This window comes from Acrocarpospora catenulata, from assembly GCF_018476525.1.
Classification (GTDB): domain Bacteria; phylum Actinomycetota; class Actinomycetes; order Streptosporangiales; family Streptosporangiaceae; genus Acrocarpospora; species Acrocarpospora catenulata.
The window spans coordinates 57,672-165,530 of sequence record NZ_JAHCST010000018.1 but is presented as its reverse complement, the minus strand read 5'-3'; the positions used below and the strand labels follow the sequence as shown (position 1 = coordinate 165,530).

Sequence of the window (107,859 nt, the reverse complement as noted above, 5' to 3'; positions counted from 1 at the left end):
CTGGGCGGGTGGGTGGGGCATCACCGCGATTGGGCGGGTGGGCTACTACCGCCAGCATCAGAGGAGTCCCCGACGGTCGCGAAACCAGGCTCCATTACCAAGTCCACTCGCAAAGGCAGCCTGTTTCATCCTTGCGAGATAAATTGCTCACGCTCGAAAGCAAAGAGGTTGCGTCCCCTTTATTTCGGGATTTTTCGTTGGGGGGTTCTGATCGCGAATGTTGCAATGGTTTATCTGTGCAGGGGTGTCTTGGAGGCCGGTTCGGGGTGGTCGAAGTTGCGGCTGGCGGTGAAGGGGCGATGATTTGGTTATGGCGTTGTCGACGGGGTTTACGAAGTTGTTTGGGGTGCGGTGGCCGATCGTGCTGGCGCCGATGGGTGGGTCGGCTGGTGGGGCGCTGGCGGCGGCTGTCTCTCGTGGGGGCGGGCTCGGGATGGTGGGGGCTGGGAACGGGGATCGGGAGTGGCTGGATCGGGAGCTTCCGATCGTTGCTTCTGGCACCGAACCGTGGGGGGTCGGGTTTCTGACCTGGGCGGCCGATGCCGGTGCGGTGGAGTATGCGCTGGAATACGGGCCCAAGGCGGTCATGTTGTCTTTCGGCGATCCCAGCCCGTTCGTGGAACCCATCCGTCGGGCGGGGGCGGTTCTGATCATTCAGGTCACTGATCTGGAGGAGGCCCGGCAGGCGGTGGACCTGGGCGCCGATGTGATCGTGGCGCAGGGCACCGAAGCCGGTGGCCATGGAGCTCGACATGGGCGGTCCACGTTGCCGTTCGTGCCCGTGGTGGTGGATCTCGTGGGGCCGGTGCCGGTGCTGGCGGCCGGTGGGATCGCCGATGGTCGCGGGGTGGCCGCGGTTTTGGCCTTGGGGGCTGCCGGAGCCCTGATCGGCACCCGCTTCCAGGCCACCACCGAGGCTCTGGTCGACCCCGCGACCACCAAGGCGATCCTCGAAGGACGGGGGCAGGACACCGAGCGCAGCAGCGTACTGGACATCGCCCGTGGCTCCCGTTGGCCGTCGAAGTACACCGCCCGGACCCTCGGCCACCCCTACCTCGACCGCTGGCACGGCCGCGAGGCCGAACTCGCCGCCGACCCCCAGGCCAAACAGGACTACCAGGACGATGTGGCGCAAGGCACCATCCCCGCGCGACCGATCTGGGCCGGGGAGGCCGTCGACCTCATCACCGACCTCCCCTCCGCAGCCGACCTGGTCACCACCTTGGCCACCCAGGCCGAGAACGCCCTGGCCAACGCCGGAAGGCGGTGACCGAAGCCCGCCATACCGGGCCCGTTCGTTGAACCCATCCGTCGGGCGGGGGCGGTTCTGATCATTCAGGTCACTGACCTGGAGGAGGCCCGGCAGGCGGTAGACCTGGGCGATCGTGGCGCAGGGCACCGAAGCCGGTGGCCATGGAGCTCGACATGGGCGGTCCACGTTGCCGTTCGTGCCCGTGGTGGTGGATCTCGTGCAGCCGGTGCCGGTGCTACCGCTCACCCCGTGAGCCCCGGGGGCGACGTCGCCAAGCCGAGAATCATCACACTGCTCGCCCCAGGGGGCCAGTTCAGGTGGGTAGCGGGCGGTCGCTGACGACGTGCTTCATGACGAGGGTGGAGTTCAGCCGCTGTACGCCGGGCAACGCGGACAGCACATCGTCCTCCAGTTCCTGGTAGGCGGTCAGGTCAGCGGTGAGGATGCGCAGCAGGTAGTCGGGGTCGCCGAACAAGCGCTGGGCCTGTACCACCTCCGGCACTCTGGCCACCGCGGCCTCGAAGCCGAGCAGGGTGTCGCGGTCTTCCTGGCGCATGGTGACGAAGACCAGTGCCTGGAAGGTCAGGCCGAGTGCCGCCGGATCCACGATCGCCCGGTACCCGCGAATCGCTCCCCGGCGTTCCAGTTCCCGCAGCCGCCGATGGCACGGGGAGACGCTCAAGCCGACCCGTGCGGCGAGTTCGGTGATGGTCAGCCGGCCGTCCTGCTGAAGCTCGGCAAGAATCTTCCGGTCAATCGCGTCCACGTGGAAGATCCTTCCACGACACGGTGCCATCGAGGTGAAAGTTGAAAGCACTTTCGAGCCGATTGACCGTACTCTCCCCCGTATCGACCGCCGCCCCAGGGGGACTTCCATGGCTGCAAGTTCCGTGCTCGCCTTCTGGGTGGTCGCGCTTCTGCTCATCGCCGTCCCCGGCGCGGACTGGGCCTTCACCATCAGCGCGGGGCTACGCGGCCGCTCGGTCTACCCCGCCGTCACCGGCCTGGTCACCGGCTACGCCGCGATCACTCTGATCGTCGCCGGCGGCGTCGGCGCCCTGGTCGCCGGATCCCCCGCCCTGCTGACCGGTCTCACCCTCCTCGGCGGCCTCTACCTGATCTGGCACGGCGCCACCACCTTCGCCCGCCCCACAACACCCGCCACCCCACGCACCGACCCCACCCCTGGCCCTGGCAGCGCCCCCGGCAGTGACCCCGCCCCTGACCCCGGCGCCGGATGGCGCACCTTCTGGCGTGGCGTCGGCGTCAGCGGCCTCAACCCCAAAGGCCTGCTCATCTTCCTGGCCCTGCTCCCGCAATTCACCGACCCGCGCGCCGCCTGGCCGATCGCGGCCCAGATCAGCGTCCTCGGCCTGGCCTTCATGGCCACCATCGCCCTGTTCTACCTGTGTCTGGGCCTCATCACCCGAACCCTCCTGTACACCCGCCCCACCGCCGCACACCTGACCGGCCGCCTGTCCGGCGCGGCAATGGCCGGGATCGGCGCCTGGCTGCTCATCGACCACCTGCTGAAAAGCGGGTCCTGGTAACGGTCTCCGGGCGTGGCGGGCCGCTACCAGGATCTGGTGTCTGACGGGCATCAGCCGCCGCAGGACTCGAAGGTGAGCGAGTCGGGCAGGACCGTGTAGGCATCCCTGGTCGTGATCTTCTTCGTGGTGGTGTCGATCTGCAGGACACGTACCTGTGTCGGTGCGTTGCCCTCCTTGTGATGGTCGTGGATGGTTATCTGGGCCGGGCCTGTCCAGGCGATCGTGTGGAGGCTTTCAAGCGGGACCGGTAGGCGCGTCGTGATTCGGCCGGAGGTGAGGTCGTAGACGACGACATCCGTCCCTTCGCCTTGATGGCCGGACGTCACCGCCGCTGTGGTGGTGCCGTCTGCGGCCAGTGCGTAGGGTGCCAGGGCAACGCCCTCCCCCGAGGGCTTACGGTGCAGCAACTCTCCTGGCGGTCCGAAGACGTACAGATCGGCTATGCGGAAATCATCGCCCTCGCGGTAGGCCAGGAGCTCGCCGGCGTCGCCGCTGAAACCGTAGAACTCCACGTCCCAGGGTGCGGTCCAGAGCAGGACGCCGGTCGTGGTGTCGTACACCCGGGTGGGTTCTTTCCGCTCCTCGTAGTAGATGACGCCCAGGCGTGTGCCGTCCTGCGACAGCATCAACTTCACGTCGTCCATCCCGAAACCCCTGGGCAGGACGTCGGCGGCCATGGCATGGACCTGTCCGCCGACCTCCCGGACGACCAGCCTGTTGTCGGACTTCCTGAAGTACGCGACGTGCCGGCCGTCCCCGCTGACCTCGATGGGCGCCTGGGCCTGCTTCAGCTGCTTGCCTTCGGCATTCAGCGGTTCGACCCAAGCGTCCGCCAACTCCTGTATTTCACCCCCGTGCGTGGCGAGCCGCCAGTTCCCACATGCGCTGGGCGGCCACTCGTCCGGATCCGAGCATCCTCGTACCGAGACGTATCTGATGGTGTCTTCGTGTCGCACTCCGGCTGTGTGGGTGTGCGTGTCGGCGACTCCTCCGCAAGCCGCGACTGTCAGGACAGCGAGTACGACAGCCATGGGTCTAGGTCTCATCGGACCTCCCGGGTCATCGGGTCCCCCGTTGGACTCCACCCGGTTAGAGCGCCGATCGCCTGGATTTGTTGTTGGTCGCGATTGCCGGGTTGTTGGGTTATTCGGGGCGGGTTACCTGGATGGGGAAGATGGTGGAGATTGTGGCTGAGGGGACTGTGGTGAGGGTTGTTTTGCCGGTGATTTTGATTTGGTAGGTGCCGGGCGGGGTTTGGGGTGGGACCGTCAGGGTGAGGGTGGATTGGGCGCCTGCCTGGACGGTGGCCGGGGTGATGGTGGCGGGGATGCCCTGGGTGGTCGGGGTCAGGGTGAGTTCCTGGACTGAGCCGTTCAGGGCGGTGGTGGTGATCTGGGCGGTTACCGTGCCACCGGCGGGGACCGTTGGGTTCTTGAAGACGACCTCGATCGTGTAGGTGGGCTTGGGAACCTCCCTGATGGCGAGAGAGTGCCGGAAGGCGGCCGAAACCTGGGTGACCGAGGTCAGGTTGGGGATCTGGGTGAAGACGAGGCTGTCGCCGGTGGGGCCGGTGCCGAGTTGGCCGTAGTCGTTGCTGCCGGAGGACCAGGCGGTGCCGTCGGTCATGGCGACCAGGGAGTGGGCGCCGCCGGCGGAGACGGCGGTCACCGTGGCGGGCAGGGTGGTGACCTTCGTGGGGCGGAGGCGGTGCTCGGTGGTGCCCAGGCCTAGTTGGCCGGCGCTGTTGTCGCCCCAGGCCATGAGCCTGCCGTCCACGCGAATGCCGAGGCTGAACCGGCTTCCTGCGGCGATGTCGGTGTATTCGGAGGTCAGGACGTTGACCGGCAGCGGACGGGTGTACTGGGTACCGTCACCCACCTGACCGTCCCAGCCGTACCCCCAGCCCCACACCGAGCCGTCGGTACGAAGGGCAAGGGCATGACGACCTCCGGCAGAGATCTTGGCGATGCCGTTGAGGGTCGGCAGCACCGTCGGCACCACCTGGTCGTCGTAGCTGCCGATACCGAGCTGGCCGAGGCTGTTCTCCCCCCAGGCCAGGGCCGAGCCGTCACCGCGCAGGGCCAGCGCGTAGTCCAGGCCGGCCGTGATCTGGGTGACGCCGGACAGGATGGTCGACCGAACCGGGCTCAGTCTGCGCACGGTGGTCCCGTCACCCACCTGGCCGCGGAAGTTGTTGCCCCAGCCCCAGACCTGCCCGTTCGACGCCAGCGCCAGGGTGAAGTCCGACCCCGCGGCGACATCGACCACACCGATCAGCCCGGGAACCTTGACGGGAGCCGGGTGCGATGTGGTGGTCCCGTCCCCCAGCTGCCCCACGTGGTTGCCACCCCACGTCCAGACGGTGCCCTGGGCGCCGATCGCGACATTGTGGCCGTCCCCGGCGGCCACTTTCGTGAAGCCGTACCCCGCCGCCAGCACCGCGACCGGAACGGGCGACGACGTCTGACTCCCGTCACCGAGTTGGCCGACGCCGTTGTCACCCCAGGCGGCGGCGTGCGTCCATTCGGCCGCCGCCTGCGCGCCGCCGGCCGGTAAGACGACGGCGGTCGCTATCAACATGCCGGAGACCACCCGGGCGATCCAGGTCTGACGTACTGAAGAATGCATTTCTCATCACGATCCTTGCGAGCGTTTTTCGACAAACGCGTGCAGCATCGTGGGCAGCACTAGCGGGCCACTTGCAGAACGCCACAGTGGTCAGAGTGGTCCTGCCGATTTATCGGCAACAGGAAATTGAAGCCCCAAAATGGCCGGCGGAGCCAACCCCGACGCCCGCAGCAGCATCGGAGCGGCTCCGCCGTAGTCCGAGTCCCCCCACCAGGGGGTCCGCTTTCGGAAGGGCCGCGCGACGCGTCCTCTTCGCCGCGCGGCCCTCCCCTGCGTTCCCCATCAGCAGGTAATCCCTTTACTCACCCCAAGAGGCGTTCCCTATAAAGAATGATGCCTGGCCCCCCGTAAGGGCCGTGTAAACCCGATCTGCGACCTAGGTCGTACCCGCGAATCCGCCCTGAGACGGACCGGAAACCCATGGCCAGGTACGTATCGTGGGTGCATGCTCGCCCGACTCCGTGTCTGGCGACGGCGGCACCCCGCGCTGGTGGACGTGCTCACCGTCGCGCCGCTGGTGCTGTTCTGCCTGGTGGCAACCCCGGAGTACCTGAGCGTGCCGCCGATCGCGGCCAGCTACCACCCGGGCGAGCTGACGGCGTTCGTGCTGTCGGCGGCGCTGCTGCTCCCGCTGATATGGCGCAGGCGCTACCCCATCCAGGTGTTCGCGGTGATCGCGGCGCTCTGCTTCGCCCAGTGGCTGGCCTCATTGCAACCGCTCCCGGCGAGCATGTCGGTCCTGGTCGCCATGTACGGCGTGGCCGCCCGCAAGAACCTGGCCTGGGCGATCGCGGCGGCGCTGGTCGCCGAGTTCGGCACGTTCCTGGCGTTGTGGGCCTGGGACGACTTCACTCTGGAGATCTTCGCCAACGCCTCGGCCTTCGTGATCGCCGTCTGGCTGGCCGGAATCTACGCCAACATGCGCCGCAGGTACATCGAGGGTCTGGAGGACCGCGCCGAGCGGGCAGAACGGGAACGCGACCAGCAGGCGCTGATCGCCACCGCCGCCGAACGCGCCAGGATCGCCCGGGAACTGCACGACGTGGTGGCGCACAACGTGAGCGTGATCGTCGTCCAGGCGGACGGCGCCGGCTACGCCATCGACCGGGATCCCGAGCAGGCGCGCCAGGCCGTACACGCCATCTCGGCGACCGGACGGCGGGCGCTCAGCGAGATGCGGCGCCTGGTGGGGGTGTTGCGGGAGGATGGCCCGGGAGCGGAGGACTACCAGCCGCAGCCGGGGCTGGGACAACTGGCGGAGCTGGTCCGGCAGGTGCGGGAGTCCGGCCTGCCGGTGCGGCTCAGTGCGGACGAGGACCTGGCGGGCCTCCCCCAGGGCGAGCAACTGGTGATCTACCGCATCGTCCAGGAAGCGCTCACCAACACCCTCAAACACGGCGGCCCCGGCGTCCAGGCCGACGTGCGGGTGGAGTCAGGAGATCGGGAGATCACGGTCACCGTCCTGGACGACGGCCGGGGCGCGGCGGCCCCGGCGGGCGAGGGCGGCCACGGACTGATCGGTATGCGGGAAAGGGTCACCATGTACGGCGGAACAGTGCACGCCTCGCCCCGGCTGGGCGGCGGCTTCCAGGTCGTCGCCCGGATCCCGGCGGGGCGGTGAGCGCGGTGCTCCGGGTGATGCTCGTCGACGACCAGGAACTGGTCAGGGCCGGTTTCCGCATGGTGCTGGGCGCCCAGCCGGACATCGAGGTGGTGGCCGAGGCGGGAGACGGCGCCGCCGCCGTGGCGGCGGCGCGCGGCACCGAGGTGGACGTGGTGCTGATGGACGTGCGCATGCCCCGGATGGACGGCGTGGAGGCCACCCGCCTGATCCGCGCCGAACCGAACGCCCCACGCGTGATCATCCTCACCACCTTCGACCTGGACGAGTACGCCTTCGCCGCGATCCGCGCGGGTGCCTCCGGCTTCCTGCTCAAGGACGTCCCCCCGGCCGACCTGCTCAACGCGATCCGTTCGGTGCACGAGGGGGACGCGGTGGTGGCCCCGAGCACCACCCGCCGCCTGCTCGACCTGGTCGCCGCCTACCTCCCTGCGGGCGGGCGGACCGGCCGCGACCCGGACGTGCTGACCGCCCGGGAGCGCGAGGTGCTCATCCACGTGGCGCGCGGCCTGTCCAACAGCGAGATCGCCGCCTGCCTGCACCTGGCCGAGGCCACGGTGAAGACCCATCTCGGCCGCATCCTCGCCAAGCTCGACCTGCGCGACCGCGCCCAGGCCGTCGTCTACGCGTACGAGAGCGGCCTGATCACCCATCGGCCAAAAGTCTGACCGCCGGCTACCCCAGGAGTAGCACCTCGACCCCGGCCACCCCCCCGCGAGGGGCATCCGAAGTCGGTACCGAGGACCGAGGGAACGTGGATGCCCGCCCCCTAGCGTTACTGGCATGACGATTCTCACCGAAGTCCAGCACGCCGTCGTGGCCACGGGACTCACCAAGGTGTACGGCCAGGGCGACGCGGCGGTGCACGCGTTGCGCGGCATCGACGTGGGCTTCGCCACCGGCGCCTTCACCGCGATCATGGGCCCTTCCGGCAGCGGGAAGTCGACCCTGATGCACTGCCTGGCCGGTCTTGACTCGGTCACCGGGGGCACCGTCACCATCGGGAACACGGAGATCACCGGGCTCTCCGACAAGCAGCTCACGCTGCTCCGCCGGGACCGTATCGGCTTCGTCTTCCAGGCGTTCAACCTGCTGCCCACGCTCACCGCCGAGCAGAACATCCGCCTCCCGCTGGACATCGCGGGCCGCCAGGCCGACCAGGTGCTGCTGGACCGGGTGATCGAGACGCTCGGGCTGGGGGACAGGCTGGGCCACCGGCCGAGCCAGCTCTCCGGCGGCCAGCAGCAGCGGGTGGCGGTGGCCCGGGCGCTGATCAGCAAGCCGCAGGTGATCTTCGCGGACGAGCCGACCGGGAACCTGGACTCGCGCAGCGGCGCCGAGGTGCTCTCCTTCCTGCGCCGCTCGGTCCGGGAGCTGGGCCAGACCATCGTGATGGTCACCCACGACCCGGGCGCCGCCTCCTACGCCGACCGGGTGATCTTCCTCAGGGACGGCCTGCTGGTCACCGAGGTGACCTCCCCCACGCCGCAGACCGTGCTCGACACGCTGCTGAAGCTGGAGGCCTGAGCCGTGCTCCGGACCACCCTCGCGGGGCTGCTGGCCCACAAGCTCCGCCTGCTGCTCACCTCCCTGGCGATCACGCTGGGGGTCGGGTTCATCGGCGGGACCTTCGTGCTGACCGACACCATCGAGGTCGGCTTCCAGCAGAAGTTCACCGCCGACGCGGAGAAAGTGGACGTCGCCGTCCGGTCGAAGGAGGACGACGAGATCCCGGCCGAGCTACTGGCCAAGATCCGCGCAGTGCCCGGTGTGACCGACGCGCAGGGCCTGCTCGGCGGCCCGGCACCGCTACTCGGCAGGAACGGCAAGGCCGTCGGCAACGTGCCGACCACGGGCATCTCCATCGCCACCGGCACGCTGGCCCGCACCACCGTCACCAGCGGGGTCGGCCCGACCAGGCCCACCGATGCCATCCTGGACGAGAACACCGCCAAGACCCGGCAGTTCGCCATCGGCGACACCATCACCGTGCTCGACCCGGAGGGCGGGAAGCACGACTTCACCCTGGTCGGCCTCTTCGACGTGGGGGTGGACCAGTGGCTCGCCTACACCGGCGCGGTCGGCTTCACCGCCGAGACCGCCCAGCGTATGACCGCCGCCAAAGGCTATCGGGAGATCAACATCGCGGGCCCGAACCCCGAGTCCCTGCGGGACGCGGTGGCCGCCCTCACCGGCCCCGGCTACCGGGTCCAGACCGGCACCGAACTCGCCGACGAGCTGGCCAGGGCCTCCAATATCGAGGCCGGTTACTTCAGGCTCTTCCTGCTGATCTTCGGTCTGATCGCGATGTTCGTGGCGGCTCTGGTGATCTACAACACGTTCAACATCCTGGTCGCCCAGCGCACCCGCGAGATGGCGCTGCTGCGCTGCATCGGCGCCACCCGGACCCAGGTCTTCGGCTCGATCGTGATCGAGTCGGTGGTGGTCGCGGTGCTCTCCTCGGCGCTCGGCCTGGTGGTGGGCCTCGGCCTGGGGGCGGGCGCGCTGGCCGTGCTCGGGCAGCTCGGCGCACCCATGCCGACCGACGCGCCGATCTCCCTCAAACCGCTGACCATCGTGGTGTCCCTGCTGGTCGGCATGGTCGTCACGGTCGGCGCGGCCCTGTTCCCGGCCCGTGCCGCCACCCGGGTGCCCCCGGTGGCGGCCCTGCGCTCCCAGCTGGAGGAGCCCACCTTCCGGGCCGGTCTGGTACGGATGATCTTCGCGGGCCTCTTCCTGCTCGCCGGGGCGGCCGTCACCGCCATCGGGGTGACGATGGAGAACGGCGACACGGCACTGGTGGCCGTGGTGGCCGGCGGCGCGGTCACCTTCCTCGGCGTGCTGGTCGTCAGCCCGGTGCTGATGCGCCCGCTGGCGGCGGTCGCAGGCTGGCTGCCGCGCCGGCTCTTCGGGGTGCCCGGCAGGCTCGCGGTGGACAATTCCCAGCGGAACCCCAAGCGGGCGGCCACCACCACCGTGGCGCTGACCATCGGCGTCACCCTGATGACGCTCATCTCGGTGGTCACCTCGACCACCCGGGAGAGCGTGCAGGCCCAGCTGGACAAGCAGTTCCCGGTGGACTTCATAGTCACCGACCAGCGCGGTCCCGAGGGTAGCGGCCTGCCGTCCGCGCTGGCCGCCGCGCTGCGCCAGTCGCCCGAGCTGGGCACGGTGATCGAGACCCAGCTGACCACCGCCAAGCTGAACGGGCAGGAGCGGGTGGTCATGAACCTCCCGTCCGGCCCCGAGACCCGTCCTACCGTCACGGAAGGATCGTTCGACGCGCTGACCCCCGGCACCATCGCCGTGGGGAAGCAACTGGCCAGTGCCAAGAAGCTGAAACTCGGTGACACGGTCCCGCTCGCCACCACCGAGGCGGGCACGGTGAACGTCAGGCTCACAGCTCTCTTCGACGAGGAGGACGTGGACCAGGCCCAGGCCATCCTGCCGGAGGCCGACTTCAAGCGGTACTTCGGCAGCCCCGGCGCCGCCGCCGTCTACGTCAGCGCCAAGCACGGGGTCGCCACCGACGTGGCGCGGCGGGCCGTGGAGGCGGTGGCGCTGCCGTACCCGACGGCGCAGGTGGCGAGCGCGGCCGAGATCCGGGGCGAGTTCGACGAGGCGCTGGACATGGTGTTGATGATCTTCGGTGGGCTGCTCGGCCTGGCCGTGCTCATCTCCATCCTGGGCATCGCCAACACGCTCTCCCTGTCGGTGCACGAGCGCACCCACGAGTCGGCGCTGGTCCGCGCGCTCGGGCTGACCCGGGGGCAGCTGCGCGGCATGCTCTCCCTGGAGGCGCTGGTGCTCGGGCTGATCGGGGCGCTGATCGGGGTGGTGCTGGGCACCGTGTTCGGCTGGGCGGCCATGAAGAGCATGCCCATCGAGACCACCTTCACGGTCCCAGCCGGGCAGATCCTGCTGCTGATCGCCCTGTCCGGCCTGGCCGGGGTGCTGGCGGCCACGCTGCCCGCCCGCCGCGCGGCCCGGGCCTCCATCGTGGACGCGCTGGCGGCGGCCTAACCGGGCGTGCGGCCCGGCCACTCCGCCGCGACGAGTTCGGGGCCGAGCAGGGGGCGGACGGCGACCTCGCCGGTGATCCGGTCGATGACGATGCAGCCGCCCCCGACGGTCCCGGGCAGCACGCTCGGGTCCGCGGGCTCCTCGTCCCTGGCCCAGGCCACGTACCCGCCCTCGAAGGCGTGCACGGCCACCTCCACCGAACGGTCCCGGCCGCCGTTGAAGTACTCCTCGGCCAGCACCCGCGCGCAGTCGGCGTTCAAATCCGCTGTCCCGCCCGGTCGATGATGACGCAGAAGACCCCGGTCACGTTCTCGTACGGCGGCTCCACCGCCATGTGGCCGCGCTGGGCGTCGATCCAGAGCACCTCGCCCCGGGAGTTGACGGCGTTCCAGGCGTGGCTGCCGCCGTTCGGCCAGCGGGTGATCAGCATCGCCGAGGCCCCGTGCCCGCCGCCGGCCAGCCGCTGGGCGACCGGCACGTACGCCCGGCGGCCCTGCCCCAGGTACTCGAACCGGTGCCCCAGCCACTGCTCGGCCCTGGCCACCCCGCCGGACTCGCCGGTCAGCATTGGTTTGCCCACCCGGTCGTACTCTGGCTGCCGGGGCGCGGCCACGGCCGGTTCCCCGTGCCAGGTGGAGAGCACGGCCAGCGCGCAGTCCACGGCGTTGGTGGACCGGAACGGGTCCTCGGTCGGGCCCTCGGCGTTGACCAGCCGGATCCAGGTGCCGCGCGGGTCGGGGAACCGCCCCACCGCCGCCTGGAGCAGATCCTGCTGCGTCCGCGGGTCCGGCATCGCCAGCCCGCCGGCCACCCCGTACGGCCGGGCCTCGTCCAGCCGGGGCGGGCGGCAGCCGCGGTCGAACCAGTCGCCGTCCGGGTCGGGGCGGCGTGGCCGGGGCAGGTGCTCGGCCAGGCTCGGGGCGGGCGTCTCGGCGGCCTGCTCGTAGTCCCGCCAGCGGCGCCCGTCCCCCGCGACCACGGGGTTGTAGACACCGGACGGCAGCCGCCATCGGGCCTGCCGATCGGCCATTCCCCTGAACACCCGGCACCCTCCCCCCTCGAATTGACGATGGTAGAGGCCACCCCTGCCGGGAACGGCGGCTTTCCGGAATCCCGCCGGTCAGATGTCGGTCAGGTCGTTTCCATGTGCCCGGCTGTGCCTGACTCGGCTCAGGTGGCCTCCATCAGGACGCTCGGGTAACCGGTCGCCCCGTCCGGGGCCGGTGGCGCGCCCCTGTTGGTCTGGGTCTGGCCGGTGGCGTCGGTGGCGCGGCAGCGGATGGTGTGCAGGCCGGGCGTGAAGTCCCAGTCGATCGCCCACTGCCGCCAGGTGTCCGGGCCGGGCACCTCGGCGAGCCTGGCCACCCGCCATTCGCTCTCGTCCACCTTGACCTCGACCTTCTCGATGCCCCTGTGCTGCGCCCAGGCCACCCCGGCGATGGTGTTGGTGCCCGCCTTGACCTTGTTCCTGGGCAGGTCGATCCGGGACTGGGTCTTGATCGGGCCCCTGGGCGCCCAGCCGCGGGGCGTCCAGTACGCCTCGTCGCGGTCGAACCGGGTCACCTTGATGTCGACGACCCATTTGGTGGCCGAGACGTACCCGTACAGGCCGGGCACCACCTGGCGGACCGGGAAGCCGTGGGAGACGGGGAGGACCTCGCCGTTCATGGCGAAGGCGAACATCGCGTTCCGGCCGTCCATCACCACGTCCACGGGGGTGCCGCAGGTCCAGCCGTCGTCGGAGGTGCTGAGCAGCATGTCGGCGTCGGCCTGGAGGCCGGCCTCGCGGAGCACGTCGGCCATGGCGACGCCGAGCCAGCGGGCGTTGCCCACATAGGGGCCGTTGACGTCGTTGGAGACGCAGGTGAGGGTGACGTCGGCCTCCATCAGCGGGCGGCGGATGAGCTGGTCGAAGGTGAGCTCGATCGGGCGGTCGACCATGCCGTGGATGCGCAACGTCCAGGTCTTGGGGTCCACGGAGGGGACCACCAGGGCGGTGTCCACGCGGTAGAAGTCGTGGTTGGGCGTGGTGAACGGGGACAGGTTCGGGATCTTGAAGTCCACGCCGGGAGGCAGCTCCGGCAGCGGGGTGGCCGCCGTGGGCAGCGCCTTGGCGACCTCCGTCCGCGCGCCTGAGACGTCGTTCCGCCCGGCCAGCCACCCTCCGGCCAGCCCGGAAGCGCCCGCCACCCCTGCTCCGACCGCGACCCCGGTCAGCAGCTTCCGCCGGTTGAACGAGTGCAGATCGGCACCGGCCCGCATGACCGGCGGCCGCTCGGCCTCATCCTCCGCCTCACTCTCGGCCTCTCCAGCGGCCTCTGTGGTGACCTCTCTGGCGGCCTCCGCGCGCTCAGACTCCGCCCACGGCGGCGGCTCGATCCGGGCGAACAGCCAGGACAGGACCATCGCGCCCGCGGCCGCCCCGAGCAGCGGCGGCAGAATCCCGAACGGCCCGGAGTCCTCCCCCGACAGCACGGCCACCATGCCGACCGCGCCGAACAGGAACAGACCGGTCACCCCGAACCCCACCCGGCGGCGGGCGAGCACGCCCAGCCCGGCGGCGATCAGCACGATGACCACGAGGATGCCGCCGAGCAGCACGTTCTTGTCGTTCTCGCCGAAGGCCCGGATCGCCCATTCCTTCAACCAGAGCGGGGAGAGATCGACGGCCGCGTTGCCGACCGCGATGACCGGCGAGACGCCGTTGAACAACCCGGCGACCAGCTGCGAGACCCCGAGCGCGACCGCGCCGGAGATCACCCCGATCAGGGCAGCCGCCCACCGGGGCGGCGCAGTGCGTGGTTCCACACCCCGAACGGTACGCCCCGGCGGCGACAGAAGATCTTACGACCGGGTTACGACAACGGCCCCACCATCTCGACGATCACCGGGATCATCGCCCGGAACGAAATCCCCCGGTGGCTGATCGCGTCCTTCTCCGCCGCGGGCATCTCCCCGCTGGTACGGCTCTCGCCGTCCGGCACGAAGATCGGGTCGTACCCGAACCCGTTGGTCCCCCGGGGCTCCCGGATGATCCGCCCGGGCATCACCCCGTCCACCGTGCGCCCCTCGCCGGTGGGCAACGCCAGCGCCGCCGTACAGGTGAAATGGGCCTGGCGGCGGTCGTCGGGCACGTCGGACAGCTGGGCGAGCAGCAGCCGCAGGTTGGCCTCGTCGTCGCCGTGCCCCCCTGACCAGCGGGCCGAGAAGATCCCCGGCATGCCGTTCAGCGCGTCCACACAGAGCCCCGAGTCGTCGGCGATGGCGGGCAGGCCGCTCTCCTTGGCCACCGTGTGCGCCTTGAGCAGCGCGTTCTCCGCGAAGGTGAGCCCGGTCTCCGCGACCTCGCCGATCTCGGGGAAGGCCTCCAGACCGACCAGGTCGATCGGCACCCCGGCCTCGGCGAGGATGCGGCGGAACTCTACGATCTTCCCGGGATTCCGGGTGGCCAGCACCAGACGTGTCATCATCTTCCTCCAGCGCCCCATCATGGGGGCGTCGCCGGGTCAGGCCAAAGCGATTTTCTGCAGCTCGGTGAGCTCCGCGCAGCCGGTGGCGGCCAGGTCGAGCAGCTCGTCCAGCACGTCCCGGTCGAACGGCGTGCCCTCGGCGGTGCCCTGCACCTCCACGAATGCGCCCTTGCCGGTCATCACCACGTTCATGTCGGTCTCCGCCTTCACGTCCTCGACGTAGCAGAGATCCAGCAGCGCGGTGGTGCCGACGATGCCCACCGACACCGCGGCCACCGAGTCGACCAGCGGGTCACCCGGGCACATGCGCCGCTTCCGCATCCAGGCCACCGCGTCGGCCAGCGCCACGTACGCCCCGGTGATCGCGGCCGTCCGGGTGCCCCCGTCGGCCTGGAGCACGTCGCAGTCGAGGATGATCGAGTTCTCGCCGAGCGCCTTGTAGTCCACGCAGGCCCGCAGCGAGCGCCCGATCAGCCGGGAGATCTCGTGGGTCCGCCCGCCGATCTTGCCGCGGACCGACTCCCGGTCCCCCCGGGTGTTGGTGGCCCGCGGCAACATCGCGTACTCCGCCGTCACCCAGCCGAGGCCGCTGCCCTTGCGCCAGCGCGGCACTCCGCTCTCCACGGTGGCGGCGCAGAGCACCTTGGTGCCGCCGAACTCGACGAGGACCGAACCCTCGGCGTGGGCGAGCCAGTTGCGGGTGATCGTGACGGGGCGGAGCTGGTCCGGCGCACGTCCATCAGAGCGAGCCATGAGCCTCACCCTAGGTCATACACCGCACCACTCCTGGCCAACTCGATCCCCCCGGCGAACCCCCCGCCCCCCGCCTCGGCCAGCACCCGGTCGTGGTCGAACCAGGGCACCAGGTGGGTGAGCACCAGCTGTCCCACCCCCGCCTTGGCCGCGTGCTCGGCCGCCTGCCGGCCGCTCAGGTGCAGGTCGACGGGGAGGTTGGGCAGGTCGACGAAGGACGCCTCGCAGAGCAGCAGGTCGGCCTCCTTCGCCAGTCTGACCAGTTCCGGGGACTCCCCCGTGTCCCCGGAGTAGACCACCGACCGGCCGCCGTGCGAGACCCGGAACCCGTACGTTTCAACGGGATGGTTCACCCGGGCGGTGGTCACCTCGAAGGGGCCGATCTCCCAGCGGCCCGGGGCGAGCGGGATGAAGTCGAAGGAGTTCTCCATGACGGGTTCCTCCGGCATGCCGTACGCGGCGTTGAGGCGGCGGGCGGCGCCGTCGGGGGCGTAGACGGGCACCTTCGGGAACGGGCCCTCCATGGAGTAGGTGCGCACCACGTGGTACGGGCAGAGGTCGAGGCAGTGGTCGGCGTGCAGGTGGGACAGGCCGATCGCGTCCACGTCGTAGAGCCCGATGTGCCGCTGGAGCGGGCCGAGCGCGCCACTGCCGAAGTCCAGCAGCAGCCGGAACCCCTCGGCCTCCAGCAGGTAGCAGGAGGACGGGCTGTCCGGTCCGGGAAAACTCCCGGAACATCCGACGATCGTTAATCTCACAACGCCCTCCCATTTCCAGATATGTCGCCAACTGCAGCTATTTCAACTGCCTGGATTTCCGGTCCCAGAAACCTGCGCCCCAGTAGGGCGAACAGCTCCGGATCCCCGGTCGACCGGAAGCGGTGCTGTGCGGGCACCAGCGTCGGACCGCTGAGGCCCCGGTCGTGCAGCACCCGGTAGACGTCCTTGGCGGTCTCCTCCGCGCTCGACACCAGGGTCACCCCGTCGCCCGCCACGTACGAGATCGCCCCGGTCAGCAGCGGATAGTGGGTGCAGCCCAGGATGAGCGTGTCGCACCCCTCGTCCAGGATCGGCGCGAGGTACTCCCGCACCACCTCGATCAACGCCTCGCTGTCGGTCTCGCCCCGTTCCACGAACTCCACCAGCCGGGGCGCCGCCACCCCCACCAGCCGCACGTCCGGCGCCGCCGTGAACGCGTCCTGGTAGGCCATCGACTCGATGGTGGCCCGCGTCCCGATCACCCCCACCCGCCCGTTCCTGGTGGCCCGCACCGCCCGCCTGGTGGCCGGTTGGATCACCTCCACCACGGGCACCGGGTACCGCTCCCTGGCATCCCTGAGCATCGCCGCGCTGGCACTGTTACAGGCGATGACCAGCATTTTCACGCCGTCGGCCACCAGGTGGTCCATGACCTCAAGCGCGTACGCCCGGACTTCGGCGATCTTTTTCGGGCCGTACGGCTGGCGCGCGCTGTCCGCCACGTACAAGATCGATTCATGGGGCAACTGGTCGATGATCGCCCGGGCGACGGTAAGCCCGCCCACACCACTATCAAAAATCCCAATACTCGCGTCCAACATGCTTCCCAAGGTTAAAGGACCCTCCGCAACCACTCTCGGTAAGAATCCGCAGAACAACGAATTCCCAGCTGCCCCGGATTACGGCCCCGGCGAAGGCGGGGTCCGGCTCAGTCCTCGTCGCCGCTGATCATCGTGCTGGCCAGCACCCCCGGAACGGAGGCCAGCTGTGCGGCCAGCGCACCGGAGTCGCCCCGCCCGAGCACACCGATGGCCACCTGCACGGTCCGCCCGTCCACCGCTTCCCTGGGACCGAGTGTGATCTCCTCGCGGTCGTCCCGGGTGACCTGGAGCGGGTGCCGGCGGCTGACCGTGGCCGGTTCGGGCGAGATGGTCAGCGTGCTCAGATCGATAATGGAAAACCCCGCCTCGGTGCACCTGTTGACCAGCTCCCGCAACGTCCCATGGCCTTCGCTGTAGGTGATCCGGAAGTGGTGCGTACGGCCACTCAACCCAGGCAGCCGACGGGAAAGCGGCCGGATGAGATACGCCACCGCGAAGTAGGCCACCGTCGTCAACACCGCCAGCAGCGGCAGCCCCGCCGCCGAGGCCGCCCCCACCGCGGCGGTCATCCAGATGGTGGCGGCACTCGTCAGTCCCTTGACCGACCCCCGCTGCACGAAGATGACCCCGGCACCGATGAAACCCAACCCCGACACGATCTGCGCGGCCACCCGGGACGGATCCAGCACCACCCGCCCGGGCTCAAGCACATCGGCGAACCCGTACATGCTCACGAACGTGAACAGCGCCGCCCCGATCCCCACCACGGTGTAGGTCCGCAACCCCGCCGCCTGCTGCCGGATCTCCCGCTCCAGCCCGATCGCCGCCGACAACACGAACGCGACCCCGAACCGCGCAAGCTGCGTCCCCCACTGCCCGGACAGCTCCCCAACCTGCACGTACGCCCACACCATCGCGCCCCCAGCACCCCATCACGCTTCCGGTACCCAGGCGGCCACCCTCGGTAACAAGCCCCGCGCCGTGGTCAGGCTCGGCCGACGCGGGCCAGTTGGCGGGACTGGGCCACTAACGCGCCGGTGGAGTCGTGGACCTCGACGTCCTCGTCGAACCAGTCGTCGGAGATGAGACGGCCGGCGGCGGTGACGGTGAGCCAGCCGGGAGCCGGGAGGGCGCGCAGGTGCCAGGTGAGTTCGACCGTGGGCGCCCAGCCGCGCAGGCCGGCGGAGAAGGTGACGGGCGGGAGGGCGTCCACGGCCAGGGCGAGGACGTAGGGGTCGGGGTCCTGGGGTTCGGCCAGGCGGAAGTAGGCGCGGGATTCGGGGCGGCGGGTGGGGGTGCCGGTCGCCCAGCCGATGGTGGGCGGGTCGAAGCGGAGGTCGGTCTGGAGGCCGAGGGTGATGCCGGAGCCGGGTTTGGGGTCGGGGAGTTTGACGCAGTCGTCGAGTGGGGGCAGCGAGGTGGCTGGCGACTCGCGATAGTGGGGGACCGCGTCCGGGTCGAGGGTGGCGGTGGTGATCAGGGTTTCCAGGTAGGGAACGTCCTGGGAGATGAGGGTGGCCCGGGTGACGGTGGCGGTGCGGCCGGATTTGACGGTCTGCAGCCGGACCTGGCCGGGGCCAGGGCGGGCGCTGCGCAGGAACTGGACGCTGGTGGAGACCGGATGCTCGTGGGGTGAGGCGTCGACGACGGCACGCAGGACCACGGCCATGAGGTAGCCGCCGTTGAGCGGGCCGCCGATCGAGTAACCGTCGTCCAGGCAGACGTCGTAGGTGTTCTCGTCCACCCGGACAGCCCGGGTCGCCTCGTCGAACTTGGTCACGCCCAACCCCCCCCAGAAACCGAATGATGTTCTGTCGGGCTACTTTAGCCTGCCGTACCCTATGCGGCTTCTTGACCCGCCCATTAGCCCCCTGACCAGCGGAAACTGGGCACATCCCAGGGCGGGGGGATGATCTATGGTGATGGGGGCCCGGCAGCTTGTCGGACAGTGTGTCTGGGATTCACGGGGTGTCTGGGTGGGCCATGTCGTGGACGTGCGCCTGCTCAAGGACGGCAGAAACTGGCTGGACCGCAGGCTCGACCGGGACGGCACGCCCGGACTGATCGTGTCCCGTCGGCGCGCCCCGTTCCTGCTCGGCCTGCACCGGGACGCCAACGGCCGGCTCACCGGCGCCTTCCAGCACTTCACCAGACTCCTGTACGCGCACAGCCGCGTGGTCCCCTGGGACCTGATCGAATCCAGCGACACCGGCGAGATCCACCTCAAGGCAACGGCCGAGGAGCTCAGCCGCGAGTAGGCATCAAGCGCTTTGCAAGCGAATCGCAGGAACTGTGGCATATTTTCAAACTCGCCGAGATTACGCCCATTTTGTGAGTGAGAAGATGCCTGCCGAGAACCCCCCGGGCTTCCCGTTCCCCGCGAACCAGGATCCGGATCGGACCGTCTCCTACCGGAATCCCAACCCGTACGCCCAGCAGCCCAACACCCAGCCCGAGGGCGACCCGACCCGCATGGCGTACCCGGGCCCCGGCGGGCAGGATGACCACGCCACCCGGGTCCAGTACCCGGGCCAGGCGGCTCCCGGCCAGTACGCCGACCAGACCCGCGTCGAGTTCCCGGCAGCCGACCAGTACCAGCAGCAGTACGGCCAGCAGGGGTACCAGCAGGGCTACCAGCAGCCGTACCAGCAGCCCTACGCCCAGCAGCAGGCGTACCCGCAGCAGAACTGGCAGCAGCCGGAGGAGCTCGGCTACGGCCTGCCCCCGGTGGTCCACGCCCCCGAGCCCAAGCGCGGCCCAGGAAAGGGCTGGATCATCGCCATCATCGCCGCGCTGATCGCCGGTGTGGTGGGCGGCGGCGGCATCTGGGCGTTCTCCGCGTTGAGCGGCGGCGGCACCCAGCCGCACGAGGTCCTCCCGGCCGGGGCGTACGCGTACGTCCGGTTCGACATGGACCCGGCCGCCAACCAGAAGCTGGCCCTGTTCCAGATCGCCCGCAAGTTCGGCGCCACCAAGGACATGTTCTCCGGCGAGGACCCGCGCCAGGCGCTCTTCCAGGTACTCCAGGAGAGCACCCCCACCATGGCCAAGCTCGACTACGCCAAGGACGTGGAGCCGTGGCTCGGCAGCCGGGCGGGCGTCGCCGTCTACCCGGGCAGCACGGAGGGTGAGGCGTACGCCGTCGCCCTGGCCGTACAGGTGACCGACGAGGCGGGGGCTCGCGCGTTCATCGACAAGACCAGCGGCGAGGAGCGCGCCAAGACCGGCATCGCCTTCCGCGACGGGTACGCGATCATCGCGGAGAACCAGCAGCAGGCCGACAAGTTCGCCAAGGGCACCACACTGGCCCAGAACGGCGAGTTCGCCGGTGACCTGGAGGCGCTGGGCGAGCCCGGCGTGCTCTCCTTCTGGGCCGACGCGGCGGAGGTGCTCAAGGCCTCCGGCGCCGCCTCGCTGGACCCGGGACTGTCCGACCAGATCAAGAACGGCCGGTTCGCCGCCGCGCTCCGCTTCGACGGCGACTACGCCGAGCTGGCCGGCCTGGTGCGCGGCGTGGACACCAAGGTCACCGGCGACCTGGAGCCGGTCCGCATCGGCGAGCTGCCGGACAGCACCGTCGGCGCGTTCGCGGTCTCCGGTATCGGCGAGCTGCTGAGCAAGCAGTGGAACGAGATCCTCAAGGCGTCCGGCTCGGCCGGCGGCCAGGGCGTCAACATGGAGCAGTTCGTCGCCCAGGCGCAGCAGCAGTTCGGCCTGACCCTGCCGGACGACCTGGCCACCGTGCTCGGCAAGAGCGTCACCGTGGCGGTGGACGAGCAGGGCCTGGAGGGCGACCTGCCCAACGTCGGCACCGTACTGTCCACCGACCCGGCCAAGGCCCAGGAGGTGCTGGCCAAGATCGAGCAGGCCTTCGCCAACAGTGGCACCCCGGTGCAGCTGACCAAGAAGCCGGGCGACGGCAAGCTGGTGGTGGCCACCACCGAGGAGTACGCGGCCAAGCTGGCCGGCGACGGCGCCCTCAAGGACAGCGAGACCTTCCAGCAGGCCATCCCCAACGCCGACTCCGCCACCTTCGCCCTGTACGTGAATCTGGACAAGATCGAGAAGCTCTACCTCAGCTCGCTCCAGGGCGAGGAGCGCAAGAACCTCGAGGTGCTCCGGGCGGTCGGCCTCAGCGGCCAGTACTCCGGCGCCGAGGCCAGCTTCACCCTCCGGGTGCTGTTCAACTAGACCATCCTCCAACGCCAGGCCGAAGCTCCCACCCACCGCACGGCCTGGCACCATAAAAGAGACGCCCGCCTCCACTCTCAGGGGAGGCGGGCGTCTCGCCGTTCAGGTAGGGGACGTTTAGGCCCAGAGTTGGCCTTCCAGGCGGTCCTCCGCCTCGTCCAGGGTGCCCTCGTAGGCGCCGGTGGACAGGTACTTCCAGCCGCCGTCGGCGACCACGAACACGATGTCGGCCCGCTCCCCCGCCCGTACGGCCTTGCGCGCCATGCCCAGCGCCGCGTGCAGCGCGCACCCGGTGGAGATGCCGGCGAAGATGCCCTCGGTGCCCAGCAGCTCCCGGGTCCTGGCCAGGGCGTCGGCCGAGGAGACGGAGAACCGGGTGGTGAGCACGTCCGGGTCGTACAGCTCGGGGATGAAGCCCTCGTCCACGTTGCGCAGCCCGTACACCAACTCGCCGTAGCGGGGCTCGGCGGCCACGATCTGCACGCCGGGGACCCGCTCGCGCAGGAAGCGGCCGACGCCCATCAGGGTGCCGGTGGTGCCGAGCCCGGCCACGAAGTGGGTGACCGTGGGCAGGTCCGCCAGGATCTCCGGGCCGGTGGACTCGTAGTGGGAACGCCAGTTGGCGGGGTTGCCGTACTGGTAGAGCATCACCCAGTCGGGATGCTCGGCGGCCAGGCCCTTGGCGACCCGGACCGCCTCGTTGGAGCCGCCCGCCGCGGGGGAGGAGATGATCTCCGCCCCCCACATGCGGAGCAACTGCCGCCGCTCCTCGGAGGTGTTCTCCGGCATCACGCAGATCAGCCGGTACCCCTTCAACCGGGCCGACATGGCCAGCGAGATGCCGGTGTTGCCGGAGGTCGGCTCCAGGATCGTGCAGCCGGGGGTGAGCAAGCCGTCCTTCTCCGCCTGCTCGATCATCCACAGCGCCGGGCGGTCCTTGATCGAACCGGTCGGGTTGCGGTCCTCCAGCTTGGCCCAGATCCGCACGTCCGCCGACGGCGAGAGCCGGGGCAACCCGACCAGCGGCGTGCGGCCGACCGAGTCGATCAGCGATTCGAAGCGCATGGAGACCTCAGCCGCCGGCTACGGCGGGCAGCACGGTGACCGTGTCACCGTCGGCGACCGGGGTGCCGAGCCCGCCGAGGAAACGGACATCCTCGTCGTTGAGGTAGACGTTGACGAAGCGGCGCAGCTTGCCCGCGTCGATGAGGCGCTCCCGCAGGCCCGGGTGCCGGGCTTCCAGGTCGCCGATCAGCTCCTCCAGCGTGGCGCCGGAGGCGTCGACGGCCTTGGCGCCGTCGGTGTAGGTGCGCAGGATGGTGGGAATGCGGACCTCGATGGCCATCTCGGTCAATCTCCTTGGTCGATCGTCGTATTCAGGAACACAGGGAAACGGGCGGTGGATTCCTTGTGCTAGCGACAGTCGTAGAGGACGACCGAGCGGGAATGCGCGAAGAGGTACTTCTGCACAGCCGAGACCATGACCCCAGTTTAGCCTTCCACGTCCAGGATCTTCACTTCCTCCTCCTCGACCACCCCGTCCACGATGCGGAACGAGCGGAACTGGTCGAGTTCGGTGGAGTAGAGCACGTAGTGCGCGTAGGGCTCGGAGGCGTAACTGATGTCGGTACGCGACGGGTACGCCTCGGTGGCCGTGTGCGAGTGGTAGATGACCACCGGCTCCTCGTCCCGGTCGTCCATCTCCCGCCAGACCCTGAACTGCTCCATCGAGTCGAACCGGTAGAAGGTGGGGGAACGTTCGGCGTTCTCCATGCGGATGTACCGCTCGGGCACGCCGTCGCGCCCGGCGATCACGCCACACGCCTCGTCCGGGTGGTCCTCCCGGGCGTGGGCCACGATCAGATCGACCAGTTCCCGTGAGATCGTCAGCATGCCCGAAAGCTACCAAAGTGCCCGGACGAGGGTGTCCTGGAGGTAGGTCAACCAGTCATAGGTGACGAACGCGGGGTAGCGCGGGTCCTCCTCCGACATGGCCGCGATCTCCTCGTGCACCTCCTCGGTGACCTCCAGCCGCACCCCGAGCATCAGCCGCACGTCGTTGAGCGCGCGCAGCCACGCCTGGGCCTGCTCGGGGGTGAGGTCCACCCGGCCGCCGGTCGCGGTGTCCAGCAGGGTCACCGCGTCGGCGCGCTTGCCGTCGCGCAGACTCGCCTCGGTGTAGCGGCGGAACTCCCCGGCGTCCTTGTCGTCCTCGTACGCCGACGGGAAGAGCCGGGCCAGCACGGGATCGGCGGGGACCGGCGGGGTGGCCACGCCGATGCCCAGCGCGCGCTCCAGCGGGTCGTCGCCGGTGGTGCCGGGCTCGACCAGGCCGAGCACCAGCCCGACCAGGGACCGGAGCACGCTGGCCTCGGCCTCGTCCAGTTTGATCGCCACGCCGGTCTTGGTGGCCCGGAAACCGGTGCTCATCAGGAGTCCCGCTGCACGGTCGCCCACAGCCCGTACGAATGGAGGATCTGCACGTCCCGTTCCATCTCCTCGCGGGTGCCGCTGGACACCACGGCCTTGCCCTTGTAGTGCACGTCGAGCATGAGCTTCTCCGCCTTCTCGCGCGGGAAGCCGAAAACGCTCTGGAAGACGTACGTCACGTAGGACATGAGGTTGACCGGGTCATTCCAGACGATGGTCAGCCATGGCAGATCGGGCCGCACGTCGATTGCCGGACGCTCGACCTCCATTGGAGCGGTGCTACCCACATCCCCATCCTGCCCTAACCCGGTCGTACTCTCGACTCGTGGAGATGACCATGGGCACGGCATTGCTCACCGACAAATATGAGCTGACCATGCTCGAAGCCGCGCTGGCCAGCGGGGCCGCCCACCGGCGTGCGGTTTTCGAGGTGTTCGCCCGGCGGCTGCCGAAAGGGCGGCGGTACGGGGTGGTGGCGGGCACCGGCCGGGTCCTTGACATGCTGGAGAACTTCCGTTTTGGCCCCGATGAGCTGGGCTTTCTCCGGAACGTGGTCGACCGGCCCACCTATGACTTCCTCGCGAAATTCCGCTTTTCTGGCGATATATACGGCTATCGGGAAGGTGAGAGTTACTTCCCCGGCTCGCCGATCCTCGTCGTGGAGGGCACCTTCGCCGAGGCCGTGCTGCTGGAGACGGTGGTCCTTTCCATCCTCAACCACGACTGCGCGATCGCCTCGGCCGCCGCCCGGATGGTCCAGGCCGCCGGGGACCGGCCGATCATCGAGATGGGCTCCCGGCGTACCCACGAGCAGGCCGCCGTGGCCGCCGCCCGGGCCGCCTACCTGTGCGGGTTCGGCTCCACCTCCAACCTGATGGCCGGCCTCCGCTACCGCGTGCCCATCGCCGGAACCAGCGCCCACGCCTTCACCCTGCTGCACGACTCGGAGGCGGCGGCCTTCCGCGCCCAGCTCACCGCCCTCGGCCCCGGCACCACCCTGCTCGTCGACACCTACGACGTCCCGGAGGCCGTCCGCCTGGCCGTGGACCTGGCCGGCCCCGAACTCGGCGCCGTCCGCATCGACTCGGGCGACCTGGCCGTGGCCGCCGTCGAGGTACGGCGCCTGCTGGACGAACTCGGCGCCACCGCCACCCGCATCGTGGTCACCGGCGACCTCGACGAGTACGCCATCGCCGCCCTGGCCGCCGCCCCCGTCGACGGCTACGGCGTGGGCACCGCCCTGGTCACCGGCTCCGGCGCCCCCACCGCCAACCTCGTCTACAAGCTCGTCGCCCGCGAGGACGCCACCGGTGCCCTGGCCCCCGTCGCCAAGAGATCCGTCGGCAAACCCAGCCGCGGCGGCCGCAAGTGGGCCTACCGCGCCCTCGACGACACCACCGCCGACGCCGAGATCATCGCCCTGGCCCCCGACGAGACCGCCGGCCGCCCCCTCCTCGCCCAACTCGTCCGCGACGGCGAGATCATCGGCCGCGAACCGCTGGACACCGCCCGCGCCCGCGTCCACGCCACCCGCACCGAATTACCGGCAAACGCCCACAGCCTCTCGCCTGGCGATCCCGCGATCCCTACTATCTTCAAGTGATCGTGGGAAGCGGCGCATGAGGACGACGCCGCTTCCCACGGTCTGTGTCATGGCCGCGCCTCCGGCACGGCGGGCTTGGCCATAAGCTTTTTGTCATGGCTACGGCACTTGTCATCGTGGATGTGCAGAACGACTTCTGCGAAGGCGGGAGTCTGCCGGTCGCGGGTGGGACCGAGGTGGCGGCGGCCATCAGCGCGCATGTCAGGGAGCAGGGTTACGACCATGTCGTGGCGACCCGGGATTACCACGCCGACCCGGGGGCGCACTTCGCGGCGGAGCCCGACTACGTCAACAGCTGGCCCGCGCACTGCGTCATCGGCACCCCGGGCGCCGACTTCCACCCCGCCTTCGACACCGCGAAGGTGGAGGAAATCTTCAGCAAGGGCGCCCACGCCGCCGCCTACAGCGGTTTCGAAGGGCACGCCCCCGACGGCACCGACCTGGCCACCTGGCTCCGCACCCGTGAGGTCACCCACCTCGACGTGGTCGGCATCGCCACCGACCACTGCGTCCGCGCCACCGCCCTGGACGCCCTCCGCGAGGGCTTCCAGGTCCAGGTCCTCCTCGACCTCACCGCCGGGGTGTCCCCCGACACCACCTCCGTCGCCCTCACCCAGCTCGCCGAGTCAGGCGCCCTGCTCACCGGCGAGCCCGTGCTGGGCGGCTAGCGGGGCTACGGCCGCCCCACGCTGATGTAGGTGAAGCCGAGCGCCCGCATCGCCCCCGGGTTCAGCAGATTCCTGCCGTCGAAGAGCAACGGCCGCCGCATCATCGAGACCGCCCGCGCCCAGTCGACCTCCTTGAGCTGCGGCCACTCGGTGACCACGATCGCCGCGTCCGCGCCCTCGACCGCCAGCTCCGGGCTCACGTGCTGCAGGGTGGACCTCCACGGTTCCACCTCGGCCGGGCGGGCCATCGGGTCCCAGCAGTGCACCTCGGCGCCCTCCGCCAGCAACCGGGACGCCAGCACCGTGCTCGGCGCCTCCCGCATGTCGTCGGTTCCCGGCTTGAACGTCAGGCCGAGCAACGCCACCCGCATCCCGGTCAGCGTGCCCAGTTCGTCCTTGAGTCTCTGGATCGCCCGGCGCTTCTGCAGGTTGTTGACCTCGATCACCGCCGACAGCAGCTGCAGGTGGTAGCCGGTGTTGCTGGCCAGCTGCCGCAGCGCCTCGGAGTCCTTGGGGAAGCACGAGCCGCCCCAGCCGATGCCGGGGCGCAGGAAATGGTGGCCGAGACGGTGGTCCAGACCCACGGCGCGGGCGACGTGCTCGACATCGGCGCCGGTTTTCTCGCACAGCGTGGCGATCTCGTTGATGAAGCTGATTTTCGTGGCCAGCAGGGCGTTGGAGGCGAGTTTCACCATCTCGGCGGAGCGCACGTCCATCACCACGACCGGCCCGTCCACCCCCTGGTGCAGGTCGGAGATCAGGCGGGCGGTGGCCTCCTCCGAGGCGCCGATGACGATCCGGTCCGGGTGCAGGAAGTCCCGCACCGCGGTGCCCTCGGCGGTGAACTCGGGATTGGAGGCGTATCCGACGTGCCCGAGGCCGGCCCCGTCGAGCGTGGCGCGCACGCGGGAACCGGTGCCCACCGGCACCGTGGACTTCATCACCACGGCCTTCAGATGCGAGGCGCCCTCCAGCGACCTCACCACCGACCAGACCCGGGACAGATCGGCGTCGCCGGAGGCCGACGGCGGCGTGTCCACGCACACGTAGACGACCTCGGCGCCGTCGAGCGCCTCCTGGGCATCGAGGGTGAAGGACAGTCGCTCCTTGTTCTGGGCGACCATGTCCCCCAGCCCCGGCTCATAGATCGGTATCTCGCCGGATCGAAGAAGCTCGACCTTCTCCGGGTTGATGTCCCGGACCACCACCCGATGACCGAGATCAGCGAGACAGGCACCGGTCACCAGACCTATGTATCCAGCGCCGAAAACAGCAACCTTACGGACCGGAGCGCCACCCATGGTCATCCATTCTCATACGGCCGAATCCCAGGTCGAGCCGCCGCCAAGGATTTGGTGCCGAGTCTGCGGAAGGAGGCTCCACCTTAACGTGCACAACGGCGCATTCGGCTATTTGCGCTGGGTGGCCCACTTTCTGATCATGGCGATGCGCTCCCGGATCTCGTCGGCGGAGGCCTGGGCGATGGCGGGACCGCCGCAGGAACGGCGGAGTTCGGCGTGGATGACGCCGTGCGGTTGGCCGGTGCGGTGGTTCCAGGCCCCGACGAGGCCGTTGAGTTCGCGGCGGAGCTCGTGGAGGAGTTCGTGGGGGGCTAGCTGGGGTTCCTTGTCGGGTTTGGGCTGGCGGCGTTTGGCCGCCTGCTGGTCGGCCTGGCGCTTGCGGAGGAGGGCGGAGACCTGGTCGGGTTCGAGCAGGCCAGGGAGGCCGAGGAAGTCCTCCTCCTCGGCGGAGCCGGTCGCGGCGGCGGTGCCGAACTCGCCGCCGTCGTAGAGGACGCGGTCGAAGGTGGCGGAGGCTTCCAGGGTCTGGAAGGGAAGTTCCTCACCGAGGGCGTCGGCCGTCTTCTGTTCCCGTTGGGCCTCTTCCAGCAGCGCGTCGTCGAGGCCGTCCTCGTCGCGTTTGCGGTTGAGGACGTGGTCGCGTTCGGCCTCCATCTCGGCGGCGAAGTTGAGGAGCAGCGGAACCGAGGGGAGGAAGACCGACGCGGTTTCGCCGCGTTTGCGCATACGGACGAAGCGGCCGATGGCCTGGGCGAAGAAGAGCGGCGTGGAGATGCTGGTGGCGTAGATGCCCACGGCCAGGCGGGGGATGTCGACGCCTTCGGAGACCATGCGGACGGCGACCAGCCAGCGCTGGGTGGAGGCGCCGAACTCCTTGATCTTCTTGGACGCGCCGGGGTCGTCGGAGAGCACGACGGTGGCGGACTCACCGGTGACCGCGCGGAGGTGTTTGGCGTAGGCCCGGGCGGCCTCGTGGTCGGTGGCGATGATCAGGCCACCGGCGTCGGGCATGCCCCGGCGGACCTCGGTCAGGCGGCGGTCGGCCGCCGCGATGACCTGGCGGATCCAGTCACCCTTGGGGTCGAGGGCGGCGCGCAGCGCCTGGGCGAGCTGGTCCTTGGTGAGCGGGGTGCCGAGGGTGGCGGTGATCTCGTCGCCCGCGCGGGTGCGCCACTTCATCTCGCCCGAGTAGGCCAGGAAGATGACCGGGCGGACCACGCCGTCGGCCAGGGCGGGCCCGTACCCGTAGGAGTAGTCGGAGACGCTGCGCAGGGCGCCCTCGGCGTCCTCGGTGTAGGCGACGAAGGGGATGGGGTTGTCGTCGGAGCGGAAAGGGGTGCCGGTCAGCTGGAGGCGGCGGGTGGCCGGCTCGAAGGCCTCGCTCACGCCGTCGCCCCAGGACTTGGCATCCCCCGCGTGGTGGATCTCGTCGAAGATGACTAACGTGCGGCGGGCTTCCGTCCTGGCCCGGTGCAGCGCGGGGTGCATGGCCACCTGCGCGTACGTCACCGCCACGCCGATGTAGTCGCGCGAGGTGACGCCCTGGCTGTTCTTGAACTCCGGATCGATGCCGATGCCCACCCGGCCCGCCGCGTCGGCCCACTGGCGCTTCAGGTGCTCGGTCGGGGTGACCACGGTCACCGCCCGGATGATCCCCCGGTGGAGCAGCTCGCTGGCGATCCGCAGCGCGTAGGTGGTCTTCCCCGCGCCCGGCGTGGCCACGGTGAGGAAGTCCCTCGGCTCGCGCTGGAAATACAGGTCGTACGCCTCCTGCTGCCAGGCGCGGAGCTTGGGCGCGGTCCCCCAGGCCGCGCGGTCCGGGTACGACGGCGACAGATGGGACGCGGCGGAGACGCTCATCGCGCCACCCCCGCCCCACCGGCGACAACCAGCGACACCAAGCCTCCCCGTTCAGCTGCGCACCCGGACAACGTCCGCCTCAGCGTAGCCGCAGCCACCGACAAACACGCGGACCCCAGAAATTCACCGGACCCCCGCCATGATCGAGTCGATGTCCGCCCTGGACCTGGGATCGTCAGGGTGCGCCAGGCCGAGCACCACCACGCTTCCCCCCGAGGGAGCCGTGAGCAATGTCACACGGAGGAAGGCCGGCTGGTTGACGACGTCGGTGTACTCCGCCCGCAACGCCCGGGTGTGTCCCGCCCTGCCCCCGATCGTCACGGCCTTGTCCTCGACCACGTCGAGCTTGTCGCCGTGCAGGAGCAGCCGCGCGTACAGGTCGGTGAGGTCGACCAGGGCGGGCCGGAGGGCTGACGGGTCCACCGGGTCGCCGGGGCGGGCCATCGCGGTGGCCAGGTCCCGGTTGGCCGCCACCGAGGTGAAGCCGGTGACCGGCGCCAGCACCCCCCGCTGCCATCCCCGCGGCAGCGGGAAGCTGATCCCGGCCAGGCCGTCGTCCACCTGTTCCGTCTCGACCGGGGCGTCCGGCCGGCTCAGCACGGCCACCACGACCAGGGTGACCACCATCCCCGCGGTGAGCAGCGCCAGCGCGCCGAGCAGCACATGGGTCAGCCAGCGGGGCAGCCGGCGCGGCGGGGCCACCGGCGTGCCGTACCAGCGGGCGGACGGGGGCAGATCCTGATCGCGAGAGGGGCCGGGCCGCCAATCGTCCATTGGAGCAGTAACGCATGCCCGGTCGGGGTGGTCAATCGAGATCGGACTTTCGATATGCCTGATATGCGGAAGTCTCTTCGGGGACCAGATCGCCCACCACGCCGGCGGCGCGTTCGGACGGCACTCCGGCGGCGATCAGCCGCCGGGCTCGCGGGGATCTGGTACGCGACCGACCGCAGCCGGTCACTCCGCCCCCGGGAGCTCCGGCTCCGCGGTCATGACCTGCGGGCGGTCGGCTGAGGTCAGGTCTTCGGTATGCGGTAGGCGGCCCACATCTGGTGCATCCGGGCGGCCTGGCCCTCGGTGAACTCGCGCATGCAGCGGTCGTGGCTGTAGTCCATGAAGTTGTGGATCGGGTCCTCGCCGGGCTGCGGGCAGGTGTCCTTGCTGTCAGGGCAGCCGTCGGTGGGCCGGCCCTGGGGTGGGGTGTCCTCCACCCCGTCGCCCGGTTCGGCGCAGCCGTTCTCGAAGGTGTGCAGGAGGCCGAGCCAGTGGCCGATCTCGTGCACGCCGGTGAAGCCCCGGTCGAAGTTGCGCAGCGGACCGCCCGGCAGGCTCCGCCAGTCGATGACCACCCCGTCGACCGGGGGGTTGCCGGAGTACCAGTGCGGATAGGTGGAGAAGCCCAGCACCAGTTCGCTCAGCTGGGCGATGTACAGGTTGAGGGTGTCCGGGCCACCGCGGCGCAAGGTGGACTTCATGACCTTCTCGTGGCCCAGCGGGTCGCGGAACCAGGCGGGGTTGGCGGTCCTGGTCACCCCTTGCAGGGCAAACCTGATCTTGGTGTCCGCCCCGCCGAACTTGCCGCTGTAGGCGTCCCGCAGCGTCTCCATCTGGCCCGCGACGGCGGCGGCCGGGGCGCCCCGGCGGCCGTCGGTGATCACGTGGACCCAGATCGGCACGGTGATCTCGGTGAGCCGGTACGGCATCGGCGGCGGCGGTAGGAGCGGTGGCGGCGGCATCGGGTCGGCCCGCAGCCGGTCCGCCGCGGCCTCGCACCGACGCTCGGCCGCGGCCTGGCCTGGAACCAGGCCCAGCGCGAGAAGGCATGCCAAAGTGACGGCGAGCGTGCGCCAGGCCATTCGTTCCCCCGGTTACGGCTGGTGATCGGCCAAACGCTAGCCGTAACGGGGACGATCAGGCGGGATCGACACTCACTGCTCGTCGGGGCCCGGGGGCAGACCCTCGTAGATTTCCTTGCACTCCGGGCAGACCGGGTATTTCTTCGGGTCCCGGCTCGGCACCCACACCTTGCCGCAGAGGGCACGGAGCGGAACGCCGGTCACCATGCTTTCGGTGATCTTGTCGCGGTCCGCGTAGTGCGCGAACCGCTCGTGGTCGCCGTCGCCGTGCGACAGCTTCGGCGTGACTTCGCTCTCGGGAAGAATCTTCGTGCTGCTCACGGAAACCGAGTTTAATCCGGGTACGGCTCCCGCCCACCCGGACGAGAGCCGTACCCGAGAGAAAAATCAGCCGATGTGCGCGGCCACGCCCTCGGTCTTGCGGCCCGCCTTGACCAGCAGGGCCAGGACGGCGGCCAGCACGGCCACGCCGGTGCTGACCACGAAGCCGAGGTGCAGCCCGTCCATGAAGGACAGGTGGGAGGCGTTGGTCACGACGGCGGCGATCTGCTCGGGCAGCCCGGGCGGGGCCATGCCCACCGCGGCCGCGCCCTTCAGCCCTTCCAGCTGGTCCGGCGGGATGGCCGCGGCGGCGGGGCCGAGGTACCCGACGTACACGTCGGAGACCTTGGCGGCCACCACGGCGCCGAGGATGGCGGTGCCGAGCGCGCCGCCCACCTGCATGGCCGAGTTCTGCACACCGCCGGCCACGCCGGCCATGTCCTCCGGCGCGTTGCCCACGATGATCTCGGTGGCGCCCACGAAGACCGGGGAGAGACCGAAGGCGAGCAGCACGAACGGGATCGCGCTGTCCATGAAGGCCGCCTCGATGCTCAGCCGGGACATCAGGAACATGGCGCAGGCGGTGATGACCATGCCGCCCGCGATGGCCAGCCGCGGCCCCACCTTGCCGATCACCAGCGCGGCCAGCGGCGAGGCGACGATCATTCCGGCGCTCATCGGAAGCATGCGCAGGCCCGACTCCAGCGGGCTCAAGCCGTGCACGCCCTGGAAGAAGAAGGTGAGGAAGAACATCGCGCCGAACATCGAGAAGGCCATCAGGATCATCAGGCCGGTGCCGATGGAGAACGACACGTTCCGGAACAGGCTGAGCGGCAGCAGCGGCTCCTTGGCCCGCGCCTGCCAGAACAGGAAGACCCCCCCGAACACCACCGTGGCGGCCAGGAAGGCCAGCGTACGGCCGTCGCCCCAGCCCCACTCGGGCGCCTTGATGATCGCCCAGACCAGGGAGAACATGGTGACCGAGAGCAGCACCACACCCGGCCAGTCCACCTTGGACAGCAGCCCGGCCTTGCTCTCCCGCAGCACCCACAGGCCCATGGCCAGCGCGACCACGCCCACCGGCACGTTGATGAAGAACACCGACTGCCAGCTCACGTTCTCCACCAGCAGGCCACCCACGATCGGCCCGGCCGCGCTGGACAGGCCGATGATGCCGCCCCAGGCCCCCATCGCCATGTTGAGCCGGTCACCGGGGAAGGCCAGCCGGAGCAGGGCCAGGGCCGCGGGCTGGAGCAGGGCGCCGAACAGGCCCTGAAGCACCCGGAACGCGATCAGCGCGCCGACCGAGGAGGTCAGGCCGATGGCCAGCGAGGTGAGGGCGAACCCGGCGACGCCGATCAGGAAGATGCGCTTGTGCCCGAACAGGTCGCCCAGCTTGCCGGCGGTGATCAGGAAGACCGCCAGGGCGAGCAGGTAACCGCTGGTGACCCACTGCAGGTCGGCCAGTGAGGCGCCCAGCTCCAGACCGATCACCGGGTTGGCGATGGCGACGACCGTGCCGTCCAGCATCACCATGATGACGCCCAGCGACACCGCCAGCAGAGTCAGCCAGGGCCGGGATTGGCCGGATTTGTCAGGCGCCTCCGATGGGGCGGCTAGTGCTTGTGCCATGACGGGTTTCCCCCCTGATAGATACCAATGAGTCGTAATTTATGGCAGTGGCTGACAGATGACAAATCCTTTTATCCGACATAAGGTGACATCTGGCAGGGAGTGAACTTCACGTTTCGAGGAGGTGACAGGCATGGGTCTACGCGAGCGCAAGAAACAGCGCACCCGTCTCGCGCTGATCGACGCGGCCCTGGATCTCTTCCTCGGCCAGGGCTACGAGGCCACCACGATCGACCAGATCGCGGCGAGCGTGGACGTCTCGCCACGCACGTTCTTCCGGTACTTCGGCTCCAAGGAGGACGTCGTGCTGGCCATGCACGCCGACACCCAGGACATACTTCTAGCGGAACTGGCCGACCGTCCCGACACCGAGGCCCCCTTTGAGGCGTTGACGCAGGCCATGCGCATCACGCTGGCCGCCGTGACGGAGGGCGACGAGGCCCACCGCGAGCGGCTGGTGAAGACCATGCGGCTGATCGGCGACAATCCGCTGTTCACGGCCGGCCAGATGCGGCTGATCACCGACAGCGAGCAGCGGCTGGTGGCCGAGATCTCCCGCCGCCGCGGCGTCGACGATCTGCGCTCCCACTTCGTGGTCGCGGTCTTCACCGCGGCGGTCCGGGTCGCCTCCGAGTTCTGCCTGCCCGGCGAGGTACGGGACCCGGCCGTGCTGGCCGCCCGGCTGGAGGAGACGCTGGCCGTGGCCGAGAAGGCGCTCTGCCCCGGTTGGGATCGTTAGCGTTTAGTTCTGGCCGGGGTCGTCGGGGAAGGTCGCGACCAGGGCGAGCTCGCCGGGCTGGCGGCGGAGCACCGAGCGCCAGAGCGTGGACGGGTCCGGGTGGAAGGTGTCGCCCGGTTCTGAGTCGACCACGTACCAGGCGCCCTCGGCGACCTCGTTCTCCAGCTGGCCGCTGGTCCAGCCGGCGTACCCGGCGAAGATCCGCATCTGGGAGATCTCCCCGGCCAGGATCTCGGGGGGCGCGTCCAGGTCGACCGTGCCGAGGCGGGAGACGGCCGGGCGGCCGGAGTGCAGGCGGCGCCAGCCCAGCGGCTCCTCGCCGCTGAGCACCACGGCCAGCGCCAGCGCGCTGTCGGTCTGCACCGGCCCGCCCTCGAAGAGCACCGAGGGTCCCGTTACCAGCGGGTCCCAGACCGGGAGCACCTGGGTCACGGTGATGTCGCTCGGCCGGTTGAGCACCACGCCCAGCGTGCCGCCGTCCTCGTCGTGCTCCAGGACCAGCACGACGCTACGCCGGAAGTTCGGGTCGTCGAGGAGTGGCGTCGCCACGAGCAGCCCGCCGACGTAGATCGCGTCCGCCATACCTTCCATGATGGGGCAGGAAGGACGATTCGCGCACGCTACCCCCGGTCGCGATCGAAGGTTATTCAAAAGGAGCCCGGCGCCCTTGAAACGAGCCACCTTGCCTGGGGTGACGCGATCGACGGGCGAGCTTTTGAATAACTTTCGTTGAGCGGAGCGGGGATCACGCCTCGGTGAACCCGCGGGCCTTGCCGCCCGCCGACTCGCGGACCGCGGCCGCCACCGCGCCCGCCACGTCCGGGTGGAAGACGCTCGGGACGATGTAGTTCGGGCCCAGCTCCTCGCTGGTCACCACGGCCGCCAGGGCGCGCGCCGCGGCCAGCAGCATGTCCTGGGTGACCCCGTCGGCCTGCGCGTCCAGCAGACCGCGGAACACGCCGGGGAAGGCCAGCACGTTGTTGATCTGGTTGGGGTAGTCGGAGCGGCCGGTGGCCACCACCGCCGCGTGCTCCCTGGCGTCGTCGGGGGAGACCTCCGGCTCGGGGTTGGCCAGCGCGAAGACCACCGCGTCCGAGGCCATGGTGGCGATGTCGTCGCCGGTCAGGATGCCGGGGGCGGAGACCCCGATGAACACGTCGGCGCCCTTCACCGCGCCGCGCAGGTCGCCGGAGTAGCCGTCGGCGTTGGTGTGCTCGGCGATCCAGCGGAGCGAGTCGTCCAGGTCGTCCCGGCCCCGGTGGACGGCGCCCAGGTAATCGCAGACCACCACGTGCCTGGCCCCGGCGCCGAGCAGCAGCCGGAGCACGGCGGTGCCGGCCGCGCCCGCCCCGGCCATCGCGATCCGCACCTCGGACAGGTCCTTGCCCACCACCCGCAGCGCGTTGGTCAGCGCGGCCAGCACGCAGATGGCGGTGCCGTGCTGGTCGTCGTGGAAGACCGGGATGTCCAGCAGTTCGCGGAGCCGCCGCTCCACCTCGAAGCAGCGCGGCGCGGAGATGTCCTCCAGGTTGATGCCGCCGAACCCGGGGGCGATGGCCCGCACGATGTTGACGATCTCGTCCACGTCCTGGGTGTCCAGGCAGATCGGCCAGGCGTCGATGCCGGCGAACCGCTTGAACAGCGCGGCCTTGCCCTCCATCACCGGCAGCGCGGCGGCCGGGCCGATGTTGCCCAGCCCCAGCACCGCCGAGCCGTCGGTGACCACGGCCACCGAGTTGCGCTTGATGGTCAGCCGCCGCACGTCCTCAGGGTTGCGCGCGATGGCCATGCTCACCCGGGCCACGCCCGGCGTGTACGCCATGGAAAGCTCGTCACGGTTGCGGAGCGGCACCTTGGACTGCATCTCGATCTTGCCGCCCAGGTGCATCAGGAAGGTCCGGTCGGAGACCTTGTGGATGGCCACGCCCTCCACCACGTCAAGACCGTCCACGATCGCCTGGGCGTGGTCGGTGTCCCGGGCCGCGCAGGTCACGTCGATGCGGAGCTTCTCGTGACCAGCGGTGGTCACGTCCAGCGCGGTAACGATGCCGCCCGCGTTCTCCACCGCATGGGTGAGCTGGCTGACCGCTTTCCCGCCCGCGGGCACCTCAAGACGGACGGTGATGGAATAGGACACACTCGGCACGGTAGCCACGGCAACCCGCTCCTTTGCGCATTGGGGTGAAACCATCGTGCCACTTCCCGGGCGGTGCGCTCGCCCCAGCGCGCTAGAACAAGGCGCTGGCCAGGCCGCGCCGTGCCTTGGCCACGGCGGGGTCGTCGGCGGGGAGCGCCTCGAAGAGGCCGAGCAGGTGCAGCCGGATCTTGTCGCGCTCCTCGCCCGCGGTCCGCCGGACCAGGGCGATCAGCCGGTCGAAGGCGGCGTCGAGCTGGCCGCCGAGCAGTTCCAGGTCGGCGGCCTGGGACTGGAGCGCCACGTCGCCGGGGGCCTGCGCGGCCCGGGCCAGCACGTCGGACGGGTCAAGACCGGCGGTGCGCCGGATCAGGCCGACCCCGGACAGGCCGATCTTGGCCTCCTCGTTGCCGGGCGAACGGGCCAGCAGCCGCTTGAAGGCGGCCTCCGCCGCGTCCAGGTCGCCGTCCTCCAGCGCCATGTCGGCGGCGAGCAGGTCGGGGTCGACCGACGGCTCCCCGTCGCCCTCCTTGGCGGCCGCGGGGGCGGCCAGCTCCACGCCGAGCTGCTCGAAGATCTGGTTGAGCGCCTGCCGCAGCTGCGGCTCCGGCAGCGGGCCCTCGAAGAGCGGCATGAGCTGGCCCTGCACGGCCAGGTAGACGGTGGGGATCGCGCGCATGCGCAGCGCCTGGGCCAGCTCGGGGTTGGCCTCCACGTCCACCCGGGCCAGCAGCCAGGCCCCGGCGGCCTCGGCGGCCAGCTTCTCCAGCGCCAGGCTGAACTGCTGGACCTGCTCGGCCCTGGGCACGGTCGCCTCGACCAGGACGGGCACGCTCATCGAGCGTTCCACCACCTCGGCCGTGAAGGTCGCGGCGGTCGGTTCGATGAGTTCCGGCGTGCCGGGCGCCGCGGGGTTCTGCGCCGCCGCCTCGCGCCGCGCCTGGGCCTCCAGGGCCTGCTTGCGCGCGCCGAGGTCCACCGCGCCGTAGAGCGATCCAGGTCGTGAGAAGTCCGCTGCCATACTCCCAATCCTGCCGCATGTCCGGGGGGCGGCGTCCCACACCTTTCGGGTTTGCGCTGCGATACCGGTTCAGAATCGCGGCGGTTCAGTGTAAGTGCCCCATTCCGCCCGGAGCGCGTCGCAGATTTCGCCGAGGGTGGCCTCGGCCCGGGCGGCGGCCAGCATCGGTTCGATCATGTTCTGCTCGGTCCGCGCGGCGGCCACCAGGCCGGCCAGCGCCGCGTCCACGGCCCGCTGGTCGCGGCCCGCGCGCCGGTCGGCCAGCACCCGGCGCTGCTCGGCCTCCACCTCGTGGCTGACCCGCAGGATCTCCAGCGGCTGCTCCAGCGAGCCCGTATGGCAGTTCACCCCGACCACCCGCTTCTCCCCCTTCTCCAGCTGGCGCTGGTAGGCGAAGGCGGCCTCGGCGATCTCGGCCATGAACCAGCCGTCCTCGATGCCGCGCAGGATGCCGGAGGTCATGTCGCCCTGGCCTTTGTCCAGGATGGTGGCGAAGACGGCCTCGGCCTCGGCCTCCAGCCGGTCGGTGAGCGCCTCCACGTACCAGGAGCCGCCGAGCGGATCGGCCACGTTGACCACCTCGGTCTCCTCCATGATCACCTGCTGGGTGCGCAGCGCGATCTCGGCGGCCTTGGCCGAGGGCAGCGCCAGCACCTCGTCCAGCGCGTTGGTGTGCAGCGACTGGGTGCCGCCGAGCACCGCGGCCAGGGCCTCGACGGCGGTCCTGACGATGTTGTTGTCGGGCTGCTGGGCGGTGAGCGAGACCCCGGCGGTCTGGGTGTGGAAGCGCAGCCACTGGGCCTTGGGGGTGCGCGCGCCGTACCGGTCGCGCAGCCAGCGGGCCCAGATGCGGCGGGCGGCGCGGAACTTGGCGATCTCCTCGAAGAAGTCGATGTGCGCGTCGAAGAAGAACGACAGGCCAGGGGCGAAGACGTCGACGTCCAGGCCGCGGGACAGGCCGAGCTCGACGTAGGCGAAGCCGTCGGCCAGGGTGTAGGCGAGCTCCTGGGCGGCGGTGGAGCCGGCCTCCCTGATGTGGTAGCCGGAGACCGAGAGCGGCTTGTAGGCGGGCACCTCGCGGGCGCAGAACTCCATCAGGTCGCCGATCAGGCGCAGGTGCGGCTCGGGGGCGAACAGCCACTCCTTCTGCGCGATGTACTCCTTGAAGATGTCGGTCTGCAGGGTGCCGTTCAGCCGCCGCAGCGGTACGCCCTGGCGTTCGGCGGCCACCACGTACATGCAGAAGATCGGCACGGCCGGGCCGCTGATGGTCATGGACGTGGTGACCTCGCCCAGCGGGATGCCCGCGAAGAGCACGTCCATGTCAATGGCCGAGTCGACGGCCACCCCGCAGTGGCCGACCTCGCCGAGGGAGCGCGGGTCGTCGGAGTCGCGGCCCATCAGGGTGGGCATGTCGAAGGCGACGGACAGGCCGCCGCCGCCCGCGCCGAGGATCATCTTGTACCGCTCGTTGGTCTGCCTGGCGTTGCCGAACCCGGCGAACTGGCGAATCGTCCAGGGCTTGCCCCGGTAGCCGGTGGCGTGCAGCCCCCGGGTGTACGGAAACTCCCCCGGCCAGCCGATTCGCTCGAACCGGGAGTCGGGGGCGGCCGGCCCGTAGACCGGATCGACCGGGAGGCCGGACAACGTCCGGAACTCGCGGTCGGGTTTGCTCGCCGCGTCGTACCTGGCCTGCCAACGGGCGCGACCGGCCTCGATGTCGTCCATGTCTCGGATACTAGGACGTCCTACTAAATCCCGCCAGCACGCCCCCCGTCATGTCACACCTTGGCCTCAACTTTGCGTCGCTCTTTTGACTCGGGGTGTCAATACCGAAACATGTGCCTCGCGATAGATCTGTCTGCTCTATCGGCAAATGTTCTCTCCTGCCTACAGGGAGGTGGCAGTTGAAACGTCTCACCGTCATCACCGCCGTCGCAGCGTTAGCCGCGTCGGCTCTGACGGCGCCGGCGCAGGCGGCCCCCGCGGCCGCCACGAGCAAGGCACCGGCGACGAGCAAGGAGTACGTCGTCCTCTACCGTGAGGGCGCCAGCGCGGCCGATGCCCAAAAGGCGATCTCGGCGGCCGGCGGCACCGTGGTGAAGGTCAACACGGAGGTCGGGGTGGCCACGGTCACCACCACCAACGCGGACTTCGTTAACGCGATCAAGAACAATCCCGCCATCGAGGGCGTCGCGGGCAACCGGGTCATCGGCCAGGCGCCGGAGACCGCCAAGGTCCGGGCGAACGTGCGCAAGGCCATCCAGGCCAAGGCGGTCGAGAAGGAGGGCCGGGGCGGTCCCAAGGGCCACGGCAAGGGGAACCGCAAGCCGTCCGCCGAGCCCCTCGACGACCTCCAGTGGGACCTGGACCAGATGCAGGTCAACGAGGCCCACAAGTACGAGCAGGGCGACAAGCGGGTGCTGGTCGGCATCCTGGACACCGGTGTGGACGGCAGCCACCCCGACATCGCCCCCAACTTCAGCGAGAGGCTGAGCCGCAACTTCACCGTGGACATCCCGGTGGACGCCAACGGCGACGACGTCGACGGCCCCTGTGAGGACGAGCCGGACCAGTCCTGCAACGACCCGGCCAACGTGGACGAGGACGGCCACGGCACGCACGTCGCCTCGGCCATCGCCTCGCCGCTGAACAAGCTGGGCGTGGCGGGCGTGGCGCCCAAGGTCACCATCGTCAACATCCGGGCCGGTCAGGACTCGGGCTACTTCTTCCTGCAGCCCACGGTGGACGCGCTCACCTACGCCGGCGACATCGGCGTCGACGTGGTCAACATGAGCTACTACGTCGACCCGTGGCTGTTCAACTGCGTGGACAACCCCGCCGACTCGCCGGAGGCGCGGCTGGAGCAGGCCACCATCATCAAGGCCACCCAGCGGGCACTGGACTACGCGCACCGCAAGGGCGTCACCCTGGTCTCCGCGGCCGGGAACGGGGCCACCGACTACACCAAGACGATCACCGACTCGTCCAGCCCGGACTTCGCCGCCTTCCCCGGCCAGGCCTCCTACACCCGGACCATCCCGCCGAGCTGCATCTCCATGCCGAGCGAGGGCAACCACGTGATCTCGGTCTCCTCGACCGGCATCAGCACCCGTAAGTCGTACTACTCCGACTACGGCAACGGGTACGTGGACGTGGCCGCCCCCGGCGGCGACGTGTACGACACCCCGGGCAACACCCGGGACGTCACCAAAGCCACGCTGGCGGCCTACCCCGAGTCGCTGGCCCGCGCCAACGGTGAGATCGACGAGAACGGCGAACCCACCGTCGACTACGTCGTGAAGGACTGCAAGGCCAACGTCTGCGGGTACTACCAGTACCTCCAGGGCACCTCGATGGCCTCGCCGCGCGCGGCCGGCGTGGCGGCCCTGATCGTCAGCCGGTACGGCAAGAACGGCCGCAACGGCTTCGGCATGGACCCGGACGACGTGGAGCGCATCCTGAAGGGCACCGCCACGGACACCGCGTGCCCGGCCGGTGGCGCCTACACCTACACCCGCCACCTGCCGAGCGGGGCCACGGTGACCGCGACCCACACCTGTGAGGGCGGCCTGAGCAACAACGGCTTCTACGGGCGGGGCATCGTGAACGCCCTGCGCGCCGTGCGTTAGCCCTAGTTCACCGCGAGCGGAGGCTCGTCCCCCGTCGGGGGGCGGGCCTCCGCGAAGTCTCCGGCCGCCACCCGCAGGGTTCTGAGCAGGTCGAACATGGCGGTCAGGTCGGCCTCGCCGTACATGCCGAGGCCGAAGTCGGCGGCCATCAGGTCGGCGGTGGCGGCGCGCACGGCGGCCCGCCCGGCCTCGGTGATCTCGGCCAGCACGCCCCGGCCGTCGTTGGGGTTGCGGCGGCGCACCACCAGACCGGCCCGCTCCAGCCGGTCCACCGTGTTGGTCACGCTGGTCGGGTGGACCATCAGCCGCTCACCGATCCTGGACAGCGGCAGCGCCCCCGTACGGCTGAAGGTGAGCAGCACCAGCGCCTCGTACCGGGCGAAGGTGAGATCGTACGGCTTGAGCAGCGTGTCCAGTTGCGCGATCAGGATCTGGTGCGCTCTCATGATCGAAGTGACCGCGGCCATGGCGGACGACGGCCCGAAACGCTCCCGCCAGGTTCCGGCGGCGCGCTCGATGGGATCGAACGGCAGGTTGAGAGGCACAGCGTTACGGTAGCGCGGCGATCGTCCGAATTGACACTTCACGTAGCGTGACCAAACTCAACCCTTGACCAGAGAAGACGCCCCCCGAACATCACGCTCCGTTATGGTTGGTACGTCAAACAGTGAGGCGGCGGCAAACTCGCCCGCCCTCCGAACACCACGGGGGATCGGCGCGGTATCCCGGCTCACCCACGCACGGGGGTTTGCTCGATGGGCAGGGCCATGTCCCGCACAGTGTCGGCGACGGTGTCCGGTGCGCCGGATCCGCTGGCACGGCGGAAGCGGCGCCGGGAGCACCGGGGCGTCTCCCGGGCCGAGCTGACCCAGAGCGCGGTGATCACGGTCACCGTGTTGCTGGTGCTCGGGCTGGTCGCGGCCTGGACCGTGCTCATCCCCGGCGTCATGGTCTGGGACAACGTCACGGTGGCCGTGATCGGCTCGCTCCGGCTGACCGGGCCGGTGGCGGCGGCCTTCGCGGCCTGGGTGGCCGTCCGCAAACGGCGGGCGGCGCGGCGGCGGAGCGCGCGGCCCGGCACCGGGCCCGTCATGGCGCCCACGCCGTGGCGGACGCTCAAGGCCCCGCTGGCCATCCTGGCCGTGGTGGTGGGCTCGTTCGGGGCGACCGTGCTGATCTTCGCGGTCCGCGCGGTGCTCAGCGAGCAGGCCGGGCGACTGCTGCCCAGCGCCCTGGCCATGGGCGCGGCCGGGCTCGCGCTGTACGTGGTGCTCGGCTGGATCCTGGGCTGGCTGGCGCCTTTCGCGATCACCCCCCTGGTGGCGGGGGTCGGGGCGTACGCGCTGTTCACCTGGCTCGGTGACGGCTCCGGCTGGGCCGACCGGCTGGCCCCCGTCACGCCCCAGCCGTACGACCTGTTCCAGGGCCTGAGCTCGGGTGCCTTCGCCGACCAGACGCTCTGGCTGCTCGGGCTGAGCGCGGCGCTGCTGCTCGGCTGGGCCGCGCTGGTGTCCCGGCACATGCTGACCATGGTGGCCGCGGTGATCGCGGTGCTGGCCGCCGGGTTCGGCGCCAGCCGCCTGCTCAGCGAGCCCGCCACGACGGCCGCCGGGGAGCAGGTCGTCTACAGCTGCCAGGAGTGGCCGATCACGGTCTGCGTGCACCCCGGCATGCGCGACGGGCTGGCCGAGCTGGGCACCACGTTCACCGGGCTCGCCGCCCGGCTCTCCGGCACCCCGGCCGCCTTCCAGCGGGTCGAGCAGCGCTCCCGGCTGACGGCGGCGCAGGCCCCGCGCGGCGTGGTGCCCATCCACGTGGACGATCTGGACGCCGGATACGCCGACCGCGCCGCCGCCGAGTTCGTGGACCGGATCTCCAAGCCCTGCACCGAGCCGGTCGCGGCGGGCTACCGGGCGATCGTGGCGGCCTGGGTGCGCGGCGAGCCGCTGCCCGCGGGACAGCTGGCCGAGCACCAGTACGCCTCGGCCTGGTTCTCGGCGCTCAGCGAGGAGCAGCGGCGCGAGTGGCTGCGCATGTTCTACTCCGACTTCGCCAACTGCCGCCTGGCGGCGAGCCACTTCGGCGGCGGCGTGCCTGCGCCCAGCCCGGGCCCCGCGCCTTTCCCGTTGCCCTCGGCGGATATGCCCCACTCTGGTAGGTGATTGGCGGCCCACAGCGGGAAGATGTCCTGCTGTGGACCGCCACACTGAACCGCAGATTCGCGCCCCGCTGGCCGAGCCGACTCCCGTCCGGCGCAGGTCCCGGCGCGGCTGGCGCTGGTTAGCCGCCATCCTCTTCCTCGGCCTGCTGCTGGTCGTGGGCGGGCGGCTGGCCTGGACCTGGCTGAACCCGCTCGGTGAGACCACGATCGACCGCAGCCAGCCGGTGCTGCTCGAGTCGATCCACAACCTGAGCCGGTTCGAGGCCGCCAGCGGCAACTTCCAGGTGGTGGTGGACCTGGAGAAGGACGCCGCGTTCCTGCCCGACGCGATCAAGGGCACCCGGACCCTGTTCGTCGGCGCCGGCAGCGTGGACGCCTACGTCGAGTTCGGCGGCTTGGCCAAGGACGCGATCACCGTCTCCCCCGACCGCACCACCGTCACGGTACGGCTCCCGCACGCCCAGCTGGAGAAGGCCAACCTGGACAACAAGCGCTCCTACGTCTACGCCCAGGAGCGCGGCCTGCTGGACCGGGTCGGCGACTTCCTCTCCGGCAACCCGCAGAACCAGCAGGAGCTCTACGTGCTGGCGGAGAAGAAGATCACCGAAGCGGCGGTCTCCAGCGACCTGCGCGCCCGGGCGGACGCCAACGCCAAGACCATGCTGGAGAACATGCTGAAGGCGCTCGGCTTCACCAAGGTGGTGATCGTGTACGACGATCCGGCCTAGAGGTATCCCCACTTGACGCACATCTCGCGCATCTCCTCGGGGACCTCGTCGGCGGTGGGCAGCGGACGGCCCGGCTGCACGGTGCCGGTCACGATCTTGTCCCGCCAGTCGCCGATGCCCTTCACGAACTCGCCGTGGTCGTGGTCGCCGTACCGGATCATGCCGGGCTCGTACGGTACCCCGATGCGGTCGCAGATGGCCCGCAGTTCGGTGGCCGGGTCGGTGGTCATCCGCTCGTAGGTGACGGTCAGGCCGCCCACCTTCTGCCGGGCCTCCTCCAGGTAGGTGGCGTACCGCATGGCGTGCGGCACCGCCTCGCTCATCGGGCGGCCCGCCGGGTCGGCCTCGTGCCAGGAGCGGGCGATGGAGAGCGGGTGCCGGATCAGGAAGATGAACCGGGCGTCCGGCCAGCAGGTGGAGATGCGCTTCCAGGCGAAGACGTTGCTGGGGGTCTTCTCCACCAGGATGCGCTTGCCGCTGCGGAGCAGTTCGCGGTGGAGCAGCCGGTCCCAGAGCAGGTGCTCCACGTCGCTGTGGCTGTGACCGAGCGCGGTCATCGCCTGCTGGATCGGATCGGTGGTCAGGTTCACCGTCGCCCGGCGGAAGTGGGTCTCCAGCGGTGCGTGCAGCTGGGAGTGGCTGTTCAGCATCACCCGGAGCAGGGTCGACCCGGACCGCACCGAGGCGAGCAGGAACACCGGCTCCCGCAGCAGCCGGTCGGCCGCCGGGTCCACCGGGCCCCGTACGACATCGTTCGGCATCCGGGGCGGCAACAGGGCCGGGGGCGGGGTCGCCGGGGCAGGCTCAGGCAGCTTGACCCGCTTGACGGAATACCCCGTGACACCTTCCAGGGTGCTGTTGAGCACCTTTTTCCACTTCATGGCCCCGAACCGTACGGATGGCGGGTTACACGAAAGTGAATAACCGCTGTGAAACACCAGAGCGATTATTACAGCGCGGCGATTACCTGGTCCGCCGCCCGGTACGGATCGGTCTTCGCCGCCAGCAGCGCCTCGGCCAGCGCGTCCAGGTGGCGGTCACCGCTGATCTCGCCCATCCTGGCCCGCAGCCCGGTCAGCACGATCGCCTCGATCTCGTCCCTGGCCCTGGCCAGGCGGCGGGCCCGGCCCTCGCCGGAGGCGGCCAGGTGCTCGGCGTGCCGGTCCAGCGCCGCCACCAGGTCGGCGGCCCCCTCGCCCCGGGCGGCCACGGTGCTCACGATCGGCGGGCGCCAGTCCCGGGAGCCGGACAGGGCGACCATGTTCCGCAGGTCCCGCACGGTCTCCTGGGCACCGTCCCGGTCCGCCTTGTTCACCACGAAGACATCGGCGATCTCCAGGATGCCCGCCTTGGCGGCCTGCACGCTGTCCCCCATGCCGGGGGCCAGCAGCACGATGGTGGAGTCGGCCAGCGAGGCGATGTCCACCTCGGCCTGGCCCACCCCCACGGTCTCCACCAGGATCAGGTCGTACCCGGCCGCGTCCAGCACCCGGATGGCCTGCGGCGCCGCCCAGGCCAGCCCGCCCAGATGTCCCCGGGTGGCCATGGACCGGATGAACACCCCCGGATCGGTGGCGTGCGCCTGCATACGCACCCGGTCCCCGAGCAGCGCGCCGCCGGTGAACGGCGACGACGGGTCCACCGCCAGCACCGCGACCCGCTCGCCACGCGCCCTGGCCGCCTCGATCAGCGTCCCGGTGGAGGTCGACTTGCCCACCCCGGGCGCGCCGGTCAGACCCACCACCCGCGCCCGGTACGGCTCCCGCATGCCCTTGACCAGTTCCTCGGTCAGCGCGCGCAGGCCGGGACCGGCGTTCTCGACCAGCGAGATGGCCCGCGCGACCGCGCGGACCTCCCCTCTCAGCACGCCCTCGGCGAGGTCTCCCGCACTCACGCGGGAACGCGGATGATCAGCGCGTCACCCTGGCCGCCGCCCCCGCAGAGCCCGGCCGCGCCGAGCCCGCCGCCCCGGCGGCGCAGCTCGTGCGCCAGGGTCAGCACGATCCGGGCGCCGGAGGCGCCGATCGGATGGCCGAGCGCGATGCCGCCGCCGTTGACGTTGACCTTCTCCAACGGCAGTCCGAGCTCCTTGGCGGACTGGAGCACCACCTGGGCGAACGCCTCGTTGATCTCGACCAGGTCCAGGTCGGCCTCGGTCAGGCCCTGCTTGGCCAGCGCGTGCCGGATGGCGTTGGCGGGCTGCGACTGCAGTGAATTGTCCGGCCCCGCCACGTTGCCGTGCGCGCCGATCTCGGCCAGCCACTCCAGGCCCAGTTCCTCGGCCTTGGCCTTGGACATGACGACCACCGCGCAGGCGCCGTCGGAGATCTGCGAGGCCGAGCCGGCGGTGATGGTGCCGTCCGGGGTGAAGGCCGGGCGGAGCGCGGCCAGGGTCTCGGGGGTGGTCTCCGGGCGCACGCCCTCGTCGGTGGTGAAGGGCACCGGGTCGCCCTTGCGCTGCGGCAGCGGCACCGGGACGATCTCGTCGTCGAAGACGCCGTTCTTGGCCGCCGCCGCGGCCAGCTGGTGCGAGCGGGCGGAGAAGGCGTCCTGGTCGGCCCGGGAGACGCGGTAGCGCGTATTGTGCCGTTCGGTCGACTCGCCCATGGAGATCTGGTCGAAGGCGTCGGTCAGCCCGTCCAGCGCGGTGGCGTCCTGGATCGTGGCGGCGCCGTACTTGACGCCCTTGCGCAACCCCGGGAGCAGGTGGGGGGCGTTGGTCATGGACTCCATGCCGCCGGCCACCACGATCTCGAACTCCCCGGCCCGGATCAGCTGGTCGGCCAGGGCGATGGCGTCCAGGCCGGACAGGCACACCTTGTTGATGGTGAGGGAGGGCACGGTCATCGGGACGCCGGCCAGCACCGCGGCCTGGCGCGAGGGGATCTGTCCGGCGCCCGCCTGGAGCACCTGGCCCATGATCACGTACTGGACGTCCGCCGGGGCGACCCCCGAGCGCTCCAGCGCGGCCTTGATGGCGATGCCGCCCAGCTCGACCGCGGACAGTCCGGCGAGTGAGCCGAGCAGTCGTCCGATGGGGGTACGGGCTCCGGCGACGATGACGGAAGAAGACATGGACGGGGCCTCCTCAGTAGATCAGGGGCGACGGTGTCACCATACCTAGGAGGCGGTGTGTGACCGCCAAGGAGGGTGGACCCTGATGTTTCTACGGATTGATCATGTGGGGATCGCGTGTCACGACCTGGAGGAGAAGATCGAATTCTATGAGTCGAACTTCGGGCTGACCGTGGTGAGCCGGGAGGTGAACGAGGAGCAAGGAGTCAAGGAGGCCATGCTGCACGTGGCCGACGGCGACGGCGGCGCCTCCTACATCCAGTTGCTCGAACCCCTTCACCCGGACACCGCGGTGGGGAAGTATTTGAGCAAGCGTGGCGAGGGAGTTCACCACATCGGATACGGCGTTCCCGACGTGACCAAGGCCATGGCGGAAATCGCCGCAAAGGGGGTGCGACTCATCGACGAAAGACCACGTCATGGCTCTATGGGTGCCGCAATCGCGTTTCTCCATCCCAAGGATGTGGGAGGAGTCCTAACCGAGCTGGTTGAGACACCGAGGGCCTGACCAAACGCAAGAAAGGTTCATACGTAACAAGTCGCGCAGAAAGTCCGTGGAGGCCTCCAACACGGCAGTACCGGAGTACGCTGGCCTACCACCGGACGTGGATCCCGAATGGGCTCCTCGCCTCGGATGTCCGAAACCCCCCGTCCGGCCCGTGTAGCCGTCTCGACAACCCAGGATCGAGCCTCATGCAGTCCGACATCGACGCCCAGTTGAACAATTTCTTTGAAGACGCCCCCTCCCGGGAATTCGACGTGGTGCTCCGCGGCTATGACCGGCACCAGGTCCACGACCACCTGAAGACGCTCGACGCCGACCTTCGTCAGGCTCGGGAGCAGGTGGGCGCACTCCAGCGGGATCTGTCCGACTCCCAGCGCCAGCTGCAGGAGCAGGAGCGCCCGACCTACTCGGGTCTGGGCGCCCGCATTGAGCAGCTGCTGCGTCTGGCGGAGGAGCAGGCCACCGAGCTGGTCCAGGCGGCCAGGTCGGAGGCCAACGAGATCAAGGCCGCCGCGAAGGTGGACGCCGCGGACGTGCGGGCCGCCGCCGAGAACGAGGCTGCCGAGAAGCGCGCGCTGGCCACTCGCGAGGCCGAGGACACCCGCACCACCGCCGAGCGGGACGCCGAGGAGATCCGGTCCACCGCCAAGCGCGAGTCCGACGAGCTGACCAACACCACCGAGCGCGAGGTGGCCAAGCTCCGCGCCACCGCCGACCACGAGGTGGCCGAGAAGCGGGCCGACGCCGAGCGCGAGATCGCCAAGCTGCGCACCACCACCGAGCGCGAGGTCGCCCAGCTGCGGGCCTCCACCAAGCGCGAGCGCGACGAGGTGCTCACCACCGCCAAGCGCCAGGCCGACGAGATGCGCGCCCAGGCGCAGCGGGTGCTGGAGGAGTCCGAGGCCAAGCGGGCCCAGGACGAGGCCGAGTTCGAGATCCAGCTGGCCGCCCGGCGCGAGGAGGCCGAGCGCCAGGAGGCCGAGCGGCACGCCACCGCCCAGGCCAACACCCAGAAGCTGGTCGCCGAGGCCGAGCAGCGCGCGGCCACCGCCGAGCAGCGCGCCACCAAGGCCACCCAGCAGGCCGAGCAGACCCGCCGCGAAGCCGACACCCACGCCAAGCAGCTGCTGGCCAACGCCCGCAAGAACGCCGACCAGCTGGTCTCCGACGCCAAGTCCAGCGCCGAGTCCATCGTCTCGGACGCCAAGGCCGAGGCCGAGCGCACCCGCACCAACATGCAGCGCCAGGTTGACGAGCTGACCCGGCAGCGGGACAGCATCACCAGCCACCTCGCCCAGCTCCGCCAGCTGCTCGGCGGCGCCCCGCTGCCCGGCATGGAGCCCGAGCCCACCCCGGTGGTGGCGGCCCCCGTCAAGCCGGCCCTGTCGGCCCCCGCGCCCAGCGCGGACAAGCCCGCCCCCAAGCCGCCGGCGCCCGCCGCGGCCAAGGCTGACGACGACGCCGAGTGGTGGCAGGAGTAGGACTCTTCCATCTCGGGGCGACGGCTACACATCGCGAAGCCCGGCGGATCGGAATCCGCCGGGCTTTGTCACGTTCCCGGTTTCGCCCTCTCCCCGGCAACCAGCTTTCCAGGCCAGGTATGGGGTTTGCCCGGCCGCGCCGGCGAGCCGGAGGCTCGCCCAATGTCACAGCTCAGATCCAGCCTTTTCGGGCAGCCTGGACGCCTGCCTGGAAGCGGCCGGCGGCGCCGAGGCGGTCGAAGATGGCGGCGATGCGGCGGCGCAGGGTGCGTTCGGAGATGCCCAGCTGGCGCAGGATCGACTCGTCCTTCATGCCGACCGCCAGCAGTTCCAGGATCTGCTGGTCCACGCCGTCACCGGGAACGGCGGCGGTGGCGGTCCCCCAGACCGGGGAGGACTCCCGCCAGAGCGTCTCGAACAGGGCCACCAGCGCGTTGGTCAGCGCGCTGCGGCCGACCACGATGGAGGTGAACCTGGCACCCTCCTCGTGGTCGGTGAGCGGCAGCAGGGCCGTCCTGCCGTCCACCAGGATGAGTTTGATGGGCACCCCCGGGCGTACCCGGGCCTGCTCGCCCAGGCCGGTCATCCGGCGGATCTCGTCCAGCTTCAGCGGCAGGTCCAGCACGATCGAGCTGTAGATGGCCCGGCACCGCACCCCGCGCGCCAGCGCGGCCTCCTCGGCGCCCAGCGAGGTGCTCGTCGCCGCGTACGGCGGGGCGTCCAGGGCCAGTACCTCGCGGGTGGCCCCGGCCAGCAGCTCCGTCACCCGGCGGCCGGCGGCGGCCGAGCCCTCGACCACCTCGATCACCCGGCCGGGGTCGGTGCGCAGCAGCCCTTCCTGGAAGTCGGTGGCGAGTTCCTCGGCCGTGAGCGCCAGCCGGTCCAGCTCGGCCCGGCGGCGCCGGATGGCCGAGGCCAGGGCGATCCGCGGGTCGGCGGGGCGCACGCCGTGCGGGCCGCCGGATTCGAGCAGGCCGAGTTCCTGGAGGCGCTCCAGGGCGGCCTTGATCAGGTCGTGGGAGGAGTCCAGCCGGCGGGTGGCCTCCTCAGGGGAACATTTGGGGTCGCGAAGGAGGAGCCGGTACAACCGCTCCTCCAACCCCGAAAGTCCGATCGCCTCCCACATACCTCCACCTTGGCAGATTCCGGCCACTGACCGGTACCGGCCACGGCTTTTGGTACATAAGGCTGCCAATACACGACATCGTGGAAAGGTCTCGGGGCGATCCCCCGGAGGAGGAGACCACCCGCCGGCGTTGAGGGAGGCGCCGGCGGTGGTCCTCCGGCAGGGGAATCTCAGAGCGTCGACAGGAACGCCCGGGCTGCTTCGTCGAACTGTTCCGGGGTCTCGATCGCGGAGAGATGTCCGGAGGTCTCCAGGACGCGCAGCAGCGCGTGGGGGACCGCCTCGTGCATCGCCTCGGCGTCCGTGGTGGGCGAGATAACGTCCTCGTCGCCCACCACGATCAGCGTGGGGCAGGTGAGCGCGCGGAGCGTGCCGAACGAGTCCGGCCGTACGGCCATCGCGCGCAGCGCCCAGGCCACGGCGGCCGGGGGCGCGGACTCCACCAGGCCGCGGACCCGGCCGACCACCATGGGGCGGCGGGCCAGCGTGGTGGCGCCGACCAGGTTGGGCACCATCTCCGTCAGAGTCTCGCCGGACAGCACGCGCCCGGCGTTCTTCTCGCGGCCTTCGGCGGCCTCTGGGGTGTCGGGCGCGGCCTTGGTGTCGGCCAGGATGACCGCCCGAACCCGGTCGGGGTGGCGGCGGCAGAAGGCCATGGTGACGTAGCCGCCCATGGACTGGCCGCCGATCACCACCCGGTCTATGCCCTCGGCGTCGAGGAGTTCGGCCACGTCGTCGGCCATCGCGTCGAGCGAGGGCGCATCCTCGCCGAGCGGCGAACCACCGAAGCCGCGCAGGTCGGGGGTGATCACCCGGCAGACCCCGGCCAGGCCCTCCCGCTGCGCCGACCACATCGCCGAGGAGAACGGGAAGGCGTGAAGCAGCACGACGGGAACACCACTGCCCGCTGATCGCGAAAACAACCGCACGGACTCACCGTAGCCGGTTCGCCCGGCCGCGCCGGTGTCTGGACTGAGCGGAGGGAGCGCCGGCGACCGGAGGGAGGGAAGACACCGGCTGAAGGCGGCCGGGCCGGCCTGCCGGAGGCGGGCCCAATGTCACAGCTCAAGAGAGGTCGGCGTCGAGGTCGTTCTGGCTGTTGAGGATCCAGCTCGCGCCCAGGGTGCCGGTCTTGGAATAGGTCTCGCCGTTGCTTCGTACGGTGACCACGCGGTCGCCGGAGACGTCGAGCCGGATGACGCCGGCCGCCAGCAGCGTCCAGGGGTCGCCCAGGCCGCCCTCCTTGGCGTACGCCGAGCCGTCGCCGCGCAGCATGGCGATGCGGGCGCCGTCCAGGTCGAGCTGGACCACGTCGGTGTGCTGGTTGGTCCAGAGGGCGTCCACCGAGCCCTCCTTGACGTGGCCGAGGCCGTCCTCCTGCACGATGCCGATCCGCGCCCCGGACAGCGCCAGCTGCTTGACCAGCGTGCTCAGGTGCACCCAGGGCGCGTCCACCGGGCCTTCGTTGACCCGGGCCACGCCGTTGGTCTCCAGCAGGCCGATGCGGGAGCCGGTCAGCGCGATCTGCTTGATGTTCTCGGCCACCCGGCGCCAAGGGGCGTGCAGCGAGCCGTCCTTGACGTAGGCCACGCCGCGGCCGGTGACCACGCCGACCCGGTCGCCGGACAGGTCGAACTGCTTGACGTGGTCGGTCTCCATGTCGAAGCGGGCCCAGATGGGCCCCTCCTTCACCTCCAGCACGCCGTCGTCGTGCAGCACGCCGATGCGGTTGCCGTCCAGGACCAGCTGGACCACGCCGGTGGCGACCTGGTGCCAGCGCGCGCCGGGGGCGACGTCCCGCACCCAGGCCGCGCCGTCCCCTCGGATCACGCCCAGGCGCTGGCCCTTGGCCACCTTGACCACCTGGGCCGCCCCTGGAGCCGCCTGGGCCGTACCCCCGCTCAACGACGCGGCCGCGATGACCGCACCCACCAACGACGCCCGGATCACCGGCATGTTCCGCATCTGTTCTCCGTCGTAGCCGCACAAAAGACGTGATCACGCTACGTGACCAGATCAACACCTGGCGGCATGACGTCCCGGAGGAGGGTAAAAGGTTAGAAGAGGGTGGGGTTCTCCGGTTCGATACCGCGCAGGGCGTCGTAGTCCAGAGTGACGCAGTCGATGCCCCGGTCCAGGGCCAGCACCCGGGCCTGCGGCTTGATCTCCTGGGCGGCGAAGATCCCGCGTACGGGCGCGAGTAACGGATCCCGGTTGAGCAGCTCCAGGTACCGGGTGAGCTGCTCGACCCCGTCGATCTCGCCGCGGCGCTTGATCTCCACCGCCACGGTGGCGCCGTTCTGGTCCCGGCAGAGGATGTCCACCGGCCCGATCGCGGTCATGTACTCCCGGCGCACCAGCGTCCAGCCCGCGCCCAGCGTGGTGATGTGCTCGGCCAGCAGCTCCTGGAGGTGGGCCTCCACGCCGTCCTTCTGGAGGCCGGGGTCGACGCCGAGCTCATGGCTGGAGTCGTGCAGGATCTCCTCGATGGTGAGGATCAGCTTCTCCCCGGTCTTGCCCTGGGTCACCGTCCACTGGCCCTCCTCCTCGCGCAGCTTGCACGGGGGGTTCATCCAGTTCAGCGGTTTGAACGCCCGGTCGTCGCAGTGGATGGAGACCGAGTTGTCCGCCTTGATGAGGATCAACCGGGGCGCCATCGGAAGATGGGCCGTCAGTCTTCCCACGTAATCCACGCTGCACCGCGCGATGACCAGCCGCATGAGCAGAAACCCTACCCGCGCGGATGCTCGTACCCGGACACTCTGGAAGACTACCGATGGGTAACCGAGGGAGGCGGGAGCGTGGACACGGTCGGCACCATGGAGCGGAGATGAGCCCCCGCCGCGCGCGGCGCCGCGACGACAAGGGGCCCCCGATCGGTCCGCCCGGGCGATTCGGCATCGGCGAGGTCGAGGAGTGGCCGGACGGCGAGTGGCGGGTGCACCGGATCGTCGGTGGCGCGGCCGATAAGGTCTACCGGTGCCCCGGCTGCGATCAGGAGATCCGGACGGGCACGGCGCACCTGGTCAGCTGGCCCAACTGGTCCGGCGGCGAGGGCGAGCGGCGGCACTGGCACACCGCCTGCTGGCGCAACCGGCTCAGCCGGGGGCCTGGGCGTAGCAGGTACTAGAGCGGAGAGAGCATGGAGATTCGCGCGTCCACGGTGCTTCCGGCCAGGCGGGAGAACATCGAGCTGCACACCGCCGACGGGCTGACCCTGGTGGGCGAGCTGGCCCGGCCGCTGGAGAAGGACCCCGTGGCCACCCTGATCTGCCTGCACCCGCTGCCCACCCACGGCGGCATGATGGACAGCCACGTGCTCCGCAAGGCGTCCAACCGGCTTCCGGCACTGGCCGACCTGGCGGTGCTCCGCTTCAACACCCGGGGCACCACCTCCGAGCGCGGCACCTCCGAGGGCGCCTTCGAGAACGGCGAGGGCGAGCGGCTGGACGTGGCCGCCGCGGTGGAGTGCGCCGACTTCCACGACCTGCCCCGGCCCTGGCTGCTCGGCTGGTCCTTCGGCACCGAACTGGCCCTGAAGTGGGGCCGCGACCCCGTGGTGACGGGCGCCATCCTGCTGTCTCCCCCGCTGCGCCGGGCCACCGACGAGGACCTGGACGCCTGGGCCGCCTTCGGCCGCCCGCTGACCGCGCTGGTGCCGGAGTTCGACGACTACCTGCGTCCCGAGGAGGCCACGGCCCGGTTCAAGCGGGTGCCGCAGGCCGAGGTGGTCGGGGTGGAGGGCGCCAAGCACCTCTGGGTGGGCGAGCCATACGTGCGGATCGTGCTGGACGAGATCGTCAAGCGGGTCAACCCCGCAGCCCACCCACTCCCCACGGAGGTCTGAATGAAGGCGTTTGACCTGACCGGCAAGAAGGCGTTCGTCACGGGGGCCTCGCGGGGCATCGGCCGGGCCATCGCGCTCGGCTTCGCGGAGGCGGGGGCCGACGTGGCGCTGGTCTCCCGGTCCGCCGAGTCGCTCGCCGAGGTGGCCAAGGAGGTCGAGGCGTACGGGCGCCAGGCCGCCGTCATCCCGTGCGACGTGCTGGAGCGGGACAGCATCCCGGCCGCCGTGCAGAGCGGGATCGACGCGCTCGGGCACCTGGACATCGTGGTCAACAACGCCGGCGGGTCCAACTTCCTGGTGGAGTTCAAGGACCTGCGGCTGTCCGGATGGGACAAGCTGCTCCGGCTCAACCTGGACTCGGCCATGGCGGTCAGCCACGCGGTCGCCGACCACCTGCTCAGCCGGGGCGGCGGCTCGTTGATCAACGTCGCCTCGGTGGCGGCGAAGGGCGCGCCCTTCCTCGCCGCGTACGCGGCCGCCAAGGCCGGGGTGGTCGCGCTGACCAAGTCGCTGGCCGTGGAGTGGGCCTCCCGCGGGGTGCGGGTGAACTGCCTCTGTCCCGGCTGGACGGCCACCGACATGAACCGCAACCTCTGGCAGAACCCGCACGACACCACCGTCGCCACCGTGCCGATGGCCCGCTGGGGCAAGGCGGAGGAGATGGCCGGTCCGGCGGTCTTTCTGGCGAGCGACGCGGCCGCGTACATGACCGGGCAGGTGCTCTTCGTGGACGGCGGCCTCACCGCGACCAGCTGATCGCCCGTCCTCCGAACGGAGGACACCGTGGTCGACCGGGCGATGGTGCCGTGCCGACCGTGCGCGGAGGACGCTGGACGCATGACGACAGCGATTCACGTACGGGGGCTGGCCAAACGCTACGGCCAGACGCGGGCGGTGGACGGGCTGGACCTGGACATCCGCCGGGGCGAGGTGTTCGCCATCCTCGGGCCCAACGGCGCGGGGAAGTCGACCACCGTGGAGATCCTGGAGGGGTACCGGAAGCGGGACGCCGGAGAGGTCAGCGTGCTCGGGGTGGACCCCGGGCGGGCCACCCGGCAGTGGCGGGCCCGGCTCGGCATCGTGTTACAGACCGCGAACGACGCCGCCGAGCTGACCGTCCGGGAGACGGTGCGGCATTTCGCCGGGTACTACCCGCGTCCGCGCGACCCGGATGAGGTGATCGAGAAGGTCGGGCTGACCGAGAAGGCCGGCACCCGGATCAGGAAGCTCTCCGGCGGCCAGCGCCGCCGGGTGGACGTGGCACTCGGCGTGATCGGCAACCCCGAACTGCTCTTCCTGGACGAGCCGACCACCGGTTTCGACCCGGAGGCGCGCCGCCAGTTCTGGGACCTGATCAAGGGCCTGGCCGCCGACGGCACCACCATCGTGCTCACCACCCACTACCTGGACGAGGCCGAGGCGCTGGCGCAGCGGGTGGCGGTGATCGCCAGGGGCCGGATCGTGGCCGAGGGCGACCCGGCCACGCTCGGCGGCCGGGCCTCGGCGCGGGCCAAGGTGACCTGGGCGGACGGCGTGGTCGAGACCGACACCCCCACCAGGACGGTGCTGGAGCTGAGCCGCCGCTACGACGGCGAGGTGCCCGGCCTGGCCGTCACCCGCCCCACCCTGGAGGACATCTACCTGACTCTGATCGAGGCCCCGAAATGACCACCCAGACCACTGTGACTCCCCCGCTGGCGGCGCCCGCGCTGCCCTCCGTGCTCGCCCTCGGCCTGTCCAGGGCGGCGGTGGAGACCCGGATGTTCTTCCGTGAGAAGGACGCCGTGATCTTCACCTTCTCGTTCCCGATCATCCTGCTGGTGCTGTTCGGCTCGATCTTCGCCGGGGAGCTCGAAGGCACCGGCATCACCGTCTCCCAGCTGTACACGGCCGGGCTGATCGGCGCCGGGGTGATGGGCGCGGCCTTCCAGCACCTCGGCATCGGCATCTCGGTGGACCGGGAGGACGGCACGCTCAAGCGCCTGGCCGGCACGCCTATGCCGCGCAGCGCGTACTTCATCGGGAAGCTGCTCAGCTCGCTGGTGGTCGCCGTCCTGGAGGTGGTCGTGCTGCTGGCCATCGGGGTGCTCCTGTACGACCTGGACCTCCCCGACCAGGCGTCCAGCTGGCTCACCATGGCGTGGGTGCTGACGCTGGGCCTGGCGGGGGCGGCCCTGCTCGGCATCGCGGTGAGCAGCGTGCCCCGCTCGGCCAAGAGCGCCCCAGCGGTGATCACCATGCCGTTCGTGGTGCTCCAGTTCATCTCCGGCGTCTTCATCCCGTTCACCGAGCTGCCCGACTGGCTGATCAACATCTCCTCGTTCTTCCCGCTCAAGTGGATGTGCCAGGGCCTGCGCTCGGTCTTCCTCGGGGACGCGGGCGCCGCTCTGGAGCTGACCGGTTCGTACGAGCTGGGCAAGGTCGCCCTGGTTCTGACAGCCTGGGTGGTCGGAGGTCTGGTGCTGTGCCTGACCACATTCCGCTGGAAGGGCCGCCGCGACGGATGAACGCCATCGAGGGACGTGAACAACCGGGCGTTGCCGCCGAGGGCAACGCCTGGGAGTCCTTCCGCGGCTGGGAGACCCTGTTCGCGCTGGGCTGGACGGTCTCCATCGTCTTCGTGGCCATCGACGACGAGCACCCGGTAACGGCCAAGGTGATCACCGTCGGGCTGATGCTGCTGTGCGCGGCCGGGTACCTGCTCCTCGGCCGCCCGGCGATCATGGAGGACGACGGCAACAGCCGCCGCGCCTACGCCTACGTGGTGCTGATCATGGTGGCCTTCGTGCCCGCCGCGCTGCTGGTGAACACGGCCACCTTCGGCCTCTTCACGCTCTGCCCGCAGATCTTCATGCTGCTCAGCGGGTGGCGGGCGGTGACCGCGGTGCTGGTGCTCAACCTGGCCCCGCTGGCCCAGTTCCGCTTCATGAGCGACGTGCAGCCGCTCGACGTGCTGTACCACGCCGGGACCACGGTCATCGTGATCACCTTCGCCCTCGTCTTCGGGCCGTGGATCGCCCGGATCATCCACCAGAGCCAGGAGCGGGCCAACCTCATCGCGGAGCTGGAGGCCAGCCGCGCCGAAGTGGCCAGGCTCTCCGCGGAGAGCGGCGCGCTGGCCGAGCGGGAGCGGCTGGCCGGGGAGATCCACGACACCCTGGCCCAGGGCTTCACCAGCATCATCATGCTCATCCAGGCCGCCCAGGCGCAGCCGGACCCCACCCGCCACCTGGAGCTGGCGGTACAGACCGCGCGGGAGAACCTGGCCGAGGCGCGGGCGCTGGTCGCGGCGCTCGGCCCGGTGCAGCTGGACGGCTCCACGCTGGACGACGCGCTGCGCCGCCTGACGGTCCGGCTCTGCGAGGAGACCGGCCTCACCGTGGCCTGCAGCATCGAAGGCGTCTCCCGGCCGCTCCCGCCCAGCACCGAGGTGGTGCTGCTGCGCACCGCCCAGGAGGGCCTGGCCAACGTCCGGCGGCACGCCGCCGCCTCGGCCGCCCGGCTCACCCTCAACTACACCCCCGGCGAGGTGGCCATGGTGATCGAGGACGACGGCGGCGGCTTCGACCCCGGCACCGCCACCGGGTACGGCCTGCGCGGCATGCGCGGCCGGATCGAGCAGCAGGGCGGCACCCTCACCGTGACCAGCGCGCCCGGGGCCGGCACCACGCTGCGGATCACCCATCCAGGAAGAGCCGAATGATGCGCGTCATGATCGTGGACGACCACCCGGTGGTCAGGGAGGGCCTGCGCGGCATGCTCGACGCCGAGGTCACGGTGGTCGGCGAGGCCGGGTCCGGGGACGAGGCGGTGGTCCGGGCCAGGGAGCTGACGCCCGAGGTGATCCTGATGGACCTGCGCATGCCGGGCGGCGACGGGGTCAGCGCGATCACCCGCATCCTGGCCGAGTTGCCGGCCACCCGGATCATCGTGCTCACCACGTACGAGAGCGACCAGGACATCGTGCGCGCGGTCGAGGCGGGCGCGGCCGGGTACCTGCTCAAGGACACCTCCCGGGCGGACCTGCTGGCGGCCATCGCCACCGCCGCCCGGGGCGAGACCGTGCTCTCCCCCTCGGTGGCCACCCGGCTGGTGACCCGGCTGCGCGCGCCGGTCGCCGAGACGCTCTCGCCGCGCGAGACCCAGGTGCTCGCCCTGGTGGCCCGGGGCCTGACCAACGCCGAGATCGGCCGCGAGCTCTACATCAGCGAGACCACCGTCAAGACCCACCTGCTCCGGGTGTTCGGCAAGCTCGGCGTGTCCGACCGGACCGCCGCAGTGACCACCGCGCTCAGCCGCGGCCTACTGACTTGACTGCTTTGTCAGACTTATGTGGCTTTTCGCATGGTGACCGAAAGCCTTGATTTCCCGATACTTCCCGAAAAAAGATCTTGCGTCCATAATGGTGGCTTCTGGGGGGGCCATGACGGCGCGAGGTGAAAATATTGGCGGGACGGGACTATCGGGGGATGTCGGCTGAGGAACGGCTGGCCGACCGTCGAGAACGGCTGATCCTGGCCGCGTACACGCTGTTCGCGAATCCGGGATTCCACGCCACGACGATCGAGCGGCTCTGCGCCACGGCGCGCATTTCCAACCGGGCCTTCTATGAGTGCTTCTCGGGGAGGGAAGCACTCATGCGCGCGGTCTACGACCGGTGCGTCGAGGAGACCCTGCAGGTGGTGGCCAAGGCGATCGACCAGGCGCCCCGGTCGCTGGATGCGCGGATTGTGGCGGGAATAACGGAATATGTCAGGTTCGTCACCCAGGACGAGCGGCGGGCCCGGATCATGCACCTGGAGGTGCGCCGGGCGGGGGACGTGCTGAGCAACGCGCGGCAGCGCGCGGTGGCCGGGTTCACCCACGTCATCGAGGGCACGGTGAACGAGCTGCCGGAGCGCATACCGAACGAGCTGCACCTGCTGGCGCTGGCCCTGATCGGCGCGATCACCGAACTGCTGATCGAGTGGGTGGTCTCCGACAACCCGCCCTCGATCGAGGTGATCATAAAGACCTCGGTCCACGTCTTCCGGCGATCATTCCAGCTCTGAGCTGTGATTTCATGGCAGAGTGCTACGGAGAGTAACCGCTGTCGGGCTCTGCGCCGTGACCATGTCGGCATGCGCGGCCGACGGCGAGCGGCCCCGCCAGGCCCAGCCGCACCCGGTGCGGCACAGTCCTGTTCATCATCCTGTCCACAGTCCGGTCTACCAGGACGTCCAGCGGCTGGCGCCGGGCGAGCGCCCACCGCAGTTCGTGGTGATCTCCTTGGACGGCGCCGGAGGCGACGACCACGGCTGGTTCGCCACCCTGCTCAAGGCCGCCGGGCGGGCCCACGCCAAGCTCACCTTCTTCCTGTCCGGCGTGCCGCTCCACCGGCGGCAGAGCGAGCGGCTGGCCACCGCCTGGCGGCACGGCCACGAGCTCGGCACGTACTTCAACGGCCACGTCTGCGGCCGGCGGGGCATGGGCGCCTGGCGCACCCGCGAGTGGAACCGGCGCATCGACCAGTTCTACGCGCTCATCGAGAACGGCGAGAAGCTGCCCTTCGACGTGCGCACCGCCATCCGCGGCGGGCGCACCCCCTGCCGTGACGTGCACCGCCCCTCCCGCGACGCGGCCTACCGCGCCCACGGCTGGCGGTACGACGCCAGCGCCACCGGCGCCCCGCGCTGGCCGCGCAGGAACGCGGGGCTCTGGGAGTTCCCGCTGCCCACCCTGCCCCTGCACGGCACCCGCCGCCGCGTGCTCGCCTCCGACCAGGCTCTCTATACCGCGCACAGCCATGCCCGTCCTGCCGCTGCCGGCAAGTGGCCCGCCTGGCGGCGGCAGACCACCCAGACCTACGTCTCGGCCGTCAACGCCCGGCTGACCGGCGACCGCGCGCCCGTCTTCATCGCCCACCGCTTCGAGAACTGGCACGGCGGCAGCTACATGAAGGCCCTCATCGACCTGATGACCCGGGTCTGCCCCAAGCCCCAGGTGCGCTGCGTCTCCTTCACCGAACTCACCGACTGGCTGGAGGCCCAGGAGCGGAAGACCCTGGCCCGCCTCCGGAACTCCTCCTGAGGCGGGCCAGCGGCGGATATATAGAAACAAAGCCAGGACCTGGGCCCGGGCTCGCAGGGCGGGGGACGGCGACGCGCGCGAGAAGCGCGCCGCTGCCTTACGGCAGCCGTCCCTTCAGGCGGATCGCTGGTGACGCTCCGTAATCACACAATGTCACATCTGCGACTGAGATGATCAGATCTCGGCCCGCGTGGCGCGTCGCCGGATCAGATCCAGCCCATGTCCTGGGCGGTGCGGATGGCGGCGATGCGGTTGCCTGCGCCGAGCTTGGTGATGGCGCTGGACAGGTAGTTCCGCACCGTGCCCTCGGAGAGGTGGAGCGCGCCGGCGATCTCGGTCACCGAGGCGCCGCGGGCGGCCAGCGCGAGCGCATCACGCTCGCGGTCGGTCAGCGGGCTCTCTCCTGCCATCATGGCGGAGGCCGCCATCTCGGGGTCCAGGTAGCGGCCGCCCGCGTGGACCTTCCTGATGGCGCCGGCCAGCTCGTCGGCGGAGGCGTCCTTGGGGATGAAGCCGCGCACCCCGGCGGCCAGGGCGCGGCGCAGGTAGCCGGGGCGGCCGAAGCTGGTGAGGATGAGCATGGCCTGGCCCGGCAGGCTCTCGGCCACGGTGAGGCCGTCCATGCCGGGCATCTCCACGTCCAGGACCACCACGTCCGGGCGGTGCTCGGCGACCGCGGCGGCGACCTGGTCGCCCCGGCCGACCTGGGCGACCACCGCGATGTCCGCCTCCAGGCCGAGCAGGGTGGCGATGGCCTGGCGGATGAGCTGCTCGTCGTCGGCCAGCAGGACACGGATCACGCGGACACCGCCACGGGGTGCTTGACGGGTGCCACCGCCCGCAGCGTGAACTCTCCGGAGCCGGTGGGCCTGGCGGTCAGCGTGCCGCCCACTGCGGCCAGCCGCTCCGACAGCCCGGCCAGGCCGCTGCCCAGGTCCTCCACCGGCCGTGGGGTGACCCCGTCGTTTCGCACCTCCAGCACGGCCTCCTCGTCGGTGAACCGCATCGTGATCTCACAGTGCGAGGCGGAGCTGTGCCGTAGCACGTTGGTGGCGGCCTCGCGGAGCACCCAGGCGAACACCGGTGCCACTTTCTCCGGTATGTCCCGGTACGGCAACCGCAACCGGCACTCCACCCCGGCCGCCTCCAGCACCCCTCGCACGCTGCCCAGCTCGGCCACCAGATCCAGCTCCCGGTACCCTCGCACGGCCTCCCGCAGTTCGCGCAGCGCCTTGCGGGCGAGAGTGCGCACCTCGGCCATCTCGGTCTCGGCCGCCGGGCCCGGCTCCCCGGCCAGCCGGACCGCCAGCTCGCTCTTGACCGCGATCGCGGAAAGCTGGTGGCCGACCAGGTCGTGCAGGTCGCGGGCGAACCTGAGCCGCTCCTCGGCCACCGCCAGCCGGGCCTGCGCCTCCCGGCCCTCGTGGGCCTCCTCGGCCACCCGCCAGACCCACACCCAGAGCCGGTTGGCCCAGGGCCAGAGCCCAGCCAGGAGCAGGTTGTAGAAGAGCACACCGGCGACCAGCCCGGCCCTCGACGGGGCGTCCTCCAGGTTGAACGACGGATCCTGCCCGGCGAGCGCGGCGAACACCATGATCGGCGCGGTGACCGCGGACGTGCCCAGCCCGAGCAGCACCGCCGTCCGGCGGCGGACCCCGATGGCGACCACCGAGAGCCAGGCCATCGGTACGAACCCCCACCCGGTGGGCGCGCCCCCGCCCAGCACGGCCACCGCGACCGAGACCGCCCCTGCGGCCACCACCTCACGCCTCGGGTACCGCCGCTCCAGGATGGCCCCGGTGATGCGCACGAAGAGCCAGCTGAAGACGACCAGGCCGACCAGCCCCGGCAGCGTCGAGAGGCCGGTCGTCTGGCCCCGGCTGAGCTGACCCGCGATGACCATGAGGACGAAGAACCAGGTGATGCCGAGGGTCATGTTCAGTGTCAGGCGGACCAGCCGCCGCGCCCGCGCGATCGCCTTATCGCCCATTCAACGTACTTTACGGCTTGTTTCCGCGCAGGACCTCGGCCAGCCGGACCCGGGCGCCGGTACGGAGCACGGCCCGCTCGTACACCTTCGCGCCGACCGCCAGCACGCCGGCCACGGCCGCCAGCATCAGCCCGGCGGACAGCGCGACCTCCCAGAGCGGCACTTCGGCGGCGGCCGTGCGGACCGGCATGACCATCGAGGAGAACGGCGGGACCAGCGACAGCACCCGGGCCACCGTACTGCCGGGCTGGACGGAGTCGTAGAAGGCGACGCCGTAGCTGAGCATCACCAGCAGGGTCATCGGCTGGAGCACGTTGCCCACCTCCTCCTGCCGGGACACCAGCGAGGCCAGCGCCCCGGCGAAGGCGGCGAAGAAGGCGTACCCGAGGATGAACCAGGCCACCACGCCGAGCACTATGCCGGTCGTGCCCGGCGGGAAGTCCGCGATCACCCCGGAGAGCAGCGCCCCGGTCAGACCGGCGGCCACGATCGCCACCATGTTGATCAGACCCACCGCGCCCAGCCCGAGGATCTTGCCGCCGAGCAGTTGCCAGGGGCGGATCGAGGAGAGCAGGATCTCCACGATCCGGCTGCCCTTCTCCTCCACCACGCCCATCGCGACCATCATCACCGAGCTGAAGATCATGAGGAACAGCACCAGCACCACCACCGTGGCGATGCCCCGCCTGGCGCCCTGGTAGCGGGTGTCGGCGCCGACGGACTCCATGGTGAGCGGGGTGATGGTCACCCCGGAGGCGCCGATCTGCGCCTCCCGGTTGGCGCTCTGCAGCAACAGGCCCAACTCGTCGTCGATCTCCCCGTCGGTGAGCACCCGGTTCCCGGGCACCAGCACCGCGTCCAGCTCCCCGTCCAGCATCGCCGCCCGGGCCGCCGCCTCGTCGTCGTAGGCCCGCCAGGTTATCTCCGCGTCCGGCGGGGCGAGCGCCTTCAGCGGCAGCTCCTGGACCTGCACCCGGCCCAGCGTGTACGAGTCCGGCCCGCCCAGAAACCTCGGCGCGAACGCGATCCCGCCCACCACCAGCACCGAGATGACCAGCCCGATCACGAACGCCCTGGTCCGCACCTGGGCCCGGACCTCCCGCCCGGCCACCAGCAGCAGATGCGACATCATGACACGGCCTCCTTGAAGATCTCGGTGATGCTGGGCCGCTCGGCCCCGAAGTGCTCGACCCGCCCGGCCTCCAGCGCCGCGCGCAGGATGGCCTGGTCGTCACCGCCGCGCACGACCAGGATCTCCCGGTCGCCCGCCACGGTCAGCTCCCCGGGCAGGCCGTCCGCCCAGCCCGGCTTGGCCTCCCTGACCACCACCCGGAGCCGCTCCCCCTCGGCCGCGCGCAGCTCGTCCACCGTGCCGCTGGCCACCATGCGCCCGGCCGAGATGATGCCGATCGAGTCGCAGAGCCGCTCCACCAGCTCCAGCTGGTGGCTGGAGAAGATCACCGGCACCCCGCCCCTGGCCCGCTCCTGCAGCACCTCGGCCAGCGCGTCCACCGCCAGCGGGTCCAGACCGGAGAACGGCTCGTCCAGCACCAGCACCTCCGGGTCGTGCACCAGCGCCACCGCCAGCTGCACCCGCTGCTGGTTGCCCAGCGAGAGCGCCTCCACGGCGTCCCCGCGCCGCTCGGTCAGGCCGAGCCGCACCAGCAGCTCGTCCACCGCCTTGGCCGCGGCGGCCGGGCTCAGCCCGTGCAACCGGCCGAAGTAGTCGACCTGCTCGCCGACCTTCATCTTCTGGTACAGGCCGCGTTCCTCCGGCATGTAGCCGAACCCCCGCCGCTCCGCGAACCCGAGGCTGCGGCCCTGCCAGGTCACCTCGCCGGAGTCGGCGCCGAGCACGCCCATCACGATCCGCATCGTGGTGGTCTTCCCCGCCCCGTTGGCCCCGACGAAGCCGAACATCTCCCCTGGCCGTACGGCGAAGCTCACCCCGTCGAGGGCGACCTTGCCCGCCCCGAACGTCTTGCGCAGTTCCCTGATGTCCAACATGTCACTGATCATGCTGGGCCGGGTCGAGGCACGGTAGACGTCGTTATCAGAGGGTTGGCGTGGCTTTCACCCGCCACCGAGATGACATTCGTCATCTCCTACGCTGAGATCCATGACACGAGCTGACAACGACCAGCCGGTGGTGCTTTCCAAGATCTACACGCGGACCGGCGACGACGGCACGACCGGCCTGGGCGATATGAGCAGAACCAGGAAGACCGACCCCCGGCTGGCCGCGTACGCCGACGTGGAGGAGGCCAACGCCGCCCTCGGAGTGGCCCTGGCCGCGGGACTGCCGGCCGACCTGGCCGAGGTGCTCGGGGTCGTCCAGAACGAGCTCTTCGACGTCGGCGCCGACCTGTGCACCCCGGTGACGGACAACCCCGAGTTCCCGCCGCTGCGGGTCGAACAGTCCTACATCGAACGCCTGGAACGGGAGTGCGACCGCTTCAACGACCGGCTCAAACCGCTGCGCAGCTTCATCCTGCCGGGCGGCGACATGCCCACCGCCCTGCTCCACGTGGCCCGCACCGTGATACGACGGGCCGAGCGCACCACCTGGGCGGCCCTGGAGGCCCACGAGGACACCAACCCGCTGACGGCGACCTACCTCAACCGCCTGAGCGACCTGATGTTCATCCTCTGCCGCATCTCCTCAGCGGGCGCTGAGGTGCTCTGGAAGCCGGGCGGCACCCGCTAGGCGGGATCGAGGTGGGCGCTGGGGGGAGCTGATTCCAGCCAGGCCAGGAAGCCGGTCAGGGCGTCCTCGCTCATCGCCAGCGCGATCGGGCCGGCCTCGACCATCCAGTACCCCTCCGGGCCCTCACCCTCGTCCAGCGGGCGGCGCCGGGAAACGGTGAGGCCGCGCCTCGCGATCGCGTGGCGCGGCCTCAGTCGCAGTCCCAGGAAGGGCACCCAGTGCAGCTCGCCTCCGGCGTACCTGGCCACCCCGGCTTTCCAGCCGCGGCCGGTTCGCACGCTACAGGCGACCGTGCCGCGCCGTACGGCCAGCACACAGGCCCGAATGACGAAGAGGGCGGCGAGCACCGCGATCCCCGCGATAACTTCCATCGCCGCCCTTCCTTCTGTCTCGTCAGACGTCTTCTCCGGCGGCGCGCAGCCGGGCCCGGCTCCGCTTGGCCTCCAGCCTGGCGTCCGCGTCATCCTGGTTGGTCTCTATCGAGGCCTGCGCCCGCGCCAGCGCGTCCCTGGCGGCCGCCACGTCGACCTCGGAGCCCAGCTCCGCCGCCTCCGCGAGGATGGACACGTCGTTGCCGGCCACCGAGATGAACCCGCCGTGCACCGCCGCCACGAGGTCGGCCTCGGAGTCGCGCTTGACGCGCAGCACGCCGCCCTCGACGAGAACGCCGAGCACGGGAGCATGATTCGGCATAATACCGAGCTCGCCGTCCACGGTCTTGGCAATCACCATGTCGGCCTCGCCGGACCAGATCTCACGTTCCGGCGAGACGACACCCACTCGGAGCTTCGCCATCAGCGAGCCAGCTCCTTGGCCTTGGCGATGGCCTGCTCGATGCCACCGACCATGAAGAACGCCTGCTCGGGCAGGTGGTCGTACTCGCCGGCGCACAGGCCCTTGAACGAGGCGATGGTCTCGTCCAGCGACACGAACTCGCCCGGCTGGCCGGTGAAAGCTTCAGCCGCGTACATCGGGTGGGACAGGAACCGCTCGATCCGGCGCGCCCGGTTGACGGTGACCTTGTCCTCTTCGGAGAGCTCGTCGATGCCCAGGATGGCGATGATGTCCTGCAGTTCCTTGTACTTCTGCAGGATCCGCTTGGTCTCCTGGGCGACCCCGTAGTGCTCCTCGCCGATGATCTGCGGGTCCAGGATCCGGGAGGAGGAGTCCAGCGGGTCCACCGCCGGGTAGATGCCCTTCTCCGAGATCGGCCGGGAGAGCACCGTCTGGGCGTCCAGGTGCGCGAACGCGTTGTGCGGCGCCGGGTCGGTGATGTCGTCGGCCGGCACGTAGATCGCCTGCATGGAGGTGATCGAGTGACCCCGGGTGGAGGTGATGCGCTCCTGCAGCACGCCCATCTCGTCGGCCAGCGTCGGCTGGTAACCCACCGCGGACGGCATACGGCCGAGCAGCGTGGACACCTCGGAACCCGCCTGGGTGAACCGGAAGATGTTGTCGATGAACAGCAGCACGTCCTGCTTCTGCACGTCGCGGAAGTACTCCGCCATGGTCAGCGCGGACAGCGCCACCCGGAGCCGGGTGCCCGGCGGCTCGTCCATCTGGCCGAAGACGAGCGCGGTGTCCTTGAGGACGCCCGCCTCCTCCATCTCCAGCCAGAGGTCGTTGCCCTCACGGGTACGCTCGCCGACCCCGGCGAAGCAGGAGGTGCCGGAGAACTTCAGGGCGACCCGGCGGATCATCTCCTGGATGAGCACCGTCTTGCCCACACCGGCGCCACCGAACAGGCCGATCTTCCCACCCTTCACGTACGGGGTGAGCAGGTCAATGACCTTGATGCCGGTGGGCAGCATCTCGGTCCGCGACTCCAGCTGGTCGAAGGCCGGAGACGGGCGGTGGATGCCCCACTTCTCGCTCACCTTCAGCGTGGCGGTCGGCACGTCCAGGGACTCGCCCAGGGCGTTCCAGACGTGGCCCTTGACCACGTCGCCGACGGGCACCGAGATGGGGTTGCCCGAGTCGGACACCGCGGCGCCGCGGACCAAGCCGTCGGTGGGCTGCATGGAGATGGCCCGGACCAGGTTGTCGCCCAGGTGCTGGGCCACCTCCAGGGTCAGGGTCTTGGTGACGGTCTCGCCCTCGGTGTTGAGGGTGACGTCGACGTTCAGGGCGTTGTAGATGTCCGGCATCGCCTCGACGGGGAACTCCACGTCGACGACGGGACCGGTGACACGGGCGACACGGCCCACGCCGGTCTCAACAGTCTGTGCGGTCATTTCACTCTTTCCCCGCGGCGGCGTCGGCCAGCGCGTTGGCGCCTCCGACGATCTCGCTGATTTCCTGGGTGATCTCGGCCTGGCGAGCCTGGTTCATCTGCATGGTGAACACACGGATCAGCTCGTTGGCGTTGTCGGTCGCCGACTTCATCGCCCGCCGCCGGGCGGCCTCCTCCGAGGCCGCCGACTCAAGCAGGGCGGTGAAGATGCGCGACTCGATGTAGCGCGGCAGCAGCGAGTCCAGCACGTCGCCTGCGGTCGGCTCGAACTCGAAGTACGGCAGCGGCACCGCCGGCGCCTCGGTGGTCTCCTCGACCACCAGCGGCAGGATGCGCTTGACCACGACCGCCTGGGTCAGCATCGAGACGAACTCGGTCGAGACGATGTGGATCTCGTCGATCCCGTTCTCGTCCTGGAACGCCCCGATCAGCGTGTCGGCGATCTCCTTGGCGTCGGTGTAGGCCGGCCGCCGGGAGAAGCCGACCCACTGGCCACCCATCTCCCGGTTGCGGAAGCTGTGCCAGGTGACACCCTTCCGGCCGGTCACGTACGGCGTGGGCTCGACGCCGCGGCTGCGCAGCAGCCCGGCCAGCGCCTCCGCCTCGCGCAGGATGTTGGCGTTGAAGCCGCCGCAGAAGCCGCTGTCGCTGGTGACGATGAGCACCCCCGCGCGGCGCGGCTGCTCCTTGGCCTCCATGAGCGGGTGGGCGAGCTTGCTGGTGTTGCTGACGACCGCGGTGAGCGCGTGGGTGATCTCCCGCTCGTACGGCACCGCGGCCTGCATGCGCTGCTGCGCCTTCACGATGCGCGAGGAGGCGATGAGCTCCTGGGCGCGGGTGATCTTCGCGGTTGACTTGACCGACTTGATCCGCCGCCGCAGCGCTCTGAGCTGGGCGCCCATCGGTCAGCTCTCCTTACTCACGCGCACGTGCCGGACGATCTTCTCCTGGCCGACCGACTCCTCCTCCAGCGGCGCGACCGGCTCGTCCTTGACCAGCAGTTCGCCCGAGGAGGTGGTGAAGCCCTTCTTGAACTCGGTGATCGCGCTCTTCAGCGTGGTCACCGCGTCGTCGCCGAGCTCCTTGGTCTCCCGGATACCGTCGAAGACACCCTTGTGCGAGGTGTTCAGGTAGTCGAGGAACTCCGCCTCGAACCGGCGGATGTCCTCCAGCGGCACGTCGTCGAGCTCGCCGGTGGTGCCGGCCCACACCGAGACGACCTGCTTCTCCACCGGGAACGGCGAGTACTGCGGCTGCTTGAGCAGTTCCACCAGGCGGGCGCCGCGCTCCAGCTGGGCGCGCGAGGTCGCGTCCAGGTCCGACGCGAAGGACGCGAACGCCTCCAGGTCACGGAACTGGGACAGCGAGAGGCGGAGCGTGCCCGCCACCTTCCGCATGGCCTTCACCTGGGCCGAGCCGCCGACGCGGGACACCGAGACACCGACGTTGATGGCCGGGCGCACACCCGAGTTGAACAGGTCGGTCTCCAGGAAGCACTGACCGTCGGTGATGGAGATGACGTTGGTCGGGATGAACGCCGACACGTCGTTGCCCTTGGTCTCGATGATCGGCAGACCGGTCAGCGAGCCCGCGCCCATCGCGTCGGAGAGCTTCGCGCAGCGCTCCAGCAACCGCGAGTGCAAGTAGAAGACGTCGCCGGGGAACGCCTCACGGCCCGGCGGACGGCGCAGCAGCAGCGAGACGGCGCGGTAGGCGTCGGCCTGCTTGGTCAGGTCGTCGAAGACGATGAGCACGTGCTTGCCCTGGTACATCCAGTGCTGCGCGATGGCGGAACCGGTGTAGGGGGCCAGGTACTTGAAGCCCGCGGGGTCGGAGGCCGGAGCGGCCACGATGGTGGTGTACTCCAGCGCGCCCGCCTCCTCCAGGCGGCCCTTGACCTGCGCGATCGTGGAGCCCTTCTGGCCGACCGCGACGTAGACGCAGCGAACCTGCTTCGTCGGGTCGCCGGAGAGCCAGTTGTCCTTCTGGTTGAGGATGGTGTCCACGGCGATGGCCGTCTTGCCGGTGCCGCGGTCGCCGATGATCAGCTGCCGCTGGCCGCGGCCGATCGGCGTCATGGCGTCGATCGCCTTGAGGCCGGTCTGCAGCGGCTCCTTCACCGGCTGCCGCTGGACCACCGAGGGGGCCTGGGTCTCCAGGGCGCGGCGGCCCTCGGACTCGATCGCGCCCTTGCCGTCCAGCGGGTTGCCCAGCGGGTCCACCACACGCCCGAGGAAGGCGTCGCCCACCGGCACCGAGAGGACCTCGCCGGTCCGCCGGACCTGCTGGCCCTCCTCGATCTTGCTGAAGTCGCCCAGGATGACCACACCGATCTCCCGGACGTCCAGGTTCAGCGCCAGGCCGCGCGTGCCGTCCTCGAACTCCAGCAGCTCGTTCGCCATCGTCGAGGGCAGGCCGGAGACATGGGCGATGCCGTCGCCGCAGTCGACGACGGTCCCGATCTCCTCGCGTGCCGCGCCTTCCGGCTCGTACGCCTGGACGAAGCGCTCAAGCGCGTTTCGAATCTCGTCCGGCCGGATCGTCAGCTCCGCCATCTCTTCCTGTCTCCCTTTACGCCTAGCCGGCCAACCGGCGGCGGACTTCTTCAATACGTCCAGCGATGGTGGTATCGATGATCTCGTCCCCGATTCTGACCGAGAACCCACCGAGCACCTTGGGGTCCACCTCCACGTTCAGGTGGACGTCACGCCCGTAGGTCGCCCGCAGCCAGGCCGCGAGCCGCTGCTTCTGCGCCTCCGACAGCGGCACCGCGCTGCTGACCACGGCCACCAGGCGCTGCCGCTGCAACGCGATCAGGCGGCCGAACTCCTCCAGGCCCAGCTCCAGATTACGTCCCCGGGGGTGCACGGCGAGATGCACGAGCAGCCGGAGCGTGGTGGGCGCGACCTTGTCGTCCAGCAGGGCGTGGAGCAGCTGATCCTTGCCGGGCTTGGCCGGGTCGGCCAGGACGCGGCGGAGCTCCGGGTTGGCCGCCAGGATGCGACCGAACCGGAACAGCTCGTCCTCCACGTCGTCCAGCCGGTGCTGGCTCTCCGCCTCGGAGGCGGCGGCGATCACGCCGAGCCGCTCCACCGCGTCGGCCATGTCACCGGACTGCGACCACTTGGCCGAGACCACGGCGACCGTGCTCTCCAGCGCCGCCGTGCTCACCTTGCCCTCCAGCAGGAACTGGACGGCCTGGGCCTTCTGCTCGGCCGGACGGGACGGGTCGGAGAGCGAGCGGCGCAGGCCGTGCTCACGGTCGAACAGGTCGGCCACCGCGAAGAGCTCGTCAGCCAGCGTGCCCAGCTCCGCGGACCCGGCGACGCTGTTGAACCGCTCCTCGACCTCGGCCAGGGAAGTCCTGCTCAGACCACGCATCACCGGACCGCCGCGTCGGAGTTCTCCAGCTCCTCAAGGAACCGGTCCACGATCCGGCGCTGCCGGGCCTCGTCTTCCAGGGACTCGCCCACGATGCGCCCGGCCAGGTCGGTGGAGAGCCGGCCGATCTCGGCGCGCAGCTGGGTCAGGGCCTGCTGCTTGTCCGCCTCGATCTGGGCGTGCGCCGCCTCGATGATGCGGCGCGCCTCGACCTGCGCCTCCTCGCGGAGCTCGGCCTTGATGCGCGCGCCCTGCTCACGGGCCTCGTCACGGAGCCGGGCGGCTTCCTGACGGGCCTCCTGGAGCTGGTCGCGGTACTGCTTGAGGACGGCCTGGGCCTCGGCCTGGGCGTCCTCGGCCTTCTTGATGCCGCCTTCGATGGCCTCGGTCCGCTCCGCCAGCGTCTTCTGGATGCGGGGGGTGAGGATGCGGCCGACGAAGAACACGACGACCGCGAACGAGAAGATGCCGACGACCAACTCGTAGGTGTGCGGCATAAGTGGGTTGCTGGCCTCCTCCGCGAGGAGCGCAGCTGCCAGTTTCATGTACGCAGCCTTCCGTCAGAGAGGTTCGTTCGTCATACGCCGAACATGAACGGCGCGACCAGACCGATCAGGGCCAGCGCCTCGGTGAGCACGAAGCCCAGCAGCATGTTCTGGCGGATCAGGCCGTACGCCTCGGGCTGGCGGGCGATGGCCTGCACACCCTGGCCGAAGATGATGCCGACGCCGATGCCGGGGCCGATGGCCGCGAGGCCGTAGCCGATGGAACCGAGGGAGCCGGAGACCTCAGCGAGGACGCTCATGTGCTTTTCCTTTACTTGACGGGCCGGTGAGCCACCCTGGTCACCGGTCTGGACAATCGGGAAATCTGAAAACTTGGTGGTGCCTGATGCTTCGGGGGTGCGCGCCTAGTGTTCGGCGTGCAGCGAGTTGCCGATGTACATCGCGGCGAGCATGGCGAACAGGAACGCCTGCAGGAACTGGATGAACATCTCGAACCCGGTCATCGCAATCGTCATCGCCACACCGACGACGCCGAGCGGCGCGCCCAGCGGGGTGAGCTTCTCGAACAGGAACCAGAAACCGACCAGGCTGAAGAAGGCCAGGATGATGTGGCCGGCGAACATGTTCGCGAAGAGCCGGACCGCGTGCGTGAACGGCGCGATGATCAGGTTGGACAGGAACTCGATGGGGGCCAGCAGCACGTAGATCGCCTTGGGCAGGCCCGGGGGGAACATCATGTTCTTGAAGTAGCCGATCGGGCCCTGGTGCTTGATGCCCAGGTAGATCTTCAGGATGTAGATCGAGCCGGCCAGCACGACGGGGAACGCGATGTGCGAGGCGACCGGGAACTGGACCAGCGGGAAGACGCCCATCAGGTTCCACACCCAGACCATCAGGAAGATGCTGAGCAGCAGCCCCATCCAGCGGTCGGTGTCCTTGCCGAGGAACGGCCGGGCGACCTGGTCGCGGACGAACATGTAGCCGTACTCGGCCACGTTCTGCACCCCGCGCGGGACCAGCTTGGGCTTGGCGAACGCGCTCCAGCAGAAGACCACCACGATCAGCGTGCTCAGCAGGGCGAGCAGCACCGGCTTGGTGAACCAGGGGACCCCGGGGATGATCGGCGGGATGTTGAAGAGCTCAAGGCCGGGTGGGGTGAACACATCCCCGTCGGCCCCGGAGGTTCCGGCAGCGAGGACCGTCAGCGTACTCACGCGGCGTTCCCTTCAGCGTGACAGTGGTCAGCGAAATAGTGGATCGTCAAAAGGGCGGTCAAGGGGGCTTCGCGGGCGGGACTGCCAGCGGCTAGCTGCCGTACTTGCGGTAGACCAGGTAGATGGCGAGCACCACTCCGAGGATCAGGCCGATGGGCGTGAACGCGACCACGCCCGTCCAACGGCTCAGCAACCAGCCCGCTCCGCCGTACAGGATGATCCCGGAGAGCAAGTAGCTGGGAATCGACCAGGCGGCGTCGGCGAAGTCGCGGCCGTCGTCCTCGGGCCGGAGTTTCCTTTCGCTCATCGCGGGGCCGACGATAGCAGGCGAGGGGAGGACTAGTCATATCGGGCCGGGTAACACCGCGCGCCGTCGTCATTTCACGCGCCATCTGAACCCGGGACTTTCACATCCGGATCGGCGTAGAGCAGCTTGAGCTTCATGAATCCCCGCATTTCGCCCGCGGTCCACACGACAGTGCCGATGATCGCGGCCCAGCCGAAGGCGCGGGGCTCGAAGGCGGTGGCGGTCTCGAAGGTTTTCAGCAGCACCATGAGCAGCAAAACTTTGACCAAGTAGCTGATCACGGCGGCGGTCATCATCATCATCGGGGAGACCCGGCCTGCGTAGGCCACGGCCACCAAGCCGACGGTAAAAAATACGACGACCACGGCGAGGCCGATCATGGCGCCGTACGCTCCGGGGAGCCCCGCCAGGATGGCGGCCACCACGATGGCGGCCAGCCCGACGAGAAGTGTGGGCACGGCGGCGCCTTTGAGCACGCGCACGTCGTTGGCCTGCATCACGACTCCAAAGCCAGTTGTCAACCGAGCGATTGCTTCCCCCAAGTTAGGGGTTCCTGCTAGTGAAAGCTATCACAAGCTCCGCAGGCCCAGCTTTTACCTGCCATTACGTCACATTTCACCCGGTTGTCGCCGTGGCCCGAGGGGTGGGCTTGGCGGTGGCGGCGGCCGTACCGGGGTGCGAACCGTCCGAGTCGGGGCCCTCTGGGGGCATGCGGTGCTTGGGCTGGGTGGGGCCGCCCCGGCCGGTGTTCCGCCAGCGCTGCCGGGAGAGCAGGACCAGGACGGCGATACCGGCCGCGATGGTGAGCGGGAAGATCAGGACCGGCACACCCTCCACCGACAGGCCGACGATGAAGAAGGCGAACAGGAAGGTCCAGGCGTACATGATCAGCACGCTGCGGCGGTGCGAGTGGCCGATGTCCAGCAGCCGGTGGTGCAGGTGGCCCCGGTCCGGGGCGAACGGCGACAGGCCCGCCGAGGTGCGGCGGACCACCGCCATGATCAGGTCGGTCAGCGGCAGCACCAGCACCGCCACCGGCAGCAGCACCGGCAGCAGCAGCGGGAACCGGTTGACCTGAAGCGCGGCGCTGGGCACCGAGGAGATGATGGTGACCAGCGAGGTGGCCAGGATCAGGCCGATCAGCATGGCGCCGGTGTCGCCCATGAAGATCTTGGCGGGGTTGAAGTTGTGCGGCAGGAAGCCCAGGCACATGCCGATCAGCAGCGAGGCCACCACGGCGGTCAGGTTGATGCGGGTGGCCTGGAGGCTCTGCGAGAGCACCATCGAGTAGACCAGGGTGGCCAGCGCGGCGATGCCGACGATGCCGGCGGCCAGGCCGTCCAGGCCGTCGACGAAGTTCACCGCGTTGATGGTGACCACCACGATCATGATGGTGATGACCACCTGGAGGTTGGTGTCCAGGGCCAGCTCGCCGCCCATGCCGGAGGGCAGCGGCAGGTAGCGCAGGGTCACCCCGAAGTAGACCAGCAGGCCGCCGGCCGCGATCTGGCCACCCAGCTTGACCAGCGCGTCCATGCCCAGCCAGTCGTCCAGGAAGCCGGTCAGCACGATCAGGCCGCCGGCCGCGAGCAGGGCCAGCGCGGTCTGGCCCGACTGCTGGCCGAGCGCGCCGCCCACCCAGGGCAGGTTGGTGGCCACCAGCAGTCCCGCGGCCATGCCGCCGAACATCGCCAGGCCGCCCAGGCGCGGGGTCGGCACCTTGTGCACGTCGCGTTCCCTGACCTCCGGGGCCGCACCGATGCGGAGCGCGAAGGCCCGGACTGGGGGCACCAACAGGTAGGTGACCACGGCGGTAACAAGCGCCACAAGGAAGTATTCCCGCACGGACCTAGTTTCCCGGATCGAAGGACCAGTTGTGACGGTATAACGACACAGACTCCGACGAAACAGTCGCGTTTTTCGGCGCTGACGGCGGTCGGACGCGCGTACCGGTGAAGCCCGACGCTAGCGCACGGGGCCGCCGGGCCCGCTGTACCCCACCGAATTGGTCAGGTCTAAATCACCATTCCGGCCACCAATGACGGTCATCGAGGGCTAGGAGTAGGCGTGCGGGGCGCCCGCCTTGCTGGGCACCCAGCGGGGGGTGTCCGCGGCCTCGTCGCTGATCGCGGTCAGCACCGCCTGGCGGTAGAGGCCGAGGCGGTTGCGCCACTCGCCGATGTCCTGCACGTACCGCTTGGCCACCGGCGCGTCCCAGACGTCGGTGCTCCTGGCCATCTGGTACGGCTTGTCGAGCGATTTGGTGAGTTCCTCCATCAGCGGGAGCACCGCGAACCAGAGGTCCACCAGGCGCTGGTACTCCGGATTGAAGACCCAGGTGGTGGCCTGTCCGCCCGGCTCCAGCAGGTCGGCGCCGGTCGGGGCGGGCGGGCGCTCGCCCGGCTGCAACGGCCGCGGCGCCGGGGGGTCGACGTACGTCACGCTTGCCTCTCCTCACTACTCACGGACCTCACCCCTACGCCCGCTCGGGCTGGTCGTCCGGCGGAACGCTGCCCGCCGGGCCGTCCGGCCGGATGTCCATGGCCACCCACTCCCCGGTGCCCCACTGCCCCTCCGGGACCGAGACCGCGGGCATGTCCATCGGCTCGGCCTGGTCGTGGAGCTGGATCAGCGCGCGGAGTGCCTCGTCGCTGATCGGGCTGGCGGGGGCGGACAGCACGTCACCCGGCTGCTGCGCCGCCAGTGCCTTGGGGTCGATCGCCCCGGACTGGGGGATGATCGTGTCGCCCAGGTCGGCCCATCCGGTTTGCTCGGCGGAACCGCTGGTCACGGAGGGCATGTCGGCGGGGGCGACGTCCTCGTGGAGTTGGATCAGCGCGCGGAGGGCCTCGTCGCTTGGCTGGCCGGTCTGGGTGTAGATCACGTCGCCGGGCTGGCGTTCGGCGAGCGTGCGGGGGTCGATCGTGGTGTAACCGTTTCCGGACTCGGATCCGCTCTTCGTCGGGGGTTTGCCGTCGTTGCCGGTATTGCTGCCGTTGCCGCTGTTGCTCTCGTTTCCTTCGCGACCGGTGTCCGTGCCGCCGCCCGCCGGTCGGTTGCAATCGCCTTGGTCGCGGCCGTTGTCGGGAGACGTCGGAGGATTTCCGCCTGCGTCGGGGTTCCTGGACTGGTCGTTGGACCGGTTGTCGTTGGACTCGGGCTGGTTCCCCGTGGAGGTGTCTCCCGGGTTGTCGGCGATCGGGTTGGCGTTTCCGGTTCCGGTTGAGGTGTCCGGGAGTTGGCCGCCCTCGATGGGGATGGAATCGCCGGCGGGGGTGGTGGGGCCGACCACGTCCGGCGACTGGACGGGGTTGTCGGCGGGGACGGAACTCGCCGGGGGCTCCTGGATGAGGTTGTCCCCGGGAGTGCCGATGCCGGCGCCGCCCTGGTCCCCTGGAGACAGCCTGGCGGGGTCCACAGTGGGCCTGGAGCCCGCGGCGGGGTCCTCGGTGAGATTGTCCTCGGGGGTGCCGATGTAGGCGCCCTCCGGGTCACCTGGGGCCAGGCCGGGCTTGGGCGGGTCGGCGGGGACGGTGGGTTCGGTGGGCTGGACCATGCCCGCCGGGCCGCTGGGGTGGGCGCCGCCGCCGTCCGGTTGGACGATCCTGATCCCGTCGCCGTCGAGGGTCGGGGCGTCCACGGGCGCGACCTGGTCCATGTGGCGGTCCAGCCAGGCCAGGTATTCATCGGATGGCTGGTTGAGCGGGGTGGTGACGACCTTGACCCCGTCGACGATGACGACCTGCCGCCCCTTGGTCTGGTCCATGTCGTCCGGGTGATCCTTGCGCGGAGTGTCCACCACCCCGTCGCCACCGGACTTCCTGTCGTCGCAGTCCGACGGCGGAACCTCGCCCTCACCCTTCGACGGCGGCTTCTCCGTCTCACCCTTGGACGGCGGTTTGTCGCCCTCAGGCTTCTCGGTCTCACCCTTGGTGGGTGGTTTGTCGGCCTCGGGCTTCTCGGTCTCACCCTTGGTGGGCGGTTTGTCGGCCTCGGGCTTCTCGGACTCGCCCTTGGTGGGTGGTTTGTCGGCCTCGGGCTTCTCGGACTCGCCCTTGGTGGGCGGTTTGTCGGCCTCGGGCTTCTCGGACTCGCCCTTGGTAGGTGGCTTGTCGTTGTCCGGCTTCTCGGACTCGCCCTTGGTGGGCTTGTCGGTGTCGTCCTTGGAGTCGGGCTTGTGGGGCTTCTCGCCGTCGCTGTTGGATTCCGGACGGTCGGACTCCTTGGCACCGGGCTTGTCGCCAGAGCCGCTGGCCGGGCTGTCGGGCTTCTTGGGGTCCTCGGCGGGCTTGGGATCGTCGCGGGGAACGGTGGTGTCGTTGGCGGACGGGTCGTCGGCGGGCTTGGTCCCCGGAGAGCGGGGCGGATCCTGCTTCTCGCGCTTTTCCAGGAGCTCCAGCCGCGCGCCGACGTCCTTGACCATCACGGCCCCGGCGTCGGCGACCTGCGAGGGCCGATGGGTGACCCGGATCGCGACCCCGGCCGTACGGGTGAACTGACTGACCTTGGCCTCGACGGTCTCCATCTGCCGCCCCGCCCGAGTCACCTCGGCGAGCAGTTCCCTGACCAGCTTGGGATCCATCCCGTCCAGCTTCGCCATGAGCACACTCCGTGATGAAGTCAGCGTCAATGGTCGCGCTGGCTGCGGCGCGTAGCGGCCGGGCGCGTTACCTCAGATCACGGTAATCGCGGCAGAAGGCGTACGCCTGGGCGATAGCCAGAAGGCATGAATCGCCCGCCGGCCTCAGTCGGTCGCCAGATAGCCCACAACGCCCTTGAGCTTGTCGGCGGGGATCGCCCCCTGGCGGAGCACCCGCGGGATCGCCGTGGTGAGATCCAGGATCGTGGAGGGCACGTTGTCGGTGCACGGCCCGGCGTCCAGGTAGACCGCGACCGACTCGCCGAGCTGGGCCTCGGCGTCGGCGGCGGTGGTGGCGGGCGCCGCGCCGGACCGGTTGGCGCTGGAGACGGCCATCGGCCCGGTCTCCTTGAGCAGGTCCAGCGCCACCGAGTGCAGCGGCATGCGCACGGCCACCGTGCCCTTGGTCTCCCCCAGGTCCCAGGAGAGCGACCGGTTGGCCTTGCAGATCAGGGTCAGCGGCCCCGGCCAGAACGCGTCGATCAGATCCTGCCCGTACGCGCCCAGGGTCTCCACCAGGGCGTTGGCCGCCCGCACGGTTCCCACCAGGACCGGCACCGGCATGTCCCGCCCGCGCCCCTTGGCCTCCAGCAGCGCGTTCACCGCGGAATGGGTGAAGGCGTCGGCGCCGATGCCGTACACGGTGTCGGTGGGCAGCACGACGAGCTCGCCGCCGCGCACCGCGGAAACCGCGTCGATCAGCCCGGACGCCCGTTCACCGGCGTTGGCGCACACATAGCGACGACTCATCGGACGAATCCTCTCTAAACGAACTGCTCCTGGCCGAACTTGGCCGTGACGAACCGGTCCCGCCCGGTCAGATCCTGCCGCAGCCTGGCGTCCCGCCACCCGTTCTCCTCGGAGAACAGCCAGTAAACCGCGTTGCCCTGCTCGTCGGCGTGCTCCACGGCGACCAGCCCGCCGGGCCGCAGCAGCCGCCGCGCGGTGCGCTCCACCGCGCGCACCTCGTCCAGGCCGTCCTCGCCCGAGCCGTACAGGGCGCGGCTGGGGTCGTAGTCGCGCACCTCGGGGTCGCGCGGCACCGCGCCCGGCGGGATGTACGGCGGGTTGGAGATGACCAGGTCGACCTTGCCGTCCAGTTCCGGCAGGCAGTCGGTGAGGTCCTCCGGGTGGAGCGAGGTGCGCCCCTGCCCGTGCTCCAGAATGTTCCGCTTGGCCCACTGGTACGCCACCGGATCGATCTCCACCGCGTGCACCTGGGCCAGCGCGACCTCCTGGGCGATGGACAGCGCGATCGCCCCGGAGCCGGTGCCCAGATCCACCACGATCGGGGAGGCCACGTCCATCTCGCCGAGCCGGTCGATGGCCCACCCGGCGACCACCTCGGTCTCCGGCCGGGGCACGAACACCCCGGGCCCGACCTCCAGCGACAGGTAACGGAAGTATGCCCGGCCGGTTATGTGCTGGAGTGGCTCCCTGGACTCCCGGCGGGCGATGCCCTCCCAGAACAGGGCGTCGAACTCGGAGTCCTTGACGGTGTGCAGCCGCCCCCGGCTGACCCCGTGGACGAACGCCGCGATCTCCTCGGCGTCGGCGCGCGGCGAGGCCACACCGGCCTCGGCGAGCCGGGCGGTGGCGAGGGCGATCTCGTCCAGCAGGAAGGTCATCGGTCCATCAGGGTGAGGTTACGAGTGGGCGGCCAGCTTCTCCGCCAGTTCGGCGTCGAGCAGGGCCTGGATCACCGCGTCAAGGTCTCCGTCGAGCACCTGGTCCAGGTTGTAGGCCTTGAAGCCGACCCGGTGGTCGGAGATGCGGTTCTCCGGGAAGTTGTAGGTACGCACCCGCTCCGACCGGTCCACGGTGCGGACCTGCGACTTGCGCTCGGCCATCGCGGCGGCGTTGGCCTCCTCCTCGGCCAGCGCCTGGAGCCGGGCCCGGAGCACCCGCATCGCGGACTCCTTGTTCTGCAGCTGGCTCTTCTCGTTCTGGCAGGAGACCACGGTGCCGGTGGGCAGGTGGGTGATGCGGACGGCGGAGTCGGTGGTGTTCACGCTCTGCCCGCCGGGGCCGCCGGAGCGGTAGACGTCGATGCGCAGGTCGTTGGGGTCGATGTGCACATCGACCTCCTCGGCCTCCGGATAGACCAGCACGCCGGCGGCGGAGGTGTGGATGCGCCCCTGCGACTCGGTGGCGGGCACCCGCTGCACGCGGTGCACCCCGCCCTCGAACTTGAGCCGCCCCCAGGCGCCGTCCCTGGCCTTGATCGCGACCGTGACGTCCTTGTAGCCGCCCAGGTCGGAGTGCTGCGCGTCGATGATCTCGGTCTTGAAGCCGACCCGCTCGGCGTAACGCAGGTACATCCGGAGCAGATCGCCGGCGAACAGGGCCGACTCCTGGCCGCCCTCACCCGCCTTGATCTCCATGATGATGTCCTTGTCGTCGTTGGGGTCGCGGGGCACCAGCAGGTGCTTGAGCCGCTCCTCCAGCGCCGGGATCCGGCTCTCCAGCTCGTCGGCCTCCTCGGCGAAGGCCGGGTCCTCCCCGGCCAGCTCGCGGGCGGCCTTGATGTCCTCGCGCACACTCTCCAGCTCGCGGTAGGTCGCCACGATGGGGGTGAGCGTCGAGTACCGCTTGCCGTACTGCTTGGCCTTGGCCTGGTCGGCGTGCACGGCGGGGTCGGCGAGCTTGACCTCCAGGTCCGCGTACTCGCTGATGAGCTCGTCCAGATTCACCGCGCGTCCTTTCTCGTAGAGTGGCCCGTTTCACCAAGAACGCCGACCCGGTTTCGCCTGCCCTCTCGTGACGAGGGGGGACGATTCCGAGCCGGCGTCAGGGAACGAGCTACTTCTTGCCCGAGGCCTTCTTGCCGAAGCGGGCCTCGAAGCGGGCGACGCGGCCACCGGTGTCCAGGATCTTCTGCTTGCCCGTGTAGAACGGGTGGCAGGCCGAGCAGACGTCGGCGTGGATGGAGCCGCTGGTGGCGGTGCTCCGCGTGGTGAACGTGTTCCCGCAGCTGCAGGTCACGTTGGTGACGACATACGCGGGGTGAATGTCGGGCTTCATACCTTTTTCCTCTCCGGAGCGCGGTCGCCGGGTCGCCTCTGCCAGCCTGGTACGGCTTGCGCCGCGAACACACTGTGTCTCCTCACGGAGGGGAGAGCGGCGCGGGCGGGAACCGGAACCACTGCGGTTCGGGTACCAGTGTGCCAGATGCTGGAACCTTCCCCGGCCAAACGGTATTCCCCACCGTACGGCCGGAGCGTCGGCCCAGCTCAGCGGAGCGGAGGCGAGCCGGACCCACAAGGCTGGGAACTCCGTGAGAACCCGACCGATCGGGTGGACCACGCATCAAACGCCCCAGTAGGCTCACATGCCCAAACCCGAACTTAACCCTCAAATCACCTAAGTTAGGGGAAACCAGTGAGGAAAAGCCTGCGGAACTTCCTTGCAGGCGTGAGCGGGGCGGCGTTGATCGCCAGCGGTGCGGCCATCACCGCGACCCCCGCCAACGCGGCCCCCGCCCTGGGGGACCCGACCTTTGTGGACTCCTTCCTGCCGCCCAGCGGCAACAGCACGATCGACTTCTCGGTCAAGCTCACGGATGCGTTCGCCACCAACGGCCAGCCGGCCAAGAAGGTCTGGGCCCGTTTCACCAAGGACGACACGGTCACCCCGGTGGTCTACGCCAACGCGACGGTCACCCAGCCGGCCGCGGTGACGACCGTGCCCAACCCCAACGAGGTCATCGTCAAGGGCGCCATCCCGGTGTCGTCCAGTGACGTTCCCAGCGACAAGTGGAAGCTGGAACTGGTCCTCTCCGAGGTCGCGGACACCACCGCGCCGACCTCCGGCTGGTCCGCCAAGGACTTCACCGTCGCCGCCGCCACGCGGGTGACCAACGTCAGCATCGACCCGAGCACCGTGACCATCAAGTCCGGTTCCGCGGTCGACGTCGGCGTGCGCGCCGTCATCGAGAAGTACGGCGACGAGGTGCTCAAGGACGTCCGGCTGGAGAGCAAGAGCGACTCGGACTACTACTCGCTCGGCACCGGCATGGAGGCCGACGGCAAGACCTACTACGACTACGCGACGCTGGACTCCTCGACCACGGCGGGGAACTGGCAGGTCAACTTCACCATCACGCGCGGGAGCAAGACCTACTCGTTCGTGAAGGGCTTCACCGTCAAGAAGGGCACCGCCGCCAAGGCCAAGTCGAAGGTCACGTTCACCGTGAGCCCGACCAAGGTCAAGAAGGGCAAGTCCGTCAAGATGTACGGCACGGTCTACCGTGGCTACACCTCTTGGGGCCCCTGGAAGAAGAAGATCCTCAAGCTCTACTTCAAGAAGAAGGGCACCAAGACCTGGAAGTTCGTCACGTACATCGGGGCGAACAATTCCGGCAAGTACACCAAGACGATCAAGCCCAAGTACGACGGCTACTGGCGCGTGGGGGCGTTCGCGACCTCGTTGACGTCCGGTAAGTGGTCGGCGTACAAGTTCGTCGACGTGCGCTGACGGTAACCGGAAGCCACCAGCAGTAACCAGAGGCTCGCACAGGCAGTAAACCTGTCTGTGCGGGCCTTTGCGTTTTGAGGTAGATTCCACCCTTTCGGTGGCGTAGTCCCAGCTACCCCACTAGGCTCTCCGAGCCCGACTTTCCCTCCAATTGACTGATGTTAGGGGCCATCCACCATGAGGAAGACCCTGCGGCGGATCCTGGTTGCCGCAACGGGGGCAGCGGTCATAGCTAGCGGTGCGGCCATCACCGCGACCTCCCCCGCGATCGCGGCCACGTCCGTTGGCACGATCACGCTCACCGACGCTTTCGTTCCCCCGAGCGGGAGCGACAAGATCCCCTTCAAGTTCACGCTGAATGATCCGCCCTTCGTCGGCGTCAAGGCGCCCAAGGTCGCAGCGGTGTTCTATAAGGAAGGCGAGTCGACCAGCGGCTCGGGCAACACCGCCACGGTCAACGCCATCGCCGATCTGGCCGCCAACGCGAGCCCGCCCGCGAGCGTCGAGGTGACCGGCTCGGTCCCGATCTCGTCGTCCGACAAGCCGACCACGGACAGCGGCAAGTGGAAGCTCAAGGTCACGGTCACGGCAGACGGTGGGACCAGCGCCGCCGCCACCGGCGACGTTGACTTTGCCGTCGCCAAGGCCACCCGGGTGACCGGTGCCAGTGTCGACCCCAACCCGGTTCAGCTGAAGTCCGGCAAGGAGATCGACGTCTACGCCGCCTTCAAGCTGGAGCGCGGCGGCGCCGCCGGGGATGAGAAGATCACCGACGTCCGCCTGGAGAGCAAGGACGACGACGACTACTACTCGCTGACCACGGGGCTGGAGTCCGACGACTCCTACCACGACTCCGCCTCGATGGACTACGACACCTCCGCCGGGGCCTGGCAGCTCAAGGTCACCATCACCCGGGGCAGCAAGACCTACGCCTTCGTGAAGGGCTTCGAGGTCAGGAAGGGCTCCAGCGGCAAGGCCAAGTCGAAGGTCACGCTGACCGCCTCGCCGACCAAGGTGAAGAAGGGCAAGTCGGTCAAGCTCTACGGCAAGGTCTACCGCGGCTACACCTCCTGGAGCGCCTGGAGCAAGAAGATCCTCAAGCTCTACTTCAAGAAGAAGGGCACCAGCTCCTGGAAGTTCGTCGGCTACATCGGCTCGAACTCCTCCGGCAAGTACAGCAAGACCGTCAAGCCCAAGTACGACGGCTACTGGCGGGTCCTGGCCGACGGCACCAGCAAGACCAACAAGTCCGCGTCGCCGTACAAGTTCGTTGACGTGAAATAGACCCTCGCCTGACGGTTCACACCACCGGTCAACGGTGACAAACCCATAGCGTGAGCGGGAACGCCCCCGCGTCCGGGCCTGGACGCGGGGGCGTCTCCATGTCACGCCGGATGCCCCAGAAAGGCCAGCACCGCCAGCACCCGCCGATGATCGTCCGGCGTCGGCTCCAGCCCCAGTTTGAGAAAGATCGCGGAAATGTGCTTCTCCACCGCGCCCTCGGAAATCACCAGCCGGGCGGCGACGGCCGCGTTAGACCGCCCTTCCGCCATCAACCCCAGCACCTCCCGCTCCCGCCCGGTGAGCCGCTCCGTCGGCACCCGGCGCCGCCCGAGCAACTGGACGACCACGTCCGGGTCGATGACCGTCCCCCCGGCTGCCACCCGCCGTACCGCGTCCAGGAACTCGGCCACGTCCGCCACCCGCTCCTTGAGCAGGTAGCCGACCGCCGAGGCGTCCCCGCCGATCAGCTCGGTCGCGTACCGCTCCTCGACGTACTGCGACAGCACCAGGATCGGGAACCCCGGCCGCGCGGCCCGCACGGCCAGCGCGGCGCGCAGGCCCTCGTCGGTGTGCGAGGGCGGCATGCGCACGTCCACCACGGCGAGGTCGGGCTCGTGCTCGGCCACGGCCGCGACCAGCGCGGGCCCGTCCCCCACCGCCGCCACGGTGGTCACGCCCCCGTCGGCCAGCAGCCGGGTGAGCCCCTCCCTGAGCAGCACCGAATCCTCGGCGATCACCACCCGCATGCGGCCCACCCTATGGCGCTCACCAGCTGCAGGGCAGTTCCACGCGGATCCGGGTGCCCTCCCCCGGCGGGCTGTGCACCTGGACGACCCCGTCGATGGTGGCGGCCCGGTCGGCCAGCCCGGCCAGCCCGCCCCCCGGTACGGCTCCCGCCCCGCCGACCCCGTTGTCGGACACCTCCACCACCACCGTCTCCTCCTCGCGACGCACCCGCACCAGCGCCTGGCTCGCCCCGGAGTGCTTGGCCATGTTGTTCAGCGCCTCGGCGACCACGAAGTACGCGATGCTCTCCACCGCCGCGGGCGGCCGATCGGCGATCTCGACCGTCACGTCCACCCGGACCGGCGCCCGCGCGGCCAGCGAGGACAGCGCCGCGTCCAGGCCCCGGTCGGTGAGGATGGCCGGATAGATGCCCCGGGCCAGGTCGCGGATCTCGGCGATGGCCGCCTTGGTGCCCGCGTGCGCGCTGGCCAGCAGGTCCCTGGCCGTCTCGGGGTCGGCGTCCAGCTTGGCCTGGGCCCGGCCCAGGTCCAGGGCGACCGCGAGCAGCCGCTGCTGGGCGCCGTCGTGCAGGTCGCGCTCGATCCGCCGCCGCTCGGCCTCGGCCGCGTCCACCCCGCGGGCCCTGCTCGCCCGCAGCTGGTCGGCGCGGGCGGCCAGCAGCCTGGTCTCGTCCACGCCGAGCAGCAGCCGCGCCACGGCGCCGTGCAGCCAGGCCAGGCCGCGCACCGCGTACAGGGCCGGGACGAGCAGCACCAGGCCGAGCAGCATGACCGGCAGGGCCTTGGGCACGGTGTCGATCCGCAGTCCCCACAGCTCCAGCCACTCGCCGCTGAGCACGATCGGCACGGGTGACAGGAACAGCCCCAGCGCGAGCCCCAGCCCCATCACGACGACGGTGAACTCCGCCAGGCTCAGCGGGAGGAGCAGCAGCAGGTAACCCAGGTCCCGCCAGGTGGCCGGATCCTGGAAGAGCCACCCCAGGTGCGCCCAGAACCCCCGCTCAGGCCGCGGCCGGTACGGGCTGAGCACCGCGACCCCGAACGACCAGCCCACCAGCCGCCGCTCCAGCATGGCCGCCCCGCGCCAGAGCAGGATGGTGAGCACCAGCATCGGCAGCCCGACCCAGATCACCACCAGGGTCACCGACACTGAGATCGCCACCACCAGCCCGACGAAGTAGCCGACGCCGAGCGCCACGCCCCCCAGCAGGTACGGCACCGCCCGCCAGGTGGCCGGATCCACGGCCACCCCGAGCGGCCCCCACCGCCCGAACGGCACCCGTTCCCGCAACGGCAGCCCGCCCATCCCGCCCCCCAAATCTCGCCAAAAATCTGGATATATGCAGCTTGGCAAGCCCAGGCGGCGCGGCGGAATGCGGCGAACTGGCCTCTCCACCCTGGGGCCAGCCCCAGGGTGCCAGACATGGAAACGCCCCGGGTGCGCTTCGGCACCCGGGGCGTCACCTGACGCTATGTCAGTCCCGGTCGTTGCTGACCGTCGTCTTCTGCACCTGCATCAGGAACTCGGCGTTGGACTTGGTCTCCTTCATCTTCTCCAGGAGCAGTTCCAGCGCCTGCTGCATGTCCAGCGCGTGCAGCACCCGGCGGAGCTTCCAGACCACCTGGAGTTCTTCCTTGCCGAGCAGGATCTCCTCCTTGCGGGTGCTGGAGGAGTCCACGTCCACGGCCGGGAAGATGCGCTTGTCCGCCAGCGACCGGCTGAGCTTGAGCTCCATGTTGCCGGTGCCCTTGAACTCCTCGAAGATGACCTCGTCCATCTTCGAGCCGGTCTCCACCAGCGCGGTGGCCAGGATGGTCAGCGAGCCGCCGTTCTCGATGTTCCGGGCGGCGCCGAAGAAGCGCTTGGGCGGGTAGAGCGCGGTCGAGTCGACACCACCGGACAGGATGCGCCCGGAGGCCGGCGCGGCCAGGTTGTACGCGCGGCCCAGACGGGTGATCGAGTCCAGCAGCACGACCACGTCGTGGCCCAGCTCCACCAGACGCTTGGCGCGCTCGATGGCCAGCTCGGCGACGGTGGTGTGGTCCTCGGCCGGGCGGTCGAAGGTCGAGTGGATGACCTCGCCCTTCACCGACCGCTGCATGTCGGTGACCTCTTCCGGACGCTCGTCCACCAGGACGACCATCAGGTGGCACTCGGGGCTGTTGCGGGTGATCGCGTTGGCGATCGACTGGAGCACCATCGTCTTGCCCGCCTTGGGCGGGGAGACGATCAGACCACGCTGGCCCTTGCCGATGGGCGAGACCATGTCGATGATCCGGGTGGTCATGATGTTGGGCTCGGTCTCCAGGCGGAGCCGCTCCTGCGGGTAGAGCGGGGTGAGCTTGTTGAAGTCCGGCCGCTGCCGGGCCTGCTCGGGCTCCATGCCGTTGACGGTGTCCAGCCGGACCAGCGCGTTGAACTTCTCGCGGCGCTCGCCCTCGCGGGGCTGGCGCACGGCGCCGGTGATGACGTCGCCCTTGCGCAGGCCGTTGCGGCGGATCTGGGCGAGCGAGACGTACACGTCGTTGGCGCCGGGCAGGTAGCCGCTGGTCCGGACGAACGCGTAGTTGTCCAGGATGTCGAGGATGCCGGCGATCGGGATGAGGACGTCGTCCTCGCCGACCACGGGCTCGTTGCCGTCGAAGCGGTCGCGGCCCCGGCGGTTGCGCTCCCGGAACCGGCCGCGGCGACCGCGCGGGTCGTCGTCCTGGCCCGCGCCGGGACCACTCTGCCGGTCGCGCTGGTCACGCTGGTCGCGCTGGTCGCTCTGCCGGTCCTGCTGGCGGTCCCGGCGGTCGCCTTCGGCGCCGCGGTCACTGCGCTGCTCGCCCCGCTCGGCGCGGTCGCCACGGTCGGCCCGGTCGGCGCGGTCCCCGCGCTCGCCCCGCTCCCGGCCCGGACGCTCGCGGTCGCGGTCGCGTCCCCGCCGGTCCCGGCGCTCCATGCGGTCGCCCCGGCTCTCGCGGGAGTCCTGCTGGCCGGCGTCGGCCTGCGGCTCGGCGCGCTCCGCCGGAGCGCTGTCCACACGCTCGGTCACGGGCGGCTGCTCACGGATCTCGGCGGCCGGGGCCGGCTGCTCGACGACAGCGGCGGCAGCGGCGGCAGGCCGGGAACGTTCCCGGCGGGTACGGGTCGGCCGCTCGACCGGGGCCGGTTCCGTCGCGGCCGGCGCGGCTGCCTCGGCGGGCTTCGCCTCCGGAGCCGCCGCGGCGCCCTGCTTCTCCTGGATGGCCGCGATGAGCTGGCTCTTGCGCATCCGCCCGGTCCCGCTGATGCCGAGTGTGGAAGCGAGCTGCTGGAGTTCGGGCAGCACCATGGCGGACAGGCCGGTGCCGGAGCGACGACGCGGCGAGCGCGGCGCGGCGGCGGTGGGGGCGTCGCCGGCGGGTGCGTCGGCGAGGAGTTCGGTGGTGTCGCTCAACTAATGGTCCTTCCCAGGGGTCGGGCGCCGGACGTGTTCGTCCTGGCGTCCCGGTGGTGCGACCCGGCGGGACAGACCGGGTCGGGCTTCGCGAATCTCAGGCCTGGATTCCCTCTGGGTACCGAGATTCACAAGCGGTAGAGGCCCGGGGGAATCCCCCCGGATTGCCACCACCGACCAGGTGTCGAGGTGGTTCGAACGCGCATGTCTCCGAATACGCCACCCCTGACCGCACGAGCGACTGGAGGAGGCGAATTCCGGGAAATCACCGCAACGGCCCGCCCCCACAAGCGCGGGGACGACACGATCCGTAGTGTGGCGATGTGCGAATGACAAGCACGCACCCAACACGGGGGCACCTGGTGCGGCTATCAGCCTAACATCACCAGCGCACACTGCTATTCCCTGAAGGTCGAAGAAGCATCAGCGTGTCTCGGGAAACCGAACGCTCGCACCGGTTGGGTCGACGTTCAACGGCTGGATGAGCCAGTCCGTACCCACTTCTGGCGCGATCAAATCCTGCGTCGATCCAGTAGAAAACGCAAGAATAGTGGGACCCGCCCCCGAAACCACAGCCGGGACCCCCGCCGACCGCAGACGTTGTACCAGATCCGCCGTGCGCGGCATGGCAGGCGCGCGGTAGTCCTGGTGCAGACGGTCCTCGGTGGCGGCCAGCAGCAGCTCGGGACTGGGCTTTTCGGTCAGCGCGACAATCAGCAGGGCGGCCCGTGCGGCGTTGGCCGCCGCGTCCCGGTGCGGCACCGTGGCGGGCAGCAGGCGGCGGGCCTCCTCGGTGGACAGCCGGAAATCCGGGATCAGCACGACCGGCCGGATCTCCTCGCGCACCCCCAGGCTGACCATGGACGGGCCGGTCCAGGCGATGGTGAGCCCGCCGTACAGGCAGGGGGCGACGTTGTCGGGATGGCCCTCGATCTCGGTGGCCAGGGCCAGGGCATCCTCGTCGGTGAAGTCATCCGCGCCGGTCAGGGCGCGGGCGGCCAGGATGCCCGCGACGATGGCGGCGGAGGAGGAGCCCAGGCCGCGGGCGTGCGGGATGCGGTTGCGGCAGCGCATCCGGATGCCCTTGGGCTGGGGCTCGCCGAGCTGGTCCAGGGTGGCCCGCAGGGTGGAGACGATCAGGTGACCCTCGCCCGGGTCCACCTCGCCGGCGCCGTGGCCGTCGATCTCGATCTCCACGACGTCCCCGGTGAGCTCGACCTCGACCTCGTCGTGCAGGTCGAGGGCGAGACCCAGCGAGTCGAAGCCCGGGCCCAGGTTGGCGCTGGTGGCCGGGACCCGGACCAGCACACACTCGCCCATCAGGCGAGTTCCAGGGCCGCCGCGGCGGCGTAGGCGTCGATCGGGATGGTGATCGGCGTGGGCGCGCCGGAGATCGCCCAGTCGGGGTCCTTCAGGCCGTTGCCGGTGACCGTGCAGACCACCCGCTGCCCGGCGGCGAGCAGGCCCTGCTCGTGCACCTGGAGCAGCCCCGCCACGCTGGCCGCCGAGGCCAGCTCGACGAAGACGCCCTCCCCCTGGGCGAGCAGCTTGTACGCGGCGGCGATCTGCCGGTCGGTGACCGCCTGGATGTCACCGCCAGACTCGTCCCTGGCGGCCACGGCCAGCGACCAGGAGGCGGGGTTGCCGATCCGGATCGCGGTGGCGATGGTGTGCGGATGGGTCACCGGGGCGCCGTTGACGATCGGCGCGGCGCCGCTGGCCTGGAAGCCGAGCATCCGGGGCCGGCGGGTGGCCAGGCCGTCCGCGGCGTACTCCTGGTACCCCATCCAGTACGCCGAGATGTTGCCGGCGTTGCCCACGGGGATGCAGTGCACGTCCGGCGCGTCGCCGAGCTCGTCGACGATCTCGAAGGCGGCCGTCTTCTGGCCCTGGAGCCGGTGCGGGTTGACCGAGTTGACCAGCGCGATCGGATAGTTCTCCGCGAGCTTCTTGGTCATCTCCAGGCAGTCGTCGAAGGACCCCTCGACCTGGAGCAGCTTGGCCCCGTGCACCAGCGCCTGGGCCAGCTTGCCCATCGCGATCTTCCCGCGCGGCACCAGCACCGCGCAGCTCAGCCCGCCCCGTACGGCATAGGCCGCGGCCGACGCGCTGGTGTTGCCGGTGGAGGCGCAGATGACCGCCTTGGCCCCGTCCTCGACGGCCTTGCTGATGGCCACGGTCATGCCGCGGTCCTTGAAGCTGCCCGTCGGGTTGAGTCCTTCGACCTTGAGGTAGACCTCGCAGCCGGTCAGTTCGGATAGCCTGCGCGCGGGCACCAGTGGCGTGCCGCCCTCCAGCAACGTCACCACGGGCGTCGCCGGGCTCACCGGAAGCCGGTCACGGTATTCCTCGATGAGACCACGCCATGCCCTGGCCATGATTACTCCTTCTACCTGCGCTGTTTGGGAGTCGAGTCTAGAGCCACCGCCCGAGGGGCGGGACGCGGAGTCCCACCGATCGGGACGGACGCGGAGGCGACTGTGCTCCAAGTCAACCCCAAGAGTGTCTTACTAGTGTTATCCGTGAGAATTCCACTTCTTAAGTGACAAAAGTGAGGGAGATCGGATCGTGCCCCGGCCGCGGATCCGCCACAACGACTACTCGCCGCTCGTCCCCGCCGAGCTGGGCCGCTGGCAGCCCTCGCTGCCGGTGAGCGTGGTCATCCCGGCGTACGGAGGGCAGTCCCGACTGGACCTGACCCTGGCGGCGCTGTCGGCGCAGAGCTACCCGGCGGAGCTGACCGAGGTCATCGTGGTGGACGACGGATCGACGCCGCCGCTGCGGCTGCCCGAGATCCGCCCGGAGAACACCCGGCTGATCTCCTCAGGCCCGGGCGGCTCGGGGCCCGCGCACGCGGTGCGCGCGGGGGTGGCGGTGGCCGAGGGCACGGTGGTGCAGCGGTTGGACGCGGACATGGTGCCCTACCGGGAGCACCTGGAGGCGCTGCTGCGCTGGCAGCACCTGACCGACTACCTGGTCACCATCGGCGGCAAGGTGTTCGCCCCCGAGCCCCCGCTGACTCCCGAGCAGGTCAGGGACGCCGTGGCCGGGGACACGGTGGAGTCGCTGATCGACCTGTCCGAGGCGGTGCCGAGCAGCACCGAGGCGACCATCCGGCGGCTGGACGGCCTGCGCGCCAGTCGCAATCCGTACCACGTGTGCACCGGGCCCACGATGTCGCTGCACCGCGCCTTCTACGCCGCGGCCGGGGGTTTCGACCCCGAGGTACGGCGGGGCGAGGACACCGAGTTCGCCTACCGGCTGGCCCAGCTGGGCGCGGTCTTCGTGCCCGACCTGGCGGCCAGGGCGGTGCATCTGGAGCTGCCGTCGCAGCGCAGGGAGGGGGCGGCGGCCGTGCGGGCGGTGCAGCCGTTCCTGGCCAACCGCATCCCGCTCCGCCGGGATCTGCGCAAGGAGCGCGCGCGGATCTGGCGGGTGCCGTACGTGGAGGTGGTGCTGGACGTGGCGGGGGCGGCCGAGCCGCGGGTGCGGAAGGCCGTGGAGGCGGCGCTGACCGGCACGCTGCCGGATGTCGCGGTGACCCTGGTCGGGCCCTGGTCCAGCCTGCCGGGTCAGGGTGACGAGCTGGCCGAACTCGAACTGCTCAGCGCCGGTTTCAAGGACGACCCCCGGGTGCGGCTGGCCGACCAGGTGGCCCCGACCGCGTTCCCGGTGCCGTTCCGTTTCACCGGACCGGTGGACCCCCCGCTGGCGCCGGACACGCTGGAGCGGCTGACCAGAATCATGGTGAAGGAGCGGCTGGGACTGCTCTACTTCCGCCTGCCCAACCGGCGGCTGGCCGCCCTGGAGCGCACCGAGGCGGTGAGCAGGGCCCGGCTGGTGGCCCGCCCGGACGAGCCGCTCACTCAGGTGATCGAGCAGACCCACGGCGTACGGCATCCGGCCGAACACCACTTGGCGGACGAAGCGGAGAAGCGCACACTCCGGGAGCGACTCGCCAGGATCCGCCCATGAACCCATGGATGATCCGAGGAGCCATCTCTCTGGAATCTCACAGGAACTTCACCTCCAATTAGGGCAGTGGGTTCAACTAGTCTTTCAACATCCCGAGCTCATCATTTTTTCCGCCCCTATTTCCTGACATGGAGGTCAGAAATGCCGACACCCCGCAGAGTGGCCGTCCTAGGCGCCGGGGGCGGCGTCGCCGGGACGGCGGTGCTCGGGCTGTTGACCGTCGTCGGCGTGATCGAGGCGCTGGACGCGGCGACCCTGGCGCTGCTGGGCGCGTGTCTCGCGGGGGTGGCCTTCCTGGTGCTCGGCCTGCGCCGGCTGGACGGGAAGGTGCAGCGCATGGACAACCGGGTGAAGCGGGAGGCGGCCGGACTGGCCGGCGTCTCCGCCACCCTGGCCGCGGTGAACCAGAAGCTGGACAGCATCGCGCCGACGCTGGCCGAGGCGGCCGTGCAGCACGACGAGGACCTGCGCGCGGTGCTGGCCTCGCTCGGCGAGGACCGGGTGAATGCGATGTTCCTGCGCCGTGAGATCGAGGCCGAGTTGCAGGAGATCCGGCGGCGCACCGAGGCGCTCACCGCGTCGATGGAGCGGATGAACCATCGAGTGGACCATTGACCGCACGGATCCGGCACAACGACTACGGCACCCTCGCGCCCCCGGCGCTGGGCGCCTGGCGGCCGCGCCTGACCGTCACCGTGGTCGTCCCGGCGTACCAGGAGCAGGCCGCGCTGGACCGCACGCTGGCCGCGCTCACGGCGCAGACCTACCCGGCCGAACTGCTGGACGTGGTCGTGGTCGACGACGGCAGCGACCCGCCGCTCACCGTGCCCACGCTGGCCCCGGCCAGGACCCGGTTGGTACGGGTGCCGGAGGGCCGCTGGGGACGCGGCTGGGCGCGGCGGACCGGCGCGGCGGCGGCCACCGGCGAGGTGATCCACTGGCTGGACTCGGACATGATCCTTTACCGGGACCACCTTGAGGCCCACCTGCGCTGGCACCACCTGGCCGACCACCTGGCCGTGCACGGCATGATCAAGTTCACCTCGGCCGAGGAGTCGCCGCCCACCCCCGAGCAGGTGGCGGAAGCCGTCAGGGCCGGAAACGCCGACACGCTCTTCCCCGCCGACTCGGTGCACCCGCATGACTACGTGGCCAGGACGCTGGACAGCACCCGGTGGCTGAAGGACGCGGGGGAGCGGGCGTACCTGCTGCATTCGGGGGCGACCACCTCGGTGCGGCGGGCGATGCTGGCCGAGGCGGGCGGGGTGGACGCCTCGCTCAACATGGGCGAGGACACCGAACTCGGCTACCGGCTCGCCCAGGCGGGGGCCGTGTTCGTGCCCGACGGGGAGGCGCTCAGCTGGCACATCGGGCTGTCCACCGTGCTCCGCCGGGAGGATGACGTGCACCGGCACAACTGGAGCGTGCTGGCCGGGCTCATCCCCGAGCTGCGCTGGCTGCGGCAGCATCCCCGGCGGCAGTGGCCGGTGCCGTACGTGCGGGTGCTGGTGGACTCGGCGGGCGCCTCCTACGAGCAGACCCGGGCCACCGTGGACTCCGCCCTGGCCGGGACGATCCCCGACACGGCGGTCACGATTCTGGGGCCGTGGTCGAAGCTGCCCTCCGGCCGCCGCCGTCCGCTGGACGAACCACTGCTGGAACACCGGCTGATCGCCAACCTGTACGCGGGCGAGCCCCGGGTCACGCTGGCCGAGTCGGCGCCCCCGACCGCCGCGCCCACGCCCTTCCAGGTGCGCGTCCCGGCCGGGTGGGTGTTCGGCGCGAGCAGCCTGGCCCGGCTGACCAAAATGGCCAACGCGGAGCACCTGGGACTGATCTGCGCGGCTCTGGACGAGACCCCCGAAGGGGTGATCGCGCTCCGGCTGGAGCGCACCGCCGCGTTCGCTCGGGCCGCCCGCCACCCCGGGGAACCCGCCGACGAGGTGGTCCACGAGCTGTTCGGCAGCCTGTGGGTGGACGGGGCCGAGTGCGGCCTGACCACCCCGGAGAAGGCCGACCCACTGACCGGAGTGCCGGCCGAGCTGCGTGCCGAGGTGGCCCGCTGGCGGACGGCGGCCAAGCGGCACGAGGCGGAGGCGGCGCGCTGGCGGGCGGAGGCCGAACGGCTGGCCGCCCAGCCCGCCGAGGCGCCCCGGCGGAACTGGCTACGCGTGAAGGCAAGATCATGAACTGGCAGGACGGCGCCCGGGTCTACACGATCGGCGTGGAATCCCCCGGGCTGGTCGGCCCGGACGTCATCGACCTGGACACCACGCAGCCGGCGGAACCCGGCGAACCCGCCCCCGAGGTGGTGCTGCTCGCCCGCACCCCCACCGACCTGCGCCGGGCGGCCACCCTCCAGGCGACGCTGCCGCAGGCGTCCCGGGTGACCGTGGTGGTGCAGCAGGTGGCCAGGGCGCACCCCGCGCCCTCGCCCTCGCTCACCCCCGCGCACCGCTGGCGCAAGCTCACCGAGCTGCGGGTGAGCCGCCCCGACCCCAAGGGCTGGCGGGTGGACGCGGTCTTCTCCGGGCCGGTCCCGGCCGGGCAGACCGTGGCGGCGGTGGCCCGGGCCTTCGCCGGCAACCGCCTGGACGCGTTCCCCGCGCCCGTTCCGGTGCTGGCCGGGCCGGGCGCCGCGCACTGGCGGCCGGGTGACCCCAACGCCGGGCTGGCGGGCCTTGAAGGGCCGGTGCCGCTGCGGATCGGGGCGCCCGCCGGGGATCTGGTGGTCCGCACCGACGCGGGCCAGGCCGAGTGGGCGGGCGAGGAACGACTGATCGACCGGCCGGGCCCAGAAGCGCTGGGCTGGGACCGCATCGGGCGTCCCGGCGGGGCCGCGCTGCTGGACGTCGCGTTCACCGACATCACCATGGTCGCGCCGGTGGACGACCGTTCGGTCAACCCGACGGGGTTCCTCAGCGTGCCCACCCAGGGGGTGGCCGAGCTGGTGACCGTACACGGGCGGTGGGCGGTCAGGCTGGACGGGGCCGAGCTGGCCAGGTTCCCGGCCTCCGGCGCGGTCAGCGACACCGAGGTGTCCCGGCTGCGCGGGCTGCGGGCGATCAGGGTGGACTGGCGGCGCGGCCACAGCGGGCCGCTGGCCGCGGTGCGGGTGATCGCCTCGCTGGCCGCGGCGGGGGTGCCGCTGGTGACCGGCCCGATCCCGACCTGGGCGGGCGCGCTCGGGCCCGAGCTGATCGCGCTGCTGGCCCCGGTCACCGCCGAGGAACTCGCCGACGACCTGCGCCGGGAGGAGTTCAGCGTACGGCTCAGGCGGGCGGCCCTGCGGACGCACGGGGTGCACGGGCGGTGGGCCCAACTGGGCGTGGCGCGCGGCCGTGCCCCGGCGACCTCGATCCTGCTGGCCACCCGGCGGCCGGAGATGGTGGGCTTCGCGCTCGGCCAGGCCGCCCGGCAGCGCGGCGTCGTCACCGAGGTGGTGCTGGCCCTGCACGGGGTCTCCCCCGACCATCCGTCGGTGGCCGGGCCCATCGCCGCCTACCAGGGGGAACTCCAGGTCTACGACGCACCCGCCGGAATGCTCTTCGGCGAGGTGCTCAACGAGGCGGCCGACCGCGCGGGCGGCGGCTTCCTGCTGAAGATGGACGACGACGACTGGTACGGCCCCGACTTCCTGGCCGACCTGCTGCTCGCGCACACCTACTCCGGGGCCGAGGTGACCGGCACCTCCCCCGAGTTCGTCTACCTGTCCTCGATCGACGTGACCGTGCACCACGAGCAGGTCACCGAGCAGGTCAGCAACTTCGTGGCGGGCGGCACCATCCTGACCACCCGGGCCGCCTTCGACGCGGTGGGCGGGTTCCGGCCGCTGCGCCGCTCGGTGGACACCCAGTTCCTGCAGGCCGTGCAGGCCGCCGGGGGGCAGCTCTACCGGGCCCACGGACTCGGCTACATCCTGCGCAGGGGCCCGGCCGCCGAACACACCTGGCGGGAGCCGATCGGCACCTTCCTGCGCCGCAACAAGCGCCAGTGGCGCGGCTTCCGGCCGAACGCGCTGATGGAGCTGACGTGACCCCGCGCATCCGCCGCAACGACTTCGGCGCGCTCACCCCGCCCGCGCTCGGCGACTGGCGGCCCTCGCTGCCGGTCAGCGTGGTCATCCCCGCGTACGGCGGGCAGGACCAGCTCGACCTCACCCTGGCCGCGCTGGCCGCCCAGACCTACCCCGCCCCTCTGCTCGAGGTGATCGTGGTGGACGACGGCGGCACGCCCCCGCTCCGGCTGCCCTCGCTCACCCCCGCGCGCACCCGGCTGGTCCCCAGCGGGCCGGGCGGCTGGGGCCGCGCCTGGGCCTGCCAGAGCGGCTACGACGCCGCCACCGGCGAGATCATCCTGACCATGGACGCCGACCTGGTGCCGCACCGGGAGCATGTGGCGGCGCACGCCCGCTGGCACCACCTGGCCGACCACCTCGCGGTGACCGGCTGGCCCGAGTTCACCGACGTCTCGGCCGGGCTGCCCACGCCGGTCGAGGTGTTCAAGCGGGTACGCGCCGGGGAGGCCGACGCGCTTTTCAGCCACGACGACGGCAGCGCGCACGACTGGCTGGAGGAGATCCTCGACCGGTACGACGGCCTGCGCTCGGCCCCCAGCTCGGTGCTCTACCGCACGCACGTGGGCGGCACCGCCTCGGTCCGTGCCGGGCTGCTGCGCGAGGTGGGCGGCATGGACACCGGCCTGGTGCTGGGCGAGGACACCGAACTCGGGTACCGGCTCACCCAGGCGGGCGCGGTGTTCGTGCCCGAGCGGGCCGCCCGGTGCTGGCACCTGGGCCAGACCACGGCGATGACCCGGCAGGAGGAGGTGCGGGCCTTCAACGCGCCCTACGTCGCCGATCGGATCCCCTACCGGCGCTGGCTCCGCACCGACCCCGGGCGGCAGTGGCTGGTGCCGTACGTGGCGGCGGTGGTGGAGGCGCGCGGCGCATACCCGGACGTGCGGGCCACCGTGGACAGCCTGCTGGCGAGCACGCTGCCCGACGTGCGGGTCACCCTGGTGGGCCCCTGGCCGGAGCTGACCGGCGAACGCCGCCGCCCCCTCGACGATCCCCTGCTGGACCTGCGCCTGCTCCAGGCCACCTACGGCCACGACGGCCGGGTCGTCCTCGCCGAGGCAGAACCCCCCACCACGGCCCCCTTCGTCTTCCGCTGCCCGTCCGGCTGGGCGGTCGGCCCCGAGACCCTCGACCGCCTGGTACGGCGGGCCGAGGACGAGGACAGCGGCGTGCGCTGCCTGGCCCTGACGGAGGAGCGCGGCGAGGTGCTCGCGGCCCGCCTGGAACGCACCGCGGCGGTCAGCCGCGCGCGCAGGGTGGCCGCCCCTTTCGAGGACCTGGACGACGTGATCGCGAAAATCTCCGACGTCACCTGGCACGACGGCGAGGAGTACGGCATGCTCGCGCCGGGCACCGCCTACCCCCGCCTGGAGGGCAACCGGAACCGGGCCGCCGCCCAGTGGAAGGCCAGGGCCCTGCACGCCGAGCTGGTCCACGGCAAGGTGAAGGAGCAGGTGCGCGACCTCCGCGAGCAGAACCTCGAACTCCGCCGGGCGGTCGCCAAGGGCCAGAAGGAGGCCGTACGGCTGCGGGCCGAGGCCGACCGCCTGCGCGAGGCCGCGAAGGCGCGGCGGACCCCCGTGCTGCGGAAGGTGCTGCGCCGGATCAACCCCCCGTCCTGACGGGGTTCCTACTTGCGCGGAACGGGCCTGACCTTGCCGCCGATCACAGTGTCCAGGGTGCGGACCACCGTACCGTCCTGGGCGCGGGCCGCCAGCCAGCCGAGGAACTCGTCCAGCAGCTGCGGGGGGATGCCGTACTCGCCGCAGCCCTCCGCGCAGACGCGGTGGAAGACCAGCGGGAGCAGGCCGCCCTTCTCCTCGGCGGCCAGCACCTCCTCCTGGACCTCCTCCAGGGTGTTCTCCGCCCGTACCGAGCCGGGGGTGCGGACCCGGAACTCGTTGCGCGGCGGGAGGGTCTCGGCCACGCCGCCGCACTCCAGGCAGCCCGGCTGGGTCAGCCCGCCCACCGTACGGGCCGCGTTGTAGCCGCAGTGCCGGGCCAGCTGCCAGACCCGCTCGCTCTCCGCCCCGTACGGGTAGGCGAAGGTGCGCACCTTGAGGCCCATGCCGAGCAGGGCTTTGCGGTCCTGGCAGATCTCCTTGCGGGCGACCGACGGGGACAGGTCGGTGAGCCGGACGTGGCGCACGGTGTGGCCGCCGATCTCGTTGCCGGCCTGGGCCAGCGCCATGACCTGCTTGCGGGTGAGCATTCCGCGTTTTCCGAGGGTGCCGCTGTTGACGTAGAACGTTCCCGTCAGCCCGTGCTTCTTGAGCAGCTTGCCGACCAGCCAGTGTGAGCCGTCGCCGTCGTCGAAGCCGAGCGCGACGATCAGATTGGGCTTCGTGGCGGGTTTCGGCTTTGCGGCCTGCGCGGGCGGGGCCAGGGCTAACGCGGCCACGGCTGCGCAGAGCACGGCGAGGGTCCGTACCAGTGTCACCAGATCATCCTCAGTGCGGGGTGGGGGTGGGTTCAGTCTGCCATCAGGGGTCGGCTGCCCCACCCGCCCCATGCGAAACCTTTATGACTTTCTAGGGGGTTTCATCGCCTTCCACGCGCATCACCCCGGCGACCGCGCGGACGATGTCGAGATCGCGCAGGTCCTCCACGGTGGCCGAGAGCGCCGCGTCGGAGGCCCGGTGGGTGACCAGCACCAGCTGGGCGTCGTCGCCGCGGCCCTCCTGCCGCACGGTCTGGATGGAGACGTCGTGGCGGGAGAACACGTCGGCGACGGTGGCCAGCACGCCGGGCTTGTCCGCCACGTCCAGCGAGACGTGGTAGCGGGTGACGGTCTCGCCCACGGGATGCACGGCCAGGTCCGCGTAGACCGACTCGGACGGCCCGCGCGTGCCCGCCAGCCGGTTCCTGCCCACCGCGACCAGGTCGCCGAGCACGGCGGAGGCGGTCGGCGCGCCGCCCGCCCCGGCACCGTAGAACATCAGCCGCCCGGCCGACTCGGCCTCCACGAACACCGCGTTGTACGCCTCCCGCACGCCCGCCAGCGGATGCGACCGGGGGATCATCGCCGGGTGCACCCGCACCCCGACCGAGCGCCCGTCCTCGGAGCGGGCGCAGATGGCCAGCAGCTTGATCACGTAACCCATCGCCTTGGCCGAGGCCACGTCCGAGGCGGAGATCTCGGTGATGCCCTCGCGGTGCACGTCGGCGGCGGTCACCCGGGTGTGGAAGGCGATCCCGGCCAGGATGGCGGCCTTGGCGGCGGCGTCGAAGCCCTCCACGTCGGCGGTGGGGTCGGCCTCGGCGTACCCGAGCGACTGGGCCTCCTCCAGGGCGTCGGCGAAGGAGGCGCCGGTGGAGTCCATCTTGTCGAGGATGTAGTTGGTGGTGCCGTTGACGATGCCGAGCACCCGGTGCACCCGGTCCCCGGCCATCGACTCGCGGAGCGGGCGGATCAGCGGGATCGCCCCGGCCACCGCGGCCTCGAAGTAGAGATCGGCCCGGTTGGCGGCGTGCAGAGTGGCGCCGTCCTCGGCCAGCAGCGCCTTGTTGGCGGAGACCACCGACTTGCCCCCGGCCATCGCGGCCAGGATGAGCGCGCGGGCCGGTTCGATGCCGCCGATCACCTCCACCACGATGTCCACGTCGTCCCTGGTGACCAGGGCGTGCGCGTCGGTGGTGAGCAGCTCGTCCGGGACCGGCACGTCGCGTTTGCGGCCCATCCTGCGGACCGCCACGCCCGCCAGCTCCAGCGGCGCGCCCACCCGGGCGGCCAGGTCGTCGGCCTGCTCGGTGAGCAGCCGGACCACCTGCGAGCCCACCACTCCACAGCCCAGCAGGGCCACCTTCAACGGTTTGCTCACAGTTGCCCCCTCAACAGGTCGTCCTCGGTCTCCCGCGCCACGATCACGCGCGCCTGCCCGGCGGAGACCGCGACCACGGCGGGTCTGGGCAGGTAGTTGTAGTTGTTGGCCAGCGAACGGCAGTAGGCGCCGGTGGCGGCCACCGCGACCAGGTCGCCGGGGACCAGGTCGGCCGGCAGGTGCAGGTCGCGGATGACCATGTCGCCGCTCTCGCAGTGCTTGCCCACCAGGCGGGCCAGCATGGGGGCGGCCGTGCTGGTCCTGGACGCCAGCAGGGCGGTGTAGTCGGCGCCGTACAGCGCGGTGCGGATGTTGTCGCTCATGCCGCCGTCGACGCTGACGTAGGTGCGCAGGCCCTCCACGTCCTTGACGGTGCCGACCTCGTAGAGGGTGACCCCGGCCAGGCCGGTGATGGAGCGGCCCGGCTCCACGGTCAGCCGGGGGGTCGGCAGGTTCCTGGCGGCGCAGACCTGCATGACGATCTCGCGCAGGCTGTCGGCGATCAGCTTGATGTCGGGGGCCTCGTCGCCCGCCACGTACGGAATGCCGTAGCCGCCGCCCAGGTCGAGTTCGGGGAGCACGACCCCGTGCTCGTCGCGGATCTGGGCGAGCAGCCCGGCCAGGCGGCGGGCGGCCACCTCGAAGCCGGCCGTGTCGGTGATCTGGGAGCCGATGTGCGAGTGCAGGCCGACCAGCTCCAGCGCGGGCAGCGCGAGCACCCGGCGGACCGCCTCGGCCGCCGCGCCGCTGCTCAGCGAGAGGCCGAACTTCTGGTCGTCGTGGGCGGTGGCGATGAACTCGTGGGTGTGCGCCTCGACGCCGACGGTGACCCGGATCATGACCTTGGGGCGCACGCCGTGCTTGTCGGCCAGGTAGCCGAGGCGGGCGATCTCCTCGAAGGAGTCGACCACGATGTGGCCGACGCCGGTGGTCACCGCGCGCTCCAGCTCGGCGGTGGACTTGTTGTTGCCGTGCAGGGTGATGCGCTCGGGCGGGAAGCCGACGCTGAGCGCCACCGCGAGTTCGCCGGCGCTGCACACGTCCAGGCCGAGGCCCTCCTGCATGATCCAGCGGGCCACCTCGCGGCAGAGGAACGCCTTGGCCGCGTAGTGCACCTCGCCGTCGGAGAAGGCGGCGCGGTAGTCGCGGCAGCGGGAGCGGAAGTCCTCCTCGTCCATCACGTACAGCGGGGTGCCGTAGGTTTCGGCCAGGTCGCGCACGTCCATGCCGCCGATGGTGATCGCACCTTCGGACCGCCCGTTAGTTCGCTCGGCCGTTCGCGGCCAGATCGCCGGGTGCAGGGCATTGAGGTCGGCGGGCGCGTGCGGCGGGCGTTCTTCAGGCAGCACCTCGGCGTGCCTGTCACCGGCGGGATGGGCGAAGCGACTCACCCGAACGAGGCTATCGGACTCGCCATACCCCATGAGACACCCGACCAATGGACGAGACGTCCTCAGAGGCGGTCTCAGAGGCGGTCCGGCAGCGGGTTGGCGCTGATCGCGTCCAGGGTCGCGGCGACGGCGGCGGCCAGGTGGCGGCGGGCGGTGTGCACGGGGGCCGGGGCCTGGTCGCCGACGGGGATGGCGGAGGCGTGTTCGTGGGCGTCGTGGTAGGCCAGGGCGAGGCGTTCGGCGAAGGCGCGCCAGCCGTGGTCGCGGGCGGCGGCCCGGCTGGGGAGTTCGGCCAGGACGCGGAGGATCGCGCGGTCGTGGGAGCCGTCGAGGTGTTCGGGGCGGAAGCCTGTCCACGGTACGCCGAGGTCGTCGGCCCAGCGTTGCACGGCCATCGCCCGCGCGTGGGCGTACCTGACGACGAATCCGGGGTTGTCCCAGGTGAGCGGGTGGTCCGGCCATTCCTGGGTGTCCAGGTCGGGCAGGCCCTGGGTGAGAATCTGCTCGACGTGCTCCCCCGGGTTGGTCACGGATATGACCAACAATCCCCCGCTTCTTACGGAAATTTCGGAAATGTCGGGTGAGGGGGGTGGCGGGGTGGCGCGGGCGAGGTAGCGGGCGGTGTCGGTCCAGGAGCCGGTGGGGATCGGGACGGCGCCGAGCAGGTCCGCCAGGCGGTCCGGGGTCATCCCGGGATGCGGCCGACCACGCGCGCGTACATGCGGCCCGGGGCCGAGGTCGGGTCGAGGAAGCCGGGCAGCGCGGGCAGCTCCACCGCGTACCGCTGGAGGTGCTGGTAGAGCGTGTCGGCGTCGGCGGGGCGGCGCTCCGGGTCCTTCTCCAGCAGCGCGTCGATCAGCTCGGCCAGGCCGTCGGGCACCCCGTCCAGGCTCGGCGGGCGTTCCTTCACCTGGCGCTCGAAGACCGTGTAGTCGGTCGGGCCGGTGAACAGCTGCTTACCGCTGATCATCTCGTGCAGTACGCAGCCCAGCGCGTACAGATCGCTGCGCGGCCCGGCGACGCCGCGCTGGATCTGCTCGGGCGCCATGTACGCGGGCGTGCCCAGGATCTGCCCGGTACGGGTGAACTGCGCGCCGTCCGCCTCGCGCAGGATGGCCAGGCCGAAGTCGAGCACCTTGACCGTGCCGTCCGGGCACAACATCAGGTTGGTGGGCTTGAGGTCGCGGTGGCAGATCGACAGCGCGTGCGCCGCCGACAGCACCGCGCAGGCCTGGGCGGCGATCGCGGCGGCCCAGGGCACCGGCAGCGGCCCGTGCTCGCTCACCAGGTCGGCCACGGTGACGCCCTCGATGAACTGCATCACCTGGAAGAGCCGCTGCTCGTGCGTGCCGAAGTCATACAGAACAGGCGCGCCGGGATGATCCAGCCGGGCCAGGATGCGGGCCTCACGGATGAAACGGCGCTCCAGCTCGTCGTCGGGGCCGCCCGGGAGCCGGAGAAACTTGACCGCGACCTTCCGGTCCAGCCGTTTGTCGTGGCCGCCGTAGACGGCGCCCATGCCACCCTGACCGAGGGGAAGGTCGTCGAGCTCGTAGCGGTCAGCGATGACCATGGGGCCACCTTAGTGAGAAACCCGTCCCATAGACACCCGCATAGCCTCCGAGCAGGTAACTCACCGCTGCGGCTCCTTCACACGCCCCGGCGGCAGCCGGGCCCCGACCGGAGGTCGAAACGGGCTGGGTGGGTGGGAGCCCCACGGTAACCAACCTTCTGTCCAGATCACGCCCTTCTCATCAATAGAGCAGATGTCCGCTGGCGAGCCCGTCCAAGCCCAGCCGGATCAGCCGCTCCCCCCGCAGCGCGGTCGCGCGCAGCGCGTCGTCCAGCTCGGCCAGCCGCCGGAAGGCCGCCCCGTACGGCCGCTGCTCGGGCAGCGAAAGCCGGGGCACCCGGGTCCTCCTGGCGTCCAGCCTGCTGCTCCCCCGGGACAGGCCGCTGCCGGCCCGCAGGAACCCGGCCAGGAAATGAGCGTCCAGCCGGGACGGGTCGAGCCGGTAGAGGGTCAGGTGCGGGCCGAGCACCGCGCCGCTCTCGGCCATCACCCGGACCGAGCCGGTGGGCGTGGCCACCACATCCCCGGCCGCCACGACGACCTGCCCCTCGGCCGAGCCCACCCGGCCGGAGGACGCTCTCCCGAGCAGCACGTCATCCCCGGACAGCACGGGCACCTCGCCCTCCTCGCTCACCTCGCCCGGGCGCATCGCCGAATGGTGGACGGCCAGCAGCCCCGCTTTGGCCAGTTCCCCCACGGTGGTCATGGTCAGGTCGCGGGGCCGGTCCAGCACGCTGATCGCGGGCACCGCCCCGGCCAGCGCGCTCGTCGCCTGGCGGAACTCCTCCCGCACGGCCACGAAGTCGGCGGGGGCGATCCCCCGGTCGAACCGCGGTGGGCTGAGATCCACCTCGTCGTCGAGCAGGTCCACGACCCGGACCCCGCGCGGGTCCTCCTGGAACTCCCGCCAGGCGGCCTCGACGCCGGACAGGTCCTCGCCGGCGTCGAGCATGAGCACCTGGGCGGGGACGCGCTCGGTGCGCACGGGACGGCGGAGCAGCCACAGGTCGGCCGCGCCGAGGGCGATCACCGCGCGCAGCGCCCCGGCGCGGAGCAGGTTGGCCCTGATCCGCCGCCCTGGACGCCGGGTGGCCGCCGTCGGAGGCATCAGGATCACCACCGTGCCGCCGGGCCGGACGCGGGCCAGGCAGTGCTGCACCCAGGCCAGCTCCGGTTCGCCGCGGGGCGGCAGGCCGTACTCCCAGCGGGTGTCGCCGGCGAGTTCCTCGTGGCCCCAGGCGCGCTCGTTGAACGGGGGGTCGCAGACCACCGCGTCGACGCGGGCCTCCGGGAAGGCGTCGTCCCTGAGGGAGTCGCCCGAGGCGATCCGGGCGTCGATGCCGCGCATGCGGAGCCGGATCTCGGCGATCCTGGCGGAGGAGCCGAGGAGTTCCTGGCCGCGGGCCTTCCTGGCCGACAGCAGCAGGGTGCCGATGCCGCAGGCCGGGTCGAACAGGGTGTCCGCGTCGGCCAGCCGCACCATCAGGTCGGCCAGGGCGGGCGGGGTGACCGAGAGCTGGCGGGAGTGCGCCTCCACGTAGCGCTCGCAGAGTAACTCGAAGGCGTCCCCGGGCCCGCGCTCCGCCGCCAGATCGGCGATCAGCTCGGTGACCTCGGCGTCCAGCCCGCTCGGGCGGCCCTCCAGGAAGTCGCCCGCCGCCGCGACCAGCTCGCCGAGTTTAAGATCGTCACCGGCGGCCCGCAGCCGCTGCCAGGCCAGATCGCCGAGGGAGAGTTCGTAGGACTTGCCGTTGCGCCGGAGCCAGGCTTCGACCTCGCTGAGCGAGAACAGCGGGCTCGCGGTGGTTCCGCCGACCGGCTGGGGGAAGTCGTCATGCCGGCGCCGCCAGTTGCTCACCGCGGCCCGGCCGACATCGGCCAGCCGGGCGATGTCGCCAGCGTTAACGTAAGTCACGTCATCACTCTACACGACAAGCCTACTTGTGAAGTCCTTCAACCAATGTTTTACTGTGCATATGAAACACAGCACCCTGGGGCTACGGTACGCGGCTCGATCCGATGTCGGGCAGCGCCGCCAGAAGAACGAGGACTCGGCCTACGCGAGCAGCCGCCTGCTCGCCATCGCCGACGGCATGGGCGGCCATTCGCACGGCGCGGTCGCCAGCGCCACCGCGATCAGAGTGCTGTCCAGCCAGCCCATGGACGGCGAACCGGTGGCCGCGCTGGAGGCCGCCGTCCGCACCGCGGCCCAGACCCTGAAGAACATGGCCGAGGCCGACCCGACCATGAACGGCATGGGCACCACGCTCACCGCAATGCTCTGGGACGGCAGCGGCTTCGCCCTCGCCCACGTCGGCGACTCGCGGGGATACATGCTCCGCGACGGGGTCCTCTACCAGATCACCCATGACCACACCCTGGTCCAGTCCCTGGTCGACGACGGCCGCATGACCCCCGAACAGGCCGCGGAACACCCCCGCCGTTCCATGCTCATGCGCGCCCTGGAGAGCACCGGCAACGTGAATCCCGACATGTCGGCCCGCGGCGCCTATCCCGGCGACCGCTACCTGCTCTGCTCCGACGGCCTGCCCGCCGTGGTGTCGGCCGACACCCTGCACGAGATCCTCACCTCCGTCGCCGACCTCGACACCGTCGCCCGGACGCTGGTCGACCTCGCCAACCGGGGCGGCGGGCCGGACAACATCACCTGTGTGGTGGCGGATGTGGTCCAAGGGGCCGAGGACGAGCACCCCATCATGGTCGGCGCAGCAGGTCTCCAACAAGATACGGTCGGGTGATTTTCTTCCCTTCCTTTACGGCTACCGCCACCCCCCACCGACCACCGTCCACTCCCCTCCCTCACCCCCGGCGCTCCTCCCCGAACTCCGCTTGACCACCGATACGGCAGCCCTACCTACCCGCCGGATCACTTTTCCCGTGGCACGCTCCGCAAGGGTGCCCTAGCCATCCTTCGGCACCATCACTTCGGCACCATCACTTCGGCGCCATCGCTTCGGCACCATCGCTTCGGTGTCATCGCTCCAGTGCCATCACTTCGGCACCATTGCTCAAACTGTCGTCACTCCGACACCATCGCTCGATGTCATTGCTCCGGCGCCATCGCTCCGGCACCATCGCTTCGGTGTCAAGGCTCCAGTGCCATCACTTCGGCACCATCGCTTGCCTATCGTCACTCCGACACCATCGCTCGATGTCATTGCTCCGGTGCCATCACTTCGGCACCATCGCTTGCCTATCGTCACTCGACACCATCGCTCGATGTCATTGCTCCGGTGCCATCACTTCGGCGCCATCACTTCGGTGCCATCGTTTCGGCGCCATCGTTTCGGTGTCATCACTCCGGCACCAACACTCCGGCACCAACACTTCGGTGTCATCGCTCCGGTGTCATCACTTCTAGGGACTATCCCTGAGCCGGACACTGGGGCCCCTCTGAGCTGGACACAACGCCCTATTTAAGCCTGTTAAGCGCACACGGCATCCGGTGACCCTGCTAACAAGCCCGCCTGGCTTACCGTCAGGCTCGCCCGCGTTCCCCCTCGCTCTCCCACCCGCAAGCAGACCCGCTTCGTCAGGGCGCCGTCGACGCGTGCTCGCAATAGTTCGCCGGAGCGCACCACTCCTGGATCCAGCAGCACCGCCCCAGTTCCGTCCAGCCGCAGGCGCTCCTCAAGGGGCCGGAACCGCACTCCGGGATTGGCTCCTACCCAGGCCAGATGTCCAATGAGCAGCCGATCGGCTATGGCCCTCAGCAGGCTCAGCGAACAAAGGCGATGACCGCACCCCGTTGCCACCAGCTCGATCTCAGGCATTCCCAACCGGGCCAGGCCCCGCGTCACGATCGACTCGCCGTGCGACGGCCCCGCTGATCCCCCCGATCCTTGTGATCCCTCCAGCCCTTTCAGTCCCTCCGGTCTCTCCGGTCCCTGGGCCGACACCGCTGCGTCCGCCGTGGCGTGTGATCCCTCCAGTCCCTCCGCTCCCCACGATCCCTGCGATCCCTGCGATCCCTCCGGTCTTTCTGATCTCTCTATGACGGTCCAGGCCAGCCAGTCATCCTCCAGCCGGAATTCGGGGCACTCGCCGGGACATCCCAGGCAGTGGCACAGAAGCTCGCCGGTGGCCGGGTCGAGCACCTGCCCGCGGCAGGCGTCGGCCACCGCCCGTGCGGCCGCCCGGGCCGTCTGGGCAGCGATCGGCTGGGCCGTCACGGGTGCCCTGCTGGTGACGACGACGTGATACGCGGCGCGCCGAACCACGCCGCCTGCATCTTCGGCGAACGAGGCACGTCGCCACGGTGACCGAGCCGTCCGGAACGTATCGATCGTCAGCCGGCCGTTCCCCACGGCCTCCGGCGCCACCCGCCGAAACGGCCGCTCCATGCGCCAAGGCACCACAGCCCCCACATCAGCGGGAAGCCGATCGGCTACCACCACAAAAACCGAGGTGCTCTCACCGGGCACCACGTAACGAACACCCACTGGCCCCTCCCTCGCCACGATCCCTCCGGGCACCCTCAGCATGCACGTGAAAGCGGCCCTCGTAGTTGGCCGAATCCCGCTCTGTGGATAACTCTCTGCAGCCAGCCCATAAGCGGTGCGAAACGAGCTTTCAGGGTGAGTGCGAGGGGCCGGGATGTGAGCGAAAGTTTCACGCAACCATCCTTGGCATGCCGGAACGGCAACCACCCCCTCCCGACGGAGCCGGGCCCGGACCCGAGGTCAGAAGGGCGAGTGGGCGGGAGTTTCCCGGCAACCACTCCTTGGCATGCCGGAACAGCAGCCACCCCCTCCCGACGGAACCAGGCCCGGACCCGAGGTCAGAAGGGCGAGTGGGCGGGAGTTTCCCGGCAACCACTCCCTCGTATGCCGGAACGGCAGCCAACCCTCCCGGCGGAGCCGGGCCCGGACCCGGACCCGGCGGAGCCGGGCCCGGACCCGGAGGGTTGGAAGGGTGGGTGGGCGGGAGTTCCCCTGCAATCCATTCCGGCGGAGCCGAGCCCGGACCCCGGGGATCGGAAGGGTGGGTGGGAGTCCCACGGCAACCATCCCCCCGCATGCCCAATGGGATGCGTGGTGTGTGGGGGGTTGGGGTGGAAAGTGCGCAATCTGGAGGTGCCAAGCAATCCGGACAGGATTGGGCCCACATTGCCGGTTAATCTGGCATACCAGGCGGTACCATGACGCGCATGGCCGACCGCGTACCCCCAGGAGGGGTGGATTCCAGCACGCCGAATTCCGCGCGGATCTATGACTTCATGCTGGGCGGCAAAGACAACTTCGCGGCGGACCGGGCAGCGGCGACGGAGATCCTGCGAGCGTTCCCCGAGTCGCGCGAGGGCTGCAGGGTCAACCGGAAGTTCCTCGGCGACGTGGTGCGGTACATGGCCAACGAGGCGGGCATCCGCCAGTTCGTGGACATCGGCGCAGGCCTGCCGACCCAGGACAACGTGCACCAGGTGGCGCAGTCGGTGGACCCCAAGGCCAAGGTGGTCTACGTCGACAACGACCCCGTGGTCTGCGTACACGGCCGGGCGATCCTGGCCGCCGCCCCGGGAGTCGCCATGATCGAGGCGGACATGGCGGACGCCGAGAAGATCCTCATCGGCGCCACCGAAACCGGCCTGATCGACTGGTCCCAGCCGGTCGGCGTCCTGATGGTGGCCATCCTGCACCACCTGCCCAACCCGTACGCGGAGGTGGCCCGCATCCGCGAGGCGATGGCCCCCGGCAGCTACCTGGCCATCAGCCACCTCTCTATGGCCGATTCCCGCCGCGACGACACCACCAAACTCCAGAGCACGTACGACTCTCCCCGCAGCGTCGGCCTGTTCCCCCGCACCGTCGAAGAGATCACCCGCTTCTTCGGCGACTTCGACCTCCTCGACGACACCGCCTTCATCGCCCCATCCGTCCTCCGCCGCTTCGCCGCCCTCGGCTGGGGCGCCCTGGCCCGCAAGCCATAACCGCCCTCACCCCAAGCCCAACCGCCCCGCCCGTTTTACCCTGATTCCATGGGTTTCGTGACGGCGGTCAACAGCAGCGGCGCCTATACCTTCAGCAAGCCATCCCGCGACTGCATCCAACTCCTGGCCGGCCTCGGCGTAGCAGGCGACATCCACAACGGCGTAACGGTAAAACACCGCGCCCGGGTAGCCCGCAACCCCACCGCCCCCAACCTCCGCCAGGTCCACCTCATCCACGCCGAACTCCACGACGAACTCACCGACCACGGCTTCACCGTCCACCCAGGCGACATGGGCGAAAACATCACCACAAGAGGCATCAACCTCCTCGCCCTCCCCACCGGCACCCACCTCCACCTCGGCCCCACAGCCGTCATAGAGGTAACCGGCCTACGCAACCCCTGCACCCAACTGGACACCTTCCAACCAGGCCTAATGAAAGCCGTCCTCGACCGAGCGGAGGACGGCACTCTCATCCGCAAAGCCGGAGTCATGGCCATCGTTCTCGAAGGCGGCAAAATCCACCCCGGCGACACCATCACCATCGAACTACCTCCAGAACCCCACCACGCCCTACAACCTGTCTAACCCACCACGCCCCAGAGCCCCTCACCAAGCCAAGTCAGTCATTGCTTCTGCGGTTCGGTCGGGCCGAACGAGAGGGTGCGCTTCGTAGCCGCTGATCCGGTGTGGGTGGAACATCAGCCCGGCCAAGGGCGCACTCGACCGTTCAACTGGCGGCGAGTGTCGGGCAGATGGCTGGGCAGGAGCAGCTTGGTCACAGTGCCGGACGACGTCCGGCCGCATCGACGCGTTGCTCAAGTGGCCCGCTGCCGAAGGGCTTGCACCTTACGGCACTGTGCGGGAAGCCGGTGCAAGAGCAGACCCTGCTCAGCCGCCAGGAACTGGCCAA

104 protein-coding genes are annotated in these 107,859 nt (G+C 70.3%); 36 read left to right on the top strand and 68 right to left on the bottom strand.

From position 1 onward, the window contains the following. Positions 1-310: 310 nt before the first annotated feature. Positions 311-1,270, top strand: a complete 960-nt coding sequence (locus KIP79_RS20960) for an NAD(P)H-dependent flavin oxidoreductase (RefSeq protein ID WP_256447372.1) — start codon at positions 311-313, stop codon at positions 1,268-1,270. 295 nt (positions 1,271-1,565) lie between these two features. Here the strand turns inward: KIP79_RS20960 and KIP79_RS20955 are convergent, their stop codons facing one another. Beyond that, complete coding sequence (locus KIP79_RS20955; RefSeq protein WP_214106562.1) at positions 1,566-2,018, bottom strand: Lrp/AsnC family transcriptional regulator; 453 nt, start codon at positions 2,016-2,018, stop codon at positions 1,566-1,568. A gap of 109 nt (positions 2,019-2,127) precedes the next feature. Between KIP79_RS20955 and KIP79_RS20950 the strand changes: the two genes are divergently transcribed. Further along, complete coding sequence (locus KIP79_RS20950) at positions 2,128-2,802, top strand: LysE family translocator (protein WP_214106561.1); 675 nt, start codon at positions 2,128-2,130, stop codon at positions 2,800-2,802. 50 nt (positions 2,803-2,852) lie between these two features. Here KIP79_RS20950 and KIP79_RS20945 read toward each other — a convergent pair whose 3' ends face one another. Both KIP79_RS20945 and KIP79_RS20940 read right to left on the bottom strand, forming a co-directional pair. After that, complete coding sequence (locus KIP79_RS20945; RefSeq protein WP_214106560.1) at positions 2,853-3,833, bottom strand: hypothetical protein; 981 nt, start codon at positions 3,831-3,833, stop codon at positions 2,853-2,855. Positions 3,834-3,945: 112 nt separating this feature from the next. Then, positions 3,946-5,430 (bottom strand): RCC1 domain-containing protein, encoded by a 1,485-nt coding sequence (locus KIP79_RS20940; RefSeq protein WP_214106559.1) that lies wholly within the window; start codon positions 5,428-5,430, stop codon positions 3,946-3,948. A 445-nt stretch (positions 5,431-5,875) separates the two neighbouring features. Here KIP79_RS20940 and KIP79_RS20935 point away from each other — a divergent pair, with 445 nt between their 5' ends. The 4 genes from KIP79_RS20935 to KIP79_RS20920 all read left to right on the top strand — a co-directional run bounded on the left by KIP79_RS20935 (position 5,876) and on the right by KIP79_RS20920 (position 11,074). Then, on the top strand, positions 5,876-7,051 hold the full coding sequence (locus tag KIP79_RS20935) for a sensor histidine kinase (RefSeq protein ID WP_214106558.1): 1,176 nt from the start codon (positions 5,876-5,878) through the stop codon (positions 7,049-7,051). Between the two features lie 5 nt (positions 7,052-7,056). After that, positions 7,057-7,719, top strand: coding sequence for a response regulator (locus KIP79_RS20930; protein ID WP_214106575.1), 663 nt, complete (start codon positions 7,057-7,059; stop codon positions 7,717-7,719). A gap of 115 nt (positions 7,720-7,834) precedes the next feature. Next, positions 7,835-8,578: an ABC transporter ATP-binding protein gene (locus KIP79_RS20925; protein ID WP_214106557.1), complete on the top strand. Its 744-nt coding sequence runs from the start codon at positions 7,835-7,837 to the stop codon at positions 8,576-8,578. 3 nt (positions 8,579-8,581) lie between these two features. Further along, positions 8,582-11,074 carry an ABC transporter permease gene (locus KIP79_RS20920; protein WP_214106556.1) on the top strand — a complete coding sequence of 831 codons (2,493 nt, stop codon included), beginning with the start codon at positions 8,582-8,584 and terminating at the stop codon, positions 11,072-11,074. On the opposite strand, the gene KIP79_RS20915 is transcribed toward KIP79_RS20920, so the two are convergent. The 9 genes from KIP79_RS20915 to KIP79_RS20875 all read right to left on the bottom strand — a co-directional run bounded on the left by KIP79_RS20915 (position 11,071) and on the right by KIP79_RS20875 (position 18,656). Continuing rightward, on the bottom strand, positions 11,071-11,334 hold the full coding sequence (locus tag KIP79_RS20915) for an SUKH-4 family immunity protein (RefSeq protein WP_214106555.1): 264 nt from the start codon (positions 11,332-11,334) through the stop codon (positions 11,071-11,073). The two genes, KIP79_RS20920 and KIP79_RS20915, sit on opposite strands and share 4 nt — an antisense overlap. Next, complete coding sequence (locus tag KIP79_RS20910; protein ID WP_308169816.1) at positions 11,331-12,116, bottom strand: toxin glutamine deamidase domain-containing protein; 786 nt, start codon at positions 12,114-12,116, stop codon at positions 11,331-11,333. Before KIP79_RS20910 ends, KIP79_RS20915 begins: the two co-directional genes overlap by 4 nt. Before the next feature lie 128 nt (positions 12,117-12,244). Continuing rightward, positions 12,245-13,882, bottom strand: coding sequence for a molybdopterin-dependent oxidoreductase (locus KIP79_RS20905; RefSeq protein WP_214106554.1), 1,638 nt, complete (start codon positions 13,880-13,882; stop codon positions 12,245-12,247). A 47-nt stretch (positions 13,883-13,929) separates the two neighbouring features. Further along, positions 13,930-14,544: an RdgB/HAM1 family non-canonical purine NTP pyrophosphatase gene (gene rdgB / locus KIP79_RS20900; protein WP_250213541.1), complete on the bottom strand. Its 615-nt coding sequence runs from the start codon at positions 14,542-14,544 to the stop codon at positions 13,930-13,932. 36 nt (positions 14,545-14,580) lie between these two features. Next, the gene (gene rph, locus KIP79_RS20895) at positions 14,581-15,297 is read right to left on the bottom strand and encodes a ribonuclease PH (protein ID WP_214106553.1); all 717 of its coding nucleotides are present in this window, start codon (positions 15,295-15,297) and stop codon (positions 14,581-14,583) included. A gap of 5 nt (positions 15,298-15,302) precedes the next feature. Beyond that, positions 15,303-16,055 (bottom strand): MBL fold metallo-hydrolase, encoded by a 753-nt coding sequence (locus KIP79_RS20890; RefSeq protein WP_214106552.1) that lies wholly within the window; start codon positions 16,053-16,055, stop codon positions 15,303-15,305. After that, the gene (gene murI / locus KIP79_RS20885; protein WP_214106551.1) at positions 16,052-16,876 is read right to left on the bottom strand and encodes a glutamate racemase; all 825 of its coding nucleotides are present in this window, start codon (positions 16,874-16,876) and stop codon (positions 16,052-16,054) included. The genes KIP79_RS20890 and murI overlap by 4 nt, the downstream gene beginning before the upstream one ends. A gap of 107 nt (positions 16,877-16,983) precedes the next feature. Then, positions 16,984-17,790: an MgtC/SapB family protein gene (locus tag KIP79_RS20880; protein ID WP_214106550.1), complete on the bottom strand. Its 807-nt coding sequence runs from the start codon at positions 17,788-17,790 to the stop codon at positions 16,984-16,986. A 71-nt stretch (positions 17,791-17,861) separates the two neighbouring features. After that, positions 17,862-18,656, bottom strand: coding sequence for a thioesterase family protein (locus tag KIP79_RS20875; protein ID WP_214106549.1), 795 nt, complete (start codon positions 18,654-18,656; stop codon positions 17,862-17,864). Positions 18,657-18,852: 196 nt separating this feature from the next. On the opposite strand from KIP79_RS20875, the gene KIP79_RS20870 reads away from it, so the two are divergent. Together KIP79_RS20870 and KIP79_RS20865 are read left to right on the top strand one after the other, a co-directional pair. Further along, positions 18,853-19,134, top strand: coding sequence for a hypothetical protein (locus KIP79_RS20870; RefSeq protein WP_214106548.1), 282 nt, complete (start codon positions 18,853-18,855; stop codon positions 19,132-19,134). 73 nt (positions 19,135-19,207) lie between these two features. Continuing rightward, a complete protein-coding gene (locus KIP79_RS20865; RefSeq protein ID WP_308169815.1) occupies positions 19,208-21,067 on the top strand; it encodes a DUF3352 domain-containing protein in 1,860 nt (619 codons plus the stop codon). Positions 21,068-21,184: 117 nt separating this feature from the next. On the opposite strand, the gene KIP79_RS20860 is transcribed toward KIP79_RS20865, so the two are convergent. The 5 genes from KIP79_RS20860 to clpS form a co-directional block, all read right to left on the bottom strand. Then, positions 21,185-22,132, bottom strand: coding sequence for a PLP-dependent cysteine synthase family protein (locus KIP79_RS20860; protein ID WP_214106547.1), 948 nt, complete (start codon positions 22,130-22,132; stop codon positions 21,185-21,187). 7 nt (positions 22,133-22,139) lie between these two features. Then, complete coding sequence (locus tag KIP79_RS20855; protein ID WP_214106546.1) at positions 22,140-22,412, bottom strand: MoaD/ThiS family protein; 273 nt, start codon at positions 22,410-22,412, stop codon at positions 22,140-22,142. Between the two features lie 146 nt (positions 22,413-22,558). Further along, on the bottom strand, positions 22,559-22,960 hold the full coding sequence (locus tag KIP79_RS20850; protein ID WP_214106545.1) for a M67 family metallopeptidase: 402 nt from the start codon (positions 22,958-22,960) through the stop codon (positions 22,559-22,561). A gap of 9 nt (positions 22,961-22,969) precedes the next feature. Further along, positions 22,970-23,497: a DUF2017 domain-containing protein gene (locus KIP79_RS20845; protein WP_214106544.1), complete on the bottom strand. Its 528-nt coding sequence runs from the start codon at positions 23,495-23,497 to the stop codon at positions 22,970-22,972. Then, entirely contained in the window at positions 23,497-23,766 is a 270-nt protein-coding gene (gene clpS, locus KIP79_RS20840) for an ATP-dependent Clp protease adapter ClpS (RefSeq protein WP_250213540.1), read from the bottom strand. Before clpS ends, KIP79_RS20845 begins: the two co-directional genes overlap by 1 nt. 56 nt (positions 23,767-23,822) lie before the next feature. Between clpS and KIP79_RS20835 the strand changes: the two genes are divergently transcribed. Then, positions 23,823-25,100, top strand: a complete 1,278-nt coding sequence (locus KIP79_RS20835; RefSeq protein ID WP_372453623.1) for a nicotinate phosphoribosyltransferase — start codon at positions 23,823-23,825, stop codon at positions 25,098-25,100. Between the two features lie 95 nt (positions 25,101-25,195). After that, on the top strand, positions 25,196-25,768 hold the full coding sequence (locus KIP79_RS20830; protein ID WP_214106542.1) for a nicotinamidase: 573 nt from the start codon (positions 25,196-25,198) through the stop codon (positions 25,766-25,768). 5 nt (positions 25,769-25,773) lie between these two features. Here the strand turns inward: KIP79_RS20830 and KIP79_RS20825 are convergent, their stop codons facing one another. The 6 genes from KIP79_RS20825 to KIP79_RS20800 all read right to left on the bottom strand — a co-directional run bounded on the left by KIP79_RS20825 (position 25,774) and on the right by KIP79_RS20800 (position 32,738). Further along, positions 25,774-27,069 carry a UDP-glucose dehydrogenase family protein gene (locus KIP79_RS20825; protein ID WP_214106570.1) on the bottom strand — a complete coding sequence of 432 codons (1,296 nt, stop codon included), beginning with the start codon at positions 27,067-27,069 and terminating at the stop codon, positions 25,774-25,776. Between the two features lie 108 nt (positions 27,070-27,177). Beyond that, a complete protein-coding gene (locus tag KIP79_RS20820; protein WP_214106541.1) occupies positions 27,178-28,929 on the bottom strand; it encodes a DEAD/DEAH box helicase in 1,752 nt (583 codons plus the stop codon). A 123-nt stretch (positions 28,930-29,052) separates the two neighbouring features. Next, positions 29,053-29,703 (bottom strand): hypothetical protein, encoded by a 651-nt coding sequence (locus tag KIP79_RS20815; RefSeq protein ID WP_214106540.1) that lies wholly within the window; start codon positions 29,701-29,703, stop codon positions 29,053-29,055. 242 nt (positions 29,704-29,945) lie between these two features. Then, positions 29,946-30,785 carry a zinc metalloprotease gene (locus KIP79_RS20810; protein WP_214106539.1) on the bottom strand — a complete coding sequence of 280 codons (840 nt, stop codon included), beginning with the start codon at positions 30,783-30,785 and terminating at the stop codon, positions 29,946-29,948. A 72-nt stretch (positions 30,786-30,857) separates the two neighbouring features. Then, positions 30,858-31,106 (bottom strand): DUF3039 domain-containing protein, encoded by a 249-nt coding sequence (locus KIP79_RS20805; RefSeq protein ID WP_214106538.1) that lies wholly within the window; start codon positions 31,104-31,106, stop codon positions 30,858-30,860. Positions 31,107-31,172: 66 nt separating this feature from the next. Further along, a complete protein-coding gene (locus KIP79_RS20800) occupies positions 31,173-32,738 on the bottom strand; it encodes a DHA2 family efflux MFS transporter permease subunit (protein WP_214106537.1) in 1,566 nt (521 codons plus the stop codon). Between the two features lie 133 nt (positions 32,739-32,871). Between KIP79_RS20800 and KIP79_RS20795 the strand changes: the two genes are divergently transcribed. After that, positions 32,872-33,477 carry a TetR/AcrR family transcriptional regulator gene (locus KIP79_RS20795; RefSeq protein ID WP_214106536.1) on the top strand — a complete coding sequence of 202 codons (606 nt, stop codon included), beginning with the start codon at positions 32,872-32,874 and terminating at the stop codon, positions 33,475-33,477. A 3-nt stretch (positions 33,478-33,480) separates the two neighbouring features. Here the strand turns inward: KIP79_RS20795 and KIP79_RS20790 are convergent, their stop codons facing one another. The 4 genes from KIP79_RS20790 to icmA all read right to left on the bottom strand — a co-directional run bounded on the left by KIP79_RS20790 (position 33,481) and on the right by icmA (position 38,360). Beyond that, complete coding sequence (locus KIP79_RS20790; RefSeq protein ID WP_214106535.1) at positions 33,481-34,059, bottom strand: YqgE/AlgH family protein; 579 nt, start codon at positions 34,057-34,059, stop codon at positions 33,481-33,483. Between the two features lie 163 nt (positions 34,060-34,222). Beyond that, positions 34,223-35,632, bottom strand: coding sequence for an NAD-dependent malic enzyme (locus KIP79_RS20785; RefSeq protein ID WP_214106534.1), 1,410 nt, complete (start codon positions 35,630-35,632; stop codon positions 34,223-34,225). A gap of 73 nt (positions 35,633-35,705) precedes the next feature. Next, positions 35,706-36,632, bottom strand: a complete 927-nt coding sequence (locus tag KIP79_RS20780; RefSeq protein WP_214106533.1) for a tetratricopeptide repeat protein — start codon at positions 36,630-36,632, stop codon at positions 35,706-35,708. Between the two features lie 69 nt (positions 36,633-36,701). Then, positions 36,702-38,360, bottom strand: a complete 1,659-nt coding sequence (gene icmA / locus KIP79_RS20775) for a coenzyme B12-dependent isobutyryl-CoA mutase large subunit (RefSeq protein WP_214106532.1) — start codon at positions 38,358-38,360, stop codon at positions 36,702-36,704. Between the two features lie 179 nt (positions 38,361-38,539). On the opposite strand from icmA, the gene KIP79_RS20770 reads away from it, so the two are divergent. After that, positions 38,540-40,264 carry a S8 family peptidase gene (locus tag KIP79_RS20770; protein ID WP_214106531.1) on the top strand — a complete coding sequence of 575 codons (1,725 nt, stop codon included), beginning with the start codon at positions 38,540-38,542 and terminating at the stop codon, positions 40,262-40,264. 2 nt (positions 40,265-40,266) lie between these two features. On the opposite strand, the gene KIP79_RS20765 is transcribed toward KIP79_RS20770, so the two are convergent. Then, the gene (locus tag KIP79_RS20765; RefSeq protein WP_214106530.1) at positions 40,267-40,809 is read right to left on the bottom strand and encodes a MarR family winged helix-turn-helix transcriptional regulator; all 543 of its coding nucleotides are present in this window, start codon (positions 40,807-40,809) and stop codon (positions 40,267-40,269) included. A gap of 222 nt (positions 40,810-41,031) precedes the next feature. On the opposite strand from KIP79_RS20765, the gene KIP79_RS20760 reads away from it, so the two are divergent. Continuing rightward, a complete protein-coding gene (locus KIP79_RS20760) occupies positions 41,032-42,426 on the top strand; it encodes a hypothetical protein (protein ID WP_214106529.1) in 1,395 nt (464 codons plus the stop codon). Between the two features lie 31 nt (positions 42,427-42,457). Continuing rightward, entirely contained in the window at positions 42,458-43,153 is a 696-nt protein-coding gene (locus KIP79_RS20755) for a DUF4230 domain-containing protein (RefSeq protein WP_308169813.1), read from the top strand. Here KIP79_RS20755 and KIP79_RS20750 read toward each other — a convergent pair. From KIP79_RS20750 to KIP79_RS20740, 3 genes are all read right to left on the bottom strand, one after another. Continuing rightward, positions 43,150-44,034: a sulfotransferase family protein gene (locus KIP79_RS20750; protein WP_214106528.1), complete on the bottom strand. Its 885-nt coding sequence runs from the start codon at positions 44,032-44,034 to the stop codon at positions 43,150-43,152. The genes KIP79_RS20755 and KIP79_RS20750 overlap by 4 nt on opposite strands. A 68-nt stretch (positions 44,035-44,102) precedes the next feature. After that, complete coding sequence (meaB, locus tag KIP79_RS20745) at positions 44,103-45,047, bottom strand: methylmalonyl Co-A mutase-associated GTPase MeaB (protein ID WP_214106527.1); 945 nt, start codon at positions 45,045-45,047, stop codon at positions 44,103-44,105. After that, positions 45,044-46,228 carry an acetyl-CoA C-acetyltransferase gene (locus KIP79_RS20740; RefSeq protein WP_214106526.1) on the bottom strand — a complete coding sequence of 395 codons (1,185 nt, stop codon included), beginning with the start codon at positions 46,226-46,228 and terminating at the stop codon, positions 45,044-45,046. Before KIP79_RS20740 ends, meaB begins: the two co-directional genes overlap by 4 nt. Before the next feature lie 85 nt (positions 46,229-46,313). On the opposite strand from KIP79_RS20740, the gene mce reads away from it, so the two are divergent. Both mce and KIP79_RS20730 read left to right on the top strand, forming a co-directional pair. Continuing rightward, a complete protein-coding gene (mce, locus tag KIP79_RS20735; protein WP_214106525.1) occupies positions 46,314-46,736 on the top strand; it encodes a methylmalonyl-CoA epimerase in 423 nt (140 codons plus the stop codon). 185 nt (positions 46,737-46,921) lie between these two features. Then, a complete protein-coding gene (locus tag KIP79_RS20730; protein ID WP_214106524.1) occupies positions 46,922-48,214 on the top strand; it encodes a DivIVA domain-containing protein in 1,293 nt (430 codons plus the stop codon). Positions 48,215-48,386: 172 nt separating this feature from the next. On the opposite strand, the gene KIP79_RS20725 is transcribed toward KIP79_RS20730, so the two are convergent. From KIP79_RS20725 to nucS, 4 genes are all read right to left on the bottom strand, one after another. Then, positions 48,387-49,340: a helix-turn-helix transcriptional regulator gene (locus KIP79_RS20725; RefSeq protein ID WP_214106523.1), complete on the bottom strand. Its 954-nt coding sequence runs from the start codon at positions 49,338-49,340 to the stop codon at positions 48,387-48,389. A gap of 170 nt (positions 49,341-49,510) precedes the next feature. Next, positions 49,511-50,227 carry an alpha/beta fold hydrolase gene (locus tag KIP79_RS20720; RefSeq protein WP_308169812.1) on the bottom strand — a complete coding sequence of 239 codons (717 nt, stop codon included), beginning with the start codon at positions 50,225-50,227 and terminating at the stop codon, positions 49,511-49,513. A gap of 178 nt (positions 50,228-50,405) precedes the next feature. Next, on the bottom strand, positions 50,406-51,305 hold the full coding sequence (locus KIP79_RS20715) for a hypothetical protein (protein ID WP_214106521.1): 900 nt from the start codon (positions 51,303-51,305) through the stop codon (positions 50,406-50,408). A gap of 92 nt (positions 51,306-51,397) precedes the next feature. Then, on the bottom strand, positions 51,398-52,060 hold the full coding sequence (gene nucS, locus KIP79_RS20710; protein WP_214106520.1) for an endonuclease NucS: 663 nt from the start codon (positions 52,058-52,060) through the stop codon (positions 51,398-51,400). A 110-nt stretch (positions 52,061-52,170) separates the two neighbouring features. On the opposite strand from nucS, the gene KIP79_RS20705 reads away from it, so the two are divergent. The 9 genes from KIP79_RS20705 (at position 52,171) to KIP79_RS20665 (ending at position 59,256) form a co-directional block, all read left to right on the top strand. After that, positions 52,171-52,470 (top strand): Rv1322 family protein, encoded by a 300-nt coding sequence (locus tag KIP79_RS20705; protein ID WP_214106519.1) that lies wholly within the window; start codon positions 52,171-52,173, stop codon positions 52,468-52,470. A 12-nt stretch (positions 52,471-52,482) separates the two neighbouring features. Then, positions 52,483-53,187: an alpha/beta hydrolase gene (locus KIP79_RS20700; RefSeq protein WP_214106518.1), complete on the top strand. Its 705-nt coding sequence runs from the start codon at positions 52,483-52,485 to the stop codon at positions 53,185-53,187. Then, positions 53,188-53,943, top strand: a complete 756-nt coding sequence (locus KIP79_RS20695; RefSeq protein WP_214106517.1) for an SDR family NAD(P)-dependent oxidoreductase — start codon at positions 53,188-53,190, stop codon at positions 53,941-53,943. Positions 53,944-54,024: 81 nt separating this feature from the next. Next, the gene (locus tag KIP79_RS20690; protein ID WP_214106516.1) at positions 54,025-54,855 is read left to right on the top strand and encodes an ABC transporter ATP-binding protein; all 831 of its coding nucleotides are present in this window, start codon (positions 54,025-54,027) and stop codon (positions 54,853-54,855) included. Continuing rightward, entirely contained in the window at positions 54,852-55,694 is an 843-nt protein-coding gene (locus tag KIP79_RS20685) for an ABC transporter permease (protein ID WP_214106515.1), read from the top strand. Before KIP79_RS20690 ends, KIP79_RS20685 begins: the two co-directional genes overlap by 4 nt. Further along, positions 55,652-56,890, top strand: a complete 1,239-nt coding sequence (locus KIP79_RS49535) for a sensor histidine kinase (protein ID WP_214106514.1) — start codon at positions 55,652-55,654, stop codon at positions 56,888-56,890. Before KIP79_RS20685 ends, KIP79_RS49535 begins: the two co-directional genes overlap by 43 nt. Continuing rightward, positions 56,887-57,501: a response regulator gene (locus KIP79_RS20675; protein WP_214106513.1), complete on the top strand. Its 615-nt coding sequence runs from the start codon at positions 56,887-56,889 to the stop codon at positions 57,499-57,501. Before KIP79_RS49535 ends, KIP79_RS20675 begins: the two co-directional genes overlap by 4 nt. Before the next feature lie 155 nt (positions 57,502-57,656). After that, positions 57,657-58,238: a TetR/AcrR family transcriptional regulator gene (locus KIP79_RS20670; RefSeq protein ID WP_214106512.1), complete on the top strand. Its 582-nt coding sequence runs from the start codon at positions 57,657-57,659 to the stop codon at positions 58,236-58,238. A gap of 55 nt (positions 58,239-58,293) precedes the next feature. After that, positions 58,294-59,256 carry a polysaccharide deacetylase family protein gene (locus KIP79_RS20665; RefSeq protein ID WP_214106511.1) on the top strand — a complete coding sequence of 321 codons (963 nt, stop codon included), beginning with the start codon at positions 58,294-58,296 and terminating at the stop codon, positions 59,254-59,256. 206 nt (positions 59,257-59,462) lie between these two features. Here the strand turns inward: KIP79_RS20665 and KIP79_RS20660 are convergent, their stop codons facing one another. The 4 genes from KIP79_RS20660 to KIP79_RS20645 are packed head-to-tail and all read right to left on the bottom strand — an operon-like array spanning position 59,463 to position 63,253. Further along, positions 59,463-60,056, bottom strand: a complete 594-nt coding sequence (locus KIP79_RS20660) for a response regulator transcription factor (RefSeq protein ID WP_214106510.1) — start codon at positions 60,054-60,056, stop codon at positions 59,463-59,465. Then, complete coding sequence (locus KIP79_RS20655) at positions 60,053-61,246, bottom strand: sensor histidine kinase (protein WP_214106509.1); 1,194 nt, start codon at positions 61,244-61,246, stop codon at positions 60,053-60,055. The genes KIP79_RS20660 and KIP79_RS20655 overlap by 4 nt, the downstream gene beginning before the upstream one ends. A gap of 10 nt (positions 61,247-61,256) precedes the next feature. After that, positions 61,257-62,378: an ABC transporter permease gene (locus tag KIP79_RS20650; RefSeq protein ID WP_250213538.1), complete on the bottom strand. Its 1,122-nt coding sequence runs from the start codon at positions 62,376-62,378 to the stop codon at positions 61,257-61,259. Continuing rightward, a complete protein-coding gene (locus KIP79_RS20645) occupies positions 62,375-63,253 on the bottom strand; it encodes an ABC transporter ATP-binding protein (protein ID WP_214106508.1) in 879 nt (292 codons plus the stop codon). Before KIP79_RS20645 ends, KIP79_RS20650 begins: the two co-directional genes overlap by 4 nt. A 112-nt stretch (positions 63,254-63,365) precedes the next feature. Here KIP79_RS20645 and KIP79_RS20640 point away from each other — a divergent pair, with 112 nt between their 5' ends. Then, on the top strand, positions 63,366-63,953 hold the full coding sequence (locus KIP79_RS20640) for a cob(I)yrinic acid a,c-diamide adenosyltransferase (protein WP_214106507.1): 588 nt from the start codon (positions 63,366-63,368) through the stop codon (positions 63,951-63,953). Here KIP79_RS20640 and KIP79_RS20635 read toward each other — a convergent pair. The 18 genes from KIP79_RS20635 to rpmE form a co-directional block, all read right to left on the bottom strand. After that, positions 63,950-64,324, bottom strand: a complete 375-nt coding sequence (locus tag KIP79_RS20635; protein WP_214106506.1) for a DUF2550 domain-containing protein — start codon at positions 64,322-64,324, stop codon at positions 63,950-63,952. The two genes, KIP79_RS20640 and KIP79_RS20635, sit on opposite strands and share 4 nt — an antisense overlap. A gap of 22 nt (positions 64,325-64,346) precedes the next feature. Next, positions 64,347-64,748, bottom strand: coding sequence for a F0F1 ATP synthase subunit epsilon (locus KIP79_RS20630; protein WP_214106505.1), 402 nt, complete (start codon positions 64,746-64,748; stop codon positions 64,347-64,349). Then, entirely contained in the window at positions 64,748-66,187 is a 1,440-nt protein-coding gene (gene atpD, locus KIP79_RS20625) for a F0F1 ATP synthase subunit beta (protein ID WP_214106504.1), read from the bottom strand. Before atpD ends, KIP79_RS20630 begins: the two co-directional genes overlap by 1 nt. Before the next feature lies 1 nt (position 66,188). Next, positions 66,189-67,088, bottom strand: coding sequence for a F0F1 ATP synthase subunit gamma (locus tag KIP79_RS20620; protein WP_214106503.1), 900 nt, complete (start codon positions 67,086-67,088; stop codon positions 66,189-66,191). A gap of 3 nt (positions 67,089-67,091) precedes the next feature. Then, positions 67,092-68,741 carry a F0F1 ATP synthase subunit alpha gene (atpA, locus tag KIP79_RS20615; RefSeq protein ID WP_214106502.1) on the bottom strand — a complete coding sequence of 550 codons (1,650 nt, stop codon included), beginning with the start codon at positions 68,739-68,741 and terminating at the stop codon, positions 67,092-67,094. A gap of 22 nt (positions 68,742-68,763) precedes the next feature. Beyond that, on the bottom strand, positions 68,764-69,567 hold the full coding sequence (locus KIP79_RS20610; protein WP_214106501.1) for a F0F1 ATP synthase subunit delta: 804 nt from the start codon (positions 69,565-69,567) through the stop codon (positions 68,764-68,766). Next, positions 69,567-70,112, bottom strand: a complete 546-nt coding sequence (locus KIP79_RS20605) for a F0F1 ATP synthase subunit B (RefSeq protein ID WP_214106500.1) — start codon at positions 70,110-70,112, stop codon at positions 69,567-69,569. Before KIP79_RS20605 ends, KIP79_RS20610 begins: the two co-directional genes overlap by 1 nt. A 32-nt stretch (positions 70,113-70,144) precedes the next feature. Beyond that, the gene (gene atpE / locus KIP79_RS20600; RefSeq protein ID WP_214106499.1) at positions 70,145-70,372 is read right to left on the bottom strand and encodes an ATP synthase F0 subunit C; all 228 of its coding nucleotides are present in this window, start codon (positions 70,370-70,372) and stop codon (positions 70,145-70,147) included. Positions 70,373-70,477: 105 nt separating this feature from the next. Continuing rightward, a complete protein-coding gene (gene atpB, locus KIP79_RS20595; RefSeq protein ID WP_214106498.1) occupies positions 70,478-71,287 on the bottom strand; it encodes a F0F1 ATP synthase subunit A in 810 nt (269 codons plus the stop codon). A 91-nt stretch (positions 71,288-71,378) separates the two neighbouring features. Beyond that, a complete protein-coding gene (locus KIP79_RS20590) occupies positions 71,379-71,594 on the bottom strand; it encodes an AtpZ/AtpI family protein (RefSeq protein ID WP_214106497.1) in 216 nt (71 codons plus the stop codon). Between the two features lie 74 nt (positions 71,595-71,668). Next, entirely contained in the window at positions 71,669-72,091 is a 423-nt protein-coding gene (locus KIP79_RS20585; RefSeq protein WP_214106496.1) for a Cg1360 family ATP-synthase-associated protein, read from the bottom strand. Positions 72,092-72,209: 118 nt separating this feature from the next. After that, entirely contained in the window at positions 72,210-73,439 is a 1,230-nt protein-coding gene (locus tag KIP79_RS20580) for a glycosyltransferase family 4 protein (protein ID WP_214106495.1), read from the bottom strand. 210 nt (positions 73,440-73,649) lie between these two features. Continuing rightward, positions 73,650-74,036 (bottom strand): hypothetical protein, encoded by a 387-nt coding sequence (locus KIP79_RS20575; RefSeq protein WP_214106494.1) that lies wholly within the window; start codon positions 74,034-74,036, stop codon positions 73,650-73,652. Between the two features lie 34 nt (positions 74,037-74,070). Further along, complete coding sequence (locus tag KIP79_RS20570) at positions 74,071-76,194, bottom strand: hypothetical protein (protein WP_214106493.1); 2,124 nt, start codon at positions 76,192-76,194, stop codon at positions 74,071-74,073. Between the two features lie 144 nt (positions 76,195-76,338). Then, positions 76,339-76,983 (bottom strand): L-threonylcarbamoyladenylate synthase, encoded by a 645-nt coding sequence (locus KIP79_RS20565; RefSeq protein WP_214106492.1) that lies wholly within the window; start codon positions 76,981-76,983, stop codon positions 76,339-76,341. A gap of 14 nt (positions 76,984-76,997) precedes the next feature. After that, on the bottom strand, positions 76,998-77,861 hold the full coding sequence (gene prmC / locus KIP79_RS20560; protein WP_214106491.1) for a peptide chain release factor N(5)-glutamine methyltransferase: 864 nt from the start codon (positions 77,859-77,861) through the stop codon (positions 76,998-77,000). An 18-nt stretch (positions 77,862-77,879) separates the two neighbouring features. Continuing rightward, positions 77,880-78,926: a peptide chain release factor 1 gene (gene prfA / locus KIP79_RS20555; RefSeq protein WP_214106490.1), complete on the bottom strand. Its 1,047-nt coding sequence runs from the start codon at positions 78,924-78,926 to the stop codon at positions 77,880-77,882. 109 nt (positions 78,927-79,035) lie between these two features. After that, entirely contained in the window at positions 79,036-79,257 is a 222-nt protein-coding gene (gene rpmE / locus KIP79_RS20550; RefSeq protein ID WP_214106489.1) for a 50S ribosomal protein L31, read from the bottom strand. A 357-nt stretch (positions 79,258-79,614) separates the two neighbouring features. Here rpmE and KIP79_RS20545 point away from each other — a divergent pair, with 357 nt between their 5' ends. Together KIP79_RS20545 and KIP79_RS20540 are read left to right on the top strand one after the other, a co-directional pair. Continuing rightward, positions 79,615-80,709 (top strand): hypothetical protein, encoded by a 1,095-nt coding sequence (locus KIP79_RS20545; protein WP_214106488.1) that lies wholly within the window; start codon positions 79,615-79,617, stop codon positions 80,707-80,709. A 177-nt stretch (positions 80,710-80,886) separates the two neighbouring features. Then, positions 80,887-81,993 carry a hypothetical protein gene (locus KIP79_RS20540; protein WP_214106487.1) on the top strand — a complete coding sequence of 369 codons (1,107 nt, stop codon included), beginning with the start codon at positions 80,887-80,889 and terminating at the stop codon, positions 81,991-81,993. 101 nt (positions 81,994-82,094) lie between these two features. Here KIP79_RS20540 and KIP79_RS20535 read toward each other — a convergent pair whose 3' ends face one another. The 5 genes from KIP79_RS20535 to thrC all read right to left on the bottom strand — a co-directional run bounded on the left by KIP79_RS20535 (position 82,095) and on the right by thrC (position 88,539). After that, positions 82,095-82,739 carry a response regulator gene (locus tag KIP79_RS20535; protein WP_214106486.1) on the bottom strand — a complete coding sequence of 215 codons (645 nt, stop codon included), beginning with the start codon at positions 82,737-82,739 and terminating at the stop codon, positions 82,095-82,097. A 19-nt stretch (positions 82,740-82,758) separates the two neighbouring features. Continuing rightward, entirely contained in the window at positions 82,759-84,045 is a 1,287-nt protein-coding gene (locus tag KIP79_RS20530; protein WP_214106485.1) for a sensor histidine kinase, read from the bottom strand. A 169-nt stretch (positions 84,046-84,214) separates the two neighbouring features. Continuing rightward, on the bottom strand, positions 84,215-86,161 hold the full coding sequence (rho, locus tag KIP79_RS20525; protein ID WP_214106484.1) for a transcription termination factor Rho: 1,947 nt from the start codon (positions 86,159-86,161) through the stop codon (positions 84,215-84,217). 423 nt (positions 86,162-86,584) lie between these two features. Next, entirely contained in the window at positions 86,585-87,481 is an 897-nt protein-coding gene (thrB, locus tag KIP79_RS20520; protein ID WP_214106483.1) for a homoserine kinase, read from the bottom strand. Further along, entirely contained in the window at positions 87,481-88,539 is a 1,059-nt protein-coding gene (gene thrC / locus KIP79_RS20515; RefSeq protein ID WP_214106482.1) for a threonine synthase, read from the bottom strand. The genes thrB and thrC overlap by 1 nt, the downstream gene beginning before the upstream one ends. 190 nt (positions 88,540-88,729) lie before the next feature. Here thrC and KIP79_RS48985 point away from each other — a divergent pair, with 190 nt between their 5' ends. The 5 genes from KIP79_RS48985 (at position 88,730) to KIP79_RS20490 (ending at position 95,836) form a co-directional block, all read left to right on the top strand. Then, positions 88,730-90,136 (top strand): glycosyltransferase, encoded by a 1,407-nt coding sequence (locus KIP79_RS48985; protein WP_308169811.1) that lies wholly within the window; start codon positions 88,730-88,732, stop codon positions 90,134-90,136. A 141-nt stretch (positions 90,137-90,277) separates the two neighbouring features. Then, the gene (locus KIP79_RS20505; protein ID WP_214106481.1) at positions 90,278-90,751 is read left to right on the top strand and encodes a hypothetical protein; all 474 of its coding nucleotides are present in this window, start codon (positions 90,278-90,280) and stop codon (positions 90,749-90,751) included. Next, a complete protein-coding gene (locus tag KIP79_RS20500) occupies positions 90,748-92,325 on the top strand; it encodes a glycosyltransferase (RefSeq protein WP_214106480.1) in 1,578 nt (525 codons plus the stop codon). Before KIP79_RS20505 ends, KIP79_RS20500 begins: the two co-directional genes overlap by 4 nt. Continuing rightward, positions 92,322-94,172, top strand: coding sequence for a glycosyltransferase family protein (locus KIP79_RS20495; protein ID WP_214106479.1), 1,851 nt, complete (start codon positions 92,322-92,324; stop codon positions 94,170-94,172). The genes KIP79_RS20500 and KIP79_RS20495 overlap by 4 nt, the downstream gene beginning before the upstream one ends. Further along, positions 94,169-95,836, top strand: coding sequence for a glycosyltransferase family 2 protein (locus KIP79_RS20490; RefSeq protein ID WP_214106478.1), 1,668 nt, complete (start codon positions 94,169-94,171; stop codon positions 95,834-95,836). Before KIP79_RS20495 ends, KIP79_RS20490 begins: the two co-directional genes overlap by 4 nt. A gap of 8 nt (positions 95,837-95,844) precedes the next feature. Here KIP79_RS20490 and KIP79_RS20485 read toward each other — a convergent pair whose 3' ends face one another. From KIP79_RS20485 to KIP79_RS20460, 6 genes are all read right to left on the bottom strand, one after another. Further along, positions 95,845-96,654 carry a polysaccharide deacetylase family protein gene (locus KIP79_RS20485; RefSeq protein ID WP_214106477.1) on the bottom strand — a complete coding sequence of 270 codons (810 nt, stop codon included), beginning with the start codon at positions 96,652-96,654 and terminating at the stop codon, positions 95,845-95,847. 91 nt (positions 96,655-96,745) lie between these two features. Continuing rightward, complete coding sequence (locus KIP79_RS20480; RefSeq protein WP_308169810.1) at positions 96,746-98,035, bottom strand: homoserine dehydrogenase; 1,290 nt, start codon at positions 98,033-98,035, stop codon at positions 96,746-96,748. After that, positions 98,032-99,426: a diaminopimelate decarboxylase gene (lysA, locus tag KIP79_RS20475; protein ID WP_214106476.1), complete on the bottom strand. Its 1,395-nt coding sequence runs from the start codon at positions 99,424-99,426 to the stop codon at positions 98,032-98,034. The genes KIP79_RS20480 and lysA overlap by 4 nt, the downstream gene beginning before the upstream one ends. A gap of 74 nt (positions 99,427-99,500) precedes the next feature. Beyond that, positions 99,501-100,115, bottom strand: a complete 615-nt coding sequence (locus KIP79_RS20470; RefSeq protein ID WP_214106475.1) for an anticodon-binding protein — start codon at positions 100,113-100,115, stop codon at positions 99,501-99,503. Beyond that, positions 100,112-100,999: a serine/threonine-protein kinase gene (locus KIP79_RS20465; RefSeq protein ID WP_214106474.1), complete on the bottom strand. Its 888-nt coding sequence runs from the start codon at positions 100,997-100,999 to the stop codon at positions 100,112-100,114. The genes KIP79_RS20470 and KIP79_RS20465 overlap by 4 nt, the downstream gene beginning before the upstream one ends. 181 nt (positions 101,000-101,180) lie before the next feature. Continuing rightward, a complete protein-coding gene (locus tag KIP79_RS20460) occupies positions 101,181-102,914 on the bottom strand; it encodes an HsdM family class I SAM-dependent methyltransferase (RefSeq protein ID WP_214106473.1) in 1,734 nt (577 codons plus the stop codon). A gap of 61 nt (positions 102,915-102,975) precedes the next feature. Here KIP79_RS20460 and KIP79_RS20455 point away from each other — a divergent pair, with 61 nt between their 5' ends. The 3 genes from KIP79_RS20455 to KIP79_RS20445 all read left to right on the top strand — a co-directional run bounded on the left by KIP79_RS20455 (position 102,976) and on the right by KIP79_RS20445 (position 107,534). Continuing rightward, entirely contained in the window at positions 102,976-103,758 is a 783-nt protein-coding gene (locus tag KIP79_RS20455; protein WP_214106472.1) for a PP2C family protein-serine/threonine phosphatase, read from the top strand. A 2,411-nt stretch (positions 103,759-106,169) separates the two neighbouring features. Beyond that, entirely contained in the window at positions 106,170-106,946 is a 777-nt protein-coding gene (locus KIP79_RS20450; RefSeq protein WP_214106471.1) for an SAM-dependent methyltransferase, read from the top strand. Positions 106,947-106,994: 48 nt separating this feature from the next. Next, positions 106,995-107,534 carry an MOSC domain-containing protein gene (locus KIP79_RS20445; RefSeq protein ID WP_214106470.1) on the top strand — a complete coding sequence of 180 codons (540 nt, stop codon included), beginning with the start codon at positions 106,995-106,997 and terminating at the stop codon, positions 107,532-107,534. Positions 107,535-107,859: the final 325 nt, after the last annotated feature.

Excerpts from the sequence above, each read along its gene's own strand:
- KIP79_RS20960 (WP_256447372.1), top strand. The coding sequence starts at position 311 with ATGGCGTTGTCGACGGGGTTTACGAAGTTGTTTGGGGTGCGGTGGCCG.
- KIP79_RS20950 (WP_214106561.1), top strand. The coding sequence starts at position 2,128 with ATGGCTGCAAGTTCCGTGCTCGCCTTCTGGGTGGTCGCGCTTCTGCTC.
- KIP79_RS20945 (WP_214106560.1), bottom strand. The coding sequence starts at position 3,833 with ATGGCTGTCGTACTCGCTGTCCTGACAGTCGCGGCTTGCGGAGGAGTC.
- KIP79_RS20940 (WP_214106559.1), bottom strand. The coding sequence starts at position 5,430 with ATGCATTCTTCAGTACGTCAGACCTGGATCGCCCGGGTGGTCTCCGGC.
- KIP79_RS20935 (WP_214106558.1), top strand. The coding sequence starts at position 5,876 with ATGCTCGCCCGACTCCGTGTCTGGCGACGGCGGCACCCCGCGCTGGTG.
- KIP79_RS20925 (WP_214106557.1), top strand. The coding sequence starts at position 7,835 with ATGACGATTCTCACCGAAGTCCAGCACGCCGTCGTGGCCACGGGACTC.
- rdgB (WP_250213541.1), bottom strand. The coding sequence starts at position 14,544 with ATGATGACACGTCTGGTGCTGGCCACCCGGAATCCCGGGAAGATCGTA.
- rph (WP_214106553.1), bottom strand. The coding sequence starts at position 15,297 with ATGGCTCGCTCTGATGGACGTGCGCCGGACCAGCTCCGCCCCGTCACG.
- murI (WP_214106551.1), bottom strand. The coding sequence starts at position 16,876 with ATGTTGGACGCGAGTATTGGGATTTTTGATAGTGGTGTGGGCGGGCTT.
- KIP79_RS20880 (WP_214106550.1), bottom strand. The coding sequence starts at position 17,790 with ATGGTGTGGGCGTACGTGCAGGTTGGGGAGCTGTCCGGGCAGTGGGGG.
- KIP79_RS20860 (WP_214106547.1), bottom strand. The coding sequence starts at position 22,132 with ATGCGCTTCGAATCGCTGATCGACTCGGTCGGCCGCACGCCGCTGGTC.
- KIP79_RS20855 (WP_214106546.1), bottom strand. The coding sequence starts at position 22,412 with ATGGCCATCGAGGTCCGCATTCCCACCATCCTGCGCACCTACACCGAC.
- KIP79_RS20850 (WP_214106545.1), bottom strand. The coding sequence starts at position 22,960 with ATGCTGACGATCTCACGGGAACTGGTCGATCTGATCGTGGCCCACGCC.
- KIP79_RS20845 (WP_214106544.1), bottom strand. The coding sequence starts at position 23,497 with ATGAGCACCGGTTTCCGGGCCACCAAGACCGGCGTGGCGATCAAACTG.
- clpS (WP_250213540.1), bottom strand. The coding sequence starts at position 23,766 with ATGGAGGTCGAGCGTCCGGCAATCGACGTGCGGCCCGATCTGCCATGG.
- KIP79_RS20830 (WP_214106542.1), top strand. The coding sequence starts at position 25,196 with ATGGCTACGGCACTTGTCATCGTGGATGTGCAGAACGACTTCTGCGAA.
- KIP79_RS20825 (WP_214106570.1), bottom strand. The coding sequence starts at position 27,069 with ATGGGTGGCGCTCCGGTCCGTAAGGTTGCTGTTTTCGGCGCTGGATAC.
- KIP79_RS20820 (WP_214106541.1), bottom strand. The coding sequence starts at position 28,929 with ATGAGCGTCTCCGCCGCGTCCCATCTGTCGCCGTCGTACCCGGACCGC.
- KIP79_RS20815 (WP_214106540.1), bottom strand. The coding sequence starts at position 29,703 with ATGGACGATTGGCGGCCCGGCCCCTCTCGCGATCAGGATCTGCCCCCG.
- KIP79_RS20810 (WP_214106539.1), bottom strand. The coding sequence starts at position 30,785 with ATGGCCTGGCGCACGCTCGCCGTCACTTTGGCATGCCTTCTCGCGCTG.
- KIP79_RS20800 (WP_214106537.1), bottom strand. The coding sequence starts at position 32,738 with ATGGCACAAGCACTAGCCGCCCCATCGGAGGCGCCTGACAAATCCGGC.
- KIP79_RS20795 (WP_214106536.1), top strand. The coding sequence starts at position 32,872 with ATGGGTCTACGCGAGCGCAAGAAACAGCGCACCCGTCTCGCGCTGATC.
- KIP79_RS20790 (WP_214106535.1), bottom strand. The coding sequence starts at position 34,059 with ATGGCGGACGCGATCTACGTCGGCGGGCTGCTCGTGGCGACGCCACTC.
- KIP79_RS20780 (WP_214106533.1), bottom strand. The coding sequence starts at position 36,632 with ATGGCAGCGGACTTCTCACGACCTGGATCGCTCTACGGCGCGGTGGAC.
- icmA (WP_214106532.1), bottom strand. The coding sequence starts at position 38,360 with ATGGACGACATCGAGGCCGGTCGCGCCCGTTGGCAGGCCAGGTACGAC.
- KIP79_RS20760 (WP_214106529.1), top strand. The coding sequence starts at position 41,032 with ATGTCCCGCACAGTGTCGGCGACGGTGTCCGGTGCGCCGGATCCGCTG.
- KIP79_RS20750 (WP_214106528.1), bottom strand. The coding sequence starts at position 44,034 with ATGAAGTGGAAAAAGGTGCTCAACAGCACCCTGGAAGGTGTCACGGGG.
- KIP79_RS20740 (WP_214106526.1), bottom strand. The coding sequence starts at position 46,228 with ATGTCTTCTTCCGTCATCGTCGCCGGAGCCCGTACCCCCATCGGACGA.
- mce (WP_214106525.1), top strand. The coding sequence starts at position 46,314 with ATGTTTCTACGGATTGATCATGTGGGGATCGCGTGTCACGACCTGGAG.
- KIP79_RS20730 (WP_214106524.1), top strand. The coding sequence starts at position 46,922 with ATGCAGTCCGACATCGACGCCCAGTTGAACAATTTCTTTGAAGACGCC.
- KIP79_RS20725 (WP_214106523.1), bottom strand. The coding sequence starts at position 49,340 with ATGTGGGAGGCGATCGGACTTTCGGGGTTGGAGGAGCGGTTGTACCGG.
- KIP79_RS20715 (WP_214106521.1), bottom strand. The coding sequence starts at position 51,305 with ATGCGGAACATGCCGGTGATCCGGGCGTCGTTGGTGGGTGCGGTCATC.
- nucS (WP_214106520.1), bottom strand. The coding sequence starts at position 52,060 with ATGCGGCTGGTCATCGCGCGGTGCAGCGTGGATTACGTGGGAAGACTG.
- KIP79_RS20705 (WP_214106519.1), top strand. The coding sequence starts at position 52,171 with ATGAGCCCCCGCCGCGCGCGGCGCCGCGACGACAAGGGGCCCCCGATC.
- KIP79_RS20700 (WP_214106518.1), top strand. The coding sequence starts at position 52,483 with ATGGAGATTCGCGCGTCCACGGTGCTTCCGGCCAGGCGGGAGAACATC.
- KIP79_RS20695 (WP_214106517.1), top strand. The coding sequence starts at position 53,188 with ATGAAGGCGTTTGACCTGACCGGCAAGAAGGCGTTCGTCACGGGGGCC.
- KIP79_RS20690 (WP_214106516.1), top strand. The coding sequence starts at position 54,025 with ATGACGACAGCGATTCACGTACGGGGGCTGGCCAAACGCTACGGCCAG.
- KIP79_RS20685 (WP_214106515.1), top strand. The coding sequence starts at position 54,852 with ATGACCACCCAGACCACTGTGACTCCCCCGCTGGCGGCGCCCGCGCTG.
- KIP79_RS20675 (WP_214106513.1), top strand. The coding sequence starts at position 56,887 with ATGATGCGCGTCATGATCGTGGACGACCACCCGGTGGTCAGGGAGGGC.
- KIP79_RS20670 (WP_214106512.1), top strand. The coding sequence starts at position 57,657 with ATGTCGGCTGAGGAACGGCTGGCCGACCGTCGAGAACGGCTGATCCTG.
- KIP79_RS20655 (WP_214106509.1), bottom strand. The coding sequence starts at position 61,246 with ATGGGCGATAAGGCGATCGCGCGGGCGCGGCGGCTGGTCCGCCTGACA.
- KIP79_RS20650 (WP_250213538.1), bottom strand. The coding sequence starts at position 62,378 with ATGATGTCGCATCTGCTGCTGGTGGCCGGGCGGGAGGTCCGGGCCCAG.
- KIP79_RS20645 (WP_214106508.1), bottom strand. The coding sequence starts at position 63,253 with ATGTTGGACATCAGGGAACTGCGCAAGACGTTCGGGGCGGGCAAGGTC.
- KIP79_RS20640 (WP_214106507.1), top strand. The coding sequence starts at position 63,366 with ATGACACGAGCTGACAACGACCAGCCGGTGGTGCTTTCCAAGATCTAC.
- KIP79_RS20635 (WP_214106506.1), bottom strand. The coding sequence starts at position 64,324 with ATGGAAGTTATCGCGGGGATCGCGGTGCTCGCCGCCCTCTTCGTCATT.
- KIP79_RS20630 (WP_214106505.1), bottom strand. The coding sequence starts at position 64,748 with ATGGCGAAGCTCCGAGTGGGTGTCGTCTCGCCGGAACGTGAGATCTGG.
- atpD (WP_214106504.1), bottom strand. The coding sequence starts at position 66,187 with ATGACCGCACAGACTGTTGAGACCGGCGTGGGCCGTGTCGCCCGTGTC.
- KIP79_RS20620 (WP_214106503.1), bottom strand. The coding sequence starts at position 67,088 with ATGGGCGCCCAGCTCAGAGCGCTGCGGCGGCGGATCAAGTCGGTCAAG.
- atpA (WP_214106502.1), bottom strand. The coding sequence starts at position 68,741 with ATGGCGGAGCTGACGATCCGGCCGGACGAGATTCGAAACGCGCTTGAG.
- KIP79_RS20610 (WP_214106501.1), bottom strand. The coding sequence starts at position 69,567 with ATGCGTGGTCTGAGCAGGACTTCCCTGGCCGAGGTCGAGGAGCGGTTC.
- KIP79_RS20605 (WP_214106500.1), bottom strand. The coding sequence starts at position 70,112 with ATGAAACTGGCAGCTGCGCTCCTCGCGGAGGAGGCCAGCAACCCACTT.
- atpE (WP_214106499.1), bottom strand. The coding sequence starts at position 70,372 with ATGAGCGTCCTCGCTGAGGTCTCCGGCTCCCTCGGTTCCATCGGCTAC.
- KIP79_RS20590 (WP_214106497.1), bottom strand. The coding sequence starts at position 71,594 with ATGAGCGAAAGGAAACTCCGGCCCGAGGACGACGGCCGCGACTTCGCC.
- KIP79_RS20585 (WP_214106496.1), bottom strand. The coding sequence starts at position 72,091 with ATGCAGGCCAACGACGTGCGCGTGCTCAAAGGCGCCGCCGTGCCCACA.
- KIP79_RS20570 (WP_214106493.1), bottom strand. The coding sequence starts at position 76,194 with ATGGCGAAGCTGGACGGGATGGATCCCAAGCTGGTCAGGGAACTGCTC.
- KIP79_RS20565 (WP_214106492.1), bottom strand. The coding sequence starts at position 76,983 with ATGAGTCGTCGCTATGTGTGCGCCAACGCCGGTGAACGGGCGTCCGGG.
- prmC (WP_214106491.1), bottom strand. The coding sequence starts at position 77,861 with ATGACCTTCCTGCTGGACGAGATCGCCCTCGCCACCGCCCGGCTCGCC.
- rpmE (WP_214106489.1), bottom strand. The coding sequence starts at position 79,257 with ATGAAGCCCGACATTCACCCCGCGTATGTCGTCACCAACGTGACCTGC.
- KIP79_RS20540 (WP_214106487.1), top strand. The coding sequence starts at position 80,887 with ATGAGGAAGACCCTGCGGCGGATCCTGGTTGCCGCAACGGGGGCAGCG.
- KIP79_RS20535 (WP_214106486.1), bottom strand. The coding sequence starts at position 82,739 with ATGCGGGTGGTGATCGCCGAGGATTCGGTGCTGCTCAGGGAGGGGCTC.
- KIP79_RS20530 (WP_214106485.1), bottom strand. The coding sequence starts at position 84,045 with ATGGGCGGGCTGCCGTTGCGGGAACGGGTGCCGTTCGGGCGGTGGGGG.
- thrB (WP_214106483.1), bottom strand. The coding sequence starts at position 87,481 with ATGGGCGAGTGTGTGCTGGTCCGGGTCCCGGCCACCAGCGCCAACCTG.
- thrC (WP_214106482.1), bottom strand. The coding sequence starts at position 88,539 with ATGGCCAGGGCATGGCGTGGTCTCATCGAGGAATACCGTGACCGGCTT.
- KIP79_RS20505 (WP_214106481.1), top strand. The coding sequence starts at position 90,278 with ATGCCGACACCCCGCAGAGTGGCCGTCCTAGGCGCCGGGGGCGGCGTC.
- KIP79_RS20495 (WP_214106479.1), top strand. The coding sequence starts at position 92,322 with ATGAACTGGCAGGACGGCGCCCGGGTCTACACGATCGGCGTGGAATCC.
- KIP79_RS20470 (WP_214106475.1), bottom strand. The coding sequence starts at position 100,115 with ATGACCCCGGACCGCCTGGCGGACCTGCTCGGCGCCGTCCCGATCCCC.
- KIP79_RS20465 (WP_214106474.1), bottom strand. The coding sequence starts at position 100,999 with ATGGTCATCGCTGACCGCTACGAGCTCGACGACCTTCCCCTCGGTCAG.
- KIP79_RS20455 (WP_214106472.1), top strand. The coding sequence starts at position 102,976 with ATGAAACACAGCACCCTGGGGCTACGGTACGCGGCTCGATCCGATGTC.
- KIP79_RS20450 (WP_214106471.1), top strand. The coding sequence starts at position 106,170 with ATGGCCGACCGCGTACCCCCAGGAGGGGTGGATTCCAGCACGCCGAAT.
- KIP79_RS20445 (WP_214106470.1), top strand. The coding sequence starts at position 106,995 with ATGGGTTTCGTGACGGCGGTCAACAGCAGCGGCGCCTATACCTTCAGC.